Origin of the sequence: Rhodococcus sp. NPDC056506 (assembly GCF_042794945.1) — a bacterium.
Classification (GTDB): Bacteria; Actinomycetota; Actinomycetes; order Mycobacteriales; family Mycobacteriaceae; genus Rhodococcus_F.
In genome coordinates this window covers 1-113370 of record NZ_JBHTSW010000014.1, presented here as the reverse complement: position 1 = coordinate 113370, position 113370 = coordinate 1, and the positions used below count along the sequence as shown (strand labels likewise).

The 113370-nt window shown below is 61.3% G+C and carries 112 protein-coding genes and 4 pseudogenes (1 of these 116 only partly in view); 54 read left to right on the top strand and 62 right to left on the bottom strand.

The features are described from left to right. Both ACFQ6H_RS14535 and ACFQ6H_RS14530 read left to right on the top strand, forming a co-directional pair. Positions 1-18, top strand: the final stretch of a protein-coding gene (locus ACFQ6H_RS14535; protein ID WP_378646846.1) for a hypothetical protein. Its footprint begins 1224 nt before the window's first position; the window shows 18 of its 1242 coding nt (coding positions 1225-1242); its start codon lies off the left edge, out of view; the stop codon is at positions 16-18. A gap of 151 nt (positions 19-169) precedes the next feature. After that, positions 170-1240 carry a hypothetical protein gene (locus tag ACFQ6H_RS14530; protein WP_378646844.1) on the top strand — a complete coding sequence of 357 codons (1071 nt, stop codon included), beginning with the start codon at positions 170-172 and terminating at the stop codon, positions 1238-1240. A 119-nt stretch (positions 1241-1359) separates the two neighbouring features. Here the strand turns inward: ACFQ6H_RS14530 and ACFQ6H_RS14525 are convergent, their stop codons facing one another. Continuing rightward, the gene (locus ACFQ6H_RS14525; protein WP_378646842.1) at positions 1360-2226 is read right to left on the bottom strand and encodes a hypothetical protein; all 867 of its coding nucleotides are present in this window, start codon (positions 2224-2226) and stop codon (positions 1360-1362) included. A gap of 627 nt (positions 2227-2853) precedes the next feature. Continuing rightward, on the bottom strand, positions 2854-3381 hold the full coding sequence (locus ACFQ6H_RS14520; RefSeq protein ID WP_378646840.1) for an AAA family ATPase: 528 nt from the start codon (positions 3379-3381) through the stop codon (positions 2854-2856). A 271-nt stretch (positions 3382-3652) separates the two neighbouring features. On the opposite strand from ACFQ6H_RS14520, the pseudogene ACFQ6H_RS14515 reads away from it, so the two are divergent. Then, positions 3653-3806, top strand: a pseudogene (locus ACFQ6H_RS14515) (ribbon-helix-helix domain-containing protein); the annotation flags it as partial. Further along, on the top strand, positions 3783-4229 hold the full coding sequence (locus ACFQ6H_RS14510; protein ID WP_378646862.1) for an AAA family ATPase: 447 nt from the start codon (positions 3783-3785) through the stop codon (positions 4227-4229). The pseudogene ACFQ6H_RS14515 and the gene ACFQ6H_RS14510, both read left to right, overlap by 24 nt. Here ACFQ6H_RS14510 and ACFQ6H_RS14505 read toward each other — a convergent pair. Further along, the gene (locus ACFQ6H_RS14505; protein WP_378646838.1) at positions 4185-5630 is read right to left on the bottom strand and encodes an MFS transporter; all 1446 of its coding nucleotides are present in this window, start codon (positions 5628-5630) and stop codon (positions 4185-4187) included. The two genes, ACFQ6H_RS14510 and ACFQ6H_RS14505, sit on opposite strands and share 45 nt — an antisense overlap. A gap of 120 nt (positions 5631-5750) precedes the next feature. Here ACFQ6H_RS14505 and ACFQ6H_RS14500 point away from each other — a divergent pair, with 120 nt between their 5' ends. After that, positions 5751-6677, top strand: coding sequence for a LacI family DNA-binding transcriptional regulator (locus tag ACFQ6H_RS14500; protein WP_378646836.1), 927 nt, complete (start codon positions 5751-5753; stop codon positions 6675-6677). A 60-nt stretch (positions 6678-6737) separates the two neighbouring features. Here ACFQ6H_RS14500 and ACFQ6H_RS14495 read toward each other — a convergent pair whose 3' ends face one another. Further along, the gene (locus ACFQ6H_RS14495) at positions 6738-7982 is read right to left on the bottom strand and encodes an MFS transporter (protein WP_378646834.1); all 1245 of its coding nucleotides are present in this window, start codon (positions 7980-7982) and stop codon (positions 6738-6740) included. Between the two features lie 12 nt (positions 7983-7994). Then, positions 7995-9344, bottom strand: a complete 1350-nt coding sequence (locus ACFQ6H_RS14490) for an NAD(P)-binding domain-containing protein (protein WP_378646832.1) — start codon at positions 9342-9344, stop codon at positions 7995-7997. Positions 9345-9441: 97 nt separating this feature from the next. Between ACFQ6H_RS14490 and ACFQ6H_RS14485 the strand changes: the two genes are divergently transcribed. The 4 genes from ACFQ6H_RS14485 to ACFQ6H_RS14470 all read left to right on the top strand — a co-directional run bounded on the left by ACFQ6H_RS14485 (position 9442) and on the right by ACFQ6H_RS14470 (position 12396). Beyond that, positions 9442-10326 carry a helix-turn-helix domain-containing GNAT family N-acetyltransferase gene (locus tag ACFQ6H_RS14485; RefSeq protein ID WP_378646830.1) on the top strand — a complete coding sequence of 295 codons (885 nt, stop codon included), beginning with the start codon at positions 9442-9444 and terminating at the stop codon, positions 10324-10326. Between the two features lie 110 nt (positions 10327-10436). Beyond that, positions 10437-10823: an ArsR/SmtB family transcription factor gene (locus ACFQ6H_RS14480; RefSeq protein ID WP_378541443.1), complete on the top strand. Its 387-nt coding sequence runs from the start codon at positions 10437-10439 to the stop codon at positions 10821-10823. Continuing rightward, positions 10820-11917 carry an ACR3 family arsenite efflux transporter gene (gene arsB, locus ACFQ6H_RS14475; protein ID WP_378646828.1) on the top strand — a complete coding sequence of 366 codons (1098 nt, stop codon included), beginning with the start codon at positions 10820-10822 and terminating at the stop codon, positions 11915-11917. The genes ACFQ6H_RS14480 and arsB overlap by 4 nt, the downstream gene beginning before the upstream one ends. Positions 11918-11985: 68 nt before the next feature. After that, positions 11986-12396, top strand: a complete 411-nt coding sequence (locus ACFQ6H_RS14470) for a low molecular weight phosphatase family protein (protein ID WP_378646826.1) — start codon at positions 11986-11988, stop codon at positions 12394-12396. 49 nt (positions 12397-12445) lie between these two features. Here ACFQ6H_RS14470 and ACFQ6H_RS14465 read toward each other — a convergent pair whose 3' ends face one another. Genes ACFQ6H_RS14465 through ACFQ6H_RS14440 form a run of 6 tightly spaced genes read right to left on the bottom strand, consistent with a single transcriptional unit; the run spans position 12446 to position 18105 of the window. Continuing rightward, positions 12446-13651, bottom strand: a complete 1206-nt coding sequence (locus ACFQ6H_RS14465) for a TetR/AcrR family transcriptional regulator (protein WP_378646824.1) — start codon at positions 13649-13651, stop codon at positions 12446-12448. A 25-nt stretch (positions 13652-13676) separates the two neighbouring features. Next, the gene (locus ACFQ6H_RS14460) at positions 13677-15224 is read right to left on the bottom strand and encodes a long-chain fatty acid--CoA ligase (RefSeq protein ID WP_378646822.1); all 1548 of its coding nucleotides are present in this window, start codon (positions 15222-15224) and stop codon (positions 13677-13679) included. A gap of 29 nt (positions 15225-15253) precedes the next feature. Continuing rightward, positions 15254-16057 carry an SDR family NAD(P)-dependent oxidoreductase gene (locus tag ACFQ6H_RS14455; RefSeq protein WP_378639856.1) on the bottom strand — a complete coding sequence of 268 codons (804 nt, stop codon included), beginning with the start codon at positions 16055-16057 and terminating at the stop codon, positions 15254-15256. Positions 16058-16086: 29 nt separating this feature from the next. Then, positions 16087-16467 (bottom strand): MaoC/PaaZ C-terminal domain-containing protein, encoded by a 381-nt coding sequence (locus ACFQ6H_RS14450; protein WP_378639859.1) that lies wholly within the window; start codon positions 16465-16467, stop codon positions 16087-16089. After that, positions 16464-16919: a MaoC family dehydratase N-terminal domain-containing protein gene (locus ACFQ6H_RS14445; RefSeq protein WP_378639862.1), complete on the bottom strand. Its 456-nt coding sequence runs from the start codon at positions 16917-16919 to the stop codon at positions 16464-16466. The genes ACFQ6H_RS14450 and ACFQ6H_RS14445 overlap by 4 nt, the downstream gene beginning before the upstream one ends. Before the next feature lies 1 nt (position 16920). Then, positions 16921-18105 carry a lipid-transfer protein gene (locus ACFQ6H_RS14440; protein WP_378646820.1) on the bottom strand — a complete coding sequence of 395 codons (1185 nt, stop codon included), beginning with the start codon at positions 18103-18105 and terminating at the stop codon, positions 16921-16923. A 380-nt stretch (positions 18106-18485) separates the two neighbouring features. Here ACFQ6H_RS14440 and ACFQ6H_RS14435 point away from each other — a divergent pair, with 380 nt between their 5' ends. The 9 genes from ACFQ6H_RS14435 to ACFQ6H_RS14395 all read left to right on the top strand — a co-directional run bounded on the left by ACFQ6H_RS14435 (position 18486) and on the right by ACFQ6H_RS14395 (position 28090). Continuing rightward, positions 18486-19808 carry an MFS transporter gene (locus ACFQ6H_RS14435; RefSeq protein ID WP_378646818.1) on the top strand — a complete coding sequence of 441 codons (1323 nt, stop codon included), beginning with the start codon at positions 18486-18488 and terminating at the stop codon, positions 19806-19808. A 38-nt stretch (positions 19809-19846) separates the two neighbouring features. Next, positions 19847-21004 (top strand): acyl-CoA dehydrogenase family protein, encoded by a 1158-nt coding sequence (locus tag ACFQ6H_RS14430; protein WP_378646816.1) that lies wholly within the window; start codon positions 19847-19849, stop codon positions 21002-21004. Positions 21005-21021: 17 nt separating this feature from the next. Continuing rightward, entirely contained in the window at positions 21022-21813 is a 792-nt protein-coding gene (locus ACFQ6H_RS14425) for an enoyl-CoA hydratase/isomerase family protein (protein WP_378646814.1), read from the top strand. 46 nt (positions 21814-21859) lie between these two features. After that, positions 21860-23392: a long-chain fatty acid--CoA ligase gene (locus ACFQ6H_RS14420; protein ID WP_378646812.1), complete on the top strand. Its 1533-nt coding sequence runs from the start codon at positions 21860-21862 to the stop codon at positions 23390-23392. Between the two features lie 38 nt (positions 23393-23430). Further along, positions 23431-24576, top strand: coding sequence for an acyl-CoA dehydrogenase family protein (locus ACFQ6H_RS14415; RefSeq protein ID WP_378646810.1), 1146 nt, complete (start codon positions 23431-23433; stop codon positions 24574-24576). 51 nt (positions 24577-24627) lie between these two features. Then, positions 24628-25722 carry a CaiB/BaiF CoA transferase family protein gene (locus ACFQ6H_RS14410; protein ID WP_378646808.1) on the top strand — a complete coding sequence of 365 codons (1095 nt, stop codon included), beginning with the start codon at positions 24628-24630 and terminating at the stop codon, positions 25720-25722. Beyond that, positions 25719-26588, top strand: coding sequence for an acyl-CoA thioesterase (locus ACFQ6H_RS14405; RefSeq protein ID WP_378646806.1), 870 nt, complete (start codon positions 25719-25721; stop codon positions 26586-26588). Before ACFQ6H_RS14410 ends, ACFQ6H_RS14405 begins: the two co-directional genes overlap by 4 nt. 291 nt (positions 26589-26879) lie before the next feature. After that, positions 26880-27317 carry an ATP-binding protein gene (locus ACFQ6H_RS14400; protein WP_378639887.1) on the top strand — a complete coding sequence of 146 codons (438 nt, stop codon included), beginning with the start codon at positions 26880-26882 and terminating at the stop codon, positions 27315-27317. Continuing rightward, on the top strand, positions 27314-28090 hold the full coding sequence (locus ACFQ6H_RS14395; RefSeq protein ID WP_378639890.1) for a SigB/SigF/SigG family RNA polymerase sigma factor: 777 nt from the start codon (positions 27314-27316) through the stop codon (positions 28088-28090). Before ACFQ6H_RS14400 ends, ACFQ6H_RS14395 begins: the two co-directional genes overlap by 4 nt. A 264-nt stretch (positions 28091-28354) precedes the next feature. Here the strand turns inward: ACFQ6H_RS14395 and ACFQ6H_RS14390 are convergent, their stop codons facing one another. The 3 genes from ACFQ6H_RS14390 to ACFQ6H_RS14380 form a co-directional block, all read right to left on the bottom strand. Beyond that, positions 28355-29122 (bottom strand): SigB/SigF/SigG family RNA polymerase sigma factor, encoded by a 768-nt coding sequence (locus tag ACFQ6H_RS14390; protein WP_378646804.1) that lies wholly within the window; start codon positions 29120-29122, stop codon positions 28355-28357. Further along, positions 29119-29544, bottom strand: a complete 426-nt coding sequence (locus ACFQ6H_RS14385; protein WP_378646802.1) for an anti-sigma factor — start codon at positions 29542-29544, stop codon at positions 29119-29121. The genes ACFQ6H_RS14390 and ACFQ6H_RS14385 overlap by 4 nt, the downstream gene beginning before the upstream one ends. Positions 29545-29812: 268 nt before the next feature. Beyond that, on the bottom strand, positions 29813-30553 hold the full coding sequence (locus tag ACFQ6H_RS14380; RefSeq protein ID WP_378639896.1) for a GAF and ANTAR domain-containing protein: 741 nt from the start codon (positions 30551-30553) through the stop codon (positions 29813-29815). 203 nt (positions 30554-30756) lie between these two features. Here ACFQ6H_RS14380 and ACFQ6H_RS14375 point away from each other — a divergent pair, with 203 nt between their 5' ends. Together ACFQ6H_RS14375 and ACFQ6H_RS14370 are read left to right on the top strand one after the other, a co-directional pair. Further along, the gene (locus ACFQ6H_RS14375) at positions 30757-31182 is read left to right on the top strand and encodes a hypothetical protein (protein WP_378639898.1); all 426 of its coding nucleotides are present in this window, start codon (positions 30757-30759) and stop codon (positions 31180-31182) included. A 119-nt stretch (positions 31183-31301) separates the two neighbouring features. Next, the gene (locus ACFQ6H_RS14370) at positions 31302-31574 is read left to right on the top strand and encodes a hypothetical protein (RefSeq protein WP_378639901.1); all 273 of its coding nucleotides are present in this window, start codon (positions 31302-31304) and stop codon (positions 31572-31574) included. Positions 31575-31608: 34 nt separating this feature from the next. Here ACFQ6H_RS14370 and ACFQ6H_RS14365 read toward each other — a convergent pair. Beyond that, positions 31609-31809: pseudogene (locus ACFQ6H_RS14365) on the bottom strand (hypothetical protein); the annotation flags it as partial. A 165-nt stretch (positions 31810-31974) separates the two neighbouring features. Here ACFQ6H_RS14365 and ACFQ6H_RS14360 point away from each other — a divergent pair. Both ACFQ6H_RS14360 and ACFQ6H_RS14355 read left to right on the top strand, forming a co-directional pair. Further along, positions 31975-32307 carry an FAD-dependent oxidoreductase gene (locus ACFQ6H_RS14360; RefSeq protein WP_378646800.1) on the top strand — a complete coding sequence of 111 codons (333 nt, stop codon included), beginning with the start codon at positions 31975-31977 and terminating at the stop codon, positions 32305-32307. 6 nt (positions 32308-32313) lie between these two features. After that, positions 32314-32514, top strand: a complete 201-nt coding sequence (locus tag ACFQ6H_RS14355; protein ID WP_378646798.1) for a hypothetical protein — start codon at positions 32314-32316, stop codon at positions 32512-32514. A gap of 64 nt (positions 32515-32578) precedes the next feature. On the opposite strand, the gene ACFQ6H_RS14350 is transcribed toward ACFQ6H_RS14355, so the two are convergent. Further along, positions 32579-32806: a DUF6480 family protein gene (locus ACFQ6H_RS14350; protein WP_378646796.1), complete on the bottom strand. Its 228-nt coding sequence runs from the start codon at positions 32804-32806 to the stop codon at positions 32579-32581. Between the two features lie 214 nt (positions 32807-33020). Between ACFQ6H_RS14350 and ACFQ6H_RS14345 the strand changes: the two are divergent. The 6 genes and pseudogenes from ACFQ6H_RS14345 (at position 33021) to ACFQ6H_RS14320 (ending at position 39541) form a co-directional block, all read left to right on the top strand. Continuing rightward, positions 33021-34055, top strand: a pseudogene (locus ACFQ6H_RS14345) (NAD-dependent epimerase/dehydratase family protein). Positions 34056-34210: 155 nt separating this feature from the next. Further along, positions 34211-34675, top strand: coding sequence for a DUF4383 domain-containing protein (locus ACFQ6H_RS14340; RefSeq protein ID WP_378646794.1), 465 nt, complete (start codon positions 34211-34213; stop codon positions 34673-34675). Positions 34676-34737: 62 nt separating this feature from the next. After that, positions 34738-36219 (top strand): FAD-dependent oxidoreductase, encoded by a 1482-nt coding sequence (locus tag ACFQ6H_RS14335; protein ID WP_378646792.1) that lies wholly within the window; start codon positions 34738-34740, stop codon positions 36217-36219. Positions 36220-36362: 143 nt separating this feature from the next. Then, positions 36363-37007, top strand: a pseudogene (locus ACFQ6H_RS14330) (HemK2/MTQ2 family protein methyltransferase); the annotation flags it as partial. A 472-nt stretch (positions 37008-37479) separates the two neighbouring features. After that, entirely contained in the window at positions 37480-38004 is a 525-nt protein-coding gene (locus tag ACFQ6H_RS14325) for a CinA family protein (protein WP_378646790.1), read from the top strand. A gap of 115 nt (positions 38005-38119) precedes the next feature. Next, complete coding sequence (locus ACFQ6H_RS14320) at positions 38120-39541, top strand: UDP-N-acetylmuramoyl-L-alanyl-D-glutamate--2,6-diaminopimelate ligase (protein ID WP_378646788.1); 1422 nt, start codon at positions 38120-38122, stop codon at positions 39539-39541. 268 nt (positions 39542-39809) lie between these two features. On the opposite strand, the gene ACFQ6H_RS14315 is transcribed toward ACFQ6H_RS14320, so the two are convergent. From ACFQ6H_RS14315 to ACFQ6H_RS14245, 15 genes are all read right to left on the bottom strand, one after another. Then, complete coding sequence (locus ACFQ6H_RS14315; RefSeq protein ID WP_378646786.1) at positions 39810-40214, bottom strand: DUF6114 domain-containing protein; 405 nt, start codon at positions 40212-40214, stop codon at positions 39810-39812. After that, on the bottom strand, positions 40208-40786 hold the full coding sequence (locus ACFQ6H_RS14310) for a DUF6230 family protein (protein ID WP_378646784.1): 579 nt from the start codon (positions 40784-40786) through the stop codon (positions 40208-40210). The genes ACFQ6H_RS14315 and ACFQ6H_RS14310 overlap by 7 nt, the downstream gene beginning before the upstream one ends. Positions 40787-40838: 52 nt before the next feature. Further along, a complete protein-coding gene (locus ACFQ6H_RS14305; protein WP_378646782.1) occupies positions 40839-42206 on the bottom strand; it encodes an APC family permease in 1368 nt (455 codons plus the stop codon). Positions 42207-42344: 138 nt separating this feature from the next. Then, positions 42345-42914 (bottom strand): type 1 glutamine amidotransferase domain-containing protein, encoded by a 570-nt coding sequence (locus ACFQ6H_RS14300; RefSeq protein ID WP_378646780.1) that lies wholly within the window; start codon positions 42912-42914, stop codon positions 42345-42347. A 47-nt stretch (positions 42915-42961) separates the two neighbouring features. Then, complete coding sequence (locus tag ACFQ6H_RS14295; RefSeq protein WP_378646778.1) at positions 42962-43150, bottom strand: hypothetical protein; 189 nt, start codon at positions 43148-43150, stop codon at positions 42962-42964. 33 nt (positions 43151-43183) lie between these two features. Then, positions 43184-44071, bottom strand: coding sequence for a glycosyltransferase family 2 protein (locus tag ACFQ6H_RS14290; protein WP_378646776.1), 888 nt, complete (start codon positions 44069-44071; stop codon positions 43184-43186). Position 44072: 1 nt separating this feature from the next. Then, positions 44073-45080: a glycosyltransferase gene (locus ACFQ6H_RS14285; RefSeq protein ID WP_378646774.1), complete on the bottom strand. Its 1008-nt coding sequence runs from the start codon at positions 45078-45080 to the stop codon at positions 44073-44075. Next, positions 45080-46171, bottom strand: coding sequence for a glycosyltransferase family 4 protein (locus ACFQ6H_RS14280; protein ID WP_378646772.1), 1092 nt, complete (start codon positions 46169-46171; stop codon positions 45080-45082). The genes ACFQ6H_RS14285 and ACFQ6H_RS14280 overlap by 1 nt, the downstream gene beginning before the upstream one ends. Then, positions 46168-47244, bottom strand: a complete 1077-nt coding sequence (locus ACFQ6H_RS14275) for a glycosyltransferase family 1 protein (RefSeq protein ID WP_378646860.1) — start codon at positions 47242-47244, stop codon at positions 46168-46170. Before ACFQ6H_RS14275 ends, ACFQ6H_RS14280 begins: the two co-directional genes overlap by 4 nt. A gap of 264 nt (positions 47245-47508) precedes the next feature. Next, positions 47509-47754, bottom strand: coding sequence for a DUF3618 domain-containing protein (locus tag ACFQ6H_RS14270; protein ID WP_047272412.1), 246 nt, complete (start codon positions 47752-47754; stop codon positions 47509-47511). Beyond that, entirely contained in the window at positions 47751-49259 is a 1509-nt protein-coding gene (locus ACFQ6H_RS14265) for a YhjD/YihY/BrkB family envelope integrity protein (RefSeq protein WP_378646770.1), read from the bottom strand. Before ACFQ6H_RS14265 ends, ACFQ6H_RS14270 begins: the two co-directional genes overlap by 4 nt. A 36-nt stretch (positions 49260-49295) precedes the next feature. Beyond that, positions 49296-50324, bottom strand: coding sequence for an FUSC family protein (locus tag ACFQ6H_RS14260; protein ID WP_378646858.1), 1029 nt, complete (start codon positions 50322-50324; stop codon positions 49296-49298). A 60-nt stretch (positions 50325-50384) separates the two neighbouring features. After that, entirely contained in the window at positions 50385-52502 is a 2118-nt protein-coding gene (locus ACFQ6H_RS14255; RefSeq protein ID WP_378646768.1) for a xanthine dehydrogenase family protein molybdopterin-binding subunit, read from the bottom strand. Continuing rightward, on the bottom strand, positions 52499-53494 hold the full coding sequence (locus ACFQ6H_RS14250) for an FAD binding domain-containing protein (RefSeq protein WP_378646766.1): 996 nt from the start codon (positions 53492-53494) through the stop codon (positions 52499-52501). Before ACFQ6H_RS14250 ends, ACFQ6H_RS14255 begins: the two co-directional genes overlap by 4 nt. Further along, on the bottom strand, positions 53491-54012 hold the full coding sequence (locus ACFQ6H_RS14245) for a 2Fe-2S iron-sulfur cluster-binding protein (protein ID WP_378646765.1): 522 nt from the start codon (positions 54010-54012) through the stop codon (positions 53491-53493). Before ACFQ6H_RS14245 ends, ACFQ6H_RS14250 begins: the two co-directional genes overlap by 4 nt. A 248-nt stretch (positions 54013-54260) precedes the next feature. Between ACFQ6H_RS14245 and ACFQ6H_RS14240 the strand changes: the two genes are divergently transcribed. Both ACFQ6H_RS14240 and ACFQ6H_RS14235 read left to right on the top strand, forming a co-directional pair. Beyond that, a complete protein-coding gene (locus tag ACFQ6H_RS14240) occupies positions 54261-56441 on the top strand; it encodes a catalase (protein ID WP_378646856.1) in 2181 nt (726 codons plus the stop codon). A gap of 272 nt (positions 56442-56713) precedes the next feature. Next, positions 56714-58111: a DUF1254 domain-containing protein gene (locus ACFQ6H_RS14235; protein ID WP_378646763.1), complete on the top strand. Its 1398-nt coding sequence runs from the start codon at positions 56714-56716 to the stop codon at positions 58109-58111. 98 nt (positions 58112-58209) lie between these two features. Here ACFQ6H_RS14235 and ACFQ6H_RS14230 read toward each other — a convergent pair whose 3' ends face one another. From ACFQ6H_RS14230 to ACFQ6H_RS14205, 6 genes are all read right to left on the bottom strand, one after another. Then, a complete protein-coding gene (locus ACFQ6H_RS14230; protein WP_378646761.1) occupies positions 58210-59193 on the bottom strand; it encodes an NAD(P)H-dependent flavin oxidoreductase in 984 nt (327 codons plus the stop codon). Between the two features lie 80 nt (positions 59194-59273). Next, positions 59274-60410, bottom strand: coding sequence for a CaiB/BaiF CoA transferase family protein (locus tag ACFQ6H_RS14225; protein WP_378646759.1), 1137 nt, complete (start codon positions 60408-60410; stop codon positions 59274-59276). Further along, positions 60407-61504 carry a hypothetical protein gene (locus tag ACFQ6H_RS14220; RefSeq protein WP_378646757.1) on the bottom strand — a complete coding sequence of 366 codons (1098 nt, stop codon included), beginning with the start codon at positions 61502-61504 and terminating at the stop codon, positions 60407-60409. Before ACFQ6H_RS14220 ends, ACFQ6H_RS14225 begins: the two co-directional genes overlap by 4 nt. Positions 61505-61552: 48 nt before the next feature. Next, positions 61553-62509 carry an ABC transporter substrate-binding protein gene (locus ACFQ6H_RS14215; protein ID WP_378646755.1) on the bottom strand — a complete coding sequence of 319 codons (957 nt, stop codon included), beginning with the start codon at positions 62507-62509 and terminating at the stop codon, positions 61553-61555. 90 nt (positions 62510-62599) lie between these two features. Continuing rightward, positions 62600-63373, bottom strand: a complete 774-nt coding sequence (locus ACFQ6H_RS14210) for an ABC transporter ATP-binding protein (RefSeq protein WP_378530208.1) — start codon at positions 63371-63373, stop codon at positions 62600-62602. Between the two features lie 11 nt (positions 63374-63384). Further along, positions 63385-64257: an ABC transporter permease gene (locus tag ACFQ6H_RS14205; RefSeq protein ID WP_378646753.1), complete on the bottom strand. Its 873-nt coding sequence runs from the start codon at positions 64255-64257 to the stop codon at positions 63385-63387. A 235-nt stretch (positions 64258-64492) separates the two neighbouring features. Between ACFQ6H_RS14205 and ACFQ6H_RS14200 the strand changes: the two genes are divergently transcribed. From ACFQ6H_RS14200 to ACFQ6H_RS14190, 3 genes are all read left to right on the top strand, one after another. Next, positions 64493-65383 carry a LysR family transcriptional regulator gene (locus ACFQ6H_RS14200; protein ID WP_378530212.1) on the top strand — a complete coding sequence of 297 codons (891 nt, stop codon included), beginning with the start codon at positions 64493-64495 and terminating at the stop codon, positions 65381-65383. After that, positions 65380-66306, top strand: a complete 927-nt coding sequence (locus ACFQ6H_RS14195; RefSeq protein WP_378646751.1) for a LysR family transcriptional regulator — start codon at positions 65380-65382, stop codon at positions 66304-66306. Before ACFQ6H_RS14200 ends, ACFQ6H_RS14195 begins: the two co-directional genes overlap by 4 nt. Before the next feature lie 186 nt (positions 66307-66492). After that, positions 66493-67353, top strand: a complete 861-nt coding sequence (locus ACFQ6H_RS14190; protein ID WP_378646749.1) for an alpha/beta hydrolase family protein — start codon at positions 66493-66495, stop codon at positions 67351-67353. Positions 67354-67420: 67 nt separating this feature from the next. On the opposite strand, the gene ACFQ6H_RS14185 is transcribed toward ACFQ6H_RS14190, so the two are convergent. After that, a complete protein-coding gene (locus ACFQ6H_RS14185) occupies positions 67421-67936 on the bottom strand; it encodes a hypothetical protein (RefSeq protein WP_378541469.1) in 516 nt (171 codons plus the stop codon). A 68-nt stretch (positions 67937-68004) separates the two neighbouring features. Continuing rightward, positions 68005-68904: a LysR family transcriptional regulator gene (locus tag ACFQ6H_RS14180; RefSeq protein ID WP_378541471.1), complete on the bottom strand. Its 900-nt coding sequence runs from the start codon at positions 68902-68904 to the stop codon at positions 68005-68007. Positions 68905-69024: 120 nt separating this feature from the next. On the opposite strand from ACFQ6H_RS14180, the gene ACFQ6H_RS14175 reads away from it, so the two are divergent. The 5 genes from ACFQ6H_RS14175 to ACFQ6H_RS14155 all read left to right on the top strand — a co-directional run bounded on the left by ACFQ6H_RS14175 (position 69025) and on the right by ACFQ6H_RS14155 (position 73863). Further along, positions 69025-70239: an MFS transporter gene (locus ACFQ6H_RS14175; protein WP_378646747.1), complete on the top strand. Its 1215-nt coding sequence runs from the start codon at positions 69025-69027 to the stop codon at positions 70237-70239. A 47-nt stretch (positions 70240-70286) separates the two neighbouring features. Then, the gene (locus ACFQ6H_RS14170) at positions 70287-71780 is read left to right on the top strand and encodes an amidase (protein WP_378646745.1); all 1494 of its coding nucleotides are present in this window, start codon (positions 70287-70289) and stop codon (positions 71778-71780) included. Positions 71781-71800: 20 nt separating this feature from the next. Next, positions 71801-72319 carry a MarR family winged helix-turn-helix transcriptional regulator gene (locus ACFQ6H_RS14165; protein ID WP_378646743.1) on the top strand — a complete coding sequence of 173 codons (519 nt, stop codon included), beginning with the start codon at positions 71801-71803 and terminating at the stop codon, positions 72317-72319. A 237-nt stretch (positions 72320-72556) separates the two neighbouring features. Continuing rightward, complete coding sequence (locus ACFQ6H_RS14160) at positions 72557-72940, top strand: hypothetical protein (RefSeq protein ID WP_378639983.1); 384 nt, start codon at positions 72557-72559, stop codon at positions 72938-72940. A 56-nt stretch (positions 72941-72996) separates the two neighbouring features. Next, positions 72997-73863, top strand: coding sequence for an NmrA family NAD(P)-binding protein (locus tag ACFQ6H_RS14155; RefSeq protein WP_378646741.1), 867 nt, complete (start codon positions 72997-72999; stop codon positions 73861-73863). A gap of 44 nt (positions 73864-73907) precedes the next feature. On the opposite strand, the gene ACFQ6H_RS14150 is transcribed toward ACFQ6H_RS14155, so the two are convergent. Then, the gene (locus tag ACFQ6H_RS14150) at positions 73908-74156 is read right to left on the bottom strand and encodes a DUF3253 domain-containing protein (RefSeq protein ID WP_378541482.1); all 249 of its coding nucleotides are present in this window, start codon (positions 74154-74156) and stop codon (positions 73908-73910) included. A gap of 104 nt (positions 74157-74260) precedes the next feature. Between ACFQ6H_RS14150 and ACFQ6H_RS14145 the strand changes: the two genes are divergently transcribed. Together ACFQ6H_RS14145 and ACFQ6H_RS14140 are read left to right on the top strand one after the other, a co-directional pair. After that, positions 74261-74887: a class I SAM-dependent methyltransferase gene (locus ACFQ6H_RS14145; protein WP_378646739.1), complete on the top strand. Its 627-nt coding sequence runs from the start codon at positions 74261-74263 to the stop codon at positions 74885-74887. A 113-nt stretch (positions 74888-75000) separates the two neighbouring features. Further along, positions 75001-75471, top strand: a complete 471-nt coding sequence (locus tag ACFQ6H_RS14140; protein ID WP_378639987.1) for a hypothetical protein — start codon at positions 75001-75003, stop codon at positions 75469-75471. 104 nt (positions 75472-75575) lie between these two features. On the opposite strand, the gene ACFQ6H_RS14135 is transcribed toward ACFQ6H_RS14140, so the two are convergent. After that, on the bottom strand, positions 75576-76601 hold the full coding sequence (locus ACFQ6H_RS14135) for a LacI family DNA-binding transcriptional regulator (protein ID WP_378530243.1): 1026 nt from the start codon (positions 76599-76601) through the stop codon (positions 75576-75578). A 203-nt stretch (positions 76602-76804) separates the two neighbouring features. Between ACFQ6H_RS14135 and ACFQ6H_RS14130 the strand changes: the two genes are divergently transcribed. The 4 genes from ACFQ6H_RS14130 (at position 76805) to ACFQ6H_RS14115 (ending at position 80818) form a co-directional block, all read left to right on the top strand. Next, a complete protein-coding gene (locus tag ACFQ6H_RS14130) occupies positions 76805-78124 on the top strand; it encodes an aryl-sulfate sulfotransferase (protein ID WP_378646737.1) in 1320 nt (439 codons plus the stop codon). 44 nt (positions 78125-78168) lie between these two features. After that, positions 78169-79035, top strand: coding sequence for an ABC transporter permease (locus ACFQ6H_RS14125; protein ID WP_378646735.1), 867 nt, complete (start codon positions 78169-78171; stop codon positions 79033-79035). Between the two features lies 1 nt (position 79036). Further along, positions 79037-79795, top strand: coding sequence for an ABC transporter ATP-binding protein (locus ACFQ6H_RS14120; protein WP_378530249.1), 759 nt, complete (start codon positions 79037-79039; stop codon positions 79793-79795). 66 nt (positions 79796-79861) lie between these two features. Continuing rightward, a complete protein-coding gene (locus ACFQ6H_RS14115; RefSeq protein ID WP_378646733.1) occupies positions 79862-80818 on the top strand; it encodes an ABC transporter substrate-binding protein in 957 nt (318 codons plus the stop codon). Between the two features lie 37 nt (positions 80819-80855). Here the strand turns inward: ACFQ6H_RS14115 and ACFQ6H_RS14110 are convergent, their stop codons facing one another. After that, positions 80856-81767, bottom strand: coding sequence for a LysR family transcriptional regulator (locus ACFQ6H_RS14110; protein WP_378646731.1), 912 nt, complete (start codon positions 81765-81767; stop codon positions 80856-80858). A gap of 94 nt (positions 81768-81861) precedes the next feature. Between ACFQ6H_RS14110 and ACFQ6H_RS14105 the strand changes: the two genes are divergently transcribed. Genes ACFQ6H_RS14105 through ACFQ6H_RS14095 form a run of 3 tightly spaced genes read left to right on the top strand, consistent with a single transcriptional unit; the run spans position 81862 to position 84869 of the window. Then, on the top strand, positions 81862-83073 hold the full coding sequence (locus tag ACFQ6H_RS14105; protein WP_378646729.1) for a YbfB/YjiJ family MFS transporter: 1212 nt from the start codon (positions 81862-81864) through the stop codon (positions 83071-83073). Positions 83074-83133: 60 nt separating this feature from the next. Next, positions 83134-84162 (top strand): NAD(P)H-dependent flavin oxidoreductase, encoded by a 1029-nt coding sequence (locus ACFQ6H_RS14100; protein ID WP_378646727.1) that lies wholly within the window; start codon positions 83134-83136, stop codon positions 84160-84162. Continuing rightward, a complete protein-coding gene (locus tag ACFQ6H_RS14095) occupies positions 84159-84869 on the top strand; it encodes a hypothetical protein (RefSeq protein ID WP_378646725.1) in 711 nt (236 codons plus the stop codon). Before ACFQ6H_RS14100 ends, ACFQ6H_RS14095 begins: the two co-directional genes overlap by 4 nt. A gap of 423 nt (positions 84870-85292) precedes the next feature. Here ACFQ6H_RS14095 and ACFQ6H_RS14090 read toward each other — a convergent pair whose 3' ends face one another. Further along, entirely contained in the window at positions 85293-87128 is a 1836-nt protein-coding gene (locus ACFQ6H_RS14090; RefSeq protein WP_378640005.1) for an acyl-CoA dehydrogenase, read from the bottom strand. A 460-nt stretch (positions 87129-87588) separates the two neighbouring features. Between ACFQ6H_RS14090 and ACFQ6H_RS14085 the strand changes: the two genes are divergently transcribed. Next, positions 87589-88674, top strand: a complete 1086-nt coding sequence (locus tag ACFQ6H_RS14085) for a PQQ-dependent sugar dehydrogenase (protein WP_378646723.1) — start codon at positions 87589-87591, stop codon at positions 88672-88674. Between the two features lie 107 nt (positions 88675-88781). Further along, positions 88782-89186 carry a DUF4259 domain-containing protein gene (locus tag ACFQ6H_RS14080; protein ID WP_378646721.1) on the top strand — a complete coding sequence of 135 codons (405 nt, stop codon included), beginning with the start codon at positions 88782-88784 and terminating at the stop codon, positions 89184-89186. 25 nt (positions 89187-89211) lie between these two features. Here ACFQ6H_RS14080 and ACFQ6H_RS14075 read toward each other — a convergent pair whose 3' ends face one another. Beyond that, positions 89212-89895: an SDR family oxidoreductase gene (locus ACFQ6H_RS14075; protein WP_378646719.1), complete on the bottom strand. Its 684-nt coding sequence runs from the start codon at positions 89893-89895 to the stop codon at positions 89212-89214. Positions 89896-90006: 111 nt separating this feature from the next. Between ACFQ6H_RS14075 and ACFQ6H_RS14070 the strand changes: the two genes are divergently transcribed. Then, positions 90007-90612 (top strand): TetR/AcrR family transcriptional regulator, encoded by a 606-nt coding sequence (locus ACFQ6H_RS14070; protein ID WP_378646717.1) that lies wholly within the window; start codon positions 90007-90009, stop codon positions 90610-90612. Here ACFQ6H_RS14070 and ACFQ6H_RS14065 read toward each other — a convergent pair. Next, positions 90578-91015: an SRPBCC family protein gene (locus ACFQ6H_RS14065; RefSeq protein ID WP_378646715.1), complete on the bottom strand. Its 438-nt coding sequence runs from the start codon at positions 91013-91015 to the stop codon at positions 90578-90580. The two genes, ACFQ6H_RS14070 and ACFQ6H_RS14065, sit on opposite strands and share 35 nt — an antisense overlap. Before the next feature lie 88 nt (positions 91016-91103). Beyond that, positions 91104-92069, bottom strand: coding sequence for a ferritin-like domain-containing protein (locus ACFQ6H_RS14060; RefSeq protein ID WP_378646713.1), 966 nt, complete (start codon positions 92067-92069; stop codon positions 91104-91106). Positions 92070-92338: 269 nt separating this feature from the next. Between ACFQ6H_RS14060 and ACFQ6H_RS14055 the strand changes: the two genes are divergently transcribed. Then, a complete protein-coding gene (locus tag ACFQ6H_RS14055) occupies positions 92339-93235 on the top strand; it encodes an SDR family oxidoreductase (RefSeq protein ID WP_378646711.1) in 897 nt (298 codons plus the stop codon). A 24-nt stretch (positions 93236-93259) separates the two neighbouring features. Here ACFQ6H_RS14055 and ACFQ6H_RS14050 read toward each other — a convergent pair whose 3' ends face one another. The 11 genes from ACFQ6H_RS14050 to ACFQ6H_RS14000 form a co-directional block, all read right to left on the bottom strand. Beyond that, positions 93260-94894: a class I adenylate-forming enzyme family protein gene (locus tag ACFQ6H_RS14050; protein ID WP_378646709.1), complete on the bottom strand. Its 1635-nt coding sequence runs from the start codon at positions 94892-94894 to the stop codon at positions 93260-93262. A gap of 35 nt (positions 94895-94929) precedes the next feature. Beyond that, complete coding sequence (locus tag ACFQ6H_RS14045; protein WP_378530279.1) at positions 94930-95841, bottom strand: acyl-CoA thioesterase; 912 nt, start codon at positions 95839-95841, stop codon at positions 94930-94932. Positions 95842-95849: 8 nt separating this feature from the next. Continuing rightward, positions 95850-97004: an acyl-CoA dehydrogenase family protein gene (locus tag ACFQ6H_RS14040; RefSeq protein ID WP_378530281.1), complete on the bottom strand. Its 1155-nt coding sequence runs from the start codon at positions 97002-97004 to the stop codon at positions 95850-95852. A gap of 37 nt (positions 97005-97041) precedes the next feature. Next, positions 97042-98553, bottom strand: a complete 1512-nt coding sequence (locus tag ACFQ6H_RS14035) for a long-chain-fatty-acid--CoA ligase (protein ID WP_378640023.1) — start codon at positions 98551-98553, stop codon at positions 97042-97044. A gap of 79 nt (positions 98554-98632) precedes the next feature. After that, on the bottom strand, positions 98633-99049 hold the full coding sequence (locus tag ACFQ6H_RS14030) for a MaoC/PaaZ C-terminal domain-containing protein (protein ID WP_378646707.1): 417 nt from the start codon (positions 99047-99049) through the stop codon (positions 98633-98635). Next, on the bottom strand, positions 99046-99468 hold the full coding sequence (locus ACFQ6H_RS14025) for a MaoC family dehydratase N-terminal domain-containing protein (RefSeq protein WP_378646705.1): 423 nt from the start codon (positions 99466-99468) through the stop codon (positions 99046-99048). The genes ACFQ6H_RS14030 and ACFQ6H_RS14025 overlap by 4 nt, the downstream gene beginning before the upstream one ends. Beyond that, entirely contained in the window at positions 99465-100367 is a 903-nt protein-coding gene (locus ACFQ6H_RS14020) for an SDR family NAD(P)-dependent oxidoreductase (protein ID WP_378646703.1), read from the bottom strand. Before ACFQ6H_RS14020 ends, ACFQ6H_RS14025 begins: the two co-directional genes overlap by 4 nt. Before the next feature lie 68 nt (positions 100368-100435). Next, positions 100436-101626, bottom strand: coding sequence for a lipid-transfer protein (locus ACFQ6H_RS14015; protein WP_378646701.1), 1191 nt, complete (start codon positions 101624-101626; stop codon positions 100436-100438). A gap of 65 nt (positions 101627-101691) precedes the next feature. Beyond that, positions 101692-102855 (bottom strand): acetyl-CoA C-acyltransferase, encoded by a 1164-nt coding sequence (locus ACFQ6H_RS14010; RefSeq protein ID WP_378530296.1) that lies wholly within the window; start codon positions 102853-102855, stop codon positions 101692-101694. Positions 102856-102885: 30 nt separating this feature from the next. Then, a complete protein-coding gene (locus ACFQ6H_RS14005) occupies positions 102886-104043 on the bottom strand; it encodes an acyl-CoA dehydrogenase family protein (protein WP_378646699.1) in 1158 nt (385 codons plus the stop codon). Positions 104044-104084: 41 nt separating this feature from the next. Then, positions 104085-104888 carry an SDR family NAD(P)-dependent oxidoreductase gene (locus tag ACFQ6H_RS14000; protein WP_378530301.1) on the bottom strand — a complete coding sequence of 268 codons (804 nt, stop codon included), beginning with the start codon at positions 104886-104888 and terminating at the stop codon, positions 104085-104087. Positions 104889-105635: 747 nt separating this feature from the next. Here ACFQ6H_RS14000 and ACFQ6H_RS13995 point away from each other — a divergent pair. Beyond that, positions 105636-106988, top strand: coding sequence for an MFS transporter (locus ACFQ6H_RS13995; RefSeq protein WP_378646697.1), 1353 nt, complete (start codon positions 105636-105638; stop codon positions 106986-106988). Between the two features lie 127 nt (positions 106989-107115). Further along, positions 107116-108366, top strand: a complete 1251-nt coding sequence (locus tag ACFQ6H_RS13990) for a TetR/AcrR family transcriptional regulator (protein WP_378646695.1) — start codon at positions 107116-107118, stop codon at positions 108364-108366. Between the two features lie 80 nt (positions 108367-108446). On the opposite strand, the gene ACFQ6H_RS13985 is transcribed toward ACFQ6H_RS13990, so the two are convergent. The 3 genes from ACFQ6H_RS13985 to ACFQ6H_RS13975 all read right to left on the bottom strand — a co-directional run bounded on the left by ACFQ6H_RS13985 (position 108447) and on the right by ACFQ6H_RS13975 (position 111322). After that, the gene (locus tag ACFQ6H_RS13985) at positions 108447-109670 is read right to left on the bottom strand and encodes a lipase family protein (protein WP_378646693.1); all 1224 of its coding nucleotides are present in this window, start codon (positions 109668-109670) and stop codon (positions 108447-108449) included. A 319-nt stretch (positions 109671-109989) separates the two neighbouring features. After that, entirely contained in the window at positions 109990-110646 is a 657-nt protein-coding gene (locus ACFQ6H_RS13980; protein ID WP_378530309.1) for a TetR/AcrR family transcriptional regulator, read from the bottom strand. 10 nt (positions 110647-110656) lie between these two features. Next, complete coding sequence (locus ACFQ6H_RS13975; RefSeq protein ID WP_378646691.1) at positions 110657-111322, bottom strand: DUF1214 domain-containing protein; 666 nt, start codon at positions 111320-111322, stop codon at positions 110657-110659. Positions 111323-111402: 80 nt separating this feature from the next. Between ACFQ6H_RS13975 and ACFQ6H_RS13970 the strand changes: the two genes are divergently transcribed. Beyond that, complete coding sequence (locus ACFQ6H_RS13970) at positions 111403-112107, top strand: SDR family NAD(P)-dependent oxidoreductase (protein ID WP_378646689.1); 705 nt, start codon at positions 111403-111405, stop codon at positions 112105-112107. 58 nt (positions 112108-112165) lie between these two features. Here ACFQ6H_RS13970 and ACFQ6H_RS13965 read toward each other — a convergent pair whose 3' ends face one another. Both ACFQ6H_RS13965 and ACFQ6H_RS13960 read right to left on the bottom strand, forming a co-directional pair. Continuing rightward, positions 112166-112534 (bottom strand): hypothetical protein, encoded by a 369-nt coding sequence (locus tag ACFQ6H_RS13965; RefSeq protein ID WP_378530313.1) that lies wholly within the window; start codon positions 112532-112534, stop codon positions 112166-112168. Positions 112535-112559: 25 nt separating this feature from the next. After that, positions 112560-113370: APC family permease (locus ACFQ6H_RS13960; protein WP_378646687.1), on the bottom strand; the 811-nt coding region annotated here is incomplete at its 5' end.

Here is a 113370-nt window from a genome sequence, read left to right as displayed (position 1 = left end):
CGCGGAGAGAGCCCGTAGGCGCCGATTGGTAACCGCTGCTGAACAGCGACTCGGCGAGAACCTGACAGAGAACACTTGCCCGCATACATTCGCCGTCAGCTTCGCATCTACAACCGCATGCAGGCCGCGTCACGACAAGGCTGCTTCCGAACCGACCAGGAGATATCAAATGCAAGAAGCGACGACATATCCAGGCAGCGCCCTTATCGTCTACCTGGAGCCCCAACTGCATGCTTCGTTACCTGAGATTATTAGATCAAGGCAGTACTTCGGCAGCCTGGACCAGAGCCGCCTTTACATGGTTCTTGCGCGGCCTCGAATCCATATTGAAATTGGGCACCCTGGCGCCGTCAGTTACACAAGCCTGACGGGAGGTGCCCTTGACTGCGGAAGTCTTTTCCCATCCGTTCGCACCCCACCGCGGACTGCGCGCGTCGAATTGACTGACGAACATCGCTCTCCGCCAGTAACTAGAGAGGGCTTCATCGTCGGCACCGACCAATTGCAACGAAACGCGATCGTGAGTCTCGACGACGGTGCGGAAGTCACGCTGCCAGCGGCCGGGTTGGCGGCAAGCTGTGCACCGACATTGCCGCCGGTCGACTCCGCCGCTCTGCTGCGCCACGAACTTCTCTATGTCGGCCGATCGAAGCATTCGGTGATCGACCGTATGAGCAACGGGCATAAGGTACTTCAACGAATTCAAAGTGAATATTCCGAGGTCGATGATTGGAACGTGATTGTCGTTCCGATTCTTGTTTCTCGCACAGACTTCACATCTGTGGATTCGTCGCATCCTGAACCTTATGGCGCGCAACCAAATTTGGCAGTTTTGGGCCGCTTTGAAAAAGATGGGCACATCGGACCAGGCAATGCCGAGTTGGTCGATCTCGTAGAAAGAGCACTCATCTCATATTTTCTGCCGCGTTACAATTCTGCGGACAAGAACTGGACCACCGCGAAAATCGGTGACACATTCGAACGTGATGCGTTGAGTCACTTGGTTATTCTCTATGACGGAGCGGGTGATCCAGTGACGATCACCTCGCCCCGCATCTACGCTGCGAAGGGGGATCTGCGAAGCTTCAGCGTAGTTTCGGAGCTTCGAGGTGTCCGAGCGCAATCCGACACCTTTCGCCCGGACACTGCATTTAACCGTAGTGCATTAAGTATGGTATTCGGCCCGATCCTGAAGCAGACAAACCTCGGTCGCGTCTACCACCGAACGAAACCGTCATGATCGCCCGTCGGGTAGTCTGAGGTCCGCAGTGCTCGATAGTCGAGATTTTCCAGGTTCATCTCAACTCGTAGCGGGTAGGGCGGGATAATGGTGAGTCGGTGGAACTATGTCATCCAAAACTATTGCCAGCCAAGGATTTTTGCGTTGGAGTCGGCTGAGGTCACTTCGTTGAAGTCGACTCTGGTGAATTCGTCATGCAAGGTCGTGGGCGTGTTTGTTATGCAACGGATTACGTAAATTCCGTCGACTTCGGGGAGCGGGCTGACGTTGAGTGGAGTGATATCGTACGCCCAACTTGAAGTCAGTATTTCCTGGCATGCCCCTTGTGACACCTTGATATCGAAAGTTGTTCCGGCCAAGGGGAAACCATCGAGCACGCGGCAGTCAAGAAGTCCCTCGCCCAAGAGTTGCCGTAGTGCATCGCCATCGATCATCGTAGGTTTGTTATAGCGAGATAGGTCTTCTCCCGTCTTCTCTCGATCGATCTCGATTGGCTTCAGGTGTGACGTGACGGTACGTCGAGTGCTGCGCATGATCTTGAGATCAAGCCAGTGTCTGAATGTGCCGATCTGTTCCGCAGCCTGGATGGCGTAGTCGTAGTTCCGTTTTGCGGGTCCGCCCTCTCGCATAAAACGGGGAGGGTCATCGAAGGTTCTGTGCTGGAGCCGGTGTTGTTGTAGTTCCTGTGCAAGTTCGCGGAAGATGTTACACAGTGCTGCTTCTTCCGCTCCCGCGATGACCGCGTCGCGGTAGAGGGCGAGTAGATGCTGTTCAAATATTTCGGTGTCATGCGCGCTCGACCAGCCGTTTTCGTAGTTGGTTTTCAGGTAATGGAGCAGTTTGTTGTTCAGCTCAGGAAGTGATTTCTCGTACATGCGGACTCGACGTTCTCGACGTTCATCTCGTCGTTTGAGTCGTAGGTTGAGCATGAGGTTGAAACCGAAAGTCAGCACCGTTGCGGTTACAGCGGAAGTAAGTGCGATCATGTTGAGCAGCGTATGAGCTCATGCCGACAACGTAGATGAAGAATGTTGCGTGATGCCGTTTCCCGTTCGGGTGCTGACCATTTCCGATCGTGCAGACAGGCTCTGGCGGGGAAGGCGGATGTGACGACGATAAAATTGAAAGACTCTCGCGGTGGCGGCGAGTTCCGTTTGCGCGGACTCTCACACCTTCAATAGTGTAGGCTTGCCTTACAGGAGTTGTCTCAATTCACAGGATCATTCCCGTCTCATTGGGGCAGTTTCCGCAGGTGTTTGTCTCATTTTCAGGCGATGGCGGCAGTGGCTGCCGCCATCGCCTGAAGGTGGGACAAGAATCGGTCATCGTGGGATTCGGGGCGAGCACCAGAGATTATGTCGATGTTGGGCGGATGCCGAGCGGTTACGGTGTTCGTCGAATGCCAGAGAGTGAGCCCGGGAACGCGCGTTGGTGAGCCGCGCACTGCGGGGCGGCAAACTGAAGGGGCGGCAGCACCAGCTCACCCGAGAAGACGTAGATCCCTTGGATTTTAGAGACCGGCCAGCCACAAGTCGAAGTTTCATCAGGTCGATCATCGCGAGTAACACTCAGTGCCAGCATCTTTCGAACGCACCAGCTCGACGATTCCGGTGTCACCGCAAAGCCGAGAGAACCGTGTCGACCCGCCCACGGAGTGGGCCGTCAAGCTCGACAACTACCAGGGAGTCACACACCTGCATCGGATCGGCGTACACCAAATCCAGCAACGCGTCGTTCACCGCGCGCTGCAGCTCCGGCATCCCCACCGCAGGTAACTTCTGCACTGTTTCGACGGTGATCGGCACCACAACCAGCACGTCGAGAGTACACAGCGCGGACCTCACAATCGCCGCCTCAACTTCTGCCTCCGGATCGACACCACACGCCGACAAGTACGCCAGGAAGTCGAGCGGCGTGCGATCGAATACAACACCAGAAGAAGGTGTAGTCAGCAATCGCAGTGAACGACGAAGCTGCGCACGGTAATCATCAGCCGAGGGCGGAAACTCGAACTCGCGCCCCTCCTCTTCGAGCACGAAATACGGTTCATCGACCCGAATGTGCCCCGCGAGGCGGCCACACAACTCGTCGACCAGTGTGCTCTTGCCGGTCCCGTGCGGGCCGGATACTCCAATACGCATTAGTGGGGCCCTCTCGAAAAAAGTTACGGAACTACCCGTCAGTTGAGCACCCGTCGACCGCCGCCTCGACACCAACCCCTGGATGCCCGGACCCGCCACCAATTCTCGTTGCACCTGGAGCGTCGACAGTCATAAGTGGGGCCGCCGAGGTTGCGGACGATACCCGACAGTTCACCATGAGGGACGATCAGTGGTGCTCGTAGATGGCGAACCTGGCGTCGTGATCGCCCCGTTCGGGCGTGTATTTGCGCTGATGGACATCTCATTCGATCGCGGCGGGCAGACCCTTGGCGTCGGTCCGGCGCCGTAGTGCCCGTACGGATGGACGCCGCCTCACTCGCGGCGTTGAACGCGCGCGCAGAACAGAACACGTCTCCCGGTCCGAAGCGATCCGAGAAGCAGTGCGTGCCTGGGCCCAGGCCGCTTACCGCACCGGCACGGTCACGAAGGTCACCATCATGGTGATCGACGAGGCTGACGCACTCGTACAGTCCCGTGAAGCAACCCAGATGCACCACGAGGACGGCGCAGGTGTCGACGCGTTCCTCGCGGAGATCGACAGTCTCGCGGGTTCTGGTTTCCTGTTCGTCGTCATGTGCACGAACCGGCTCGCCGCGCTCGATCCAGCAGTGAAGCGCCGCACTGCGGCTACGTTTGACTTTGGCCGCCCGGACGAGAATCAGCGCCGCCAGGTTATCGCTACAGCGTCCGAAAACTACGAACTCGAGCCGCGTTATCTCTCCTGCATGGTGGGCCGGCGCTCCACATCGGGTAAATGCGGAGCGCCGGTCCGGGCAGAACACTCAGAGATGGTTGGTGGGATTGGCGGAACTGCGGGAAGCGACTAAACAGCCGATGGCAGCAATGGCCAGTAAGACTGCTGTCAGGATCAATGCGGTATGAAACGCGCCCGCCGGATTGGCGCCGCCGTTGACCCGGATCGCGAAGACGGCACCGAGAACGGCCGGTCCGAGTGCCCCGCCGTACTGTCTCATGGCGGTATTCGCGGCTGCAGCCATGCCTGCGAGGTGCCAAGGCACAGCGTTGATTGCTGCAGTTGATACCGAGGTCATCATGACGGCAACCGAAATGCCGTAAATCGCAAGGCGCCACGCGAGGTCGACAAACCCGGTCGACTCGTCGACTACGGTCAGGAGCAGCATTCCTACCGCAGCCAAAGCCAATCCGCCCGCAAGGAGTGTCATTGCATTGAACCGATGCATCGTCAAGCCCACAAGAGGGTTGATCAGGGCGCCGACGCCGGTGACAAACAGAAGCCGCCAGCCTATTTCGAGCGGCGAGAGCTGCTGAACGGACCCAAGGAACAGGCTGAGAAGGAACATGCTGCCGACAATCGAGAACAGCGCGATGAACGCTGAGAAGCCCGCTGCCGAGAACGTGGGCGAACGGAACAGCGCTAAATTCATCAGCGGCGTGGTGGCACGGAGTTCGATGATTACGAATGTAGCGAAGGCGACCCCTGCAACCCCGAGGCCGATTATCGCGTGAGGTGAGGTCCACCCGCTCGCGCCACCCTCGATGATGCCGTAGATCGAGGAAGCGATCGCGATCGTCGCCGAGATCTGTCCGGGCCAGTCCAGGTGGCGACCCTCGGGTGACTGGGATTCAGGCAGTTTGGCGATAGCGAACACGCCCGCTCCGGCTGCCAGAACCGCAGTCGGAGCGAAGATCCATCCCCACTCTGCAAACTCCAGGATGCCGCCGGCCACCAGTGGCCCGAGTGCGAGGCCAAGCATCATGCCGGTAGCCCAGATTCCGATGAACTTGCCACGCTCGCGAGGGTTGGGTACAGCGTGCCCGATGAGCGCGAGCGTGGTGGGCAGCAACATACCTGCGCCCAGCCCGGATACGGCTTGCCCGGCCCACAGGAGGTGAATAGTCGAAACGTCGGCCAAGGTTCCCGCGACTCCAGCGATGGCAGCTCCGAGGATCGTCAGCAGCATACCGATGAGGTAGATGCGTCGCCGTCCGTAGAGGTCGCCGAAGACTCCGGCTGACAGGACTGCGGCGGCCATGGGAATGACGTAGGAGTCGGAGACCCATTGGAGGTCTGAGGTACTGGCACCCGTGGCGTTGCCGATAGTGGTGAGCGCAACGGCGACAGCAGTGATCGGGACGTACGTGACGAACACGCCAAGCACGGCTAGACCGATGGTCATTTCCCGGCTGCGGTGCTCGTCGATAGTCCCGGACATGTCTTCCGCATGCTCGGCGGTGGATGACGACATTGAGGTTGTGACTCCTTCTCGGACGTGAACTAAATCGATATAGTAAATCGATATAGTGGAAAGGTAACAGATGGGTTGGCCGCAGACCGATACAGTGAGGGCTGCCGATAGGAGCTGGAAATGCGAAGTACGACGCGGACGACCTTGCGTGACGTCGCTGCGGCCAGTGGAGTATCTGTGACCACCGTGAGTTTCGTGCTCAACAACAATCCGAACCAGAGCATCCCGATCGCCACACGGGAGCGCGTCCAGCAAGCCGCGCGCGACCTCGGCTATGTGCCACACGGGACGGCTCGCGCTCTTCGCGAGGGGGCGTCCCGCATCGTCGTCCTCAACATCGCAATCGGACGAGAGAGCAACTATTCACGTAGCTACATACGCGGCCTTGACGACGAACTCGCCGCCCACCAGCACGTTCTGCTCGTCAAATTCGGACCCTCCTCCGCGGAATCGACCCGGCAGGTTGTCGACGCGATAACACCTCGCGCCGTCCTGACATTCGGGGAGGCATATCTGAACGGCAACGAACGCGACGACGGCAGTTGGACAGGAGGTCTGGCCGCGACTTCTGCGCTACAAATCAACCACCTGGCCAGTCGCGGCCACACCAACATCGCTATGGCACTGCCCAGTCATGGCACCGACCTGCGTGACGTCCGACTACGTTTCGCACGCGAGTCCGCTGCAGCGCTCGACTTGGCACCGCTCACATCCTTCACGATGCCGTCGCCGAGGGACGCCGGAACCGATGCACTGCAGGAGTTTCGCGCGTCCAACCCCACGGTGACAGCGGTCGCGGCATTCGACGACGACGTCGCGCTGCGAACTTTGGCAGCCATGCGAGATCTGAAACTCACAGCGCCTCGCGACCTGGCTGTCATCGGGTTCGACGCCACCGAATACGGGGCACTCGCGACCCCACCACTGACAACCGTCCACACTGACGCCGAAGCCCACGGGCGTCTCGCAGCACGCAGCGCCCTCGGGATCGATATCTCGGACGTAGATCTCATTCCCGGGCGGGTAATTGTGAGGGCGACAGCGTGAGGTTCCGCTGCCGGTCATGGCACTATCGCCTCGCAGTGCGTCACGAGAGTTGTCCTTCGGTCAGGACGTGATCGGAATCGTTGTCGTACCAGCACTTCGGAGGGTGGGAATGGTTGCTGCGCTGATCACGGCGCCGACGAGGGCGATCGCTCCGAGTACGAGGTAGGCGTGGGCGTAGCTGCCGGTCCAGGTGGAGAGCACGGTGCCGGCCCACGGAGCCAGGGCCATGACGATGACGATCGGTGCGGACATGAGCCCGTTGAGGCGCCCGTAGTGCTCAAAGCCCCAGCGGTCGGTGACGGCGGTGGCTTGAATCAGGGTGAAGATGCCGCGGACCAATCCGGCGCCGATGGCGATGCTGATCAACGCCGCCGCCGAGTTCGCCAGACCTAACCACGCGGTGCTCAGGGCAGCAACGACGATGACCGATACCGTGCGCATGCGGACACTGGTTTTCGCTGCGAGTGGTAGGTAGAAGATGCGGCCGATGACCTGGCCGGCGCCGCCCAATCCGAGAGTGAGTGCGGCGAGGCTGGGACTGAAACCGCGTTCGATCAACAAGGGTACGAGGTTGAAGACGCCGGCGGATGCGGCGAAGGCCGCTGCAGCGAGGGCGACGATCAGAGCAAGAAATGCAAGGCTGCGAGAGGTGCGGTGGTAGTCGCCGGACTGCGCGTGGGGTAGTCGTATCGGGTCGGGCCACCCGCCACGCAAACCCCAGAGGTGTCCGGGGATCGTGATCACAGCCAGTATGACCGCGAGGACCAGGTAGGTTGTGCGCCAATCGAAACGATCGGCCAGAGCTACAGACAATGGAGCGAAAACGGTACTGGCCAGACCCGCGGCGAGGGTGAGAATCATCAGTGCTTTGACGTAGTTGTCGCCGTACCAGCGGGTCAGGGCCGCGAACGCCGGCGGATACAGCACCGCGCCCATCGCGATACCGGCAATCATCCACCCTGCGAAGAAGATCGGGAGGGTATGAGCTGTTGCGATAACCACCAGTGCGGGTACCGCGAGCACGGAACCTGCGGTCATCACCCATCTCGGGCCGCGGCGATCGAGGATCCGCCCGACCGGAATGCCGACCACCGCGGCGACGAGCTGACTGACGGAGAACGCCGCCACAATTACGGTGCTCGACCACCCGGTGTCACGGGAAATCGCTACCGACAGAACAGGAAACGCGTAGAACAGGATTCCCCAGCTGGTGATCTCGGTCAGGCACAATGCCACCAGGACCCGCCGCAGCCCCGACGGATCGAGGCTGACAGGGCGCTGCGGCGGATCCTCGATGGTCGTCATCAGCTCAGCGCTTTATCCGCAGGAGTTGGAACTGGCGGCACCGGACAGAGAGATCAGCTGCGGAGTGGGAGCGGCGCAGCAACCGCCTTCGGCTTCCGCGGTCTCGGATTCGTCGAAAACGCCTGCACCACCGCAGACTCCGGTTTCCGGGAGGATCAACTCCACCCGCGCAGCGGCTTCGTGGTCACCGGCCAGTTCGGCGGCGATGCTGCGAACCTGCTCGTAGCCGGTCATGGCCAGGAACGTCGGCGCGCGGCCGTAGCTCTTCATCCCGGCGAGGTACACGCCGGGCTCGGGGTGACGAAGTTCTTTTGCGCCGTGCGGATACACCGTGCCGCAGGAGTGGATGTTCGGGTCGATTAACGGAGCGAGTTGCGCCGGCGCCTGCAGTACCGGGTCGAGGCCGAGGCGGATTTCCGAGAGCCAGGACAGGTCGGGACGGAAGCCGGTCAGCGCGACGACGTTTTCGACGTTCTCGATCTGAGTGCCGTCGTCGGAGACAAGTGCAATCTGTCCGGTTGAGGCTGGCTCCACGGCCGCGGTGCGGAAACCGGTGACGACGGTGAGAAGCCCGTCGTCGACCGCCTTCTTCGCACGCAGTCCGAGGGCGCCGCGAGCGGGTAGCTCGTCGGATTCGCCGCCGCCGAACGCGGAACCGACGCTCCCGCGGCGAACAGCCCACGTGATCCGGGTACCGGGGGCATCTTCCTCGAGACCGGCCAACGCGACGATCGCGGTCAATGCGGAATGGCCGCTGCCTGCGATGACAGTGTGCTTGCCGGCGAACTGGGCACGCACTGCCGCGTCGTCGAGATCAGGCACACGGTAGGTGATCGTGGCTGCGGCAGCCCTCTCGCCGAGAGCGGGCAGTCCTTCCCCGCCGAGCGGGTTCGGGGTGCCCCAGGTGCCGGAGGCATCGACGACGGCCTGAGCGAAGACGCGGTCCTCGCTGCCGTCGCCGCGGCGCAGGTGGATGGAGAGAGGTTCGGTATCGCGGCCGGCGTCGACGACCAGGTCGCGGCCACGTCGGGCGACACCGACCACCTCGGTGTCGAACTGCACGGCATCACCGAGGGCTGCGGCGAGGGGTTCGAGGTAGAGCTGTCGCCACTGCTGTCCGGTCGGATATGCATCTCCGTCGGGAGCGCTCCACTCGGTCTGCTCGAGGAGTAGGCGGGCAGCCGGGTCGACCAGTTCTGACCAGCGGGAGAAGAGCCGGACATGATTCCATTCGGCGATCGCCGCACCGGCGACGGCACCTCGCTCGAACACCAGCGGCGTGAGTCCTCGTTCGCGCAGTTGCGCGGCGGCGGCGAGGCCGATCGGTCCGGCTCCGATCACGACAACGGGTAGTTCGGTCATCACTATTTCCTTTCATCGACAACAATCGATCTTTAATCGACTGTATCGATATCGATCGATGAAGGCAACCATCGACGAAGATCGATATAGTGTGTGCATGACATCGCTGCAGACCCCGACGGTGCGCGTCGGCGATTCGGATCAAGGCTGGATCGACTCGAACGTGCTCGAGCAAGCTGACGCCGACACTTACGCACAGTGGTTCGCGTGCCTGGCCGAACCGATGCGGGTGCGGCTGCTGCACCGCGTCGCGAGCGCTGCCGGCGGGATCACGATCGGGGCTCTCGCCGAGGCGTTGGGAATCGGGCAGCCCACGGTCTCCCACCATGTGCGCAAGCTCGCCGACGTGGGATTCGTCAGCCTGCGCAAAGAGAGGACCAGTACCGTTGTCGCGATGAATCCGACGTGCTGCGTCGCTTTGCCGCAGGCCGCCGACATCGTGATGGGAGTTCTCGCGCCGCGGCCGTGCTGCCCGAGCGATCTTCCCGACGACGTCGCCGTCCGGGTCATGTCCGATGACGACTGGGACGCCGTTCTGCGGATCTACGGCGAAGGAATCGCCACGCGCAACGCCACTTTCACCACCGAAGTCCCCAGCCGGGAGTACCTCGATGCGCTGTGGCTGCCGAACCATCGCTGGGTCGCCACCATCGACGATGTCGTCGTCGGCTGGGCAGCCCTGAGTCCGGTGTCCGGGCGAGACTGCTACCGCGGAGTCGCCGAAAATTCCGTCTATGTCGCCGACGGTATGCGCGGGCGAGGGGTCGGAAAAGCGCTGCTACGCAAGCAAGTCATGGCAGCCGACGCAGACGGACTCTGGACCCTGCAGACATCGATCTTCCCCGAAAATCGTGCCTCGGTCTCACTGCATCACTCGGCAGGATTCCGCACCATCGGGATCCGGGAAAAGATCGCCCAACTCGACGGGATCTGGCGCGACACGGTCCTGCTCGAACGGCGATCAGCGGCTGGCCCCACCTGAGGTTCCCTGACGGCGGTAGTGCTCACTACGGCATCCGAGTGCGGTCAACGTGTGCTGGAAGTACGCATCTTCCGGTTGCGGGTTGATTCGAAAACTGTCAATATCGAAGCATGTCGAATCAAGACTTGCCGGATTCCGGTGCCTGCTGCTCGCCGCTCGTACGTGAGCCGTTGACCGAGGATTGGGCCGGCGACCTGTCTCGGATGTTCAAAGCCCTCGGCGATCCGGTTCGCCTCCGCCTGCTCAGCTTGGTGGCAAGCCACGAGGGCGGTGAAGCCTGCGTCTGCGACATCTCGGATACGTTCGACCTGTCCCAGCCGACGATCTCGCATCATCTCAAGGTGCTGCGCCAGGCCGGACTTCTCGACTGTGAACGCCGCGGCACCTGGGTGTATTACTGGGTGATTCCTGCTGCACTGCAGCAACTCTCGGCCGTGCTCCTGGTCGAAGGCTCCACCGTGACCGCAGCGGACGCGTGCGCGGAGGTCACTGCATGAGCAACACCGCTGCCACCGCCGAACACCCCGCAGTCGTCGGAAAACTCTCCACCCTCGACCGCTATCTGGCGGTCTGGATCGGCGTGGCCATGGTCGTCGGCCTGCTGCTCGGACGCTGGGTCCCCGGCGTGAACACTGCCCTGGACAAGGTGCAGATCGACGGCATCTCGTTACCGATCGCCCTCGGCCTGCTGATCATGATGTACCCGGTCCTGGCGAAGGTCCGCTACGACCGCCTCGACACGGTCACCGGGGACAAGAAACTCCTCGCGGGCTCGCTGTTCCTGAACTGGGTTCTCGGCCCGGCGCTGATGTTCGCCCTCGCCTGGCTGTTCTTGCCCGACCTGCCGGAATACCGAACCGGTTTGATCATCGTCGGTCTCGCTCGCTGCATCGCGATGGTGATCATCTGGAATGACCTGGCCTGCGGAGACCGCGAAGCCGCCGCCGTTCTGGTCGCCATCAACTCGGTGTTCCAGGTGATCATGTTCGCCGCGCTCGGTTGGTTTTACCTCTCGGTCCTGCCGGGGTGGCTCGGCCTCGAACAGACCACCATCGACACCTCGCCCTGGCAGATTGCGAAATCGGTCCTGATCTTCCTCGGTATCCCGCTGCTGGCAGGTTTCCTGTCCCGCTTCTTCGGCGAACGCGCAAAGGGCCGCGACTGGTACGACAACAAGTTCATCCCCAAGATCAGCCCGTGGGCGCTCTACGGTCTGCTGTTCACCATCGTCGTGCTCTTCTCGATGCAGGGCGAACAGATCACCTCCCAGCCCTGGGACGTCGTCCGGATCGCGTTGCCGCTGCTGGTGTACTTCGCACTCATGTGGGGCGGTGGCTACATCCTCGGCGCCGCAATCGGATTGGGCTACGAACGCACCACCACGCTCGCCTTCACCGCTGCGGGCAACAACTTCGAACTCGCGATCGCCGTCGCCATCGCCACCTACGGAGCCACCTCGGGGCAAGCCTTGGCCGGTGTCGTCGGTCCGCTCATCGAGGTACCGGTGCTCGTCGGATTGGTCTACGTCTCCCTCGCTCTGCGTAAACGCTTTGCCGTCAAGGAGATTTCACCCGCGCCCACCGGTACGTAAGTCCCGACACGATCGACCAGCCCAGTCGGCGCACCCTGACTTCTCAGGTCCAACGAAAGGAACCCTCGATGAGCAAACCTTCAGTGCTGTTCGTGTGCGTCAAGAACGGCGGCAAATCCCAGATGGCTGCCGGTCTCATGCGCAAAGCCGCCGGCGACAACGTGGACGTCTATTCCGCCGGCACCAAACCCGGCGACGCGGTCAACGCGCTGTCCGCCGAAACACTCCTCGAAGTCGGGGTGGACATCACCGGTCAGACTCCGACATTGGTTGACCCGCAACTCGTGCGCGATGTCGACCTCGTCGTCACACTGGGCAACGAAGCGAAGGTCGAACCCATCCCCGGCACCGACTTCGAGAACTGGGACACGGACGAGCCGTCCGAACGCGGCATCGACGGAATCGAACGAATGCGCCTGGTCCGCGACGACATTGCTGCCCGCGTCGACGCCCTCGCCGAGCGCCTGGCGGCGCGCTGACGCCGGATCGGTAGAACCTGCACCGTCGCAGCGTCTCCATCACCGATGGTCAGTTGATCTGAGTAGTCAGAATCCTGACGGCCAGATCCTCGATCGCGCACTGTCGTGATTCGAGCCGTACACGGGTGAGGTCGTTGATCATGCCGACAGTCGCCAACACCGTCGCTCGGGTCTCCGCGCTTTCGCTACCGAGCAGGTGCACCCACTCGTCGAGATACTCGCGTTGTGCAATGTGCGTCGACGCTCGCGCTTCTTCCGGCAAGTTCGCCGTTTCTTCGATGAGAATGGCGATCGCGCTGTCTGGTGAGATAACCAGATTCGTGTAGGAATGCACGACCCGGGCAATCGCGTCTTCGCGTGAGTCCGCGTTCCTCAAGGCATGAACCAGGCCGAGCCGGAGTGTTTCGTTTCCGCGACTCAGAATTGCTTGCAGCACTTCGGCTTTACTGTCGAAATGGGTGTAAATGCTCGAGCTCGGAATGCCGGCCGCAGCACCGATGTCGTCCATCGTGACGGAGCGGTAACCGCGTTGGTCGAAGAGCGTGATTGCAGCGCCCATCAAGCTTTCGCGACGCGAGGTGTGGCTGAAGTTCGAAGTCGGTTGCGGTTGGGCCGCCGGCTCTTCGGGAAGGACGGGAGCCGTACGGACTACATCGAACAACGAAGCGAGCAAAACCTCGAAGCGTTTTCGAGGAAGCGCCGTCCGGTGTCTGGCGGGGCTGAAGGCGATACTGGTGAGTGCCCACCCCAGGATGACGGAATCGGGAACCGAAAGATCGGGACGCTCGTGTCGAAGGGCCCCCGCGACGCGATTCATCACTTCCCGCACTCCTGCGCGAGCCTCCACTCTGCGCTCGGGAGTCAAATTACGGGCCTCCTGATCGAAGAGGAGGCTACGGAAGTTGTTGTCGAGGCCGTAGCGAACGAGCGCCGTGAAGATCACTTTGGAATCGGTTCGATCGATCTCGTCGAGGACAGCGATGATCGACGAGGAACCGTCGAGCATCGCCTGTGCGAGTAGTTCCTGCTTGTTCGGAAAGTGGCGGTACAGCGCGCCTGCGGTGATACCTACCGCAGACGCGATGCCTTCCATGCTGACGTTGTGGTAACCCGAGCGGCCGAACTGGTCACGAGCCACGGCGATGATCTGCGCTTTGCGGTTGCGTGGGCGCAATGTCTTCTTCGGGGTCGTCTTCGGCGAGGCCGGTTGGTCCGGCGAGGCGGAAGGCGTGCCGTCCGATGTATCGATCGTCATGGGGCCCTCGAGGTCGGTGGCGTGGTCAAGTGATGGTGCTGGTTGCCAAGTCGGAGAACTGTCTGCGGAGTTCCCTCTTGAGTATCTTGCCAGCCGGCGACACGGGCATCTGCTCGACAATGGTGATACTTCGCGGGGACTTGTACCCGGCAATCAGCGTCTTCGAGTGGGCCCGGACTTCTTCGCACGTCAGAGACACACCGGGACGCACGACGAGCACGGCATGGACTCGTTCGCCGTACTGGTCGTCGGGTACGCCGATCACAGCGCAGCTGATCACGTCCGGATGTGTGGCCAGAGCATTTTCGACCTCTGTCGAGTAGACGTTCTCGCCGCCCGAGATGATCATGTCCTTGAGCCGATCCACGACGAAGAGGTATCCGGCTTCGTCCATGTAGCCACCGTCGCCGGTGTACAGCCAACCGTCGCGCAATGCCGATCGCGTTTCTTCCGGCCGGTTCCAATAACCGGACATGATGTTGCCGCCGCGGGCGATGATTTCCCCGACTTCGCCGCGAGGAAGCTCGTTGCCTTTCTCGTCGACCACCTGAACTTCGACGTGTCCCATCGGCCTTCCGGCCGATTTCAGGCGGGTCGCGTCGACGTGATCTTCTGCACTCAGGCTGGTGAGTCCGGGTCCGGCCTCGGTCATGCCGTACCCCTGCATGAAGGCTGCCTGCGGAAAAGCCTGTTGCGCTTGCCGAAGCAAGGTTTCGGAGATCGGGGAAGCACCGTACTGCACGGCCAGGATGCTGGACAGGTCCCGGTTCGCCCGGTCCGGATGACGAATCAGCATTTGAATCATCGTGGGTACCAGCAGCATCGACGTAATTTTGTGCTGCTCGATCAATCGCAGTGCGGTAGCCGGTTCGAAACTCGGCTGAATCACCAACGTCGCGCCGACAGTGTTACGGCCGATCCAATTTGCCAGTGACGCAAGATGAAACATCGGAGCGGTGATCAGAGCCAGGCCGTCGGTACCAGGCGTTCTGTTACTGGCCACTGCGCCGAGGCTCGATGTCACGAGATTGGCATGGGTGAGCATGACGCCCTTGGGATGACCACTGGTTCCGCCGGTATAGAAGATCCCGGCCAAGTTATCAGCGCCGAGTCGCAGGTCCGGTGCGGGTTCGCTCGACGCAATCAGATTCTCGTAGTCGAGAGCGCCGGCCGGCGTTGGCAGTTCGCCGGCATGAACCACCACGGCGAGCTGTGGGAACAACACCCGTACCTCGTCGAGTAGCGGCAGAAAGGTGTCATCGACGACCAGTACTCTTGTATCGGAATCGTCCAGCGCAAAAGCGATCTCGGCAGCGCTCCATCTGGTGTTGAGCGGATTGACCGCGCCTCCCATCCACCAGGTGGCGAAGAAATACTCGTGATAGCGATCGGAGTTGAGCGACAATATGGCGACGCGATCGCCTACCTGCACACCGAGGTCGCGAAAAGCGCCTGCAAGACGGGCCACTCTCTCACCGACCTCGGCGCAGGTGCGTACACGGTCCCCACACACGGTCATGGGCTGGTCGGGGCGTTGCTGCATCGATCGTTGCAGAGACTGCGTCAAGTACATGGGGACCGCTCCTTTCGGGAAACGTGAGGTCAGCGACTGCCGCCGTCGCACACCAGACACTGGCCGCTGACGTAGTCGGTTTCGGGCAGGCACAGTGCGAACACCGCGCCGGCCGCTTCGTCCGGACGTCCGGCGCGGCCCAACGGGATGGTCCGCTCGGCTGCCGCAAGGAGTTGAGGGTTGACGCCGACCTTGATCTCGCGACCCTCGACGTCGATGGTGGAATTCCCGTCGGCCGATGCCTCTGTTAGGCGAGTGTTGATCAGACCGTACGCAACGGCGTTGACGTTGACCTTGTAGCGGCCCCACTCCCGGGCGAGAGTCTTGCTCAAGCCGATGATGCCGGCCTTGGCGGCTGCGTAGTTGGACTGACCGGCATTGCCGACTACTCCGGCGTTGGACGAGATGTTGACGACCTTGCGGTGGTAGTCAGTGGGATTGGCCTTGATGTAGGGCTGAGCCGCGCGCAGGATCTGGAAAGGCGCCTTCAGGTGCAGATCAAGAATTGTGTCCCACTGCTCGTCGGTCATCTTCTGGATGACGTTGTCCCAGGTGAAGCCGGCATTGTTGACGATGATGTCGAGCCCGCCGAAGGTGTCGATCGCGGTGTTGACGAATCGATCCGCAAAACCTTCTTCGGTGACCGAACCGACGCACGCCACGGCCTTACCGCCGGCCGCGATAATTTCCTCGACCGTCTCCTTGGCAGGACCGGGATCAAGATCGTTGACTACGACGCTCGCGCCTTCCTCGGCGAACTTCATGGCGATGGCGCGACCGATGCCTCGGCCGGATCCGGTGACGAGTGCAATCCTGTTGTCGAGCTTGCCCATGTCGGGGTTCCTTTCGGTGGGGAGGGTTTTCACGCGGCTACGACGGCGTCGCCGCGCAGGGTGATGGTGCCGTCGGAGAGTGTGACGGCAATATCGAGGTGGGCCAGGCCGTCTTCGACCTTGGTGACGGTGCCGGTGCAGGTCGGCTTCGCGTGCAGGGGTGTGATGGAGGCGAAGCGCACGTTGTACGAGCGAATACGTTCTTGCGGAACGTAATTGGTGAGTAAGCGGCCGAGGTAGGCCATCGAGAGCATGCCGTGCGCGAACACGTCGTCCATTCCGCCGGAGCGGGCGACGTCGAGATCGATGTGCATCGGATTGTGGTCGCCGGACGCGCCGGCGTAGAGCGCGAGCGTGGTGCGACTGATATCGGGCAGTTCCAGCGAGGGAAGAACGTCTCCTGTTTTCATTTCTGCGCCTTAGGGTTTCGAACGACCAGGGTGTTGGTGAGGCGTGCGATCAACTCGCCGTCGCGAGTGACCTCGGCGGTCCGGACCAGGAAGTCCAACGCGCCGTTCTTCTTCGAGTACACGTCCGTGACCTTGCCGTTGTATGCCAGTGTGTCGCCGGCGTAGGCAAGTGCGTGGTAATCGAAGGACTGCTCGCCGTGCAGTACGTACCTCATGTCGATCTTCAGCGATCGGACCAGGGCAAACGGGTCCGGTTTCTCCATGTCGAGGCAGAAGAGGAAGGTGGGCGGCACCACCAGGTCACGATGACCGGCAGCCTTGGCGGCCTCGACGTCGCTGTAGATCGGGTTGGTCTCGCCGATGGCCTGCGCGAAGAAGCGTAGGCGTCCGCGCTCGACGAGTGCCTCGTGGCCCGGGATTGTCGTTCCGACGACGGACGGGTCGAGTGCCATGTCAGCTCACCTTCTTGAAGATGCTGACCACGCACGCACCGCCGAGTCCGAGGTTGTGCTGCAGGCCGATTCGTGCCCCTTCGACTTGCCGCTTACCGGCCTGGCCGCGCAGTTGCCAGACCAGTTCGGCGCACTGGGCCAGACCGGTGGCGCCGAGGGGGTGACCCTTGGACAGCAGGCCTCCCGACGGGTTGGTGACTACTCGTCCGCCGTAGGTGTTGTCGCCGTCCAGGATGAACTTCTCGGCGGTGCCTTCAGGCGTGAGGCCCAGACCTTCGTACGTGATGAGTTCGTTGGCGGAGAAGCAGTCGTGCAGTTCCACGACCTGGACGTCCTCGGGCCCGATGCCGGCGGCTTCGTAAACCTGCGCAGCCGCGGCGGCCGTCATGTCGTAGCCGACGACCTTCATCATGTCGCGGTCCTCGAAAGTGCTTGGTGTATCGGTGGTCAGGGCCTGTGCCTCGATCACTACGTCAGCCGCCAGCCCGTGCTTTCGGGCGAACTCCTCGCTGCAGACGACGGCGGCAGCGGCGCCACAGGTGGGCGGGCAGCACTGGTAACGAGTGAGCGGGCCGAAGATGTGCGGTGACTCCAACACCTGCTCTTCGGTGAGAAGATCGCGGAAGACCGCGTTGGGGTTGTTGGCCGCGTGCTTACGGGCCTTGACCGAGATCTTTGCGAAGGTCTCGGGTTTGGTGCCGTACTTCTCCATGTGCGAAAGTCCTGCGCCACCGAACATCTGGGCTGCGCGCGGACCGTCGTGGACGCCTTGGATCTCGGTCATCAGGTCGTCGAAACGGAACATCGGCGCTGGGCGGTCGTCCCAGACCCGCTTGAGTGCGCCGGGTTTCATCTGCTCGAAGCCGACAGCCAATGCGCATTCGACGGTGCCGCTGGCGACGGCTTGGCGCGCGAGGAAAAGAGCCGAAGAGCCTGTGGCGCAGTTGTTGTTGACATTGATGACCGGGATGCCGGTCAGTCCGAGGCCGTAGATGGCGGCCTGTCCGGCAGTGGAATCACCGTAGACGTAGCCGGCATAGGCCTGCTGGACCAGCGAGTAGTCGATACCGGCGTCGTCGAGGGCGGCACGGGCGGCCGTCTCCCCCATGACGTTGTAGTTCTCACTCTTGCCCGGCTTGGTGAACGGGATCATTCCCACTCCGGCAACATGGACTTTTCTGGTCACGATTGTCTCCTAATTGATCGGATGGAAATTTACTTAACACCACGATTTGGGTTTTGTCTACTGAGTCACAGGGCGTCTTTACGAGGGACTTTCGCCGCGATAGCCGAAGGTTTTCCGACGAAAGGGGTCAATTTCACGGGGCTATTGCGTCGGAGCACCGTTTGGTGATTTACTTTCTGGGCGGCAAGGTGGCGTGCGTCACAGGGTAGGTGCCTGGCGGTTCAATCGACCACGAATCGATCACGTCGGGTTCGCACCGGACCGGTCTCCGAGTCCCGCATCCAGTACTTCGTTGCTGAGATCAGTTCACCCAGCTTCTGTTTCGCATTGCGCTCGCTCCGTGGCGCAGTTGTCGCACTTGCCTGAGAGGATCGATGAGAATGACGTTGAGCAAGCCGGCTCTTCCCACTGATGCACCGCCGCGAGAAGTAGGGGAATCCCGAGTGCGAGCGTGGGGGCTCACCGGAGTACTCGTGCTCCTTGTCATCGTCAACTGGGCTGACAAGGCAGTCTTCGGTCTGGTTGCGCAGCCGCTGGCCAAAGAATTCGGATTGACCTCGGCGCAGATCGGACTGGTCGGCAGCGCCTTCTTCCTGGCCTTCACCGTCGGGGGCTTCTTTGCCGGAGTCCTGCACAAGTGGATGTCGCTGCGGTGGTTGCTGGTTCTGCTCTCACTGGGATGGGCAGCCTCGATGATCCCGCTCGTCGTGGTCGCCGGGTTCGGCATGCTCCTGTTCACGCGCATGATGCTCGGATTCTTCGAAGGGCCCGCGGGCGCGCTCGTTCACACCGGCGTCTACTCGTGGCATCCTGCGGAAAAGCGTGGCCTGCCAGGAGCTTTCCTGGCCTCCGGTGCCTCGATCGCGAAGATTGCGATCGCACCGCTGATGGCCTTGGCTGTAGCCAGTTGGGGATGGCGAGCAACTTTCATCATCCTTGCCGGGGTCGGCGTGGTCTGGTGCGTCCTGTGGTTGTTCACCTGGAAAGAGGGGCCGTACATGCAGCGGCCGGTTCGGAAATCCGACACAGTTGCGTCGTCGGTTGCAGACGGGCCTGTTGTCGCCAAGGTGCCGCTGGCAAAGATCTTTCTCACCCCGACGTTCCTCGGAGCCCTCGCCGCAGTGTTCACCATGTACGCTCTGGTGACGGTAGTTCTCACGTGGCTACCGTCGTACTTCGAAGTGGGACTTGGATACTCGCGGGTTCAGGCCGGAACTATGTTCGGCATCCCCAGCGTCGCAGGCCTGTTCTTCATGTTTCTGTGCACGTCGATCAGTGACAGGTTGATGGCGCGCGGTGCCAGTTCGAGGATCCTTCGCGGGATCGTTCCCGGAATTGCCCTGTTGATCTGTGGGCTCGCCCTGGTCACCATGCCCTTCATCAAGACCCCGATCGTTGCGGTGCTCGTGGTATCGGTGGGCTACGGCATCGGCACGGTCATCATTCCCCAGTTCAACGCGGCGATCTCCGAAATCTGCCCGCCGCAACAGATGGCTGCGGTTCTGGGTGTCTTCATGGCGCTGATGGCGACCGGTGGACTTATCGCCCCCTACCTCACTGGCGTCATCGTCGACAGCGCCGCAACCCCGGCCGAGGGATACGCCACTGCTTTCCAGATCTTCGGAATCGCGACTGTCATCGGTGCCGTCATCGCGCTCTGCGCCGTCAACGCCACCCGCGATCGAGTGCGGATCCTCGGCTGAGCACTACTCACTTTCAATCACAATATTCAGGAGAAACAATGCAGCGCACAGTATTCAACGAAGAGCACGAGGATTTCCGCAAGGTCATCCGCAGCTTCATCGAAGCCGAGGTCATGCCCAACTTCTCCGATTGGGAGCGCGAGGGCCAGGTGCCTCGCGACTTCTATCGCCAGCTAGGCAAACTCGGTGTTCTCGGAATGACGGTTCCCGAGCAGTACGGCGGAGCGGGTGAAACAAGCTTCAAGTTCCAGGCTGCCCTGAGCGAAGAGACGGCTCGCTCGGCCGTCAGCTTCGGCGCATTCGGTGTGCACACGGGCCTGGTCCTGCCCTACATCCTGACCTACGGCACCGAAGAGCAGAAGCAACGCTGGCTCCCCGACTTCATCAGTGGCGACATGATGACTGCCATCGCGATGACCGAACCGGGCACCGGCTCGGACCTGGCCGGAATCAAGACCACGGCCAAACTGTCGGAGGACGGCACTCACTATGTTCTCAACGGCGCAAAGACATTCATCACCGGCGGTGTTCAGGCAGATCGGGTACTCGTGATCTGCCGGACGTCTCCGCCGACGGCAGAGAACCGTCGCGCCGGGCTGAGCATCCTCGCAGTAGACACCGCGAGTGAAGGCTACGAGGTCGGCCGCAAACTCGAGAAGATCGGCATGCGTACTTCGGACACGGCAGAGCTTTCGTTCACCGACGTACGGGTGCCGGCCGAAGATCTGCTCGGTGAGGAGGGCGCTGCCTTCGGCTACCTGGCCAACAACCTTCCGCAAGAGCGACTGATGATCGCAGTCACCCAGACTGCTGCGGCCGTCGGAGCCATCGAGTTCGCTTCTGCCTACGTGCGTGACCGAAAGGTGTTCGGCCAGGCGGTCGCGGAGTTCCAGAACACCAAGTTCGTCATCGCCGAGTGCATCGCCAAGGTCGAGGCTGCGCAATGCATGGTCGACCGGGCTCTGGAATTGCACGAGACCGGCGACCTCGGTGTCGCCGACGCAGCCAAAGCAAAACTGTTCTGCACCGAGACCGCAGCTGAGGTCATCGACAAGTGCTTGCAGCTGCACGGGGGTTACGGCTACATGCTGGAATACCCCATCGCGCGTCTGTATGCAGACACCCGTGTGTCGCGCATCTACGGCGGAACCAACGAAGTGATGAAGACGATCATCGCCAAAGCGGCCGGGTTCTGAACGAACCGAGGGGAACCATGACAGTACTTCTCTACAACGTCGACGCGGGTGTCGCCACGATCACGATGAACCGGCCGGATCGACGTAACGCAATTACGTACACGCTGCTCACCGAGCTGCAGAAGGCGCTTACGTCGGCCGCCGGTGACGAATCTGTCAGAGTCATCGTGCTCACCGGCGCCGGTGACAACTTCTGTGTGGGCCGCGATCAGTCCGGAGATCCGACAATGCGGGTTGTTCGAGGGTTGTCTGTGCAGGAGGATCGCACTCGCCTGCTTGATGTTTCACGGGTGATACCGACTTTGGTGCAGATTCCCAAACCCACGGTGGCAATGATTCGCGGAGGTTGCGCAGGAGCCGGGCTGAGCCTCGCGCTAGCCTGCGATCTTCGCTACGCCGGCACCGGCGCGGTGTTCAACACGGCATTCGTCGGGGCCGGAATGTCTGGTGACACCGGTATGGCGTGGTTGCTGACCAGGGCGGTCGGCCCGGCGAAAGCTCGGGAGCTGATGTTGTTGCCCGAACGGATCAAGGCTGACCAGGCAGCCGCGTTCGGGATGATCCACGAAGCTGTGGCCGACGGCGCACTCGAAACCCGGATGGCGAAAATCGCTCGGCAGCTGGCTGATTCGGCTCCGTTGGCAGTGCGTGGTGCAAAGCTGAATCTGGAGTCCGCGCTGTCACGGCCATTGTCGGAGTTCTTGATCGACGAAGCCGACCGACTGATCACATGCGCGTACTCCGAAGACGTGGAGGAAGCGCGCTCGGCCTTCCTCGGGAAACGGGCACCGCACTTCGCTGGGCGATGAAATGTACTGGAAGACATTGTTATCGGGATCAGGAGAGTGAACGAGAATGTACTTGACTCAGGGTTTACATCGGTCGGTCCAGAGTGATCCCGACGCTATGGCCGTCGTAGACGGTCAGCGCCAGTTGACGTTCGCGCAATTGCAGAGTCGCGTCGCGAGATTGGCCGGCATGCTCACGTCTTACGGGCTCGAGAGAGGTGACCGGGTAGGAATACCGGCCACGAACTGTCTCGAATATGTCGAGTACTCCTTCGCCTGCGCTTGGGCGTCGATGGTGGCTTCCCCGGTGAACAATCGCTGGAGTTCCGACGAGATGGCATTTCACATCGAAGATGCCGGAATCACAGTTCTTTTCGTGGACGGTCCTCGTCTGGCCGCTGCGCTGGAACTTCGTGATCGTTGTGCTGTTCTGGAGACCGTGATCGTCTTTGGGGCGACAGATCTCCCCCGCGATACGGTCGACTACGACTCTGCTTTGGCGCTTCACGGCCCGATTCCCGATACTTATGCAGATCCTGATGCGTTGGCGCTGCTCATGTACACGGGCGGAACTACAGGCCGCCCCAAAGGCGTCATGTTGAGCGCCGGCCAAATCCTGACATCGGTGCTCGGAGTCCTTGCCGGTAGTGGTGAGCCGAATCTGCCAGGCCGATCCCTGCACGTGGCCCCGCTGTTCCACCTCGCAGCTTTTGCCGGTTTGGTCCAGGCCGCCGTTACCGGATCCACGCACGTCTTGATGGGCGACTTCACCGTCGAGAAATTGGTCGAAACCATTGCAGAGAAGCAAGTTACACAGTCACTGCTCGTGCCGACGATGGTGCACGCGATGCTCGAGTTCGCTGATCGAACAGGTCTGACGATCGACAGTCTGACCTCGATCACCTATGGCGCCTCGCCGATGCCGGAGCCTCTGGTTCGCCGCTTGATCGAACGATCACCTGATCTTCGACTGCGTCAAGGCTACGGAATGACCGAGTTGGCTCCGGCCGCGACACTTCTCCGCGACGACGACCACCGCAATCTTGATCACCCGGAACGGCTTCGATCCGTGGGACGTGCTGCGCCACACGCCGAGGTGCGGATTGTCGACGCAACCGACGTAGAGCTTCCACGCGGCGATATCGGAGAGGTCGTGGTGCGGGGCGGGAACGTCATGATGGGGTACTGGAACAACGAGGCCGAGACAGCTCGAGCAGTCCGCGACGGTTGGATGCACACGGGTGACCTCGGCTTCATGGACGAGCACGGCTACGTGTTCCTCGTCGACCGACTCAAGGACATGATCATCTCGGGCGGCGAGAACGTCTACAGCGCCGAGGTCGAAGCCGCTCTGTCCCAGCATCCCAGCGTGAGCAGTTGTGCAGTCATCGGTGTCCCCGACGAGAAGTGGGGAGAACGAGTGCACGCGGTTGTTGTACTGAAACCTGAAAACAATTCCAGCGGTGAGGAACTCCGAGACTTCGTCGGCGCGCGTATCGCCCGGTACAAGGCGCCGAGGTCGGTCGATTTTGTCGACGCGCTTTCCCTGTCGCCGGTAGGAAAGATCCTCAAACGCACTCTCCGCGACACCTACCGGTGATACATCCATCTTCCCGACATTCTTCCAGGAGCAGAACCGTGATCGACCCACAGATTCGTGACCTCGATTTCGAGACCTACCGGCAGGTGATCCGCGACTTCACCGACAACGAGCTCATTCCCCGAGAGAACGAAATGGTCTCTGCCGGTCAGGTTCCCGCTGATCTCGTGGCAAGAATGGCCGACGTCGGACTGTTCGGCATCACGCTGCCGAAGAGTGTCGGCGGGTTGGGGTGGTCCGTCGAACAGCAGGTGCTGCTGACTTTCGAGTTCACCAGGTCGTCGGCGGTGTACCGTTCCCGATTCTCGACGAGCATCGGGTTGGCTTCTCAGATCCTCCTCGAATACGGAACTGACGCTCAACGCCGACAGTATCTACCGTCGATGGCAGCGGGAGAGTGCGTCATGGCGTTCGCTCTCACCGAGGAACAGGCGGGTAGTGACGCCTCGGCTGTGCGCGCCACCGCTGTCCGCACCCCGGACGGCTATGTGATCAACGGTGAAAAGCGCTTCATCACCAACGGCGCCTGGGCTGATGTTCTGGTGGTGTTCGCCCGCACTACGGACGGCGAGATTTCGTCGTTCCTTGTTGATCGGGAATCGCCGGGAGTAGAGACCCGGGTGCCTGACTTGATGAACGGTCATGCCGAGGGCCCGGTCGCCGAAATCAGCCTGCGTGATGTGTCGGTGAGCTCCGACCGATTGATCGGCGGTGCAACAGGTTTGGGGATGGTTCACGCGATGCGCGGAATCAACCAGGCGCGCACGCACGTTGCGGCTACCGCAGTGGGTCAAGCGACTCGAATGCTGACGGAGGCAATGAGATACGCGGGGTCTCGTGAGCAGTTCGGCCAACCCTTGGCCGAGTTCGGCGCCGTGCAGTCGATGCTCGGACGCAGCTATGCCGAACTCGAGGCGGGTCGAGCGATGATCCTCGACTGTGCCCGTGAGTTCGACCGCGGAACGCCGCCGCGTCACAGGATCGCCGCGGCAAAGCTGTACTGCACCGAAATGGCGTCGGTGGTCGGGGACCGCGCGGTACAGGTGCTCGGTGGGGTCGGCATCGTCGGCAATCATCCGGTGCCGCGCATGTGGCGGGATGTGCGTGCCTTGCGAATCTACGAAGGCGCCTCGCAGATTCACGAGCGCAACCTTGCACGGGCGCTGCCGTCATTGCTCAGCTGAAACCCATACCTACACAGATACTTCGACTCGAGAGAGAACAGAGGGACAATCATGGCCACCACCACAGGCCGCGGACCGCTTGACGGGCTTCGCGTCGTAGAGCTTGCCGGAATCGGTCCAGGTCCCCACGCAGCGACGTTGCTCGCTGATCTCGGCGCCGACGTCGTCCGTGTTCAACGTGCCGGCCTGATCCCCGCCCCCGGCCAACCTCGCGATCAGACCCAGCGTGGGCGTCGTATCTGCGAGGTGGACCTCAAGGACCCTGCCGGAGTCGACCTCGCTCTCGGATTGATCGAGCGTGCGGACGTGCTCATCGAGGGCTTTCGTCCTGGGGTCACCGAGCGGCTCGGCCTCGGTCCGGACGTTGCGCTGGAACGGAATCCGGCCTTGGTGTACGGGCGGATGACGGGATGGGGTCAGGAGGGGCCGCTTTCTCAGGCTGCCGGACACGACATCAACTACATCTCGCTGACCGGCGTTCTGCACGCGATAGGTCGTGCCGGTGAGCGCCCGGTTCCGCCGCTGAACATGGTGGGGGACTTCGGCGGTGGCTCGATGTTCCTGTTGTTCGGCATTCTTGCCGCGCTCTTCGAGCGACAGAAGTCCGGGCAGGGTCAGGTGGTCGATGCCGCCATGGTCGACGGGACGCTGGCGCTGTCACACATGATGTGGAGTTTCCGGGGTCTCGGGCGTTGGTCGGACGAACGCGGTGTGAACATGCTCGACACGGGAGCCCCGTATTACGACACTTACGAGACGTCCGACGGCAGATACATGGCCGTCGGTGCCGTCGAACCACAGTTCTATGCACTACTTCTGGCCGGTTTGGGACTTGATCCCGCGACGTTGCCGAGTCAGAACGACAAGAGTGCATGGCCGCAAACGAAGAAGGTGTTCGCCGACGTGTTCGCGTCGAAGACGCGCGACGAGTGGGCCGCGGTCTTCGACGGTACCGATGCATGCACGACGCCAGTTCTGACGTTCGCGGAAGCGTCATCCAATACTCATGTTGCCCAGCGTGGTTCGCTCGTGGAACTGGACGGGGTCACCCAACATCGTCCGGCGCCGCGATTTTCGCGCTCCGATCCGGGTTTGCCGTCTGCGCCGGCGGACGCAGCCGTCGACGCAGGGACCTTGTGGACATGACTCTCACCGAATCGAGAGAACTCGAGTCCTTTGACCTGCACACGTTGCTGAGTCTGGACGACCTCGGCTCCGACAGATTCCGGGGATATTGCCATGCCGGATCCCCCGGGCGCATTTTCGGCGGGCATCTGGCGGCGCAGGGCTTGACCGCTGCCGGTCGGACTGTGCCTGCGGCGGCGGTGGTTCATTCACTTCACGGGTACTTTCTCAGCTCGGGCGATCCACAGCAGCCCATCGCCTACGAAGTCAGCCGTCTGCGTGACGGACGGACGTACTGGTCCCGTCAGGTCACAGCCCTGCAACTGGGTACACCGATCTTCACGCTGTCCGCGTCGTTCAAAATCTCCGAGGAAAGTGCTGACCGACAGGAGAAGATGCCCGTCGTACCCGCGCCGGAGGACCTTCCCGATCCGTACGAACATTGGGCGAGTACCCGCGCCGACGAGTTTCGCGACAACAAGACGCACCGTGCGATGGATATGAGATTCGTGGCCGACGAGGGTGAGCTCGAGCGGGGATTGGTGGCACAGTCGGTGTGGTTCAGACCGAATCACGCGTTTCCGGATGAACCGCTGTTCCATGCCGGTGTCCTCACCTACGCCTCGGATTTGTCGTTGGCGTCAACAGCCTCACTTGACATCCAACCTCACCGGTCGTTGATGGTCGGACCTTCGCGAGTGCTGATGGCGTCACTGGATCACGCGATCTGGTTTCATCGACCCTTCCGTGCCGACGACTGGATGCTCTTCACCCAGCAGAGTAACTCCGCCACTGACGGTCGGGGATTTTCGACAGGACATTTCTGGACACGCGACGGTGTTCTGGCGGCGAGCGTGGCACAGGAATCGCTTCTTCGTGCGCCGTAATGCAGAGAGAGACATTTTCTGTCCGTCCAGAGCCGAAATCACTAGCGCTTCAATCGGATTCCGTTTGCTCAGGTTTGTTACTAGGGCTAGTGCACGTTGAATCGAAACACGAGGCAACGGTTCAGGAAAAAGTGGGTGCAGTATCGAACTGCGTTGGTTTCGACTTCCGTGGAAGTTTCTACTGCGTGAACTCCGTTGGCTGTCGTGGAGAATGATGGGACGATCGACTTCACGCGTGCGATCAGCCCTCCAAGGGGTGACTTGCATCCGACCATGTACAGGAGAGTTCACGTGGTATCCCCCGAACAGGCGATCGACCCGCCCGCACCCTCCTCGCCGCCTTCCCCGACGCTCAGCGTCGCCGCATCGCCTCATCAGCTCGGGGTGCTCCGAGCGCTCGCACGAACGGCCGCCGCACAGTACCCGCTCTCCGTCGACGCGCTCACAGACCTCCTTCTTGCTGTCGACGAAGCAGCCACCACGCTCGTCGGGCATGCTCGCCCTTCGACCGATTTGACGTGCACCTTCGGCGTCGACATCGACGGCAACCTGAACGTAAGGTTGTCCGTGGGGACGTCGGCGCCGATCAACCTCAGCACCACCTCATTCGGTTGGATAGTTCTGCAAACATTGGTCGACGACGTCATCTTCGAGCAGTTTCCCACCAACGTCGAAGAGGGCTGGGCCGTGACAATCATCTTGAACAAAGCGCTCCAGACAGGTTCATGACCCCGTCGGCGGCAGGCCGCGACGACTACTCGCACGTCGTCGACCTGTTCGCGGATATCAAGGCTCTGCCGGACGGCGCTCCTGAGCGGAAGCAACTACGCGCGCAGATCATCGAAGAATGCCTCCCGGTCGCAAAGAACATCGCGCATCGCTACAGCGGCCGCGGCCAGTCCCATGAGGATCTTGTCCAGGTTGCCAGCGTCGGGCTGGTCAACGCTGTCAATCGCTTCGATCTGGAGAAGGGGCGTGATTTTCTGTCCTTTGCGGTCCCGACGATGATGGGTGAGGTCCGTAAGCACTTCCGTGACCGAGGATGGGATGTTCGTGTTCCCCGGTCACTGCAGGAGAATTATCTCGCGCTGAAGAAGGCAAGGTCTTCACTCACCCAGACGCTCGGACGTGAGCCCTCCATTCCGGAGTTGGCTGCCTACCTCGAGGTCGAACCGGGGGACATCGCGGAAATCGTTGCAGCCGGTGACTCGTACCAGTCGACGTCCTTGGATGCCGCGACGTCTACTGACGGCCTGCCGCTCGGGGACACACTCGGCGATTACGACGCTGCACTCGATGAGGTCGACAACCACGAGACCCTACGGCCGGCGCTCCTCGCGTTGCCCGAGCGGGAACGAGCGATCATCCTCTATCGATTCTTCGGAGGTCTGACGCAGTCGGAGATCGCGGAGAAGGTAGGCCTTTCACAGATGCACGTGTCGCGTCTGCTCACCCAGTCTTTGAAAGCTCTACGAGCTGAACTCGGAGGGTTCACGCTCTGACGACAAACCCATTTGTTGCATGCAATCATGTTTCCGTCTCGCGGTAGTCATATCCTCGCTGCCGTATCTAGTAGTCAGAAAGGTGTGCAAATCCCAGGGGTTTCGGCGCACTTTTCGCCGCGAATTGCGATGCACACTTCCGCGGTGCCCAAATTGGCTGCCAAGCAACCAATTCGAGAAGTGAGAGGCCGGTACCGCCGAACCAGGACACCGAGGTGCCGGGTTGGAACTACGTTGACGGGACACTTGGATGGGCTTGAATGGCTAGTCTCCCTTCAGGTCGGCCCGAAGGGCAACCAGGGACTGGGTGAGCAGACGTGACACGTGCATCTGAGACAGACCGACTTTTTCGGCGATCTCCGACTGTGTCAGCTCACCGAAGAACCGGTACAGCAGAATGGTTCGTTCACGCTCGGGAAGCGCGAGGAGCGCCGGCCGTAGGGTTTCGTGATTGTCGACGCTGTCGAGTGCTGCATCGAAGTCTCCGAGGGTTTCTCCGAGCGGTCGACCGTCCACGGAGACGGATGCATCAAGAGATGCCGAATGATACGAGTCACCCGCAGCGATGATTTCTGCGACGTCACCGGGCTCGACCTCGAGGTGTGCGGACAGTTCGGGGACCGTGGGTTCTCGTCCTAAGCTCTGCGTCAGAAAGGTTCTGGCCTTCTGCAGAGCGAGATAGTTTTCCTGCAGCGAGCGGGGTACGCGGACGTCCCATCCACGGTCGCGGAAGTGCTTACGCACTTCGCCCATCATGGTCGGGATTGCAAAGGAGAGGAAGTCTCGTCCCTTGCCGAGGTCGAAACGGTTGACGGCGTTGACCAGTCCGACGCTGGCAACCTGGAAAAGGTCTTCGTGTGTTTGTCCGCGGCCACGGTACCGTGCTGCGATGTTTGCGGCTATGGGCAGGCATGATTCGATGATCCTCGCCCGCAAGCGTTCACGTTCAGCGCCGTCCGGCAGAGCCTTGATATCCGCGAACAGGTCGACGAGGTGTGCGTAGTCGGTTCTGTCCGTCGCGGAGGGTGTCACGAACCTGCCTGCAGCGCTTTGCTCAGGGTGATAGTCACAGACCAGTTCCCGTCAACTGTAGGAATTTGCGCCAGTTTGACGTCGTCTACCAATACCTCGAGCACGATTCGGCCGAATGACGTATTGCTGCAGGTGATTTCGTGCGAGGTCCCCGCAGTGACGGATACAAGTAGGCGCTGCTCGCTATTGACGGCGAACGTGCACGAGAGGGCGCTGGTGGGAACAGCACGGTCGACAAGAGTGTTGGCGACTTCGTCCGCTGCCAGAACAAGATCTGTCAGCGCGTCCATCGAGAGCGGATATTGCGCTGCGGCCGTCCGCACCAGGGCGCGAAGCACGCCCAGATGTTCAGGTGTTGCTGCGACGGTTAGGGCTGCCGAAGGCGGGGCAGGTCGCTTGTTCGCCCGCTCGAAAGACGTCACGTCGGGGATACTCCTCATGTAGTCGGGCTCGGCGAACGGGTAGAAGCGTTCGCCAGTCGGATCAAAACCTGATCACCAATTCAGCTACCCGTGAGAGTGAACTCCAAACAGGGCTACTGCGAACCCACAGCGGGGCTACTCGTAATGCCAACCACCGCAGCAGAATAAGTGCCCTATCAGCTGGACTGCATGTTTCGATGCCACCCGATAGAGGCGAAACCATGCACGAGGGGCCCGACGACGGTCAGGCCGTTACTCGCAGTGGGTGCTAACCGTTGTCCGCGACCAGATTTTCGCGCTTGGCTACACGTGTTGCCAATTCGATCACGGGAATGTTCATCTCCTGCGAGAGCGTTCGAAGCATGTGGAATGCCGCAATCGCGTCGACGTCGAATCGCTCCATGATGACGCCCTTTGCCTGACCGATGAGATCGCGAGATGCGAGGGCACTGCGAAACTGCTGTCCCCGGCGCGCACTGGAGAGGGCGATTGCGGCATGCGTTGCCAGATTGACCGCCAATTCTTCGGTATCGGCGTCGAAACCGCCCGAGGTGTCCGAGTAAATGTTCAGTGCACCCAATTCTTGACCGTCGGTGTAGAGCTGAATCGACATCGCGGACCGGACCGGGGTCTCCTCGCGCACCGCGTTCATAAGATGCGGCCATCGCAGCTCTTCGACTACATCGCTGATTCGGACTGTCTGATGGGACCAAATGGCATCGAAACACGGTCCCTGCGAGTATTCGTGTTGTAAAGCATCAAATCTCTGCGGCACCGGCCCCGTGGCTGAAGTCGATTCGAGGTCGGGGCGGTGGCCGGGGCCGGCGCGGCGGACCAAGGTGATACCGGCGTGATCAACGCCGTCGAGTAGCTTGACTGCGGCTTCGGTGACCTCGTCGAGGACCTGTTGGGGCGCCATCACACCACCGGTGAGGGTTCCGTGCACCGTACGTGCCAGGTGCGAAATTCGCTCGTAGATGTCCGGGATCAACTCTTCCGATGCGTCCACTGAAGACTCCTTTCAACCTCTCTCGGCCACTCAAATCTGTCATATAAATAGAAGAATTTTGCAAATCCACGAGGTCCTCGACGAACAGGCGAATCGCGGGCCCGATCCCGCGTGCAAGGTGGCAATCATGGTCGACGTTTGGAGAATCTCGAGCTGGGTAGCATGCCTGCCGACGGCCGGACAGCGCGCAGGAGTGACTTCACGTGACAACTTTCGATCGAGCGATCGGTGCACCTCCCAATCGCGTGACCTCTCTGACTCTCGCAGCCGTACCGCGGCAACTGCACGTACTTCGAGAGCTGACCAGGTTGGAGGCAAAGCAGCTGAGTCTCTCGCACGACGTGCGCGCCGACCTTGTCCTCGCGGTCGACGAAGCAGCGGGCACGCTTGTCGGACTCGCCCTTTCCCCGCGTACATTGACCTGCACCTTCGACATCACCGCTGGTGAACTTTTCACGGCGGTCATTTCCGCGACTGCTCAGGAAACTCTCGGTTACGCCACCGAGTCCTTCGAATGGTTTGTCCTGCAGACCCTGGTCGACGGAGTCACAGTCGATCAGAGCGCACACGTCGGCAGTGAAAATTGGTCGGTGCAGATAGTCCTGGACAAGGTTCTCAGGACTGTGTGATGACTCGTACGGTCGCCCACATCTGGCCGGCATTTGTTGTCACCGGCTATTCGAGGCCGTACTGTCTGCGGCTCCCCGACCTGAAACTTCTTGTGCAACAACCGACAAAAGGAACATCGATGGTAGAACCGAAAAACGACAAGATCCACCGATCACCTGAGCGCGACGAGGCGAGTGAGCAGGAGGATGACGCGGGCCACCCCCAGAGCGACGCGGGCCAGTCGGAAAACATCGTCCCTGGGATCGAAGATCGACGAACGGAACTCGCCGATCTGGTGGACAACCTCGAGGAACGCATAGTCGAGGAACGCCGTGGAAAGGGAGTGCCGGGCAATGTGGACGACCGGATCGAGGCCGACCCTGTCGACACCGGAGACAGGGCGCCAGAATGATCAGATGTGGCAGTGATCAGATGATGGTGTCCTCCACATCCGGTTCCTCCCCCGCCAGAAGCTGATCCATCGTTTCGCCCTCATGCTGCTCACGCGCTGTGGTCCCGAATTTGTCGGCTGCGGTCCACCTGTCCGGTGGATCGACGACATCGTCACCGTCGTGGTTGCGTACCTCCTCGTAATCCACACTCTCACTTGGGTTCAACGTGTCGCCGGGACCGTCTTCGATGCTCATGGGTTTTCCTCCCGTCAGCTTCGCGCTTGACTTGGCCTTGGGTTTCGGCGACCTACCCGAACTGACCTAGAACCGAAACATCGTTGAAAACCGAACCACCAGCGCAGGTCGCGGCCGTAACCGCAAGGCAGGTTTACGGACCAGCCCACGGGTACCCGTTACTTCATGCGTCTCGACCTTAACCACGCCTCGGCAGACGGAATGCTGCCGACACAACGGTTTTCCGAGCGAGCAATCGACCTCATCCACGGAGATTCCGTCATCTCGCTCGATGTTCGGTCGCAGTGTGCCGAAACCGCAGCGGGTAGGCGGATTTTGTACTGTCGCCTCATTCTGGCGTGCGGCGCAGAGCCGAAACGCCTGCCCGCGCCGGGTGGGAACGATGTTGCGTACTTGCGATCCCTGCCCGATGCAGAGTCTCTTCGCCGCGCTGCGATCGAAGCAGAGTCGGCGATAGTGATCGGCGCTGGGTTCATCGGATGCGAAGCGGCAGACTGACTTTCGTTGCGCGGAATTGTCACCACCTTGTTGGCATCGGACGAGGTTCCGCAAGAGAATCGGCTCGGATTCGCAGCGGGCGAACGTATTGCCGGGTTGTCGACCGGGGCCGGTGTGCGTCTCGTCGGCGTCCTGACCTCGGAGGCCGACTGTGAATTCAGCGAGGCGCAAGCGCGAATCCGTGCGGGGGCAGCGATTCCGTTGTGAAATCGCCACTCACGTGGTGTCACGTGAGAGTGGCTCACACCAGAATGGCTCACACCAGAATGGCTCACACCAGAATGGCAATGGCAGCGACCACGAAGACAACGACGATCACGCCGACGGCAATCATCGCCGCAATCCCGGTGAAAGGGAACCGCCTGTCGGTCGAGGGTTCGGGTTCCGACAATCCCGAAGTCTGCGGCGCCTCCGGCGGGGTACTTCCCGGAGCGACCCCTCCTCCCGGTTCGAGGTCAGGGGTATTGTCTGGATTCGGTTCGGGTGGTGGTGAAGTCACGGCTTGGCTCTCTTTCGATGGATTTGCGACTGTTCGGTACGGGTGCGTCCCGCGCTGTCCGCTGAACGCGTGGAGAAGCTACCCAATCCGAGATTTGTTACTCATCACGGTGTAGCGCGGCAGCGCGACCAGGTTTGGACACGCGCATGAACTCGATCGACGATTCACACGGGCAGGCTTTGGGTACCGCCTGAGCACGAGTGGTTTGCGAATTGTGGTCACTGGTGCCACGGGAAGCGTCGGAAGCAGTGTGGTCGAGGCGCTGAGCGCTGAGGACGCCGTCGACTCGATTCTGGGATTGTCTCGGCGAGAGACGGATTGGACCGTGCCCAAGGTCGATTTTGTTGTCGCGGATGTCAGCAATGACAACCTTCACCGCAGCTTCGAGGGTGCAGACGTAGTTATTCACCTGGCGTGGTTGTTCCAGCCGACGCGTCGCCCGGAAGTCACGTGGGAGAACAACGTGTTGGGTTCGTTGCGCGTATTCCGGGCTGTCGCCGACACCGGCGTACCGGCGATTATCCATGCCTCGTCCGTGGGTGCATAGTCGCCGGGCAGCGGTCAGCCGGCTGTATCCGAGCAATGGCCCACGAACGGTTGGCCAGGAGCCGCCTATCCTCGCGAAAAGGCCTATTTGGAACGGTGTCTCGATGCGTTCGAGGAGCGGAATGACACCCGCGTCGTCCGCATGCGCCCGGGATTCATATTCCAGAAGAGATCTGCGTCGTCGCAACGACGACTGTTCGCCGGCCCATTCCTTCCCGGATCGATTGTCGGTAAGCGATGGATTCCGGTGGTGCCGCGGATACCAGGGTTGACGGTTCAGGTCCTTCATTCGTCGGATGCGGCGAAGGCCTACGTTACTGCGGCGATCGGCGAGCAACAGGGTGCTTTCAATCTGGCGGCAGATCCCCCGGTCACCATGGAGACGATTGCCGAAGTGCTCGGCGCCCGTTTGGTGAATATGCCTCAGCAGCTGATCCGTTCGGGCGTGTGGACCGCTTGGCATGCGCACGCCGTCCCGGCGACCCCAGGTCTGTTCGATACCGTGATGAGAGTGCCCAGGATGGACTGCTCCCGCGCCCGTGTCGAACTGGGATGGCTACCCGCGCACACTCCCAGCGATGTACTTCAAGAGTTCTTCGAGGGCCTCCGTGCAGGCGCCGGCGGTCCCACAGTTCCCTTGGCACGTGATCGGCCGGCACGGCGATTACACGAGATCGCAACGGGACTCGGTGTTCGGCCCTGATCAAAGCATGCGGTTCGATCTGCACTTCTGGCTGACCGCGGTTGATGCAGGACTGTTTGGTACGCCGCTGCAGTGGGAAGCGTCCCATCAGGGCAACAAATCGTGCCCCGTTCGTACTCGGTAGCTACGGGCGTACGTCTTCGGGAGGTCCCGTCATGTCACAGCGCAATGCAACTCGAACTTATTCAGCGGTACAGATTGCGTCCGCCGCCGTCGGAGCGGTATTTCTGCTCGTCGGCATTCTCGGCTTCATACCCGGTGTGACCACCGACTACGACATGTTGGCCGGAGCCGGACATCATTCCGGTGCAAAGCTCTTCGGGATTTTCGAGGTGTCGGTGTTGCACAACGTAGTTCATCTACTCTTCGGTGTTGCCGGTCTTGCAATGGCCAGGATGGCGCGGACCGCGCAGTTGTACCTCGTCGGTGGCGGCATCGTGTACCTGGCATTGTGGGTATATGGATTGGTGATCGACAAAGACAGCAGTGCCAATTTCGTCCCGGTCAACGACGCAGACAACTGGCTCCATCTTGTGCTCGGCCTGGGGATGGTCGCGCTCGGAATACTCACGCCGCGGATTGTGCGACGCGACAACACTGGTTCGCACCCGCTCAGGTGACCGCCCCCGAGTGAGCCGAGGTCAGACGTTTCCACGCGGGTGGCTCTGGGCAACCGCAGTTCATGACTTCTCTCTGGTTGGACGGCACACGCCGCGACTTCTCGTCCGAGTTCGTGACCTCCAGTGAATTCGACGTGGTCGTGGTCGGAGCGGGGTTGACCGGGGTTGTCACGGCTCTGTTGTTCGCACGTACCGGGCGCAAGGTTGCCTTGCTCGAAGCGAGAACGACGGGCGCGGTTACCACGGGCAACACGACCGGCAAGATCAGCCTGCTTCAAGGCACGAGGCTCGCGAGTATCGCGAAGAAGCACTCTCCATCGGCAGTGCGGGCCTACGTCGAGGCGAACCGTGCGGGTCAACAATGGCTTCTGGGCTTTTGTACCGACAATTCTGTTGCGGTGCAACGCGAAACTGCATTCACCTACGCAAACAGCGTCGACGGAACAAGCGCCCTACGAGATGAATTCGATGCCGCGCGCGCGGCCGGACTCGACGTCCAGTGGACCGATACCGTGGAACTGCCTTTTCCTGTGGCAGGTGCAATCCGGTTGGAAGACCAAGCGCAATTCGACTCGGTGCGCGCATTGGACGCGCTCACCGAGGAGTTCGTACATCGCGGGGGAAAGGTCCACGAACACACGAGGGTTCGCACTGTGCGGGGCAATCGGCACCGCAGATCCATACATACCGATCGTGGAGACATCAGTGCCGAGACCGTTGTCATTGCTACCGGCACGCCGATACTCGACCGCGGTGGCTTCTTTGCTCGTCTCGAACCACAGCGATCGTATGCCGCCGCTTTTACCGTGCCTGGCGACATTCCACACGGCATGTATCTCTCCGTCGACGAACCGAGTCGATCCATACGTTACGTGCCTGTCGACGATCGAGAACTTCTTCTCGTCGGAGGAAACGGCCATCCAGTCGGCCGTGCTGCGTCGCCGGCACAAAACCTTGAAGAGTTGATCACCTGGACCGGAAAGCATTTTCCCGGAGCAGAATTGACGCACTCGTGGTCAGCGCAGGACTACCGCCCGGTGAACGAGCTGCCGTATGTCGGGCAACTGGTTCCGGGTGACAGTTCCATCTTGATCGCAACGGGATACGCGAAGTGGGGACTCACTAATGCGGTAGCGGCAGCACTCGCCCTGACGGCCGAAGTGTCAGGCAGCCGAAAGGACTGGTCCGTCATCTACACCCCGTGGGATTGGAATCAGATTTCCGGATTACCCAAGGCCGCTGTTGTCAACGGCGAAGTGGCAGTCGAAATGGCAAGCGGATGGGTACGGCCGTTGATCAACCGCTTCGGAAGCTCGGATGAACCACAGGAGGGCGAGGGCCGAGTCGTGTGGGACGGGATTGCACCTTCCGCACACTGCACGGTTGACGGCGTGGCGCACCGCGTCTCCGCAGTGTGCCCCCACCTCGGTGGGATATTGCGCTGGAACGACGCCGAACGCAGTTGGGATTGTCCACTACACGGATCTCGCTTCGCGTCGGACGGGGTACTGCTGGAGGGACCGGCCACCTCTGACCTGACGTGATTGCAGTCCTGCAGACAAGCTTCTGCTCGGGCCACGCCTGTGCCGTTCGGTTCCGTCACGATGAGCCCTCCTGCATGTTTTCGCCGGCTTGCGGGTAAGCGAACCTGTCCGGGGATCAAACCCCTCGAACCCAGGAGTCGTCGATGATCGTTTCTTTGCCAGGTGTCTACAAACCGCAGGACGATACGTCGTTGTTGATCGAGGCACTGTCCAGTCAAACGGTCACAGCGGCCACGCGCGTGCTCGACTTGTGCTCCGGTACGGGCGCACTCTCGATTGCCGCAGCCAAAGCAGGAGCAGGCCGCGTCCTCGCGATCGACATCTCGCGCCGCGCGATTTTGAACGTGAGACTAAACGGGGTTCTCAACAAGGCAAGCGTCGAGGCACGTCGCGGAGACCTCACCGAAGCAGTACACGGTGAAGTCTTCGACTTGGTGGTCTCCAACCCGCCGTATGTCCCGTCCGAGATCGATGATCTGCCGACTGCAGGTGTCGAACGTGCCTGGAATGCGGGAGTAAGTGGCCGAGCTTTGCTGGATCGGATCATCGCATCGGCTCCCGACATGGTTGCCCCCGGGGGATCGCTGCTTCTGTTGCAGTCCGCGTTGTGCGATGTGAACAAGACGGAGACGATGCTCGAGGAATGGGGCATGACCGTGGAAGTTGTCGCGCGTAGGTCGATTCCGTTCGGGCCCGTTCTGCGGTCGCGCCGCGCGATGCTCGAACGCCGCGGGCTGATCGATCAGGGACAGGAAACCGAAGAATTGGTGGTCCTGCGCGCGTGCAAGCCGCTCGCACCTCGGAGAAGCGAGCGAAACGGCGGGACGATGTCGCAGAGGAGGCCGGGACAACGAAAGTTGGCTGCCGTGGAGGGTGAATCGAAATGCCGTCTGCACACGGACATAGAACTCGTTGCCCCATCGGGGGTCTATTTCGACACCGTGGAGAAGCTGCGCGAATTGCTGCTCGCTATGGGATTCGGAATTACGAAAACGGTTCCCGTTCGAGCTGATGGCGGAATCGGACAGATTTTCACCCTGGCCCCGGAAGGACGCGTCCTCGTCATGCTCGATCCATGCAACACCGGAATCGAGGTGAGTCTGCAGATCGAGTACGTGGGATGCGAAGTTGCGGACTACTTGCGAAAACACTTACCGGAGAACATTTCACATGTAATAAGGATCAGTGCCGGGCCCCTGACCCGTTCGTACCTCGACCAGGACGATCCGAGTGCTCGACACACGTTGGAAGAGACTGGAAATGAGTGACCACCCCCGGCCTGAACTGCCGGTCGACACCAACCTCGAAGAGATGTGCAGGCAGCTGGCATCCGTTGCAACTGAACGTGGTTTGACCTTGTCAACGGCAGAGTCCCTGACGGCGGGAAACATCGCTGCCCAACTCGGGAAGGCCCCTGACGCTGGTTCGTGGTTCAGTGGCGGGATCGTCGCATACAGCCGGGAGGTCAAGCAGTCCGTGCTCCATGTTCCCGACGGCCCCGTTGTGAGCGAAGAAGCCGCACGCGTCATGGCGCACAGCATCGCAACCCTGATGGGCACTACGCTGGCACTCGCCGTCACAGGGGAGGCCGGGCCCCAGACTCAGGAGGACGTGGCCCCGGGGACGGTGTGGTTCGGAGTTGTCGATCATGGACGGGCGGAGACCGAGAAACGCGTTTTCTCAGGCGACCCGGAGGATGTCCTTGCCCACACGATCGAACACGCAATTCGACTTCTCCTGCAGCACGCCTCAGCAGACGCCACGTCCCGTCGAGTTACATCGTGATCTTCAGGACTCCGTCTTCGAAAGATCTCCGTTACTGACGGGGTCATGAATGACGTCGAACAGTATTGAAACGCAGCCAAACTGCTCCTTAGCCGCCATATCCGAATTTCTCGGTGTGGACTACGCGCCCTTCGGGGCCGAAGCCCAGGTGGTCACCGGAATCTGCCAGGATTCACGGCAGGTACGGCCGGGCGACGTCTACGCGGCGCTGCCGGGCGTCGAGCATCACGGCCGTGAGTTCGTGGCCGAAGCGGCCGCTCGGGGCGCCGTAGCTGTGGTCAGCGATCGCCCCACCGAGATTCTGCCTACGCTTGTGGTCAAGAACCCCCGAAAAGCATTGGGTCCGTTGGCAGCCTGGATGCACGGAGAGCCGTCCTCGATGCTTGACATGTACGGAGTGACCGGCACGAATGGGAAGACCAGCACTGCATTCATGGTCGAGGCCGGATTGCGTGCGGCGGGCAAGCGGGCGGGCCTCGTCAGTGGAGTGTGTGTTCGTGGACCGAAAGGGTCGCAGCGTGCACGGCGCACCACGCCTGAAGCAAGCGAATTGCAAACAACACTGGCAGCATTCGTTCGCGATCGGGTCGACGGGGTTGCAATGGAAGTCTCCAGTCACGGCCTGGCCCAACACCGAATCGACGGCACTTACTTCCGAGTCGCCGCCTTCACCAACCTTTCGCGCGATCACCTCGACTTCCATCACACGATGGCGGAGTACTTCGAGACGAAGGCAATGCTTTTCACGGACGAGTGGTGCGCCGCGGCCGTAATCGGTATCGACGATGCCTACGGAAGAACCTTGGCTGCACGTGTCACGGTTCCTCACTTGACCGTTTCTTCGCGTGGTGGCGCTGCAGACGTTTTCGCGACCGCCATTGACACAGGACGGACGGGCACTGCCTTCACCGTGCACCTCGAGGAGTGGAGTAGGCGAATCCGACTACGTCTGCTCGGCAGTCACCAAGTCGACAATGCCTTGACGGCAATTGCTTCACTGCGACTGGGCGGGGTGGACATGGCGACGGCTCTCGACGGTATCGAGGAGCTCGACGCCGTTCCCGGACGGCTGGAACGCGTGGACCTCGGGCAGAACTACCTCGCATTTGTCGACTACGTTCACAATCCATCGGCTCAAAGCCGACTGTTTCCCTATTTGCGCTCGCTGACAGCAGGAAGGTTGATTGTCGTCGTCGGTGCCACCGGAGGTCGGGACTCAGGAAAGCGTAAGCCGTTGGGGCACATAGCCGGGACATTTGCAGATGTGGTCATCGTGACCGACGAAGGTCCGTTTCACGAGGATGCTGCGGGTTTGAGAAACGATGTTGCTTCGGGGTCTCGTGAAGCGAAACATGCTGAAACGGTTATCGTTCCAGACCGCAGTGAGGCTATCGGAGTGGCCGTCTCGCGGGCACGATCAGGCGATATCGTCCTCGTTGCCGGTAGAGGACATGATCACTCGATGAATTACGGCGGAGTTGAGATACCGTTCGACGATCGCGACGCGCTCGAACGTGCGGTCATCGAGCGCGTGTAGCTCTTGGAGGTGGACTTGGCCTTGCCTTCGACGATCATGGACTCGCCTAACTTCAAAGCTGTAGGGGTCCTGGTCGTCTGGAACGAGAAACCGAGTGGCAGACCTGTCCACGCCCGCCGACAACCCAGCCATACCATCGGAATAATCAGCACCGCTGCTGCCGGCACGAGGGACAACCCGTACGTTTTGCTCCGCCTGTCGATCCTTCGCGCACGGTGCTGTATTTCCTCGGTGGCACCGGGTTAGTCGGACAACTCTCTCATCTCTGTCAAACCTCGCCTGATCTACTTTCGGGGCTTGTTTGGACAGTTGAATACACTGGTACCCAAGCCAATACGAAAGCCGAGCCCACGACTCCCGTCAAGGTCCCCACGATCAGACCGCCGAAGTTCGCTGCCGGGAGGGCCACGAGCGAGAGAATCATCGCACAGACCCCAGCTGGTAGTCGGGTGTCAACGCGTAGTAGCGCGGAAGCTGCGCACAGGGCCATGAGCGCGGCCAACAACAGTGTGGAAACCCCGGCGATGGTACTGATGGAAATCAGAACGTCACCCAGGCGCACGGTCACGACGGCGGGTAGCAACAGAAAGCCGGCCGAAACTCCCAGCAGAATTGATCCGGCAAAAGGCCGCTGCCTTCGCCATGCGGCGAATGCAGCTTGCTTCGTCAGCATCCGACAGCTCCCTTCTCGACACTCATGGCCAGCTTGTCGATGGCGACTTGTGTTGCGGTCAAGGAAATGATCTCGACGCGAGCCTGTGCCAACATCGAGTCGCCGGCGGTTATGGCTGATGCGTCAGGTGGATCGAGTTCGGAAACCTCGCCGAGTGCAGAGACTTCAGCACCCAATCGTGCATCGTGTGCAGTGATGGCGCCGCCGAGAGACGCTGCGTCCAAGGTGATGCCGGAAGCGGTCGTTCCGTCGCCGGGGGCATGGATGCTCATGGTGACGTCACCCAGGAATGGAACTCCGTGAGCGACAGTCGACAAGCACAGGTCGGTCAGGCGCACCTGTTGGATATGAACGGCGATGCTCGCAGATGCTTCTGCGGCAGTCTCCGCCGCTCGGGGATAAACCTGAATGCCTTGGGCTTCGACCGCGGAAACGCTTCCCGTGAATCGCTGCCCGGACACCACGACATTCATGGGCAGTTTTCCCTGCGCGATGCCGGCACCCAGAGTCACGACGGCCAACAGACCCAGACCGACTATGACGACAAAGCGCCCCTTGTGAACCGAACTCACAGGTCTGCGCCTTTCATTGCTGTGTCCTGCGTTTCGGAAGTTGACACTGAAGTCACGCACTGAGGCTCGTAGTGTCGTTCTTCGTGGTTCGGCGAGAGAGTGCGTAAAGCACGATCCCGACCGCGAGAAGTGCTGCCGCGCGTAGCCATGTCGCCGCGCTTTGCTGAGTGAGCAATGCGACGCAGGTGAGAAGAGCCAGAATCGGAAAGATAGTCGGTGCTCGAAAATGACTGTGTTTCACCGAATCACGACGCAGGACGAGCACGGCGATATTCGTGCTGATGAAGACGACGAGTAGGAGTAGTACCACCGTCTCGGCCAAAGCCGACAGTGAACCGGTCAGGCACAGTGCCATGGCGACGGCAGTGGTGGCCACGATCGCCAGCCATGGAGTCCGGCGCCCGGGAAGTACCTTCGCGAACGGGCGTGGGAGCAGGCCTTCGGATGCCATCCCGTAGGTCAGTCGGCTGGCCATGATCATCGTCAGCAATGCACCGTTGGCGACGGCGACGAGTGCGGTCAGGCTGAAGAGGCGCGGGGGGAAGCCGACGTCGGCAGCTGACACCACGGCAAGCAGCGGGCCAGAGGACGCCGCAAGTTCATCGGCCGGGAGAACAACCGAAACAGCCAGTCCCACAAGCACGTATGCGGCACCCGCTGTTACCAATGCTCCGAACAGTGCGCGCGGGTAGACCTTGCTCACGTTCTTCACCTCTTCGGCGACGTTCGCTGATGTCTCGAATCCGACGAACGAGTAGTACGCGAGAAGTGCAGCAGCCAGCACCGCGAGTGCGGGTGACCGGGTTTCATCGAATTCGACGACGCGACTCAAGGTTCCGTCACCATGCCCGAGCACAACACACGCGAGGACGACGACCAGAACCAGGCCGGTGACCTCGACGGCTGTCATGACGACGTTGGCGCGCATCGATTCCTTTATTCCTCGCGCATTGAGAAGCCCCACGAGGAGAAGGAAGACGAGTGCCGCCGGAACGGTAGGTACATCGATGAAGGCTTTGAGGTAGTCGCCGGAGAATGCGAGTGCAAGTCCTGCTGCACTCGTGACACCTGCCGCCAGCATCGAGAAGCCGACGAGGAACGAGACGAGTGGTTTCCGAAAGGCTCGTTGAGCGAACACCGCGGCACCACCTGCGCGCGGATACTTAGTCACGAGTTCGGCGTAGGACGTTGCGGTCAACAGCGCCATCGCCAGGGCTACCAGGAGTGGCACCCAGACGGCTCCCCCGACCTCGCCGGCGATGACGCCCACCAACGCGTAGATTCCTGCGCCGAGAACGTCGCCGAGTATGAACATGAAGAGGAGGGGGCCGGTTATTGCTCGTGCGAGAACATTTCGCTGGCTGCTCTGGTCGGACTGTTCGGTATCGTTCACGTGCACCGACTGCGGGTCGCGTCGCATCTGCAAGGTTCATCCTGTCTTCACGGTGGCGTGCTGCCACCCAGGTGTTGTCACTTACCCAGCAGTAGTGGTCTCAAACACGGGGGACCTCGGGCAACCACGTTTGTGTGGTTACTCACGATGGTTGACGCTGCGGGTCTATCGTTGCCTCCGGACAGTCGCCAACGTGTCGATCAGCTTGGCGCAGAATGCTGGAAGATCACCAGGGTTGCGGCTGGATACCAAAGTATTCGGTCCGGAAGTGCAGACGACCACCTCTTCGTCCACCCAAGTGCCGCCTGCGTTGGTGATATCCGTGCGCAGACTCGGCCACGACGTCAGAGTGCGACCCGCAACCACCCCTGCTTCGACCAACGTCCAAGGCCCGTGGCAGATCACTGCTACAGGCTTCCCGTCGTCGAAAAAACTACGGGCGAAAGCCACCGCTTCAGGGCTCATTCGGAGGAAGTCGGGGTTGGCCACCCCGCCAGGAAGTACCAGAGCGTCGTACTCGGACGACGACGCCGACCCGAGTACCGCATCCACGTCGAAGACGTCAGCTTTGTCGAGATGGTTGAATGCCTGCACAGTTCCCGGATCTGTCGAAACAATCGACGGCTGAGCGTGTTCCGCGAGCAAGGCGTCCCACGGATCCGTCAGTTCGACCTGTTCGACGCCCTCCGACGCGACGAGGAATGCAACTTTCTTTCCTGCGAGTTTCTGGCTCATGCTTGATCGTCCTTCCTGGACCGTCATCGTGACCGCTGAGCAATTGCTCAGCTGGAGGCGCCTTCGGTGTCGTCGAAGAACGACCATTCGTCGTCGTGACGAACTTCCATTCGCCACCCCAGTTCCGAATTGTCGGCACGGGTGTCCACAAACCAAGCATGTGCGTCGTCGGCGCTTTCGATGTCGCGCGTGTCAGTAACGTTGCCTGCGGGATTGATCACTCTGTAAGTAGCCATTCGGTTCGGCTTCCCACAGTGACGGTTCTCTAATCATGCTTCGTTTCGGTGGTGAAACATTCTTGGCCAGCGCGACTTACACGACGCTTGCCGTACCCGCTCCCAGCGAGCACTGTCTGGTTGATACGCGATGAGGCCCGCACTTTCGAATGCATCGATCCATCCTTGCATCGGCCACTCCCCCCATCGTCGGTGAAACACTCGTGCATTGATCAGAATGTCGTCAAGGTGCTCGACAGGTGGATCCGACACCGGATGGAATTGGTGGTATGCGTCTGCGCCACCGACCCAGGCCAGTTTCACGCCCTTGTCTCGGGCGGCCCTTGCGAAATCGGTGTCTTCCCCGCCGTATCCGAGGTACTCCTCGCAGAATCCACCGAGTGCACACCACGTCGGAGCAGTGACCGCGAAGGACAACGACCAGAAGAGATCGAAGTCGTTCCCGTCCACGATCTTTCCGTCTGGGGGCACCGGCCTCGCTGGATGCGGGTTGTGCAGCAATGCCAACGAGTCCGAACTGGTCGAGTCGGCGACGGGGTGGGGCAGGTAGGTGACCGGCCCGCAAAACAATGCGGGAGTGGAAGCCTCCGAACTTGCGGCTTCGAGGTACCTCGTCAGAAGTAGCGGCGCTGCAATACAATCGACGTCGAGAAACACGAGCAATTCGGCACCATGGCGTAGAGCTTCGGCGGCCCCGATATTTCGCGCGCGAGCCAGCGGAAGCGCGCTTCCCGCGGGAACGTCGATCTCGATTGTGCGGGCAGCGCTTTCTTCCTGCGCCAAAACGGTTTTCACCATAGGGTCTCCCATGGCGACGATGAAATGTGAGAACGGTGTGGTTGTGTCGACAGCGAGGCCACGGACGTGCATTCTCAAGTGTGCGTGGCGACCGCGCACGATCGTGATCACGGCTGTTTTCATGTCAGCGGTCCATATGCCGTTTCGCGACCGACTCGATCACTCTCGCTGCTCGAGCAGCGGCACCCGAACTCTGCCACTTTGTCCAACCTCCACGATCGAGAGCTTTTGCCTCTGAGATCAATTTGGGCCACGTGTCGAGCGCCGGCCAGCCCGGCAACGTCACTGCGAGATTGTGCATCGACAATGCGTCGGCGGTCGCAGTCTGTTCTCCGAACGGACGTTTCTGCGCAATCACGATAGCCGGCTTGCCGGCGATCGAGATGTCGGCAATCGCGTTCTGGCCCGCGTGGGAGACCACGACATCGCTCGCACAGATTTCCGACCAGGGATCTGAAACCCACGTCCCTCCTGGTAAGCCGAGCCCCTTCCAATGAAAGGAATCATGCTGTGCCGCAGCAGCTTGTACGTCGGCGTCGGTCACCGTTGATCCGCCGGCGCCGCTCAGCACAACGACGCGGGGTGTTGCGGGATTACCGACCGACTGAGATGAGCACGCCCGGCCGTCGAATCGGCTGATACCGCCCACATAGGTGGTCTTGTCCGCATACGGGTGGAGCCAGTGCGGGTCGTAAACCTCCTGTGGCCAGGCCGCAATAATGTGATCAGCAAGGCGATACGCCAATTGATGCGCGGCGTCTGTCCTGTCTCCTGGCATCGCCAAGACGATGACCGGGACGCCCATCAGGCGAACAAAGGTCGCAATTTCGATCGATACGTCCACGACCACGGCCTCCGGGCGCGTGGTCGCTATCCAGTCCGCCACGCGAGCCATTCGAGAGCGAAGTCCGGGTTCGTGTATGGGCGCCCAATGAAGCGCCCCGTTCGCGGTGGGGTTGAGTCTGTGGGCTTCGTCGTTGTCGAGTTGGAACTGAACATGGTCGTCGAAGTCCTGCAGGGCAACCGAATCGGCACTGGTGAGTGCAGTGACGTCGGAGGAGAGATGCGTTGCGATCGACGCGGCGCGAGTGAGGTGCCCTCGGCCCTGATGATGGATGTAGTAACCGATCATCAGCTTGCTCGTCGCGTAGTTGTCGACGCACAGGCCATTTCGTCGTACAACTTGAGGTAGCGGTCCACCATCCGCCGTTCCGAGCAGTGGCTTACCGCTCGCGCGCGTGCGCTCGGCCGAGCCAACTGCATCGCATCGCCGATTGCGGCAGTCAGTGCGATCACGTCGTCGGCCGGGACCAAACGTCCACAGTCGGGCGTGAGGATCTCCGGTATGCCGCCCCTGCCGTAGGCGACAACCGGTGTGCCACAGGCAAGAGCCTCGGCCACCACCAAACCGTACGGCTCGTCCCATTGCGGCGTGACAAGAGCAACCGCAGACATTCCTACCGCAGCGACCAGATCGTCTGTGACCAGATGGCCGAGATAGCGAATGGTGCCGTCGAGTTCGGGTTCGATTCGTTCCCTGAAATAAGCATGGTCACTGACCGGGCCGGCGAGTACCAACGGCATACCGGCCGCCCGGGCCGCGGTAATCGCATGGTGGGCGCCCTTTTCCGGCACGATTCGACCGAACCAGATCAGACGGCGCCCGCCAGGGCCCTGATGCCATTGATCCGTGTCGACTCCGTTGTGTACGACATCGACATCTCCGGCAGCGTGTTTCCATGCTTCGGCGGTGTAGCGACTCACGGCGGCAAACCGGCCGGGGGGCCCGCCGGCCGCGATCGCTGATTCCAGCCAGGGCGTCGGTGGCGTGTGCAAAGTGGTGAGCACGGGAGTGTTCAGCGTCGACGTCATCGCCACCGGCAGATAGTGAAGGCTGTGGTTGTGGATGACGTCGAAGCTCTCCGCGTAGTCTCGCGACAGGCGGAGCATGAGGTCGAGATAGGCATGATGTTCTTGCATGAAATGCTCTGCCGGCATGGAGATATCAGATCGGGCAGCCGTGCTGATCGGGGCTGGACGGACGTCGATCAGCTCACAAGCGAGTTCCGGATCCGATCCTGGTCCGGCAAACAAGGTGACATCGTGGCCGACTTTTCGCAGTGCCGCAGCCAGATGCCATACATGGGCCTCGAGACCGCCGGCGAATGGTTGAATGACTGGATAACGACTCGAAGCGATCAGAGCTATGCGTAGAGCCCTCATGCGAGAACCTTCTCGTAGATCTCGCGGTGGGCAGAAGCTGACAATCGGCGCTGCCTGGTACGCATTGCGGCGGAAAGACGCACCGGCTCTTCCGAATACAATTCGCGGACGCATCGATCCAGCGACTCGGCATCGAAATGATGCTCGTCGAACCCGTAAACCTTGCAGTCCTGCTGTTCCGAGTAGAACCCACAACTGGGCGCAATGACGGCTGTGCCGAGGTCGTAACACGCCTCCAGCCATCCAGAATGCGTCCCGAAGCGGTATGGCAACACCGAAACTGACAGGGACATAAGGTAAGTCCACAGCTCGTCGTCACTGAAGTAGGGGTGTACCACTACGTCGACGTCCCGTCGACGCGCATACTCCGTCAGTCTGTTCGCTGCCTGCGGTGCATACCAATGATTATCCGGATCGAAGATCTCGTCGTGGACGTTCACGACCAATCGCGCTCCCGGCAACGTCGCAATCGTCGCGCAGAGCGTGTCCAACACCGGAAAGGGATCCATGTTGGGACGCAGGCTTTTCACGTGGACTCCCACCGTGAAATCCGTTGCCGGGGGCCGTGCCCGATCGAAGTTCTCCAACTCGATCACGTGGGGATGAGGCAGCACTGTGCATTCCCGGCCCCAATTGTTCGCGACCACCGCCGCCGCACCCGGCGTCAGGGTGATAAGAGAATCCGCTGCGGGAATCAATACGTCCAACAATTCGCGATGTTGCTCGGGTTCCGGCTGATGCGGATTGCGCAGATCATGCACCGTGTAGACGAGAGGAACTCTGTGGCTGCGTAATTCGTGGACGATGTCCTCCATCACCCGTGGTGCGATTGCGTCGAAACCGAAGTGAACGTGGAAGAGATCGAACAGGTGGTGATGGTCCCGAATCCACGCGGGATCCAGCATCACCGGTGGCCACCATCCGCCGGGAACCTTGCGGCCGTCCTCGGGGATGGGATCGTCGAGGCGAATGATGCTGTCGGTTCCCGCCCCAGGTCTGCCGCCGGTTCCCGACGGTGGGGCCAAGTGCCGGACGTACACGTGCGACGCGGGCACTGATGCAACACGAATCACGGAGGCTTTCGTGGAGTAGTCGATGCCCGTCGAGGTCGTCAACGGTTCCCCGGGACTGGCTTCCCAGTTCATCTCTCTCCTTGTATTCGGTTGGTCGCGTAGTTTGGACCGTCGCCCTGTGACGCGCGGCAGCCCAGCCTGCAGCACAAGGCGACGGTCCTGTGAATCGGGAAGCCCACCAGCGCCGATCCACCACACCCTTTCTCAGGATGCAGAGGGCAGATGCCCACGGCCTTGCTTCCACAAACATTGGAGGTGCCTGGCTCAATTGCCCTTGGCGGAGCGGGAACGTCGCTTGCGGCGACGGAGGATGAGCACGAACACCAGCGCGAAGCCGAGCGCGGCCGCGACGGCGGCTGGTTGCTGCTTCACACGTTCGACATCCCGTGACACTTCGCTTTTCACGCGGGCCGGGACGTCGGCCTTTTCGGCGAGTGCGCCCACGGTCGCGGCCAGGGCTTCGCGTTGCGCTTGAACATTCTCGTCGGGCCCGTCTGTGGCAGTGCTCATTTCAGTCCCTTCTTTGCAGTGACGATGTCAGCCTTGACGCTTTCGACGGTCTCTTCCGGAACAGGCGGCGCCGCGGACTTCGCTCGTTTGGCACCCACGAGTGCGGTGATTGCACCTACGGCGATCACGATTGCCGCGATTATCAGAGCTGCAAGCCACGGGTCGAGTGCAGTCGCCAACCCGAGTACTGCTGCCGCAAGCAGTACTCCGAATCCGTACAGCAGAAGCAGAGCGCCCGCGCCGGAGATACCGAGTCCAACACCCAATCGGGTGCTCTTCGTCTTGACTTCGGCTACGGCGTGCGACATCTCGGCGCGTACGAGGTCTGACATCTGCTCGGTTAGGCGTTCGACGAGTTGTACGGTCGAGAGGGAATGCGGGTCTACCGCATCGGCGTCGACAGTTTTCGGCGGAGAGGTGCTGGTAACGGGTGCCCGGGTATCGGATCGCTCGGTCATGGTCGAAATCCCTTCGTTGTCTTCGCCGCCGTGCGTTTCGCGAAGCTCGCGACCGGCGGCGATGTCTTGTGCGTGTTGACGAGCGTTCTTGTCCGAAACGCTGGTGTCCCGCGGAGGCAAGCGGAGGAATTCTTCGGCTTCGATCCCGGCCTGCAGTTGCCGGCCGCGTTCGAGTTCCGCATCAACCTCCGCTCCGAACAACAACGCGAGGTTGGTGATCCACAACCAGAGGAGGAAGATGACCGCCCCGGCCAACGAACCGTAAGTCTTGTTGTAACTACCGAAATTGCTCACGTAAAAAGCGAATCCGACTGAAGCCACGATCCACACTGCAATAGCGAGTGCTGCTCCGACACTGATCCACCGAAATTTCGGCTGCTTCACATTGGGAGTCACGTAGTACAGCACGGCCACGGCCAGCGTCACACAGATCAGAATGACGGGCCACTTCGCAATGTTCCAGGTTGTCACGGCGCCGTCGCCGATTCCCAACTGATCGCCCAGCGCTTTGGCAACGGGGCCGCTGACGACGAGCATCAGGATTACCGCAGCAACCAACAGAAGGCCGGCGAGGGTGACGGCCAGTTGCAGAGGACGAAGTTTCCATACGGGTCTGCCTTCGTCCACCTCGTACATGCGGTTCATCGCACGCCCGAACGCGCCGACATAACCGGAGGCTGACCACAATGCGCCCGCGAGGCCGACTATCAAGGCGAAACCGGCTGTGGGGGCCGCCACGAGCTGCTCGACGGTGCCACGCATCGTGTCCACAGCCGAGTCCGGGCCGACAGCGGCGACCAACTCCATCACCGTGTCGACGCTGGCACGTCCCTGGCCGACAACGCCCAACAGGGATACGAGTGCCAGGAGTGCCGGGAACAGTGACAGCACAGCATAATACGTCAGTGCCGCTGCTAGATCTGTGCATTGATCGCGCGTGAACTCGCGGGCCGAGCGCCGCGCTACGAACTTCCACGACTGTGCCGTCAGATCGGTCGGGTCGGAAGGCTTGTGCGGGTCGTCCGCATCAACCGTGTGTGTCGCCATGCTCGGGTTGCTACCCCGTTGGTCCGCTGTCGAAACTCAGTCGTGAGCAGTCTCGGTTTTGTACTCTTCTCGGTCGAGGACAGCGAGCGCCGCGAGTAGCCCGCGGCTGGACAAGATTATCGAAGGCGCGGCGGCCGTTGTGACTTTTCCCTGCTGCAACAGTTTTTCGAGTTCCTCCAACCTCCGCCGGGCGAGAGGCAAAGTCGTGACCGCGTGATCGTCGGTGGGATCGTGTACCGGACCTTTTCCCGCATCGGCAAATGCTCCGGCCATCGCTTCGAGCAAGTCGGACACGGCGCCTTGCAAGGTCTCGTTCTCGGCGAAATCGCTGTCCTCGACGGCGAGGATCAGCGCCATGAGATGTAACGTCGCTCGGTCGAGTGCTTCGGCGGCGGGACGAAACAGATCGGAGCCACCGACGCGCAACCAACCGCGCTTGCGAAAATTTCCGACCAGGCTGGCTTCACCTTCCATCACTGCGGCGTGCGCAGCGACGGACTTGTTCACCGAGAGGGCCCGTCGACGCCAGATATCGCTAGCTCCAGCACCGCTTTTCACGTCCTCGGCCATTTGTCGGAGAATGCCTGAGACCTCATGCGTGCGCGAGACCAAAAGGTCTCTGGCATCGGAGAGATGGTCGGGCGGGACCAACACGGCATTGACAGCGATGCCCACGAACACTCCGACCACCACGTCGCCTATGCGGTGCATGACGAGGTACGGATTGGTCGCGGTTCCGTACAGAAGGACCAGTACGGCGGTGACGGCCACCCAGATCCCGTCAGGTGAAAGCCGCGGAATGCGGCCGACGAGTATTCCTGCACCCGTTGCGAGGGCCAACGCGGCAACGGTCGGGAGGGTCACCGCTGCAATGGCGGCCACAACCACACCGAGGACGACCACGCTCACCTGGCGGGCGGCTACCCGCATCGAGTTGCGCACCGTGTTCCCGATGATGAAGAGTGCAGCATACGGGGCGAGAAATGCTTCAGGACTGTGAAAGACGCTGTTCGCGATCACCCAGGCGATGACGACGGCTACTGCGCCTTTGAGAGCTGTGACCAGGCCTATGCTTTCACATCGCCGGATCAGGGGATGCTCGAGAATTCCTTGCTCCTTAGCCTTCTACGGTTGTCCGACACTTCGTCCGAACAAAATCTTGTCCGCGGTTACCGGCAACTCGCGTACTCGCACGCCGGTAGCATCGTAGATCGCATTGACCACTGCGGCTGCAGCCCCGACGATCCCGATCTCGCCGGCACCCCGCGATCCCATCGGATTGACATGTGTGTCGACCTCGTCGAGCCAAAAGGCTTCGATGTCTTGCACATCCGCGTTTGTGCTGATGTGGTAGTTCGCCAAGTCGTGAGTCATCACGTGGCCGAATCTGTTGTCCCGGAAGCTTTCCTCGTGCAACGCCATCGACAATCCCATTGTCATTCCGCCGATGAGTTGCGAGCGAAGCGTTTTCGCATTGATTGCACGTCCGATCGAGAACACACCGAGCATCCGGGGGATCCTGATCTCGCCGGTGTCGCGATGGACACGGGTCTCTACGAAGTGAGCACCGAACGAATGCATGGAGTAATCGTCCTCATCCGGATTCTTCGGCGTTTCAGTTGTCGTCTCCGCGCCGGCATTGGGAGTTGAACCGTGTTCCGCGCGGAACTGGCGGGCAGCAGCAACGATGGTAGAGCCCCATGACGAGATGCCGGCGGATCCACCGGCAACTGTCGCGAAAGGAAGCTTGGTATCGCCGATTTCGAGCCGAACTTCCTCGATACGGCATCCGAGAGCATCGGCGGCGATCTGCGTCAGAGCTGTCCAGGTTCCCGTACCGATGTCGGCCGCGCCGATCTGTACGGTGTAGATTCGATCGGTTCCGAAGACGATGCGCGCTTTCGAACCGGGGTTCGTCATTGCCGGATAGGTTGCCGCCGCCATGCCGGTGCCCACCATCCAGTCGCCGTCCAGGTTGCGTCCACCGCGTCGGCTCCGATTCTCCCAACCGAATCTTTCCGCACCTTCTCTCATGCATTCAATCAAATGTCTTCCCGACCATGCTTTTCCGTTCTCGGGATCGACTTCGGGTTCGTTGCGGACGCGAAGTTCGATCGGGTCGAGGCCGAGGGCTACGGCAAGCTCGTCCATTGCTACCTCGACCGCGTACATTCCCGGAGTCTCGCCCGGGGCGCGCATCCAGAACGGGACTGCAACATCGAGGGCCGCAACTCGGTGCGAGGTAGAGCGATTGGGCGTGGCGTACATGATCCTGGTGGCAACAGCAGTCTGTTCCGCGTATTCCTTGATCTTCGACGTTTGTTCGATGACGTCGTGGGTCATTGCCGTCAGACGGCCGTGGGTGTTTGCGCCGAGGCGAATGTGTTGGATCGTGGATGTGCGGTATCCGACGATCGCGAACATCTGCTGCCGCGTGAGCGCGAACTTGACCGGTCGCCCCGCCGTCCTACGGGCAGCGAGAATCGCTAATACGTTGTGCGCGTGTGGTGATCCCTTCGAACCGAAGCCTCCGCCGACGTGTGGCGCCACGACACGCATCTGATCGAGTTCGAGCCCGAACATCGGTGCCAGAGTCTCGCGAACGACGTGGACTCCTTGGGTGGAGTCGTACAGGGTGACGCTTGGACGTCCGTCCTGGGCGCCATCCTTCCAGATTGCGATGCAGGCGTGCGGTTCCATGGGATTGTTGTGTTCGAGTGGGGTGGTGTAGGTCTGGTCGATTGTCACTTCCGCATCCGTGAAGGCGGACTCGATATCGCCGGTAGTTGTGTCGGTCGGGAAGCCGTTGACATCCTCCGGGGCATAAAGGTCGTCGCGATCGGATCGCAACTCGGAGTCATGCGGGAGTTCGTCGTACTTGACTTGCACCAATCCCGCGGCATGACGGGCTGTCTCGGGTGTTTCGGCAATCACAGCACCGATGAATTGTCCGCGGAAGTGGACGGCTGGGTCCTGGAGCACGGACAGCTCTCGATCTTCGGTATCCGCCAAGTGTGGGGCATCGAAGACGGTGATCACGGCGATCACGCCCTGAAGTGCCTCTGCCAGTTCCGTTTTCATGCTGACGACGCGGCCACGCGCAACCGTCGCCTGTACGGCGTGCAGGTAGGTGGGATTCTCCACGGGATGCTCGAATGCGTAGAGCGCAGAGCCGGTGACCTTCGCGTATCCGTCGACGCGCTCGATCGGATTTCCCAGGTAGCTCGGTTCGATCATCTTCATTTCGCGGACCTTCCCGCGGTGAGTGACCGCAGAACCGAAACCATGACGCCGCGTGTCAAAGGAATCTTGAAAGCATTGCCCGACTGTGGTTTCGCGTCCGCTAGTTCTGCATCTGCCGCCCGTATGAAGACTTCCTCGGTCGGCGGAGATCCGAGCAGGACCTCTTCCGCTTTGTAGGCGCGCCAGGGACGGTGCGCCACGCCTCCGAGAGCGATTCGGGCTCCGGTGACAATATCGTTTTCGAGTTCGATCTCGGCGGCGGCCGAAACCAGAGCGAAAGCGAACGAGGCGCGATCACGTGTCTTGAGGTACGTCGACAGCGCCGCCGGGGCGGGCACGGGCAGCTCGACTGCAACGATCAACTGGTTTGGGGCCAGGGCGGTGTCGCGCTCTGGTGAGTCGCCAGGGAGACGGTAAAACTCCGTAATCGGAATGCGGTGCTCGCCGCTCTCGTCTCGGACGACAATGACGGCGTCCAGTGCAGCCAGTGCGACTGCCATGTCCGACGGATGAACGGCAATACATTGGTCGGAGGCCCCCAGGATCGCGTGGTAGCGCACGTAGCCTCCGATGGCAGAGCAACCCGATCCGGGTTCTCGCTTGTTACACGGAGTTGTCACGTCCTGGAAGTAGACGCACCTGGTTGCCTGCATCAGGTTGCCTGCAGTGGTCGCCGCATTGCGTATCTGCCCTGATGCTCCGGACAAGAGGGCACGCGCAAGCACTGCGTATCGGCTACGGATGACGGGGTGGGCTGCGAGATCGGTGTTTCGGACTGTCGCTCCGATACGGACCCCTCCATCCGAACGCACTTCCACACCGGCGAGGGGCAACCGACTCACGTCGATCACCATCCGCGGGTTGACCACGCCGAGTTTCATGCGGTCGACCAGGTTCGTACCCCCTGCCAAAAAGGCGGCATCGGGATTTTCAGACATCAGGGTCAACGCGCCGTCGACGTCCTCGGCGCGTCGGTACTCGAACGGCATCATGACTGCGCCGCCTGGCGAATTGCTGCGACGATGTTGCCGTATGCAGCGCAGCGACAGAGATTCCCGCTCATGCGTTCTCGAATCTCGGCGTCGTCCAGATCCGGGTCGACGTCGAGGTCCTGCGTGACATGACTGGGTTGTCCGGCCTTCACTTCGTCGAGCATTCCCACTGCCGAGCACACCTGCCCTGGAGTGCAGTACCCGCACTGGAGCGCATCCTGGTCGAGAAAGGCTTGCTGCACGGCATGTAGGCCGTCGTGATCCGACAGACCGCTCGCCGTGGTGATCTGTGCGCCGTCCTGCGCTACTGCGAACGTCAGGCATGTGACAGCGCGCCGCCCGTCGAGAAGGACCGTGCACGATCCGCACTGTCCGTGGTCACAGCCCTTCTTCGGGGACATCACGCCGAGACGATCCCGCAGCGCGTCGAGCAGCGTGGTTCGGGTGTCGACAGTCAGGGTGCGGCTACTGCCGTCCACGGTCAACATGATCTCGGCATCGATTCGCGAAGACTCCATGACGAGCACCTACCCCGCTCAGGATTACTCAAACGGGCAGCGCGCGATCTGACGATGCAATGTTTGTCAGATCGCGTGCAGGGTAGGGCCACTGTCTACGAATACGCATAGGTGCGAATCCGCAACGAAACTGGAGGAACAACGTGCCAGGTGACAAGAGCGGCCCCAGCGAAGGCATCAAAGGCGTCGTCGAAGACGTCAAGGGTAAGGCCAAGGAAGCTGTCGGTGCGGTGTCCGGAAACGACAGCATGACTCGCGAAGGACGCGCCCAGCAACCCGTACCAGGCGCTCCAGCCCCGGAGACTCCGGACCTGGCCGAGCCGGTCAAGCCGCGCCGCCCGTTGCCGCCCAAAGATGATCAGCGGCAACCCGAGGTGCGCACCGTTGCGGGCGCAGAGGGGAAGGTCAAGGGAACCGGCCGTTCGCAGCGGGGTGAATATCTCACCACCGCAACAGGTACGAGGCTCTACGAGACCGATCATTCGCTCACGGCGGGGGAGCGGGGACCGACCCTCCTTCAAGATCACCATCTGCGTGAGAAGATCACGCACTTCGACCACGAGCGGATTCCGGAGCGCGTAGTCCACGCAAGAGGAGCGGCCGCCCACGGCACGTTCCTCGCGAACGGAGCAGCTGAAGGCATCTGCAAAGCAGCTGTGTTCGCCTCCGGTGCCAGAACACCGGTATTCGTAAGATTCTCGACCGTGCTGGGTTCTCGCGGCTCGGCAGACACGGTGCGGGACACACGCGGCTTTTCCACCAAGTTCTACACCGATGAAGGTGTTTTCGACCTGGTAGGCAACAACATTCCGGTCTTCTTCATTCAAGACGGAATCAAGTTCCCCGACATCATTCACGCCGCGAAGCCTCACCCTGACCGAGAGATCCCGCAGGCCCAGAGCGCTCACGACACGTTCTGGGACTTTGTGTCTCTCCACACCGAGTCCACCGCTCACACGTTGTGGAACATGTCCGATCGAGGCATCCCTCGTTCGTATCGCATGATGGAAGGCTTTGGCGTCCACACGTTTCGACTCGTGAACCCCGACGGTGAAACGAATTTGGTCAAGTTTCACTGGAAGCCGGCGGCCGGTGTCCACTCTCTGGTGTGGGAGGAAGCTCAGATCGCCGGTGGTGTAGATCCGGACTTCCATCGTCGCGATCTCGCCGATGCCATCGAAGCAGGCGCGTATCCCTCTTGGGATCTCGGCGTGCAGGTGTTTCCGGATACCGAGGACGAAATGTTCGAGGGCATCGACCTGTTGGACCCCACGAAGCTCATCCCGGAGGAGATCGCACCGGTTCAAATCATCGGGACGATGACTCTCGACGCCAATCCCACCAACTTCTTCGCCGAGACCGAGCAGGTCGCGTTTCATCCGGGACACTTGGTACCTGGCATCGATATCACCAACGATCCTCTCCTGCAAGCACGTCTGTTCTCGTACCTCGATACTCAGATCACGCGTCTGGGCGGCCCCAACTTCGATCAGATTCCGATCAACCGTCCGCATGTGCCCGTCAATGACATGCTTCGTGACGGATTTCATCAGGACGGAGTACACAGCGGCGTAGCGCCATACCATCCCAATTCGCTCGACGGGGGTTGCCCGTTCCTGGCCTCACCGAACAGCGCCGCTTACATCGAAGTGCCCGAGGAAGTTTCAGGACGCAAGGTACGTCAAGCGCCTGCGACGTTCGACGATCACTTCTCGCAGGCACGCCTGTTCTATCGCAGTCTGTCTCCGATCGAGCAGGAGCACGTCGCGGGGGCATACACCTTCGAGCTGGGAAAGTGCTTCGAAGAGAACATCAAGACGCGAACCCTGGGCGTCTTGGCGAACATCGACCCAGGCCTCGCCGCCACGGTCGCGAGCGGTCTGGGCCTTCCGACGCCGGAACCCTCAGAGTCGCTGGAAGATCCGGAGCCGAGTCCGGCACTCTCACAAGTGGGCGCGGAATGGCCGGTCGACGGCAGGATTATCGCTCTGGCAGTCGACGAGAACTCCGATCTCGACACCGTCGCCGCAGTGCGCGGCCAAATTGTCGACGCTGGAATGGTGCCGCTCGTTCTCGGTCCGCACGGAGGGACGATCGGGGACGGCGACAACGCTGTAACGGTGCAGAGAACATATTTGACGGCGCGTTCGATCGAGTTCGACGCCATCTTGCTCAGCGGTGACGTGTCGAGGATCGGCGAAGGCAAATTGGATCCTCGCGTCGAGACGCTTCTCAACGAGATGTATCGACACAGTAAGGCAATCGGCGGTTGGGGTGAGAGTGCGAGTGCTCTTGCTGCTGCAGGTATCGACGAGTCTGCACTCGGTGTCGTCGTCGACGCGGATGCCGAGGCTGCTCTGGCCGCAGTCACTCAACTCTTGAAGACGCACCGCGTGTGGGGGCGTTTCGAGGTCCCGCTGACTGCTTGACGGATGTCTCCCGGCCATAGTTGTTCCCGGCCGTCTGCCCGGGGAGTCGACCGAATGCTCGCGAATGGTTTGCTCCCTGGGTAGTCCGGCGGCACAGTGCTCACACCGTGTCAGCCCCGGCGGCGCGTCATTACTCACCCTGTTCTGCCGCAAACGATCGCTTAGAGGCCGCGAGGACATTCTCATCCGCGCGGGGTGATGTGCACCGACCGTGTCCAGACAAAGCTGCGTGTTGACGATGTGTCGGATTCGCGTTGACGGGAGTTGAGTCGATGGGTAATTCTCGTTGGACGAACTTGGCGAACGCGCCCCTCGAGGGTGGTTATCCAACGGCAGAGGCAGCCACGGCGCTACGTGAAGAGATGGTCTTCCAACGCGGAGTGCAGCTATACGAGTGGGCGCTACCTGCGGTGGCGTTGGAGTCGATGCGTCTGGCGTGCGGGTCGAGATTCGGTTTCGGCTGCACGACGCTGACGAGTTGGAGGCGAATCGGCGCGGAGGCGTTGGCGGTGACGTCGAATCCGGATGTCAGTTACGCCTTCGCGTGGCTGGATTTGAAGCAAGACGGTCCGACGGTGATCGAAGCAGCACCGCATCTGCAAGGGTTGGTCGATGACGCGTGGCAGCGTCCGGTCACCGACATCGGACTTGCGGGCCCCGATCAGGGTGCGGGTGGAAAATACTTGATCGTGCCGCCGGGACACACCGATCCGCTTCCTGACGGCTACTTCGTATGCCACTCCCGCACCTTCCGAGTGCTGGTTTTTCTGCGAGGATTCTTCACTCCCGAAGATCCAGATGCGGGGCTGGCGCAGATCAACGCCACCAGCATCTATCCGCTCTCGGGGCTCGCCTCGCCGCCACCGATGAACCGTGTCGACGCCGCCGGTGTTGCCATCGACATGCTTCCACCTGCCGACCACACCTACTTCACGATGCTTGCGGAGATCCTCGATTACGAGCCGGCCGATCGGGAAGACTTCACGATGCGTGGACTTGCCGCTACCGTCGGCGTCGTAGCGGGGAGGCAGTTCGCGCCCGATCCGACTGTGTCGACGATTCTCGACGCGGCCGCGTCAGTCGGTGAAAAGTACGGTGCGACTGTCTCGTTCAACCCGAGTGATCATCTTCGGGTATGGCCGGAGCGACGTTGGACCAGCAACATGATTCCCGGCCCTCACGTCACTGCCGATCCCGAATTCAACACGGCGACGTATCAGGACTTCGACGAGCGTCTGACCTTCTTCTACTCGGCGTTCTCCACATCAGACGCAATGTTCCTGGCGATGCCAGGCAAAGGCGCGCAATACGCAGGTGCGTTCTTCGATGTTGCGGGAGACCGGCCGATGGGCGAGAACGTGTACAGCCTGCACATCCCTGCAGACGTGCCGGTCGTGAATTACTGGTCGCTGGTTCTCTACGACACCGTAACCCGTTGTCTGATCGACAACGGTGCGGGATCGCCCTCGATCGCCTCGAATCAGAATCTCACACTGAATGCAGATGGTTCTGCTGATTTGCATTTCGGGCCCGAAGCACCCGCCGACGGTAAAAACTGGATCAAAACGGTGCCGGGGCGCGGATGGTTCGCCGCGCTACGTCTGTACGGTCCGACACAGGCCTTCTTCGATCGGCGATGGACACCAGGCGATATCACCAGAACGAACTGAATTTTGGTGGAGCGCGAGGTGCCATCACCGACTCATAGTGGTTTCGACGCGGGTGCTACGTGTAGGCGAGGGCAGCGAAATGCCAAATAGACAATCCTTCAGGCGCTGACAGAATCTAGGAGACTGCCAAGTCGTCCGGAAATCAGTGCTTCGGACTCTGCGACAATACGGTCCACCAATACACCCACGGTGGGGACGTCGTGAATCAGTCCTTGCACAGTCCCGGCGGTCCAGATGCCCACCTCCGGGTCGCCGCTGTCAAACACCGCTCGGCCTCGCGCACCGGCCACAAGATGTCGGATATCTTCGAATTTGCCACCACTGGAGAGAATTTCGACAACTTCTCCGCTGATGCTGTTGCGTGCTACGCGAGCGGTATTGCGCAGTGACCTGAAAATCAATTCGGTGTCGACCTCGGAGGCCGCGACTATCGCATCCTTGATGTTGCGGTGAATCGGAGACTCCTCGGTACACATGAACCGAGTGCCCATGTTGATGCCGTCGGCGCCGAGCGCGAGGGCAGCCACCAATCCTCGCGCATCGGCAAATCCACCGGACGCGATCATGGGAATGCTGATGCGCTCAGCTGCTGCAGCGATGAGTACGAGACCCGGTACGTCGTCTTCTCCTGGATGTCCGGCGCATTCGAACCCGTCGATGCTGATGCCGTCGACGCCGAGGGCCTGGGCTTTGACCGCGTGTCGGACGCTGGTGCACTTGTGGAGCACCTTGATGCCTGCACCGTGAAAGTGTGGCAGATGGGGCGCAGGAGACGAGCCGGCCGTCTCGACGACTTTCACTCCGCAGTCGATGATCACGTTCCGGTACTCGTCGTAGGGCGGGGGCGTGATCGTGGGGAGGATTGTGAGATTGACTCCGAACGGTTGGTCGGTGAGCTCGCGCGTTCGGGATATTTCTCGGGCAAGATCGTCAGGTGTTGGCTGTGTCAGAGCAGTGAGCATGCCCAGCGCGCCGGCGTTTGCAACTGCCGCTACGAGTTCTGCTCTCCCCACCCATTGCATGCCGCCCTGCACGATGGGGTGACGAACTCCGAACGCCTCGGTAAATGCGGTGGTCAGCACTGGACATCTCCTCGATGGTGCATTGCTATCTATTTGTCAGTTAAGTTGGTGCCAAGTCAATTTCGAACCGCACGGCGCATTCAGCGCGTCGATGTTGCCCACTCGTTCAAGGCCGGAACCTGTGAAAGTTCAGTTCGTGCCATCGGAGGTTCGGCGCGATAGGGCATGGCAGGCGTCAAGTATTGTTCGCCACGTTCGTTGGTGCCGGGGACGAAGGTACGGTTCGCAACCACATCGTCGGCGCAGATCACCTGGTCGTAGTCACGCACAAGCGCGGCAACCACTCCGGCCGCAGTGAGATGCTCTACCGCTTCAGCGGCGCTACGGTGGCACAGCTGCTTCTCGATCGTGGCGACGAGGTCAACGCGGTTTTCCACGCGCAGCGCGTTGGTGGTAAACCTCGGGTCGTCGGCCAACTCGGGTAGGTCGATCGCCTTGCACAGTTCGATCCATGCGCGCGGTTGGTATCCGCTGATCACCAGATCGCCGTCGACGGCACGAAAGACGTCTGCCGCAGGTGCGACGCTTGGTTGCCCGTTCCCTTTGCGAGTCATAGGCTTTCCTGACACCTGCCACTCGATCCAGTTGGCGGTCTGCAAGTGGATTGCGACGTCGAGCAGGGAAACTCGGACGGAGGATCCCTTGCCGGTGCGCTCCCGTCGCAGTAGCGCTGCCAGTACCGCTTGAGCGACGACGTAGCTCGTTGCATGATCTATGACCGGTGCGCCCACACGTTGCGGTGGGCCGTCAGCCTCGCCCGTCACCGACATCAAACCACTCTCCGCTTGCGCGGCGATGTCGAGCCCGGCGCGGGTCGCGGACGGGCCTTCCGCCCCGTACCCGCTCACCGAGACGCTGATGATTTCTGGTCGCAGGCGTTGGAGTTCGGTAGAAGAGAATCCCAATCGATCAAGGGTTCCCGGGCGCAGATTGTGCAGCAAGATGTCGCTCGACGCGATCAGGTCCCGAGCTCGCTGCAGATCGGCGGAGTCCTTGAGGTCGAGGCAGATTGAACGCTTTCCTCGGTTGTACCCGTAGAAGATGCCACGCGCGTAGTCGGCGTCGATTTGTCGGGCTGGTTCACCGCCTGGAGGCTCGAGCTTGATGACCTCGGCGCCGAGGTCGGACAACTGCTGCCCGGCGCTGGGTATTGCGATCAGCTGACCGATCTCCACTACCCGGACACCTGCCAACGGCAGGTCTATTTCGTCGGTCATCGAATGATCTCCACATGAGGCGAAGTGACATCCTCAGCAGGCTCCAGGCAGCGCGCCAACAGAATTCCTTCGGTGTGGTTGCAGGGGTTCAGCCGGTTTCTGTCGCCTTCTGCTCCCCCGATTCGGATCGTCACGGTTCCATCGTCATTGCGCTCGAAGTGTGCGTCGTTGAGGTTGACGGTATGGTCGCGGTACTCGAAGGACTCGAACCAGTGGTTGTACAGCATCACTCCGAAGTAGGTGCAGTCCGGGATGGTGAATGTAATGTCGACGGCAGTAGCGTCTTTCAGCGACCACCACCCGGCAACGTACTGGTTGGAGCTGGTGCCGTAGAAGTCTCCCCAACCTCGTTGCTCCGAGGTCACGCGAATCTCGTTGGGCGACTGACTGAGTGTTTCGATGAGCTGAAGACTGCGTCGGAGGCTGACGTCCATACCCCGGGCAAGTTTCGTGAGACGTTGGACCAGCCATGCCGTATCGAGATCGGGGCGTGCACCAGGCGGCGGGCCGAGGCGCTCGATGTGGAGCACGGGATCGATCTCCGCGCTCCGCGTCTTGTGGTACACACGAACCACTACGTCGAAGCAGCGCTCGTCCAGCCGAATGCCGTTGCGCCCCTCAAGTTCTTGTGCGACGAAGATCTCGAAGTTGCCGTCGGCGTCGCACACCTTGTCGTCGATGACGATGTTGTCGGCGACCCTGTCGGTCCCAGACGCGCCCACACGATTGGCGAGGACGGCGACGTAGGGCACTGTGCCACGGTTACCGTGAATTCGATACGTCTCTTTGGGGTCGATCATCGCAGTCCAGTAGTCGACGTCGATGCCGTCTCCCCAGAACTTTCGCATCGGTGACATCAGAGTGAAGAGTTCAGGTCGGAGCACGTCTTGGCGTTCGATATTCATCTCGGCGAGGTAGCCGAACAGGCGAAGTGCGTGCCGCACACCTTCGGCGCTGTCCAGCGGCGATCCGGTGGCGGCAGCTGTCGAACCAAATGTGGCAAGGCTGTCGGTGACCGTGGACCATGCCTCTGTGAGCTGCCGGCGATCGAGCTGAGACTCGGATTGGGTTGCCTGGTCGGCGAGTTCTGTCATCGTTTCTTCTCTTTCGGTAGTTGTCGAACTGGTGTGTATGGCGTTCGGTCAGCAGAGCGGGTCGAAAGGTACGTCTGCGTCGGTCTTGCCCGAGGTCTGGTTGTTCACCCATGTGACGTTCTGTGTCCATCGGTGGGGTGAAATTTCGACCGGCCAGAGGTTCTTCTGAGAAGCCCACACCTCGGTGGCTTTGTCGGCAGGAACATTCATTCGCTCGGTGAGAAGTTCAGCTCCTGCTTGCTCGTTCGCGGGGTCGGCAATCCACCGTGCGGCGGCTTTGAGCGCAGCACAAACGGGGGCGGCGGCACCGGATTCAGCGAATGTCGCGGTCGTGACGAGCACGGTGCCCAAGCCGTATGAGCTCACGCCGTCAGAGTCCACTGGGTCTACTTCTGTAATCGGTGTCATCGGTATTCCTTGAGCATCGAATACGGCTTGGCTGGCAGCGGTGAGAACGGCGGCATCGATGTCGCCCTTTCGTGCGAGTGGTATCTGACTCGCTGTCGGTGCCGCTGCGATGAATTGCACCGTGGAGGCGTCGATGTTTCTCTCTGCGAGAAGCTGATTGACGAATTGCTCGGCCGCACCGCCACGTGACGGTATGGCGATCCGCTTACCGGGTAAGTCGTCGACGGTGGTGATGCCGCTGTCTTTCGTTACGGCGATGGCAAGATCGATCGACCCGAAGGGGGACAGCGGACGCAGTCTCTGCCCTTGCTCTATAGCCGGCACGACGGTGCCGGGTGCACCGACTGCGAGGTCGGTCGTACCGCCGATGAGACCGCTGATGAGCTCGGGCCCGTTCTTTCCGTCGATGAGTTCGACGTCGAGGCCTTCCTTGTCGAACATTCCTTGTTGGGCGGCGACGTAGACAGGCAGGGACAGTGCGCTCGCGGGGTAGACCCCGATGGCGACGCTACCGTCGTTCGCGCGACCTCCCCCTCCGCATGCGGAGAGCAGTAGGGCCGCTGCGATGACGGTGCCGACGAAAGGTCGAAGTTTCATGGATTTCCTGCTCCTTGATGGCTGGGCGCATCAATAGTCGAGCTGAGTTGGCTGGGCGCATCAGTAGTCGAGCTGAGTTGGCCGGGCATATCAGTGGTCGAGCTGACCGCGCAGCCGGTTGAAGATTTCGATGTATCGAGGTTCGGCGGTGAGGGTTTCGAGTTCGCGGGGACGTTCGATGTCAATGGAGACGTCGTCGATCACTCGGCCGGCCCCGAGCAGGAGAACGCGGTCGGACAGACAGATGGCCTCACCGAGGTCGTGGGTTACGAAGATGACCGTCCGGCCGACCTCTGACTGCCAAAGCTCGAGGAATTCGCGCTGTACTTCGACGCGGGTTTGCGCATCGAGGGCGGCAAACGGCTCGTCCATCAACAAGATGTCCGGATCCAGAGCCCACGTCCGGGCCAACGCGACACGCTGGCGCATCCCTTGGGACAGCTGCCAAGTCCACAGCTGTGAGGCCTCGGACATTTGAACGGCAGCAAGCCAGCGCGCTGATTGAGTTCGTCTCTCCGCCTTGGGCACTCCCCTCAATTCGAGACCGTACTCCACGTTCTTCCGCGCTGTTCGCCACGGGAACAGGGCATCGCGGGCCATCATGAAGCCCATCCGGGAGCGAGCCTCGAATGGTGTTGTGCCGAGGACCTCGGTCTTGCCTTCCGTCGCGTCCACCAATCCAGCGAGCGCGTTGAGCAGAGTGGTCTTTCCGCAACCGCTCCTGCCGACCAAGCTCACGAACTGTCCGCGAGGGATGGTGAGGTCGAGATTGTCGACCACTGTCTTCGCCGACCCGTCGGGCGAGGGGAAGGATATCGTCAGTCCGTCGAGTTGGACGGCGGGTGTAATCACGTTGGTATCCATGATGATTCCTGTCATCGTCGAGCCGGGGGCTGCCACCGAAGGAGGTAGCGCTCAGCGAAATTCATGACCTGGTTGAGGACGACTGCGACGATTGCGAGAAGGATCAGGATCGCGTAAACGGCTTCCATTCGGAACTGGGCCGAGTAGATCGACACAAGCTGGCCCAGCCCGTCCCGCGAAGAGATCAGTTCCGAACCCACCACGCCGAGTAGCGAGTAGATCAGCCCCAATCGAAGACCGGCAAAAATGCCGGGGGTCGCGACGGGGAGAAGAATGTGCCAAAACACCTGCGTCTTACTGGCATTCAGGACAGTGGAAAGTCGGAGCCACTCGTCGTCGACCGACTTCACACCGGCTCGTGCGCTCGAACACACGATGAAGAAGACAAGTGTGAATGCGAGAGCGACCTTCGCCGTCATCGTGATCCCGAAAATGACGATAAGCAGAGGCGCCAGCGCAAGACGTGGCATGGCATTCGCAGCATCCAAGAACGGACTCATGATGCGTTCGAGGGTCGGGAGCAGGCCGAGCGAGAGTCCTACCGCCACGCCGACGGCACTCGCAAGGATCCAGGCGATCACGACTGCAGTCATCGTGGCGCGCAAGTTGGACGAGATCTCACCCGAATTCACCGCTGCGGTGAAGTAGCTCCACGCTTCTCCTGGCGTTTTGGCCAGAACCGGCTCGATCCAACCTCGTGATGCGACCAGCTGCCACGCTCCGAGTAAGACCAAAAGCAACGCGAACTGGGCCAGTCGCACCACGATGGTGAGTCGAGTGCCCGTGCGACGCTGTCGAGCGGGCTTCGGCTCAGAGCGTTCCCGCCCCGCAGCGTTGGGTGACATAGTGCCGGATGACGCACTCGTGGAGATGGTTTCGGTCATTTCCGTGCCACCTCCCGAGTGCTCACAGGCGGCGATGGGTGCTCGACAAAAGCAGACGTATGCGTCTCGTCGAATCTCCCCGGGTTGTTGCTCACTGCATTCATATGTGAAGCAGATCACGCGATTATTCTTCCCGTCTACGCCACATTTGAGAGGTATGCCATAGGGTTTCCCTATGGCTTGCCGGCGCGGAACCGAGCGAGCACGCAGACTTCTACAGAGACGGGAGCCCCCAATGGACCGACGTCACCTGGAATACTTTCTCGCCCTTGCTGATCGCGGCAGCATTTCGGCTGCTGCTCGCGGACTTGGAGTGAGCCAGCCGACCATCTCGGAGGCTTTGGTCAGAATGGAGAACGATTGCGGGCTGACGCTCGTCCGGCGCGGCTCGCGGGGAGTCACTTTGACCGACGCCGGACGTGCCCTCACTGGTCCGGCGGCCCAAGTGCTTCGGGCGTATCGGGATCTGGATCACGCTTTACATCCATCGAACGTGGTGGAGCGTGGGCGGCTGACGGTCGTGTGCCCGCGGACATTGGCGCGTGATCCAGCGGCCACAGCCCTGGGCGCGTTCAAAAGTAAGTTTCCGAATGTTGCGGTGACGATGCTCAGCAACGACACCGACGGAATCGGAATGGTGGTCGCCTCGGGTCAGGCTGACGTAGGCATCGGGGTGGACGAGGTGTTCGACGAAGGTGTTGAACGTATCCTTCTCGGCCGGCAACGAATCGTGGCGCTGGTGCCGGCTGCCCGAAGTACAGGCGAGGGAGTAGCTGAGTTGACGGATCTGTTGCGCGTCGGCTTGATCACCAGTCCGCGTGGTGATGTGACTCGGCGACTACTGGCAGAACGCCTCGGCGAGGGCACCGTGGACGAAGCGGTGGTTGCGGAGACAATCTCTGCGGCCTCGATGATTCCACTAGTACGCGCGGGAGTCGGAGTCGCATTCCTTCCCGAATCCGTCGCCGACACCGTCGGAGAAGGCGTGGTGCTGTGTCGTACTCGGCCCCCGCTCAGTCGAGATGTGTGGATGCTTCACGGTTCGACGCCATCGCCTGCGGCACAAGCGTTCATCGAGACGACTACTCGCTTACGTGACGAAGGCGGACTGGGGAATGCCGAATGAGCAACTTCGGAGAGTCTCCGGCGCCACGAATCGATCCGCGGCAACTTCAGGACTTCCTTGCGGTCGTCGAACACGGCAGTATCACGGCGGCAGCGGCGTACCGATTCACGGGAACATCGAGCGTCTCTCAATCAATTGCGCGACTCGAAAGGCGCGTCGGCGGAAAGCTTTTCAACCGCGGGCGGGCAGGGGCGACGCTGACTGCGCGCGGACGGAATTTCATCGATCCCGCACGCGATGCGCTGGCCGCGCTCGACAGGCTGGTGGTTGAGAGCGAGTTTGCGCTGTCGGCATTCCCCCACCTCAGTGTCGCCACGACAGCGAGCCTTGCGGACGATCCCACCGCGGTACTGCTCGGAGCGCTGCGTACAAAGGTGCCGAACCTGAGAATCACCATCTCAGATCCGCCTGGGTCATCGGTGGCCGATGCGATTCACCCAGTCATGGCCGGCACAGCTGACGTGGCAATAATGGAGTCGCCGCCTGCCGGTGTCCCGGGGACGCGAATGGTGCGCCTGCCGGACCACCACTTGCGGCTCGTCTGCCCGCCTGGCACTCGAGCCCCGGCTGACGGGGTATTCATCGGCGAAGACCTCATGCGTATCGGTCTGGTCGTCGCACCGCGGTTCGAGACATCCGACGTCTATCGCCACTTGCGTTCGATCGAACCGCGGATCGACCACGCCTTCGTGATGAGGTCACAGCACCGCGATGCGTTCGCGGATTTCGCGTTCGAAGGGATCGGTGCTGTCATCCTCGAACTCGCCAGTGCTGAGCGCGCATCCGCACGCGGTTGCACTGTGGGTGAGATATTCGAACTGCCACCGCGGAAGATCGCAGCCGTAGCAAAGGAAGGCCAGAACACCCAGATCGTCGAACATTTCTTACGGCTGTGCGCCGAGCAATCCGCGTGCGAGCCGTAGGCGGAGGCGATTTCGGCCTTGGGTTGCGGGTATTCGCGACCACCGACGGGCTACCGAGAACGACGATTTTGTTCACAGACACAACACTTCTCGGATTATCGGTTTCCTCGAACAAAGCCGGCGCTTCGCCTCCCAGTGAACATGTAATACGCGTCACTTCGAATCAACTTCGAAAGGTTGACCTTCATGCGAAAATCTCTGAAATGTTTCGCGAATGCTGCAGCGACGGTTGCGCTGTGCGCGACACTCGGACTCACAGGCGCGACCGGAGCGGCGTCGGCCGATACGCCCGGCATTCCGAGCGTCGGGCACAACTGGGCGAGTACAGGGCCGTACACACCGAGTGTCTCGATCGGGCTGGTGCACACTCTGTACTACCCCCGTCAGCTCGGCGCGCGCGGTGAGAAGCACCCGGTTGTGATCTGGGGGAACGGGACCGGCGTGCTCCCCGGTGCATACACTTCCTTGTTACGTCACTACGCGAGCCACGGATTCATCGTGGTCGCCGCCAACACCCCGGCAAGCAACTTCGCCGTCACCATGCGGTCGGGAATCGACCTCATCGCGGACAAGGCAGCCAGCCCGTCGAGCGTCTTCTTCGGCAAAGTGGACCTGGAACACATTGGTGCGGTGGGGCACTCGCAAGGCGGGTCTGCAGCGATCAATGCCGCGATCGACGACCGCGTCGACACCGCTGTCGCGATCCAGCCTGGGCCGCTCAACGATGTCGACCTCATCGACGAGCCAGTTCTCTATCTCGCTGGTCAGGCCGACGCAATCGTTTGGCCGGCGATCGTGCGGGCGATGTACGAGGACGCCGACCACGTGCCCGCCGAGTATCTGGAACTGCGGGGCGCCACGCACTTCGGTACGGCGATCACCGGTGGGGATATGCGCGGACCGAGCACGGCGTGGCTGCGGTACTGGCTACTCGACGATCCGAACGCCCGCACCGAGTTCTTCGGAGCGAGCTGCGGATACTGCACTGACACCCAGCAGTTCTCGGACTTCGACCGCAACGATCTGGCCCTGCAGATCCCAGGCTGACGGTCAGCCTCGTCGAGTTATTCGGAGATGAACAGCCGCTTCAGCGGGGTCGGCGGGGATCTGAACATCAGATGACGACGTAGCCGTACATTCGTTCGCCCTGAGCCACAGCTCTGGCAGCCAGTTCGGCGAAGGCGGTCAGGAACGGCGCTGATTCTTCCGACGGTTCACTCGTCTCGTCGATCGCCCAGGCCGCAGCAGCAGTGGCGACACCCTCAGTGTTCAATTCCGCTAGTGCATCACGTAATTCGTCGGAAACAGCGAGCACGAGGGTGTCGCCGTCCTCGCTCATTGCGACGAGTGTCCCGCGGCGTGGGCCTTTTGCAACCTCGTCGTAGGGGCGACCGGTGAGAGAGGCCTCGAGCCGGCCGAGCGAGACGGCCGGATCGACGCCCTTCGCCTGCAGAATGGGAGTCCCGCTCGCGGCCAACTGAATCCGCGGTCGGGTGGCGACGTCCGGAGAGGTTCGATAGAGGGCTTCGTTGGCCTCGATCACTGCCGGATCCAGGTCGACGAGTCCTTCGAGCGCAGCAGCGGCGTGCTCATCCGAGGGTGCCGTGAAGTAGTCGGTGATGGCGGACATGGCGCGATCATTCCACACACGATGTGCACCAATGTCCCGGAGTCCTTCCGCGACTGGATTGATCGCCGTCAGGCAGGGCTTTTGTGTGCTTCCTCGATGGCCTTCGCGAAATGGCGAAGGCGGGGGCATTCGAGATCGGTACGCCACACGAGACCCAAGGCGGATTCGGGTAATCCATTGATCGGTACGAATCTGATGTCCGAGCGCTGACTGTAGGCGGCCGTCGCGGCGCACAGGATGAGGCCGACTTGACCGAATGCGACCTGAGACAGGCCTTCCTGAACGGTGCTCGCGCCACCCTGCGTGGGAACCTTGGCTCCGCTCGGCGTCGTGTTCGGGGAATTCACGCGCTGCCAATAGCCAGGGGCGGGTCCGGCGATGGGCACCAGGCATATCTGCGCTAACTGCTCGGCGTCGATCACGTCCAGTTCGCTGAACGGGTGATGGACTGAGACGGCCAGCGTCTGGGCCTGTCGAGAAAAGACGAGCCCGGTTGTCAGCTCGGGTTCTTCCACGGGGAGAAGGGCCACCGCCGCATCGATTCGCCCGGCGAGTACGTCACTGAACGGATCACCCAGCGGTAGTTCCTTGATGGTCACGCATGTTTGCGGATGCTGTTTCTCGAAACGAGAGACGGCCGTCGCGATCGAATCGTAAATTGCTCCTTGGAAACCCACCCGAAGCGGTGTCGGTATGTTGCGCGCCTTCGTTTGAGCGTCCTCGATAACTCCGACGAGTGCTCTGTGGGCGGGAGCCAACGACTCGAGAAATTCGGTGCCGAATTCAGTCAGCTGCACGCGGCGACTGGTCCGCGCTACCAGGCTTGTGCCGATACGACGTTCCAATGCGCTGATCAGTTGACTGACCCGGCTCTGGGAGATGAACAGCCGTTCTCCGGTGCGACCGAAGTGCAGTTCTTCAGCGAGAACGAGGAAGCACTCGATCTCACGCATCGGAGGCTCCGACATGCTTCACCCCGATCCTGGACTCATTCGACCACTCCATCATGGCTCATCGATGAATTGAGCTAATGGTTGGATGAGCGATTCGCCGTTGATCCGGTGACCTGCGAGGGCTTCTCTGGTTACATGCCCCACTCTGCATCCGCACAGAACAGCGCTGCGCCCACTTCCTCCACCCGCGCACACAGCGTCGAGAACCACTGGGCTGCCGTCGCCCTGATCGCAGCGTCCACATTCATCGTTGTCGCGGCGGAGATGATGCCCGTCGGACTTCTTACCCCTATCGGTGCCAGCCTGGTGGAGAGCGAAGGCACCATCGGGCTCTCGCTGGCCATCACCGGATTGGTGGCAGCGGCCACCGCGCCGTTCGTGCCCGTAGTGACCCGCCGCTTCGATCGTCGGTCGACGCTCGTCGTCTTGATGCTGTTGGTCGCAGCGGCGAATGCCCTCACGGCCCTTGCGCCCAGCTTCGCTGTCCTCGCTGTGGCTCGCGTCCTGCTCGGAGTGAGCATGGGCGGAGTTTGGGCACTCGCCGCAAGCCTGGCTCCGAGGTTGGTGGAGACCAGATCTGTCGGGTTGGCGACCACGATCATCTTCAGCGGAATCGCTGTCGCCTCAGTTCTCGGTGTTCCGGCCGGGACGTACATCGGGGCAGCGGCCGGGTGGAGCGTGGCATTCTGGACTCTCAGCTGCGCAGCGACGCTGATCGCGCTCGCCATGTTCGCTGTCCTGCCCACGATGCCTGCTGATCAAGCCCTGTCGCTCGGCAGTCTCGTGGAGGCTTTTCGGAACCCGGGAGTCCGGGTCGGAATCGCGATTACCGCTCTCCTCATCACCGCTCATTTCGCGGCCTACACCTATGTGCGTCCGGGGCTGGAGTTCTTCGCAGGGTTGAACGCTTCGCAGGTCGGCACGATGCTCCTGATCTACGGTGCATTCGGTGTCGTCGGCAACTTCATCGCCGGGCCGTCCGCCGCCAAGTCCCCGAAGATGGTGGTCGTCATCCTCAGCGTGGGAATAGCGTTGACACTCGCCCTGTTTCCGATCTCGGCTGCTACCTTGATCGCCGCCGCTTTGCTCATGGCGGCTTGGGGCCTCTTCTACGGTGGTGTGTCCGTGAGTACCCAGACATGGATCGCGCATGCAGCTCCCGCCCACCGAGAGGCTGCATCCGCACTCTGGGTCTCAGTCTTCAACGTAAGTATCGCCCTCGGCGCGTTCGCCGGCGGACGCATTCATGACCACGCCGGTTCCCAGTCGGTCTTCTGGATCGCAGCGGTAATCGCTGCTCTCGCAATCTTTCTCGCGACGGTCCGCAAACCCGTAGCGGGCATGAACTGACAACCTAGTCGCCCACGCAGAGCTTTCAGACAGGCAGGACAACAGATATGCGCGAGACACCCGATTCAACCTTCATGGACGTGACCGAGATGCTCCGGCGCTACCGAGACAAATCGCTGTCTCCGGTGGAAGTGCTCGAATCCACTATCGAACGAATCGAGACACACAACCCAACCTTGAATGCGCTGGGGCACACTTTCTTCGATGCTGCACGAGCACAAGCCAAGTCAGCGGAACGCCACTACGCCCGGGGCTCGGATGCGGGGCTTCCGCTCGCCGGCGTTCCCGTTGTCGTGAAAGAGGACGAACCGATTCAAGGACAACCGTGGACTCAGGGTTCCAAGGTCTATGAAGACGTGATTGCCACCCACACTTCGACTTTCGTGCAGCGAATCATCGACGCCGGTGCGATCGTTCATGCGCGATCGACAGCCCCGGAATTCTCCTCGGCCGCGTTCACACAGTCCGAACTGTGGGGAGTAACTCGCAATCCGTGGAACACGAACTACTCCGCCGGCGGGTCTTCCGGCGGATCAGCAGTCGCACTTGCCACCGGTATGACGCACTTGGCCACCGGTTCCGACGTTGCGGGATCGATCCGGACTCCGTCGTCGTTCAACGGAGTCGTCGGGTTCAAGCCGCCACACGGCCGTGTCCCGGTCGACCCGCCCTTCAACCTCGATCGCTACTGTCACTGCGGCCCGATGGCCCGCACCGTAAGCGATTGCCTCACAATGCAGTCCGTCATCGCGGGACCGACCTCCACTGACATTGCCTCGCACGTGCAGGCATCGCAACTGCCCGACCCTGCAACGCATTCATGCGCGGGAATGCGTATCGCGGTGATACCCGCATTAGGTGACTGGCCGGTCGATTCGGACGTCGCCGCCAACACCGCCAATTTGGTGGATACCCTCACTGCGCTGGGCGCACGCGCCGAGATCGTCGAAGTCGACCTGTCCCGCACCGCCGTCATGCGTGCTGCCGCCATTCACTACGACCACGTGTTCGGTGCCTCGATCGCCGCCGAGGCATCCGCGCACCCCGACAAGGTCACGGAGTACGCGAAGGAATTCGCGCGATGGGCACGCCGCACCCGTGGCGACGCGACTTTCCTGGACGGACTCGCGATCGAAGCCGAACTGTATTCATCGATCGGATCCTTGTTCGACACCTATGACGCATTGATCACTCCGGCAGTGGCGACGGACGGCTTTCTTGCCGGTGACGACTACGTCGGGCACGGAATCGAAGTGGCTGGAACCGAATTGGAGTTCTACCTCGAGGCCGTACCGGCCATCACCTTCAACATCCTGAGCAGCTGCCCGGTGCTGACAATCCCCACCGGTTTCGCTCGGAACGGAATCCCAACGGGCACACAGATCGTCGCGCGGCCGTACGACGACCGCACGGCCTTCGCGATTGGTCTCGCCCTCGAGAAGGTTCTGCCCTATCCGAATGCGCATCCAGACGGTTTCGCAACACGCGGGAATTGCTCGGGGTTCGAAACAAAGTCGGGTGCCTGGTTGACCAGAATGTAGTTAGGTGCCATATTAGTTGTATGGCAGTGGACGGAACCGATGACGACTCACCCACGTTGGATCAGGCGCGGCGGCAGTTGGAGCACTACGGTCTCGGGGCCGACCCGCAGGCGGTACTCGTTGCGGTGCGGCTGATCTCGGCGGGTGCGCGGCTCGGCCGAGCGACCGAGGTTCACTTTGCGAGGTATGGCCTGTCGACCGGTCGATACCGGCTTCTTGCGGATCTGGAAGACCACGACGGAGAGAAGTCCCCATCGCGTCTGGCGGCTGATCTCGGCGTATCGCGGGCCACGGTCACCGGCTTGGTCGACGGGCTCGAGCAGGAGGGGTTGGTCGCTCGGCGTCCCTCCGTCGAGGATGGGCGCGGTGCTGTGGTCGTCCTGACTGCTCGCGGTGCTCAGCGTTTGCGTGACATGGCGCCTGAGCACTTTGCTCGTCTCGAGGAAATGGTCGATGAGCTCACCGTCGACGAGCGTGCGGTGTTTCTGGATCTGCTCTCGCGGGTCGTTCGCGGTATCGGTGCGCTGACTGCGGAGTAGTCGACCTGGGTCCCAGATGTTCGTGTAACGATCCGAATCGCCGTCAATTTCGACAGAGACTTCTCTTTCCATGCCCAAATAGTTAGCCACCTAATCATAATCGGAAAGTTGGTCTCCTTCATGTCCGGTCTCACCCCACCGACCTCGCGCGAAAACAAAAGGGAGAAAACTAATTCCAAACGAAGAGCCTCAGTTGCCGACCGTCGCGCCGCACGACCCTTCACATTGTGGCGCGAGGTGCTGGTCGCCTACCTGGCCCCCGCACTGATGGCGGGGGCCGGCGGAGTCGCGTCTGGGCAGGCGGGTCTGACGCTGGCGGCATTTACGTCCATTGCGGGCACCTCGGCAGTGGTGGCGTTGCTGATCGGTTCCTGGCTGCAGCGCCGCGCAAGGTCGCGACCGTGGACCACGGCCCTGCCTCGCATCTTGGTGGCAGCAATTCTTGCCGTCGGAGCGGCTGTAATCGCCGGACTTGTCGGGTGGTTCGCCTCCCGTTGGTTACCAGATCACACGAGCGTGGTCGACACCGCTTGGCTTGCTCGCCTGCAGTTCGATCTGCCGATATCTGCCGCCGTCGCTGCCGTCATCGTGAGCTGGCGATGGCGCCGTCAGAAACCTTGACAGGCAACACATATCAAAAGATCCCGGTTTTCCGGGGAACAACCGAAAGGAACACGATGATCGTCATCATGGGAGCGTCCGGAACAACAGGCGGCGCGTTGCTACGCAGTCTTGCCTCCTCGGGTGTGCCGAGCAGAGCGCTGTCACGCGACCCGGACGGGCTGCGCGCCAAGCTCGGCGACTTGGCCGACGGTTTGGTCGAAGTGGTGCCGGCCGATGCCGCAGACCCCACTTCGCTACGCACGGCTTTCAAAGGGGCCGAACAGCTTTTCCTCGCCATGGCCAACGGTCCGGAACAGGTGGAGCTCGAAACGCGCGTCATCGACATAGCAGCCGAGAGCGGCATCGAACACATCGTCAAGATCTCCGATCCCGCTGCCGCAGCCGACTCGCCTATCACACTCTCCCGCGGCCACCATGCCGTCGGAGAACACCTGCGCGCCTCTGGACTCCGCCACACTCTGCTCCGCCCTTATGCGTTCATGCAGAATCTGTTGCTCCTTGCTCCGGCGGTGGCGGCGCAGGGGGTCATTCTGGGCGCGATGAAGGACGCACCGTGCAATTGGATCGATTGCCGAGACATCGGTGACGTTGCAGCCGCCGTGCTCACGCGCGCCGACCTCGCCGGCGGCACCTATGTCCTGACAGGCAGCGAGGCAGTCGGCTATGGCGGAATCGCCGACTCTCTGACCCGCATGCTTGGTCGCCCCGTCCGCTACATAGACCTGCAACCGGACGAACTGCGACAAAACCTCGTCGATCACGCCCACATGCCTCCATGGCTCGCCGAGCACATTCTGGAGATCCAGCACCTTGCCATCTCGCGCCCCGAAGCACCCACCGACACGGTGGTCCGTGTCCTGGGGCGCGAGCCCCGCAGCCTCGATGCGTTCCTACGTGAGCATCTTGACCGTTTCCGCTGACGTGACGCTGCGAGAGCAGTACCCGGCAGAAGTCACTCGGTTGGTCAACGAGCCCAGCGAATCCTTATCGGACCTCGTGCCGATTCAAGGTCGACGACTTCGCCGCCCTGGGTGATCTGGACTTCGCCGTCAGCGACCATTCGGCGGGCAGCCTCTCGGACGGGTTCCATCAGCGGACGCCAATTGTCGGGTGCCGTCGCGCGAGCCACGTCTGAGGGGCAGATGCTCGACTCGGCTGATCGCGTGCTGAGTAGTTCCCGGATCTTCGCCGACAGATCCTTTTCTTCCACCATATGAAACACCTTCCGGTCGTGACCGCTCGCAGTCAACAGCGAATGAACCTTCGATCCGGCGCGTTGTAGCGAAGGGATGGTGCACATCGATAATTATTGACGGCGTGGAGAATTCGAGTGCAAGACGCCGTGATGTAGTCCGAGAGTCATATTCGACCCGATCCCAGGAGTACACAGATCTCTTCGGTTCCATGGATTCGACGCACGCATCCGATCGGGCCCTGGTGACCAGTTGGGCTGCTGCTCTGACCGGCCCCGTGCTCGATGCCGGGTGCGGGCCGGGGCAGTGGACAGACTTTTTGGCCCAGAGCGGTCTGGCTGTGAGCGGGATCGATCTGGTTCCCGAGTTCGTCGAACGAGCCCGCACCCAATACCCAGATCTTTCCTTCGAGGTCGGGGGCTTCGAGGCATTGGACGCGAAAACAAGTTCACTGGGCGGCGTGCTGTCCTGGTACTCGCTCATTCACCACCACCCGCAAGATATCGAGGCACCGCTCGCTGAATTCGCGCGGGTGATCCGCCCCGGCGGTGGGTTGCTGGTGGGCTTCTTCGAAGGCGCAACCGTGGAGCCTTTTGATCACGCCGCGACGACTGGTTATCGATGGCCGGTGACCGAACTTGCCCAGATACTGGTCACAGCGGGTTTCGATGTGATCGAAACCCATACCCGGACGGGGAGTGGTTATCGGCCGCATGGCGCAATCACTGCCAGGCGGCGCAGCGGCGAATAGGGGATCGAGCCAGAGCGAGCGGTCCTCTTTCATTCATTTCGTGTGAGTGGTGTGCTGGATGAGTCACTCCCCTGTTTTCAGCACCGGATTATCCACAGTTGAAGGAAGGCGCCATGACCACGATTCATCTTCACCAGACAACCACCGCGACGCCCGAACAGGTCCTCGCCGGCCTGACCGACTTCGGGCCGGGCCGCGAGGAAATCTTCGGCCGCAGCGCGGACAGCTACCTGAAAGTGCACCAACAAGGGCCCCACGAAGCGGATGTCACGGAGGGCTCCAGCGGTATTTGGGAACGCCTGCACTACGACTGGACCGACCCTCATCGCGTCGTGATGACAACCACCGACTCCAACTTGTGGGGCGGGGCGTCGAGCCACACCTACACACTTACGCAGCAACCGACGGGGCTGACCGATGTCGACGCCGTCGTGGTCCGCGATGGCAAGAATCTCAAGGGAAAGCTCCTGGCATCGGTACTCGGGCTCTTCGGCACACAGGTGCTGGGTAAGTCGTTCACGAAGTCCATCGAGGCCATCGAAGCTCGCAACGGCGGAGCGAAGAAGCAGGCGGGAGAGGGCTGAAATTACCAATTCGGCAGTCGGCGGCTCCGGCTTCCGGATGGCGGTGGGCACCAAAATAGTGGTGAATTCCGAGCCTGCTGTGCGACCGGTCGGTGTGCACGCAGTCAGCAACCGCAGGTGTTGCCGACATGTAGGGATGGTTCCCAGGGTGCTGAGTGTGCTCCGGTCGTCTCAGGCGAGACGGCTTTGGCAGTCAACAATCTTTCGAGAGCATGTTGGGTGATGCTCTCAACCGGCTGTTGGGCGCTGGTCATGTCGAACTGTCCGTACTTCGCCTGGCTTCCGTCGAATGCCACGATCTTGACGTCCTCGGGGATCCGCAATCCGTGGTCGATTACGGCTCGTGTTGTTGCAGAGGTTTGGCCGTAGGTGCCGACAATGATGCCGGCTGGGGGCGCAGTGCGCGTGTCCAGGAACTTTCGTGTTGCGTCGTAGGCTCCGTCGGCGGTGAGGTCTGTGTGAATGTGCATGATTTCGGTTTCGTCCACGGCAATTGCACCTCGATAGCGTTGCTCGACAGTTTCGCGGTCACCGTGGTTCACGTCAGCCTCGGTGAACCCGCCGACGAAGGCGATGTCTCGACAGCCGTGCATTTCGACGAGATGACGGGTCGCGATCTCCCCGGCTTGTACGTGGTCGACTCCGACGATGGGCGCGTCAACGTCACCGCGAACATTGTGCATCCAGACCACCGGAATTCGAGCTTGCGCGCACATCGCCGCGGTTTCTGTTGCGTTGGAAGCGCCTACCACGATGAGTCCGTCGATACCTGCCTCGACGAATGCGGACACAAATTCCGCTTCTCGCACGGGGTCGTAGCCGGTGTTGGCGACAATGGTGAGGTGGTCACGGGCGCGTGCCGCCCTTTCGATGGTGCCGACGAACTCCCCGAACAACGGCATCGTCAAATCGGGTACCAGCAAACCGATCTGTCGCCACCGCCGCTGTTTGCGCAATGCCTGCGCGCGTCGGTCAGGCCGATAGTTCAACTCGGCCATTGCCTGAGAAACGCGGGCGCGCAGGACATCTGAAACTTGGCGGGGGCCGTCGTTGAGTACGTAGCTCACCACCGCCGTCGATGTACCTGCACGTCGCGCCACATCGGCGACGGTCGGACGTTTAGCATCCACTGCAACCCTCCTCTGCCTCATCATCTGTCCAGCCTCATCATCTGCCCAGCCATCACCGCAGCCCATAATCGCTCATGGGAAAAGAGATTGAATCACCATGATTGTGACAGTTCCACAGTCCTGGGGCCGTCCCTAATCTAATCGATTAGAAGAGTTACGGCATCGACTCGCGGACGTAACAGAGGATTGGTGGAGTAGTCGGCATGGCATTCGTAAGGCTCACTGGCGTCACTTATTTGGACCCCGAACTTGTCCACGACAGTTATGTGCTGTTCACGGGTGCGGACTCGGTGACCCGCCTGATCGACCTTGCAGGGGCGGTTCTGCACGAGTGGCCATATGCGGGAGTCCCACCCCGCATTCTCGACCCTGCACTCAACGACGGGTTGGTAGGCGACGTGGGTGTGCAGTTGTCCGCGAGCGGCGATCCTCGCGGTGGCATTTATGCCAATGGCACCATCGGTCAGCTTGATTGGGCAGGCGAGCGACGCTGGGAGTGGGGTGCCGAGGCCCCCGACGGAGTCGCGCGCCAGAACCACGACTGGGAGTTACTGCCCAACGGCAACCGGCTGATCCTGGTGACTGTTCCACGGGTGGTGCCGACTCTCGGTGATTCTGTAGTCGGCGACCAAGGTCTCTACGAAGTCGCTCCGGACGGCGCCATTGTGTGGTCGTGGCTGGCCGGCGATCACCTGGAAGAGTTCGGATTTTCCGATGAAGGCTGGGCCGCGCTGCGCGAGACCGTCGCCCGGGACCCGGAAGACCCTTGGGGATACCTGGAGATGAACAGCGCCAAGTCGCTGGGACCCAACCGCTGGCACGATGTCGACCCTGACGGTGTTTTTGCGCCGGACAACATCATGATCAGCTTCCGTAAGGCCAACATCGTTGCTCTCATCGACAGATCCACCGGATCGCCCGTGTGGCAGTGCGGCCCCTACTACACCGCGCAAGCTGGTGTCCAACATCAGCGGATCAGTGTGCACAAAGTGCCCCGTCCGCTCGATCAAACCTCGGGACAACACAATCCGCACATGATTGCCCCGGGACTGCCGGGGGCGGGCAATATTCTGATTTTCGACAATCAGGGTGGAGCGGGTTACCCGTCGGCGGCGATCGGAATCTATGCCGGCTCGCGGGTGCTCGAGATCGATCCGGTCACTTCGGAGATCGTCTGGCAGTACACCGCTGAGGACTCAGGGCAACCTCCCTGGGCCTTCTTCAGTTCGTTCGTCAGCAACGCGCAACGATTGCCGAACGGAAATACCTTGATCACCGAGGGGATGCAAGGTCGCCTGTTCCAGGTGACACCCGGCGGTGCTGTGGTGTGGGAGTACCACAGCCCGTACGAGGGGTACGGCGTTGCCGGCGAGCCCGAAGTCACACAGATTCGGGTACCTGGCGTCGACCGCCTCAGTCTGACTCCGCTGGTGTATCGGTCGCAGGCCGTCCCGTTCGAATGGACCCCGCTTCGCCCACCGACTATTTCACTGCCACACATCGATCTGCGTCGCCGGAACTGAAAGCGAAAACCGCTTCCGCCCAATCAACTCATGAGAGGTAACCGATGACGACCGGTCTGCCACCCCGTGCCGACGAATCGGCGCCGAACCGTGTCGTAGCGCCTTCGCCGCGCAAGGCGTGGTTGCCTGCCGACGCGATCCAACAGATCGGTGTGCGACTCGGTTCGGCCGGCTGGACCCTTCTCGGCCTGATGATCGCCGCGACGCTGTGGTCGGTGATCGTGGCCACCGGCCGCTTTCCTCGACAGCTGTTGCCCAGTGTCCCAGAAATCCTCTCGGCCGGGCAAACATTATGGCGGGACGGCCTGCTCACGGATGACATCCTTGCAAGTTTGTCGAGGGCTGCAAGCGGTTTCGTGTTGGGTGCGGCGATCGGGTTACTCGTCGCCGTCGTCACCGCAACAACCACAGCGGGACGCAAACTGCTCCAGCCAGTGCTGCGGGTGTTCTCACCCATTCCCACCATCGGGCTCGTTCCGCTGGCCATCTTGTGGTTCGGGCTGGGTGAAGACAGCAAGGTCCTTGTGATCGCGCTCGGTGTATTCGTGCCTGTCTGGATCAACAGTCACGCCGGATTATCCAGCACTCCAATTGATTACCTCGAAGCCTCCCGCTGTCTGGGTGCGGGCAGGTGGCAAACGTTGCGAAAGGTCATCGTGCCTGAGGCCGCACCCGACATTGTCTCAGGTCTGCGGGTTGGAGCGGCAATGGCATTTGTGCTGATCGTGGTGGCTGAAATGACCGGCACCACAGTCGGAATCGGCTATCGCATCTATCAGGCACAGCTGTTCTCCCAGGCCGACCGGTTGATCTTTTGCCTAGTGGTCCTGGGCGTGATCGGCGCGCTGTGTGACTTCGCTGTCAACGCAACCACGGCACCACTCATCAGCTGGGCGAAAGAACAACACTGACATGGCCATAGAGACCCACAACCTTGTTGTCCAATTCCCGGGTACCCCACGACCCACTCTCGACCGCATCTCGATGACCATCCCCGAAGGTTCGTTCACGGTGCTCGTCGGGGCATCTGGAAGCGGCAAATCCACACTGCTGCATTGTCTTGCGGGATTGACTACCCCAACTAGTGGCAGTGTCACCGACAACGGTGAGATCGTTACCGCCCCCGCCCCTCGGCGCGGCGTCGCTTTTCAACGCGACGTGTTGTTCCCGTGGATGACGGTGGCCGACAACATCGATTTCGCGCTCGTCGCCCGCGGACTGCCGCACAAGATTCGCCAGGCGCGTATCGGTGAACTACTCGAGTTGGTCGGGCTCGCGCCGCAGGTCAGCAGGCAACGACCTGCCGAGTTGTCCGGGGGTATGCGTCAGCGCGTGAGCATCGCGCGTGTTCTCGCCGGCGAGCCCGAGGTCATGCTGATGGACGAACCGTTCGCTGCCCTCGACGCTCTCACCCGATTGCGTATGCAGGACCTGCTCATCGATTTGTGGACGCGCCTCAACCGCACAGTTGTGTTTGTCACCCACGATGTTGATGAGGCGATTCGGCTCGGTGACACCATCAACGTGCTGAGCGGCGGTGGTATCGCCGAGCGCATCGTCAATCCGCTCGACCGCCCACGCCCTGCCGACAGCCTCGCAGACCTGCCCGGTTACAGCGAAATTCGCAAAACCCTGCATCACCAGCTCGGCATCGACCACGCAGCGCAGTAACGAACTCTGCCTGCGATGGGCGGCGTTCCCGCCGTTCTTCTACTCATTTGCAAAGGACGATCTATCGTGACCACATCTCTACGCCGTGTCTTTCTGAGCGCGATCGCTGTCTTGGCAATCGCCGTATCGGCCACCGCATGCGCCGGTACGGATTCCGATTCCGACACGCTTACAGTCGGATTCGTCGTCGACCCGTCATGGGCGCAGATCCCCGTCGCCGCCGAGACCGGATTGTTCGACGATCAGGACGTAAAAGTCAAGGTCGTGAACTTTTCCTCCGGTGTGGAAGCGCTGCAGGCTTTGGCCGCCGGCCAGGTCGACATCACCACCGCCGCTGACGTACCCACTTCGGCTGCGATCGTCCGAAACCCGGCGTTGCGCATTGTCGGTGATGGTTCACGTTGGCAGGGATCCAAGATCGTCGCCCGACGTGACGCAGGAATCAACACCACCGCCGACCTCGCCGGCAAATCCATCGGAACTCCGCTGGGCACCAGTGCCGCTTACTACATTTCAAATGCACTGACTGCCGGAAACCTCGAGGCCGATCTTGTCCAGGTTTCGCCCGCAGCTGTCGTTACTGCCGTCAGTCAGCGCAATGTCGACGCCGTCTCCATCTTTCAGCCCTATCAGGCACAGGCTATCGAGGCGTTGGGCAAAGACGCTGTCGAATTGACCGGCGGCACATACAGTCAGCACAGCCTGTACCTCTCCACCGAGACGGCGATCTCAGCCAAGAGTGACGCAATTACCAAATTCTTCTCCGCGATCCGTGAAGCCGGCGCCAGCCTGACCAGTAAGAACGACGAAGCCGTTGATGCCGTAGCCAAGTCCACTCAGCTCGACGCCAACCTGTTGCGATCGATCCTGGGTGAATTCGACTTCACCCTCCAACTCACGCCGGGCCTTGCGACCAACTTGCACGAACTCGCGGAATGGGCGCAAGCTGAAGGGAATATCGTGGCTGGCGTCGGCCTGCCCGACTACGCCACATTTCTCGAAACTCGTTTCATCACATCTTGATTGGATGAGGACGCCGCAATAGGGTCGCCCTCCGCCATTACCGGTGGGGGTCGTCGGCCGGTAGCCATATTCCGTCTTCATGTATTCCGAGATCGGCAACGTCGCGAGTGAGAGCGTCGACGGCCGCGAGAACAGCAGGGCGCGTTTCACTCTCGCGGCACAGAAGCGACCACGTCCAGATTGCCGTCGGGTCGACCATCGAGCGTGCAGTGAGATCGGTTGGCAGAGTTGTGGTCTGGCCCTTGGGTGAGTTGACCACGGGGCGGCCGATGGCACGGACGTGATCGAAGAATGCGGGGCCGGTGATACCGCCGTCGTTGATGCGCAGGATCTGTGCGCCGGTATCGCGGGCGAATTCTTCGGCGAAGACGTTCCACGACAACCAGGAGGTGGTGTCGTCGTCGACCAGTAGGACGACGTCTTGCGCCTGCACCGGTGTGGTGTCCGCACCGGTGGAGACCGCGTAAACCCGATCCGCGCCGAGTAGTCGGGACTTCAGGCCATGTTGGGCGACATCGGTTTTCCGCACCCAGGCTATGGCAAGGTCGAGGCTGCCGTCTGCCACGCGCGCGGCCTGCGCGTGCGAGGGCACCACCCACGGGTCGACGTGCAGTTGCGCGACCCCTGAGGTGCGCGCGATCAGATCTGTCGGAAGCCAATTGACGTAGCCGATCCGGACAGGCTCTGCTCCGGACAGACGTTCCGCGCGACGACGCAGATTTTCGGCTCGCTCGAGTAACGCGCGGACTTCGGGGAGCAGCGCCGCGCCGGCGGGGGTAAGCGCGACGGAGCGGCGGTCGCGGACGAACAGCTTGACGCCGAGGTCTCGCTCGAGCGCCATGATCTGCTGCGACAACGAGGGCCCGGCTATCAGCAGCCGTGCCGCGGCCCGGCCGAAGTGCAGTTCCTCGGCGACGACCTCGAAGTATCTCAGCTGACGAAGCTCCACAATCACAGATGCTACGTGCGGTGGGAGGCTGCGCCTATCAGTCAGGAGCAAAGCGGTCGTGGCGGCCGGCGCGGACGAGGCACACGATAAGTCCATGACCTCAGCCCTGAACGGAGTCTCCCCGCGAACGCACGCTGTCCAAGCAGCCGCTGCGCTGGCTGCGAGCATGGGAATCGGGCGATTCGTCTACACACCGATACTGCCGTTGATGCACACGCAGGCCGGTCTGTCCGCCTCGCTCGGCGCCACTCTGGCCACCGCCAACTACATCGGGTATCTCATCGGCGCGCTCGCCGGAATCCTCATTCCCGGGGTCGTGCGCTCGGCAGTGGTGATGCGTACTTCGTTGGTGGTCCTCATCGCGACGTTGGCGCTCATGCCCACCACACACGACGGATCGATCTGGTTCGCCCTGAGGCTCGTCGCAGGCATCTCCAGTGCGCTCGTCTTCATGATCGCTGTCAGCGCTTTGCACGCGCACCTTCGGGGAAAGTTCCAACACCTCGCCGGATGGGGGTTCGGCGGAGTCGGGCTGGGTATCGCCTTGTCCGGTGTCCTCGTGTTCGGTATCCGCTTCATCGGCACCTGGACCACTGCCTGGTTGGCGTCCGCGGCCCTTGCAGTGGTGTGCGCCGTCGTAGCCTGGGGGCTGACACCGGAACCGCGTCCGATCATCACACCGGACGCCCCGGGAACTACCGGTCCCCGACGCGCCCATCGCTGGTTCATGGCCTTGTTCATCAGTTATTTTCTGGAAGGAATCGGCTACATCATCGCGGGCACGTTCCTCGTTGCCGCCATCGATCTCGCCGCACCAGAATGGGTAGGCAGCGCCGCCTGGATCGTGGTCGGGTTGGCCGCATTTCCGTCCTGCGCCCTATGGGCCTGGCTCAGCCGGCGTTGGTCGCGACCGACCTTGCTGCTCGTCGCACTCTTGATACAGGCAATCGGCATTGCGCTGCCTGCCGTGATCGGTGGCGTCGGCCCCGCGCTGATTTCCGCTTTCCTGTTCGGCGTGACCTTCCTCGGTGTCGGGTCCATCGTGTTGGCAATCGGCGCACACCTGCAGTTCCCACGCGCCGTGGCGCTGCTGACCGCTGGCTACAGCGTCGGCCAGATTCTCGGTCCACTCGTAGTCACTCCGTTGCTGCGAGACGGGTATCGCGATGCTCTGCTGCTCGGCAGTGCCGTCGTCCTTGCGGCGGCTGTGACCGCCACAGCGTTACGGTTCCGATTCCCTGCCGATCTCGAGGCGGGCCCTCGGACGGCCACTTCGAACAAGGAGGTAGTTTTTGATGTCAGATGATGAAACCGGCGGAGCACTATCCGTCGGAGCACTATCCGTCGAAGGACTGGAGATGTTCGAATGAGTGCACTCACAACCGATCTCGACCTGAAGGTCCCTGTCATCGCGGCTCCCATGGCCGGCGGTGCGTCAACGCCGGCTCTCGTCGCAGCTGCTTCTCGGGCTGGCGGTCTCGGCTTCCTTGCCGCCGGGTACAAGACGCCACAGGCTCTGGCCGACCAGATCGACATCGTTCGTGCCGCGGGAGTGTCGTTCGGCGTCAATATCTTTGCGCCCAACCCGGTACCAGTCGACGCCGACGCTTTCCGAATCTACGCCCAGGCGATCCAGGTCGAGGCGGATCGTTACGGCGTCACACTTCCTCAGGGCGAACCGGTCGAGGACGACGACTATTTCGAGGACAAGATCGATCTGCTCCTGGCAACCCCGGTTCCGGTGGTCAGCTTCACTTTCGGCTTTCCTCGGCCCGCCGTCGTCAAGGCGCTGCGCGCGGCCGGTTCAGTTGTCGTGCTGACCGTGACTTCGGAGGCAGAGGCAGTTCTTGCGGTCGACGCGGGAGCTGACCTTCTGGTCGTTCAATCCTCGGCTGCCGGTGGTCACTCCGGAACCATTACTCCCCTGCAGGTTCCGGCAGAAACACCGATCGTCGAACTTATCGCGCAGATCCGTCACCGCACGTCGGTTCCGCTCTTGGCGGCCGGTGGACTGGCGACCTCCGCCGACGTCGCAGCGGTAGTGCGCGCCGGAGCGGAGGCCGCGGTAGTCGGTACTGTGCTGCTTCGCACCGACGAGAGTGGTGCCTCGGCTCCACACAAGGCAGCTTTGGCCGACACGTCACGCGGAAGCACCGTCGTCACAAGAGCTTTCACGGGACGTCCCGCACGTGCACTTCGGAACGAGTTCATCGACCGCTACGACGCACTGGCGCCCATCGGATATCCGGCGATCCATCATCTGACCAACCCGATGCGCAAAGCTGCTGTTGCGCAGAGCGATCCCGAGCGCATGCACCTGTGGGCCGGCACCGGGTATCGCCATGCCACTGCGGAATCGGCAGAGGTACTGCTCACGCGATTGACCAACTTGTGATGGCCCGGACGCAGGACATCCCATTGTCGGAAGTAGTGACGTACGACGGTTTGCCGGCGTCTGCGGGTGGTGCGCACTCGCTTCGAGCCAAGAGGCCTGACAAGGCATTTGAGTGCCTGCGCACGTTCTTGGAGGCCTGCACCGAACCAGTGTCTTTGCCGTCGTGGACATTCGAAATCTACAAGGGTGCACCGCAAGTGCCGACCGAGCAGGTGTCATCGTTTGCCACCGAAATCCTCGGTGGGCCCCGCCACAAAGCGCAAACCCATACCGAATGGAACGTGGCGGCTGGATCCGTCAACGAAGCGCTCGACGCCCTCGTTGTAGTCGGCCCCGAGGCCGTGACGGCCCACGGGCGTTCGCTCGCGGTATTGACCTACAGTGCGCGCGTGCGTCTACTCGACCCGAGCACCAGCGCGCCGTACCCCGATGTCACTCCGGACGCGTTCGGCCGCTTCGCCGTTGACGGGTACGGTCGGCTTCTGGGGGACTCGGGAATTCGCGCAACGCTCGGCAACGGCGCGTCTTCACTGTCCGTGTGGCTCAACCTACCTGCAGACGAACGGTTGTCGCCCGGTGCGCGTCACCTACAAGACCATCTCCCGTTCCGGCTGTCCACAAAACACTGGCGTCTCTGGCGGCCGAACCGGAGCGGAGACTCGTACCGTTCCAACAAGATTCCGTCACCGGTTTTCGATCAGGCTTGAATCACGCAGCAAGCGTTCTCATCTCGAGCAGAGTTTGCCGATCTCGGCGACTATGCGATCCGAGCTGCGAACCACCCACACCGCGCGTGCGTCTCGTATTGTCGGCATCAAAAATCGATCTTTCTCAATGGGCCAGTGCACAAAGGGAAATCCGCGGGCCAGCTCATCTTGGACTTCTCCGGCGATCAGAGCCCTCAGCTCCTGCGTAGGCTGTTCGATGTGTGGCCCGCCGAAGCCGAAGCCCCTCAGTGGGCTGGTTCCTGCACTCTTGTACTTCGGTCGCGGACCAGCGTCGAGCGCGAGGTGGCAGTAGCCGTCATCGAGCATCGACACCGTCCACACGCAGTTCTGCATGTAGGTAGAAGGGCCGTGCCAGCGGCACTGCAGATCCCTGCCGACAGCCTGGCACGCAGTGGCGACATCCTAGAACGCTTCTTCCTCCAGTTCCATGATCTCGTTGTCGAGGGAACCCAGGATTTCTTTGGTCGACGCCAGGATGGGCAATATGTTCTTCGCGAAGTACGACGCGATGACCACCTTGCCCCGATAGAAGGACCGGTCTTTTTCCGACGCGTCGCGATCCAAGGCTGCCAGCGCGACTTCGGCCTGTACGAGTAGTCGCCATCCGATGAGCAGGTCACCCACCGCGTACAGAAAGCGCACTGAGCCGAGGCCTATTTTGTACAACTCGGAAGGCTGGTCTTGGGAACCCATCAGATAGCCGGTGAGCGTCCCGGCCATCTCTTGCACGTCGGTCAACGCGGTTTCGAGCAAAACTCGCTCGGCCTTGAGGCGACCGTTGCCTGCCTCGCTGTCGATGAACTCTCGTATGCGACCGGCTATGTGAGCGAGTGCAACGCCACGGTCACGGGCGATCTTCCGAAAGAAGAAGTCCTGCGCCTGGATCGCCGTGGTGCCCTCGTACAGGGTGTCGATCTTGGCATCGCGAATGTACTGCTCGATGGGGTAGTCCTGTAGATAACCGGAGCCGCCCAAAGTCTGCAGGCTCTCGGTGAGCAGTTCGTAGGCTTTCTCGGATCCGACGCCTTTGACGATGGGCAGCAGCAGATCGTTCACTCGTGCCGCCAATTCGGCGTCGGCACCCGAAACCAATTCGGCGACATCGGCATTCTGGTGTGCGGCAGTGTAGAGGTAAACCGCTCTGAGGCCTTCGGCGTACGCCTTCTGCATCGCCAGACTGCGTCGGACGTCGGGGTGGTGGGTGATGGCCACGCGGGGTGCGGTCTTGTTTGTCAGTTCTGTGAGGTCCGCGCCTTGAATTCGTTCTTTTGCGTACTCCAAGGCGTTGAGATAGCCGGTGGACAACGTTCCGGTAGCTTTGGTACCCACCATCATCCGGGCATTCTCGATCACCTGGAACATCTGGGCGATACCGTTGTGAACATCACCCACGAGCCAGCCGACGGCGGGAACGTCAGTCGCCCCGAATGTGAGTTCGCAGGTCGGGGAAGACTTGAGGCCCATCTTGTGTTCGACGCCTGTGACGTAGACGCCGTTTCGCTCGCCCAATTCGAGTGTCTTCGAATCGAAGTGGAACTTCGGAACGTAGAATAGGCTCAACCCCTTGGTGCCGGGGCCGGCTCCCTCGGGGCGGGCAAGCACCAAGTGGAAGAGGTTCTCGGCAGTGTCTCCGACGTCGCCGCCGGAGATGAACCGCTTGACACCCTCGATGTGCCACGTGCCGTCATTCTGCTCGATTGCTTTCGTTCGGCCTGCGCCAACATCGGATCCGGCGTCGGGTTCGGTCAGTACCATCGTTCCGGCCCAGCCACGCTCGAATCCTTCTTTGGCCCAGTGCTTTTGCTGTTCGTTGCCGATGCTGTAGAGCACGCTCGCCATCAGCGGACCCATGTTGAAAAAGCTCGCCGATCCGTTTGCCGCGACCAACATTTCGCCGATCGCCCAGACCAACGGCGCGGGAGCAGGAACGCCGCCCATGCCCTCCGGTAGTCCGAGCCGCGACCAACCAGCCTCGTTCACCGCCTCGACGGTCTTGCGTAGAGGTTCCGGGACCACGACGGCGTGGTTGGGTGCGTCGAATTCGACAGGGTTCCGATCCGCGTCGGCAAAGGATGCGGCGACCGGGCCCTCCGCCAGCCTCGCTACTTCGGCAAGAATGTTGCGCACGGTGTCGGTGTCGAGGTCCCCGTAAGCGCCGGCATCCAACAGTTCGCCGATCCCGAGTACCTCGAACAGGTTGAACTCGATATCGCGCACGTTGCTTTTGTAGTGACCCATTGTTCTCCGACCCTGGTGTTGTCAGCAATACGGTGTTGTCAGCAATACGGCTCGTCAGCGGTACACAAGAAAGCCTGCCCCACAAGGAATTCAGTACGCAACCGTAGGTTGAGACAGGTGTCGTTGCTGTGAAGTAACACGGTTGCGGTTCGTGTCGAACATGCACTCTTACAATCGGTTGCCGAATGTGGCGCGAGTCGGCCGAGGAATGCCTGTGCGACGCCCAGGTCGGTTCAAAGAGGTTGCACACCAGACGAAGTAATGATCCTCACCTCAGGGATTGTGCGCAGTCACCGTGATCAGTGCGTACGCAACTCGGTGAACCAGGAGTTTCCCCCGACGGTAGCGGAGGTGTTCCTTGATCGGTCGCGGCGGTGCCGAACGCCGAGCCGTTCCCGTTTCATGGACCAATTCGCGCTACCGTCGGGGTAGATACTGTTCGAACCGGGGAGAGGCGCCCATGACACGACGACAGATCCGAGGACTTGGCGCCGCCGTGCTCGTATCAGCCTTGATGACTGCTTGCAGTACCGAGGACACTGAAGGGCCTGGTCCGGGGGTAAGCACTGCAACAAGATCGGCACCCGCCGCGGCGTTCGGTGAACCCGAGAGCTTCGCCGACGGCTTGGACGCGCCCTGGTCGATCGCTTTCCATGGCCAGACGCCACTTGTCAGTGAGCGCGACACCGCGCGAATCCTCGAAGTCGACGGCAGCGGAAGCGCCCGTGAGGTGGGAGTTATTGACGGCGTCAGCCCTAGGAACGAGGGTGGTCTCCTCGGGATCGCTGTACATGAAAACGACCTGTATGTGTACTTCACCGCCGACGGGGAAAACCGGATCGAGCGTTATGGAATCACCGGCGATCCCGGAGCGCTTGCCCTCGGGCCGGCTGAGACGATTCTCGACGGCCTCGCTTCGGCCAACTACCACAACGGAGGTCGCATCGCGTTCGGCCCGGACGGGATGCTGTACGCCACCGTCGGTGATGCCGGTAGTCGCGACCGGGCTCAGGATCTCGATTCGTTGTCCGGGAAGATCCTTCGCATGACCCCGGATGGTGATGTGCCGCAAGATAACCCGTTTCCGAACTCGCTCGTCTACAGCTACGGTCACCGCAACTCGCAGGGCATTGCCTGGACCGAGGACGGCACGATGTATGCCAGCGAGTTCGGGCAAGACACCTGGGACGAGCTCAACAAAATCGAAGCAGGCGGAAACTACGGGTGGCCCGAGGTCGAAGGGATTGCGGGCGAAGACGGATTCATCGACCCGCTCCAACAATGGTCACCTGATGATGCCAGCCCTAGCGGAATCGTCATCCACGACGGCACGATCTACATCGCCAATCTCCGCGGTGAGCGACTCCGGGCTGTGCCGTTGACCGACCCCGCAACGGCTGACGAGCAGTTTGTCGACACGTACGGACGCCTTCGCGACGTTGCCATCGCTCCCGATGGGGCGCTGTGGATACTGACGAACAACACCGACGGTCGCGGCGACCCGAAGCCCGGCGACGACCGCATCATTCGCGTCCCGTTGCGCTGACGTCGATATCCGGTGAACGCGCCCTCCATCTCGAGGATCCTCGCCGCGGCCAGTGATTCATTACTATCGGTGCGACGGATAATGAGGGCACGGATCGGAGAGACGGCATGGGGACTTGGGGTTCAGGACCTTTCGACAACGACGTAGCGGGCGACCTGCTCAGCGCAGTACAAGCGGGTGACTACGACATCGACGATTACGCACGCCACCCCGACGACGGCTACCTCGATGCCGACGATGCTCAAACAGCGATCGCTGTCGCCGAGATCCTTGCGGTTGCGCACGGGGTTGCGCCGAAGCCTGTGCAGCTAAGCGAAATTGATGCCGCCGGTTACGTCGGAACCTTGAGTCCGGAGCAGAAGGCGTGGGTCCTCGCCGCTCTCGAGCGCGCAGTCTCCGGCAGCGACTCGTCGGAGTTGCACGAGTTGTGGGAAGAGAACGGTCCGGAAGACCTCGAGGCTTGGCGGGCACCGATTCTGAGTAGATTGGCCAGTCTCAAAGCGCTGGGATGAGTGTCACCCGCCAAAAGGATCTTGGTCATGCGGAGTTCGACGAGGACAGGCTTTGCTTGACGTATCGGGTGGTGTCGTCGGCGAGGATCTCGGCCAACCCACTTTCGATACCGTCCAGTGCTTGAGTGGCGACATCAGCGGGATCGATTTTCTGTTCGGCGGGTACGCCCGCGGCCATGTCGGTGTCCATGTATGCGACATGTAGTGCCGAGACGGAGATTCCGCGCGGCGCCAGTTCTTCACGAACGGCGTCGGTCATCGCCCACGCCGCGGCTTTCGATGCCGCGTAAGACCCGAGTGCGGCCGGATGGAACCAGGACAGAACCGAAAGAACATTGAGTACTGTTCCGCCGCCGTTGTTTTCGATGACAGGAGCAAAGGCTCGGGTCACGGTGAGCGGGCCGAAGAAATTGACGTCCAGCTCGCGGCGAACGTCATCTAAGTCGCCGACGATCAACGGTGCCGAGGTAGAGATACCTGCGTTGTTCACCAGTAACGTCGCATCGGAGGCGGTGCGTGCCGCGGCCGCGATCGATTCGGTGTCCGTCACGTCCAATTTCAGGGGAATGACACCGGGCAGATCGACAGTTTCCGGATTGCGGGCGGCTGCGTACACCTTTGCGCCGCGTTCGACGAGCCCCGCGGTCAGATGGCGTCCGAGCCCGCGATTGGCCCCGGTCACGATGGCAACCGTGTTGTTCAGATCCATGATTCTCCCAGTGCTGTGGCTAGCGTCGGCGGCTCCGACATTTAGATTATGAGTCAAATCTAAGTTCCAGCTAAGATAGATGTCAAGTGAAATCCAAACAGGAGGCGTTTGATGGGCCGCGTATCGCAGCAACAAGCGGAAGAAAACCGTCGGCGCGTCGTGGAAACCGCGGCTCGCCTGTTCCGAGAGAAGGGCACTCACCTCAGCGTTGCCGACTTGATGAAGGCGTCAGGGCTGACCCACGGTGGTTTCTACAAGCAGTTCGCGTCCAAGGATGCGCTCATCGACGAAGCGACCGCCCATGCCTTTGCGGAACTGACTCAGCTGCACGCTGCGGGACTGGAAAGGCATGCCGGGCAACGTGACGAGGCTCGGCAAACCCTGATCGACAACTACCTCTCCGTGGAGCATCGCGACAACCCGGCAGACGGATGCCCCGCTGCCGCGCTCGCGGCCGACATGGCGCGCGAGCCTGCAGACAGCGAGGCCCGTCGGGTTTACACGGAGGGAGTGGGGGATTTTGCCGCAGCCCTTGCCGACGAACTTGCCGACGGAAAAGCCGACGAAAAAGCCGACGGTCTCGTCCGGCTCTCCACCATGCTCGGTGCACTAGTTCTTTCGCGAGCTACCAAGGGTTCCCCTCTCTCCGAGGAAATTCTCGATTCCGCGCGCGCTGCACTGATCAGAGGGCTTCGAGAGCCTTCGTCATCTTCTTGACCGTTTCGGGTGCCACCTTGGCCTCGAATCCCGCTTTCAGGAGTGGGGAGGCGATCTTGGCCGCGCCGTTGAATTCGACGTTCGCTCGATAGTTGATTTCGGTGGAGCTTGCGCCGATCGCGGTCAAGGTGATGTCGTCGGTACTGGTAGCGGTCTTGTTCTTGCCTTCGAGTACGACGTGGGTCTGCTCGTCGGTCACCAAGGTGTACGTCAGTTCGGTACCGATGCCGAACAGCTTGGACACGTTGTGCCACTGGGTTCCGATTGCGATCGGACCGTCCGAGATCTGGGTGCAACTCTCGGTGCCCGGATCCCACAGTGGGGCGTTGGCGAAGTCGCGGAGAAACGCGGCCGCCTTCTCGATCGGTACTTCGGCGGTGAACTTTCGGGTGACTTCGACCATGTTTCGTGCCTTTCGGTTCGGTCTCGTAGGACTAACTCTCGCGTATCCGGTTCCAAGAGTCAGACACAGAGCATCTCGATCGAGCGCTCTAGTTGATTCCGACGACTTCCTGGGCGATCGCCGCGAGTCTCGCCTGAGCAGCGGAAACGACGCCGTGTCGGTTCTTGTGCGCTTCCTCGTACGCGACGATGTCTCGTACCTGTGCGGCCTCGGTCAGTTCTTTCACCGCGGAGACGGCTTGGGTGACGTTGAGTTCGTCGAAGTCTTCGATGGGAAGTTCCGTGGGCTCGAGTAGCCCACTCGACTTCCGTACCGAACGGAAGACATCTGCGGCGCCGTCCGCGCCTTCTCGACGGGTGACTTTTTCTGCAGTGGCAATAGCCGCATCCCTACTGGCCGAGAGCGTCTTCACGGTCACATCGCCGGCATATGCGCCCCAGCTGATCAGCTCACCCAATACCGGCGGCGAGGTGCGAACAGCGTCGATGGCACGGTCGAGACCGCGAGTGGACCAGGAGACCGGAACGTTGACCAGCCGTATCGCTGCGCCGGTGGCAGCTTGCATCGGAGTGCGCCGCAAAGCTGCCGGTCCGCCGAGTGCCTCCTCAGCCAGGACGGTCGTCAGCCAGTCCACAGTCGCAGAGTGTGCAGTGATGAGTCGGCCGGCCAATGTCGCGACGGTCTGATCGCCGCCCGCGGTGGCCAGGGCCTTGAGGTAGCGGGAACGGTCGAGGAGCTGATGTTCGAGCCCGAGGTCGCCGAGGATCGCCTCGTCGAAGGGCTGAGCCTGTTCGACCATTGCTTTCATTCCGGCAGTCGCCCGTCCGATGAACGGACCGATCAGTTCGGGTACGCCGCCCAGATCGCGAATGGTGGTCTCGATCGAACCGGCCCTTTCGCGACCGTTCTCGGCATTTTCCGTGAGTTCGCGTCGAACAGCCTCGGTTCTGGCCTGCACGACGCGTGTTTCGGCGACCTGGATTTCGGCGTGTGTCAGACCGAGGAGGATTCGCAGCTGGGTGATCAAGGCGGACGTGGTTTCGGAGTTGCTCATATCGGGGTCGTCCCTTCGTCGGTGCGTGCTTTACGTGATGTTCAGCTTCTGCTCGACGAGTGCTCCGCGGGCCGCGGATTCACCGCCGCTACGCGGGCTACCCCGACCTACCGCGTAGTAACCACGGAAGATGAAGGGATTGTCATTGCCTGGCCGAGCGAGATGCCGGCCACTCCGAGGTTTCGATTCTTATTCGGCGGGAAGGTGGCATGTGCAGTCCGTCCAGCCAGAAGCACATCCAGAAACTGCGTCAACCGAGGAGCACCGACATGCCGGACCAGTACGAAATGCAGGACCCGACGACGCGTTTTCCTGCCCCCAAACGTGAGCGGCAGCCCGAGATCGCCCATCCCGGTCTCACCGCAGACATGATCTCTCCTCCAGACCACGGTGAAAAGACTTATCGGGGGAGTAGTCGACTCGAAGGTAGGCGTGCGATCGTCACCGGAGCAGATTCGGGAATCGGACGAGCGGTCGCGATTGCGTTTGCGAGGGAAGGCGCTGACGTTGTCCTGAGTTATCTCGACGAGGAAGAACAAGACGCTCGGGAAACCGCACGCTGGGTCGAGGAGGCAGGCCGGAAAGCCGTCTCGGTGCCGGGAGATCTCCGAAGTGAGGAACATTGTTCTGCATTGGTCGAAACCGCGGTGCGTGAACTAGGTGGACTCGACATCTTGGTGAACAACGCAGCGTTTCAGATGGTTCAGATGGGCGGTATCGCCGATATCACCACCGAACAATTCGACCGTGTGATGAAAACCAACCTCTACGCACTCTTCTGGCTCTCCAAGGCTGCGATTGCGAAGATGAAGCCCGGATCGACGATCGTGAACACCTCGTCCATCCAAGGTGCGTCTCCTTCTCCCGAGTTGCTCGATTACGCCACGACGAAGGCCGGAATCATCGACTTCACCAAGGGGCTGGCCGCCGATGTCGCACGAAAGGGGATCAGGGTCAATGCCGTTGCACCTGGACCGATTTGGACGCCATTGATTCCGGCGACGATGCCCAAGGAGAAGTTCGAGACATTCGGGGACGACGTTCCACTGGGGCGGGCAGGTCAGCCGGCTGAGCTTGCACCCGCCTATGTATTTCTCGCATCCGGCGAATCCAGCTACACCACTGGGGAAGTCATCGGCGTGACGGGCGGGAAACCGCTCACCTGATTGCCCTGGCCTAACCGTGCTGAGTTACAACCTCGACTTCTGCACCTTTCCGGTTGCAGTCAAAGGTAGCGCGTCGATGAACTCGACTGCATGGATGCGCTGATAGGGAGCCACCTTCTCACTCACGTATTCCACGAGTTCGGAAGCCGAAACCATTGTCGTGTCCGGTGATCTGACGACGAAGGCCACCGGGATCTGCCCGACTTCGGGCTTTGCCCTGCCGATCACCGCACTCTGCGCGACGCCAGGGTGGGAGCAGAGCACCTCCTCGAGCTGAACCGGATATACGTTGTACCCCTTGTAGATGATCATGTCCTTGCTCCGGCCGACGACAAACAGATTTCCTTCGCTGTCGAATCTGCCCAAGTCTCCGGTCTTGAGCCAACCGCCACGAAATTGGAGCGCGGTCAGTTCGGGTGCGGCGAAGTACCCGGCGGTGACTTGCGGTCCACTTGCCCAGATCTCGCCCACTTCACCGGTCTCGACTTCTTCTTCGGTTTCCATGTCTCGCAGTGATATTCGGGTGTCGAAGACCGGTAGCCCTACGCTGCCGATCGGTGATCGCGCATTTGGGTTGTTGAGTTGATTGGTGAGAATGGTTGTGGCCTCGCTGAGCCCGTAACCCTCGATGACCTTCGCGTTCGGGAATGTCTCGCCCATGCGACGCAACGTGGTCGTGTCGATGGGTGCGGCACCTGAGAACACCGAACGCACCGAACTCAAATCGTGAGTCGATGTGGTCGAGGCCTCGAGAAGTAGGTGGTAGAACGCCGGTGCGCCGATCAGTCTGTCGATCTCGAGGTGCTCGATGGTCGCGAGGTACTCGTGTGGATCGAACCTGCCCAGTACGAGGGTAGTGGTACCGGCAAGCACGTGATTGCACTGTCCGACAAGGGCAAGTCCGTGAAAGTACGGTGCGAAGACGGCAATTACCCCTTCGCCCATTCGCTCCGAATTCTCGTGTACAGCAGCGGGTACCGGAACCATCCGAATCCCACCGTCTTCGTCGCTTTCGGGAAGAGACGAGCTACGCCACGCTGTGGTCTGAATCGTGCTGGCCACCAGATTGCGGTGCAGAACCTGAACGCCCTTCGAGCGACCGGTGGTGCCGCCGGTGAGCTGAAGATGCGCGACGCCTTGTGAACTTGCCAGTCTCCGGGTGAGGGCGGGCGACTCGAGAAGTTGAGCGAGATCGACGTCCCCGGTTGCGCGGTCTTGCGACGGGCAGTTCCCCGGGGCGGCCGCGGTCGGGGGAGTGACGACGGTGAATTCGAGGGCCGAGTTCTGTGCCTCATGGAGTGTTGCCACACTGGTCGGGTGAACCACTGCGGCTCGAGGTGCGAACTCTGCCAATAATTCTCGCAGTGAATTCGTCGGCTGAGTGTGGTTGATCGGGCACGCCACGGCTCCCGCACACAGAATTCCGAAGTAGACGACCGGGTACCACAGGGAATTGGGCATCAGGAGAACTACGCGATCGCCAGGACGAATGCCCCTGTCAGACAACCCTTGCGCTATTCGGAGTGCGTGATCGTAGAGTTCGGTGAACGTGAGAGCCTCGTCGCCGTCACGTAGAGCAACACGGTCTCCGTAGGCGCGTGCCGAGCCGGCGAGAATAGCGTCGAACGCAACATCCGGGTAATCGAGAGATACTGGCATGAAGGGCATTCCGTGCACATCTACTCCTGACGTAGTTAACCTGCCTGAATGGTCGCGGCGAGCTTCGGCCGCGCGTCGATAGTTGGTGCGTACTTTTCGCGAAGAAGAACTTCCTGAGTGACCGTGGCAACCAAAATTCCGTTGCGAGTCCAGAATTCGCCACTGGCCAGACCCCGTCCGTCTCCCGACGTGGGGCTGCGTTGAACGAACAGCAACCATTCGTCGGTTCGGCAAGGGCGGTGGAACCACACGGCGTGATCGAGTGAAGTGAGAAAAAGCTTCTGGGACGGACTTCCACCGCCGAGCAGGTCGAGATGGCCGAGGGCGGCGGTTCGCGCCAGCGTGAGGTCCGAGCAGAACGCGAGTGCGGCGGAGTGCATCCCGTGATCGCTCGATACATCGCCTGCGATGCGAATCCACATGCGGCGGTCCCTGCCACCGCCGTGGTCGGCAGCGGCGTCGTCGGCTGAATCTCCGCTGATCGGGCGCACCTGCACTGCCTTGCGAATGGCCGAGGATGTGATGCCCGACCAGAATCGATCAACGGATTCGCTCTGTGCCGGAATTGATTCCGGTGTGGGAACGTGGGGCATCGCAATGTGGCGATCGGGTCCGAACTCCTCCTTCTTGAAGGATGCGGTCAGTGAGAGCAGCGCATTGCCGCCCTGGAAGGCGGTCACCTCTCGTAGTGCATAGGTGCCACCGTCTCGGAGGATTCGCACTCGGTACTGCACCTCGGCGCCCGGTCGACCCATGGACAGGAAGTACGCGTGAAGCGAGTTCACGTACCGTACAGGGTCGACGGTGCGGTGCGCAGCGAGCAGGGCCTGCGCGACGACATGGCCGCCGTAGGCGCGATCTGGGCCACCGGCACAGCATGTTCCGCGAAATTCAGGTGCTCCGTCGTATGCAGTGCCGGCGTCAGTGAGCTGCAACAATTCGTCCATCGGGGCTCCTACCGGCTCAGGGATTTCGCGATGATCGTTTTCATGACTTCGCTGGTGCCGCCGTAGATTCGCGACACTCTCGTGTCTGCGTACAACCGTGCGATCGGATATTCGAGGATGTACCCGTAGCCGCCGTGCAGTTGTAGACACTTGTCGATCACGCGGCCTGCCATCTCGGTGCAGAAGAGCTTGCAGATTGCAGCATCGACGGCGCTCAACTCGCCGGTGTCTTCGAGTGTGACGGCGTGATCGACCATTGTCTGACCTGCGGCGAGATCCGTAGCGCATTCGGCAAGAACGAATTTGGTGTTCTGGAAGTCCGCGACCGGTTTACCGAAGACGCGTCGGTCGCTGGTGTAGGAAACCGCGTGGGCGATGGCAGCGGCCGCGGTGGCGCACCCTCCGGCCGCCATGGCGAGGCGTTCGCGCGGCAGGTTCTGTCCGAGGTAACTGAAGGCCGCTCCTTCCTCGCCGAGTACGTCGGTGACCGGCACTCGAACATTGGTGAAGGAGACCTCGCAGGTATCGCTGAACTTCAAACCGATCTTGTCCAATCGGCGGCCAACGTCGAAGCCTGCGGATTCGGTGTCGACGACGAACAGCGAGAGCCCTCCCCGGCGATTCTCACCTGGGTCGCCGGTACGGGCAACCACGACCATGTGTGTTGCCTGAGAAGCGTTGGTGATAAAGGTTTTTGCACCGTTGAGGATGTAGCTTTCTCCGTCGTCCGAGAGCTTCGCGGTGGTGCGAATGGCAGCCAGATCCGAACCCGTCCCCGGTTCGGTCATCGCCACGGCAAGCACGGCCTGCCCACTCGCGCAGGCGGGCAGCCAGCGCTTCTTCTGCTCCTCGTTTGCGAGAGTGAGCAAGTAGGGCAGAACGATTCCGGCGCTCGCGTGGTAGTTACCCAATGAGACACCGGCCAGCGCAGCTTCCTCTCCGATGATCATCAGATAGCGATAGCTCGTCGGCCCGGCGCCGCCGTACTCCTCCGGGATGTCGAAGCCCATGACTCCCAATTCGCCGAGCTTGCGGTAGAACTCGCGTGGGGCGTATCCCTGCTCCTCCCACTTCGCGAATTCCGGGACGACCTCCTTGTGTAGAAAGGCCCGGAACACCTCGCGAAAGGCATCGTGCTGATCGTCGAAGATTGTGCGCTTCATGGGAAGTCTCCTTGTTCCGCGGACGACGCGGGGTTGGCTAGGTGTAGAGGCCGCGCAGTGACCGTTTGTCGGTCTTACCGGTGGCCGTGGTCGTCAGTGCTTCGACGAAGGCGACTGTGCGCGGCGCTTTGTACCCTGCGATTTGGGTTTTGACGTGCTCTCGAATCTCTTCTGCGGTGGCAGTCAATCGGGGGTTGAGGACCACGACGGCGTGAACGCGCTCGCCCCACTGATCGTCGGGCAGACCGATGACGGCGCAGCGCAACACTGCGGGGTGGTTGGTGACGGCGTCCTCCACCTCGGCCGAATAGACGTTCTCACCGCCGGTGATGATCATGTCCTTGGCGCGATCGACGATGAAGATGTACCCCTCGTCGTCCATGTACGCGAGATCTCCGGTGTGCAGCCAGCCTCCGCGTAGCGCTTCGGCGGTCTCTTCCGGGCGGTTCCAGTAACCGAGCATGATGTGCTCGCCGCGGGTGACGATCTCTCCGACGGTGCCCCGCGGCACCTCGTTGCCTTCCCGGTCGACGATGATGATTTCGGCGTGAAGGCTCGCGCGGCCCGCAGAGCGCAGGCGAGGACCGCCGGCACGGTGGTCCGAACCGAGCAGGGAGACGATGACCGCGGTCTCCGTCATGCCGTATCCCTGGACGAAGTTTGCGTTGGGGAAGTGCGACATCGCGCATTCCAGGACGGCCGCGGGCATCGGGGCGGCTCCGTAGACGATTGATCTGACGCTGGTGACGTCCGTGTCCGGGAAAGCTGGATGGTTGTAGAGCATCTGCAACATGCTCGGGATCGAGGTCATGGTGGTGACACGTCGGCCCGAGATGAGCTCGAGCACATCGCCGGCATCGAAGCGGTTGGCGAACACCACTGTGCCGCCGACCACGGTCTGGGCCAGCATGCCGAGCAATGCGGCAATGTGGAACAGAGGAGCCATCACCAGAGTGATGCCACCGATCTCGCAGGACCGGGCAAAGCCGGTACCGCCGAGCAGGGCGGTCGAGAGACTGCGATGAGAGTGCATGACGGCCTTGGGAGTGCCGGTGGTTCCGCCGGTGTAGATCAGCGCGGCCAAGGTGTCGCCGCCGGCACGCACGTCGTCGACCCCGGGGCCTTCGATGATCAGGTCTTCGAAACCCGCCATTCCGGCGGGAGCCGGCTCGTCGCCCATGTAGACGAGCGTGACCGTCGCGTCGAGTCCGGTCACCAGTAGCCGGCATTCCTCGTCGACGAGTACAAATGCGCTGCCGACTCCGGTGACCGCGTCGGTGACTTCACGGACGGAACCGTGACGGTTGACCAGATTGACGACAGCGCCGATCCACCACGTCGCCATCAACGACTCGAAGTAACGGTCGGAGTTGAACGCCAGGATGCTGACCCGGTCGCCCGGACCGACGCCGCGCTCTCGCAGGGCTCCGGCGAGCCTGGCGACTCGCTTCGCGATCTGTGGGGCGGTGCGCTCGCGATGCTCGCAGACGGTCAAGGGTCGGTGCGGCTGTTGTTGAACCGCCCTGTGCAGAAGGTGGGTCAGATGCATGGGCTCGCGTGCTCCTCGAGTCGGGTGGTGCAGACGGCGGATGGTCGGGGTGCCGACGAATCGACACCCCGACGACGAGTTAATCGATCAGGAATTCCGCGTCTCCGACGAGGGCGTTGACACCGTTCTGACGAGCGCAGACAAGTTCGACACGGGCACGTCGTCCGTCCTCGGCCTCGTAGATGTCGACGACGACAGCAGAGCAGGTGAGTTCGTCACCGGGCCAGACCTTGTCGGCGAATCGAATCTTGAACCGACGCAGGTTCTCGACACCCAGCCATTCGGTGACGTAGCCGGCCAGCATGCCTGCCTGAAGCATGCCGACGGAGAACACGGACGGGAAGCCGGTCTCACGGGCGAACGCGTCGTCGTGGTGCAACGGATGGAAATCACCCGAGGCACCCTGATACTTGACGAAGTCGGTGCGAGTCAGTGGAGGGAAGGTCTTGCTCTCGGCCTGCTGTCCGGTTACGACGGTTTCGGTCGTGGTGGTCATTTCCCCTCCTCCTTGCCGCCCGTTGTGGCGGTCTCGATGATCGTGCTGTTCTGCGTCGCGATCAATTCTCCGGACTCGTCACGGAACTCGGTGATCATCTTCGCGAAGGTCATCACGCCACCGCGTTTTCCGGGCTTTTCGAAGCGGTCACCGACGGTGGTCTCGGCGGTCAGCGTCTGACCGGCTCGTGGAAGTGGCCCGTAAAAGATGTACTCCTCTTCTCCGTGGAGGATGCGACGGCGGTCGAATCCGAGCTTGGCGAAACCGGATTGGTCTGCGGGCTCCCAGATCATCCGGCCGCTGGTGAGCATGGTCGGCGGGATCACCGCATCCTCACCGGCATGCTGTTCGGGGTTTGCCTTCACGGCCCGGACGAATTCCTGGACCTTGCTGTAGTCGAGCGGGAACGTGTAGCTCACTTGGTTTCTCCTTCGATCTTCGGGATGCCGGCGCGCCGGGTCTCGACCGACTTGAGGAAGGCGTCGTCGCCGAGAAGCTTTGTCAGTTCACCGATGTCCAGCTGTCGGTCCTCGCGAATTTCGTCGGCGATCGAGTAGCCGCCGTAGAGACCCACGTAGCCGCCGTAAACGGCAAAAACCTGTCCGTTGAAAGCGCATTCGGCGCTCGACAGATATGCCACGAGCGACGAGCAGTTGGCGGGGTTGTAGCGGTCGAAGACAGCCTCGTCGACGGGCTCACCGACCAAATCCTTGATGCCGGGCGTGGCTTTGACTGGTTCGGTGCGCGCGACGGGAGCGATGGCATTGGCCTTGACGCCGAATCTCTCGAATTCGCGAGCGGCATTGACTGCCTGGATGGCCAGACCGGCCTTGGCTGCTGAGTAATTCCACTGTCCGTAGTTGCCGTGCAGTCCGGATCCGGAACTGGTGTTGACGAGGTTGCGTGTCTCTTGCACGCCTGCCTTCGACTGGTCGCGCCAGTATCTTACGGCGGCGCGGGTAGCCGAGAAGGTGCCCTTGAGGTGCACAGCGATAACCGAGTCGAACTCTTCCTCGGTCATGTTCCACAGCATCGCGTCGCGGATGATGCCGGCGTTGTTGACCACCGAGTGCAAGTTGCCGAAGGTGGATACTGCTGCCTCGGTGAGCTTCTCACCGACGGCCATCTCCGCGATCGAGCCCTCAACCGCGATGGCCGAGCCGCCGGCAGCGACGATTTCGTCTGCCACCTGCTGCGCTCCGCGCAGGTCGTTGACCACGATGCTGGCGCCTTCGGCTGCCATGAGTAGTGCGTGTTCGCGACCGAGACCTGCGCCGGCCCCGGTGACGATGGCAACGCGTCCGTCGAGTTGTCCCATGATGTTTCCTTTCGTTCTTCGCACCGAGCTGCGGCGCGGCAGTGTTGAAGACTTGGTGGAAGTGGTTGCTACGCAACCTTTTCGTAGAGCGTGATGACGCCGGCGCCGCCGAGACCGAGGTTGTGCTGCAGTGCGAGCTTTGCGCCGTCGACCTGTCGTGCGTCGGCGGTGCCGCGCAACTGCCACACCAGTTCGGCGCACTGAGCCAAGCCGGTGGCGCCGAGCGGGTGCCCCTTGGACAGCAGACCGCCGCTGGGATTGACCACAACGCGGCCGCCGTAGGTGTTGTCGCCGTCGAGGATGAACTTCTCGGAGCACCCTTCTTCTACCAATCCGAGGGCCTCGTACGAGAGCACCTCGTTGACCGAGAAGCAATCGTGCAGTTCCACGACCTGGATGTCGCGCGGATCCACTCCGGCCTTCTCGTAAATCCGTTGCGAAGCAACGCGAGTGATGTCTGCGCCGACGACTTTGAAGACGTCGTCGTCGGTGAAGACGCTGGGGAAGTCCGTGACCAGTTCCTGGGCTGCGATCGCCACTCCGGGCGTGAGGCCGTGGGCTCGCGCGAAATCTTCGCTGCAGATGATGGCAGCGCCGGCTCCGCAGGTGGGCGGGCAGGCCTGCAAACGAGTCAGCCCGCCGTACAGTGCCTTTGATTCGAGCACCTCCTGCTCGGTGACCGGCTCACGGAAAACCGCGTACGGGTTGTTGGCTGCGTGCTTGCGGGATTTGACCGAGATCTTCGCGAACAGATCCGGCGAGACCCCGTACCGCTTGGAGTACTCCTGCGCGGCGGCACCGAAGTACTGCATCGCCATGGACGGGTTGGCGAGGTCGACGCCGTAGGTGCGGTCGAGGACTTCGGCGTGCCGCTCCATCGGGGCCGGGCGATCGCCCCAATGGTTGACCAAAGCCCCGGGCTGCATCTGCTCGAAGCCAACGGCGAGTGCGCATTCGACGACGCCGGACTCGACGGCCTGCCTGGCCAACCACAGCGCAGACGAGCCGCTGGCGCAGTTGTTGTTGACATTGACAACCGGCATTCCGGTCATACCCGCGCCGTAGATGGCGCGTTGGCCACTCGTCGAATCCCCGTACACGTAGCCGGCGTAGGCCTGCCCGATCTTCTCGAATCCGATTCCTGCGTCCGCGAGCGCGTTGGCAATGGCCTTCGCGCCCATCTCGTAGTAGTGCTCGCTGCGCCCTGGCTTCGTGAACGGGATCATTCCGACCCCGGCGACTAGTACTTTGCGACTCATCGGTGCTCCCTTGTGATTACTGGTCTTCGTGCTTTGGTGGTTGATTCGTTGTGTGTGAGGCGTATTCAGAGCAACTCGAGGATGGTGGCGTTGGCCATGCCGCCGCCCTCACACATCGACTGCAAGCCGTAACGGATTCCCTCGTCACGCATGTGGTGCACCATCGTGGTCATCAACCGCGCGCCGGAGCCTCCCACGGGATGCCCGATGGCCATGGCGCCGCCGTTGGGGTTCATCAGCGAATAGTCGGCTCCGGTCTCGCGCAACCAGGCCAGGGACACGGCGGCGAATGCTTCGTTGATCTCGAACGTGCCGATGTCGGAGAGCGTCAACCCGGACTTCTTCAGCGCCAACGCCGTTGCCGGGATCGGGCCCTTGAGGATGCTCACCGGATCGGTACCGGTCACCACGGCTGTATGAATGCGGGCGATCGGTGTCCAACCGTGTTCACGCGCAACGTCACTGGTCGTCACGAGGAGAGCGGCGGACCCATCGGAAACCTGGGAGGCGTTTCCTGCCGTGATCTCGGTTCCCTCGAACGCCACCGGCAACTCGGCGAGGCGTTCCATGGTCCCGCCGCGACGGATACCTTCATCCGCCTCGATGATCCGGGTACCGCCTTCGGCCTCGGTGACCGTGACCGGTGCGATCTGGCCGGCGAAACGACCGGCGTCGACAGCGGCAGCCGCGCGGGCATGCGAGTCGAGGCCGTGTCGGTCCATGTCGGTGCGACTGATGCCGTACTCGTCGGCGATCATCTGAGCGCCGAGACCCTGGTTGAATCGTTCGATGTTGTAGCGCCCCAGTACGAGTGGGCCGTGCATCGGCCCGTAGTCACCGGCACGGGCAGCCGCGCCGAGCGGGATGACGCTCATCATCTCGACTCCGCCCGCGACCGCGACGTCGTACTGGCCCGAAATCACGCCCGCTGCCGCCTGATGTACGGCCTGCTGCGAAGAGCCGCATTGACGGTCGACGGTCACGCCAGGGACATGTTCGGGCCATCCTGCACCGAGTACTGCCGACCGGGCGATACAGCCGGCCTGCATGCCGAGGGTTCCGACGCAGCCCCAGATCACGTCGTCGACGATCGCGGGGTCCAGCCCGGTTCGCTCTGCGAGCGTGCGCAGAACGTGCGCTGACAGATTGACTGCATGCGTGGTGGACAACCCACCACCACGTTTGCCGACCGGTGTCCGTACCGCGTCGACGATGACTGCATCACGCATGAAAACTCCTGTGTCCGAGTCGGTTGGAGATCAGAGACCGATGTCTTTTGCGATGATGGTCTTCATGACTTCGCTGGTACCGCCGAAAATGCGCGAGACTCTCGTGTCGGCGTACAGGCGAGCGATGGGATATTCGAGGATGTACCCGTAGCCACCGTGCAGTTGTAGGCACTTGTCGATCACGCGACCTGCCATCTCGGTGCAGAACAGCTTGATGCGTGCAGCATCGGCGGCGGTGAGCTCTCCGGAGTCGTCGAGATCGAGTCCCTTGTCCACCAGCGCCTGCGCGGCAGCGACTTCGGTAGCGCATTCGGCCAGAACGAATTTGGTGTTCTGGAAGGATGCAACAGGCTTACCGAAAACTTGGCGCTGGCGGACGTACTCCGACGCGAACTCGATCGCCGAGGCCGCACAGGCGGTTTGGCCGACACCGATGGAGAGTCTTTCCCGAGGGAGGTTTTGGCCGAGGTAGGAGAAGCCCTTGTCCTGCTCGCCGAGGAGATTCTCGACCGGAACTCGAACATCGGTGAACGAGAGTTCGTTGGTGTCGGAAGACTTCATGCCGATCTTGTCGAGCTTGCGTCCGAAGTTGAAGCCGACACTGTCGGTCGGAACCACCAGCAGGCTGAGTCCGAAGCGCCGGTCCTCCGCGGACGGTGCGGAGGTTCGAGCTGCTACGACGCAGAGTTCCGAGTTGCGGGCACCGGTGATGAAGGTCTTGGCACCGTTGAGGATGTAGTGGGTGCCGTCCTCGGACAGGCGCGCTGTGGTCTTGATGCCTGCCAGATCCGATCCGGTTCCGGGCTCGGTCATGGCGATGCAGAGCATGGTCTCGCCGCTCGCCACGCCTGGAAGCCACCGTTGCTTCTGCTCGTCGTCGGCAAGGCGCAGCAGGTACGGCAGCACGATGCCGATGCTCACGCCGTAGTGTCCGAAACTTACTGCTGCACGCGCTGTTTCCTCTTGCATGACAGCTTGGAATTTGAAGCTGGTGGGCCCGGCGCCGCCGAGCTCCTCGGGGATGTCGAAACTCGTTGCGCCGAGTTCTGCAAGTTGGTTGAACAACTCACGCGGTACCTGATTCGCGTTCTCCCACTCCGGGTAGTTCGGCGTGACCTGCTTGGCGATGAAGGTCCGGATGGTCTCGCGGAATGCCTCGTGCTCGGGGGCATAGACGGTACGTTTCATGATGCGCTCCTGAAAATTTGTGGTGAGATGACGTGCTTGGGTCAGACGCGTCCGGCGTCGACGACGAGGCACTGGCTGTTGATGTAGTCCGATTCGGGAGTGCACAGCAGGTACACCGCCCCCGCTGCTTCCACCGGAGTGCCGCCTCGGCCGAACGGGATCATCTTCGAAGCGACGGCCAAGCGGTCAGGGTTGACGCCGACGCGAATCTCGCGGCCGTCGATCGTCAACGTCGCGTTCGCGTCCGCGGACACCTCGGTCATTCTCGTGATGATCAGTCCGAAGGCCACTGCGTTGACGTTGACCCTGTACCGGCCCCACTCCTTGGCAAGGGTCTTGGTCAGTCCGATCAGGCCGGCCTTGGCGGCGCCGTAGTTGGATTGGCCGGCGTTCCCGTAGTACCCCGACACCGACGACACGTTCACCACCTTGCGGTGGTACTCGGTCGGATTGGCTTTGATGAACGGCTGCGCCGCACGCAGGATGCGGAACGGCGCTTTGAGATTCACGTCCACGATGGTGTCCCACTGCTCGTCGGTCATCTTCTGAATCACCGAGTCCCACGTATATCCGGCGTTGTTGACGATGATGTCCAGACCACCGAAGGTCTCGACCGCAGTGCTGACGAACCGCTCCGCGAAACCGTCCTCGGATACTGAACCCACTACGCTGACTGCTTGTCCGCCGGCCGCCTTGATGTCGTGCTCGGTCTGTGCAGCAGCTTCGGGATCCAAGTCGTTGATTGTCACCGCTGCACCCTCGCGGGCGAATTTGAGTGCGATTTCTCGACCGATCCCACGACCTGACCCGGATACGAGAGCGACCTTTCCCTCCAGGTTACCCACGGTCCCAGTTCCCGCGATCCCATTTCCCACGGTGTTCCCTTTCGAGTGAAGAGTGTTGTAGCGAAACGTAATTGGCGGCATTCCAGACCGGCGGTTGCTCCGGCGCTGCGATGCCTCGAGGCGCCGTAGCTTCGGGAGCTTCATTGGCAATTACTGATGATTCACTTTTAGGCCTTAAAAGTGTGTATGTCAAGCATCTTCGAGATTGCTGCTGGTCGGATGCTGTTCCAATGCATTCACAGTTGCGTGCGAACTTGGCGGGATGGAGCGCCGGTGACGAGTGACGGACACTCTCGAACGCCGGAAGCTGCCGATTGTCACCGCACGAATTGGGGCATTGTGTGGGTGGGTTTCGGAGGAACTGGCTTTTCGGCAAGGTCGCCAGTGTCGTCGGTAGTTCTAAGTGACCCTTGACACAGTGAGGAAAATAGCTCAAAGTGAATCTCAAGTAATTCTCTGAAGCGACGTCGCGTGAGAATGCCCGCGTACCGATAGCTGAACTGAAGACGTTCACTTGAGGGAGGCGGGCATCCACCTGCGTAATTCTTCTTATTTGGCAGTGCTATTCGGTGTTTCGCTCTCGAAGAATGGCCAACTGACGCGTCTTCTCTGCGAAAGCGGAGCGTGATGGATCTCGATTCCGAACATAGATGTGAACTCGAAGTGTCACCAATCCCAGCGGCAAGTCTGCCCTGCACTGCGTTGGCAGCGCCCGTTGACCAAACCGTCTCCCCGAAGGATCCGACAGTGACAACACCCCGGACAACACCACAGGCAACACATCAACAAACGTCTTCGGGCACAGCAGCGCCTGAACCTCTCGAATCACGCCGCCGTGCTTGGGGTTTGACCTCGCTGCTGGTTTTCTTGACCGTCATCAACTGGGGGGACAAAGCGGTGTTGGGCATCATTGCCCAGCCGCTGTCCAAAGAGCTGGGGTTGACAGCATCCCAGATCGGTCTCGTGGGCAGCTTGTTCTTCCTCACCTTCACGATCGGCGGCTTCTTTTCCGGGGCGATCGCCCGAATAACGACACTGAGATGGGCGCTGGCGGTGTTGGCCTTGCTCTGGTCGGCGGCAATGCTCCCGATGGTCATCACGGCGAGTTTTGCTGTGCTGGTGGTCAGTCGGATGCTGTTGGGTTTGGCTGAGGGGCCGAGCGGACCTTTGACACACACCGCCGCGTTCTCCTGGCATCCGCCGGCGAAGCGTGGACTTCCAGGTGCGCTTCTCGCCGGGTCGGCCTCGCTGGCGAAGATTGCCGTGGCTCCCGCGCTTGCCTTCGTGACGGTCACGTGGGGGTGGCGTGCGGCCGTGGTCTGCATGGCGGTGCTCGGCGTGTTGTGGTGCGTGCTCTGGCTGCCCCTGTGGTCGCAGGGTCCCTACATCCGTAGTGGAAAGCGTCGAGAAGAGGCGGGAGGCAGTGCAGCCGAGACTGACGAGCTGGCGGTGCCGTGGATGCGTATCTTCCGAACGCGGACGTTCATCAGCTGCACAATGCTGGTGATGACGATTTACGCCATCGTCGCGGTTGTGCTGACCTGGCTTCCGTCCTACTTCGAAGTGGGCCTGGGATACAGCCGACTGCAGGCTGGTTCGATGTTCGCATTCCCCAGCATTGCGGGCCTGATCTTGATGTTGATCCTTTCCTCTTCCGGAGATCGTCTGACTTCACGCGGCGCCACCTCCCGCCTGATTCGAATAATCGTTCCCTCGGTGGGTGTGCTCGTCAGCGGAATGATCATGGTGTTCCTGCCCTACGTGTCGGCCCCTGCGCTGGCAGTCGCGATCGTCTCGGTCGGATACGGGTTCCTGGCGTCCGGCTATCCGCTGATCATCGCCACGATCTCTGAAATATGTCCGCCCCGGCAGACTGCCGGAACACTCGGAGTTTTCATGGCAATGATGGGAATCGGGGGTTTGATCGGTCCCTACGTGACCGGGCGGATCGTCGACGCTGCCGATACTCCGGCCGCCGGGTATGCCACTGCGTTCCAGGCCTTCGGATTGGTTGCGGTCCTGTTCGCTTTCGGAACCTTGATTTTCGCCAACCCCGAGCGTGACAAGGAGATCGTCTGGAAAGCTACGAGTCGAACGTAGCTACGTGAGGTTCCCGAGTGTGCAGAATTGTAGGTAACTGGACTTTTCTGGTTATGAGTCGTCTTCATGCGAGTACACTCACTTTGTGAATCTGACGCAATGACCGAATCGACGATAGGATGGCGGCGTGCCACGTGAAAGGGAACCGATGACTGCCGTCCGTCGACCCCGCGACCGTAAGCAACAGATACTGGCAGCAGCAAGCGAGCTGTTCCGGGAGCACGGGTATCACAACATTTCTGTTTCGGATGTCACCGCTCGTGTGGACATCACGACGTCCGCGCTCTATCGCCATTATCGAAACAAGAACAGCCTGCTTTATCACGCGGTTCTGGCCGGGATCGAGTCTCTCAATGAATCTGTCGGCGGTGCAACGGATCTGTACACGTTGCTGACAACGCTGTCGGCAACGTCGGTCGAGCGCCGCGGGCTGCCGCTGTTGTGGCAGCGCGAAGCCAGGTATCTGGACGACGACCAACGAGAGATGCTGCGTAAGAAGTTGCGGGTCAGTACCACTCGCATCTCGGAGCTGGTGCAGGTGCACAGGTCTGGCCTTTCCGACTCCGACAGTCGGCTGCTGGCGTACTCGATCCTTGCGGTGTTCAGCAGTTCGTCGAGTCACCGAATCTCGATGCCTCCCCGCCAGATGGAGGCACTGCTGTTCGACCTTTCGGCGCGTGTTGCCCTGTCCCCCATCGGGTCTGCAGACCCCGACGTTCCCGCTGCGCGCACAGAGGTCATCTCCATACCCGTTTCGCGACGCGAACAACTACTGACTGCGGCGATTCAACTGTTCGACGAACGCGGGTATCGAACGGTCAGCAACGAGGACATCGGCGCGGCCTGCGGCACGACAGGCCAGAACGTGTACAACCACTTCGACACAAAGCTCGACATTCTGTCCACGGCAATCACCCGTGGTTTCGACCGACGTGACCTTGCAGTCAGGCAGGCACTGTCGCAAGTCGGCGAGTCGAGCGAGACGCTCGGCATTCTCTTGGGTGTTCATATCGCGTTCGCCCTGGAAGACGGACACCTCATCGGTCTGATGGCGACGGAGCTCGCCGAGCTTCCCGACAACACCCGAAAGGCATGTGTCCAAGCTCAGCGGGACTACCTGGAGTTGTGGGTTCGAGCGCTCAGCGAACTTCGCCCCGGCTTGGATGCCGCCGAGGCGAAGTTCACCGTGAGTGCAGCAATGACGTTGATCGGCAACGCTATCCGTATCGGAAGCGTTCGGCGCCGTGTTGACCTCGCGGACCGGCTGGCGGAGATATGCACTGCTTTGCTGACGGAGTCTTCTGATCCCGCTGCGTCATTGGTGGGCGCCGTCGGTGCAGCTCCGTGTCTCGCCCGAAATTCTGCACCAGAGCAATAGGTGTCACTGATGCCGGTCACTTCGGTTGGCGATCTTTGTCTTCGGCAACAACAGGCCAATGGTGCTCGCAGTCAGTCCCTTCAAGCTCCGCACGCGGAGTTGACGGGTGCCTTGTTGATTCGGTCCCACAAGAACTTTGCCGCAAGCGGCATGCCGGTCACTGTTCCGAAATCGTGGCCGAGAGTTGATCCCGGCAGCAGCGGGGGAGTGATGTCGTCTTGCGTGTATTCCACTGCTGCTCCCAACGCGCACCATCTGTCTCTCAGTGCCGCAACGGAATCCGCGGGAACGATGTCGTCGTTGGTGGAGGTGTGGAGGTATACCGGGGCAGAGGGGGCCGTGCGTCCGATCTGTTGCTCGTCGACGACCGCCGCGAGTTCCGGTTCTTCGGACAGGATCTGAGAGAAAGATTTTCCGTCGGCCGTGTAGTCGGTACTACGAGTGCCCAACGATGTCAGCCCGGTATCCGGCACGCACTGTGTCGCGCTGGTCGTCAGCCATTGCTTTCCCTTGTCGTTGAGCCGCTTGTCGAAGATCGGCCCTAGCTCGGGGTACCTCGCCATCAGGCTGTTGAGGGTGTATCCGACCGCTCCGGTGAGCAGTGACCCGTCAGCCTTTCGGAGAACCTCACGCAGGTCGGGATCGGCTGCCCCCGCATAGGTTCCGAGCACGTTCAACTCGGGTGCCCGTGTGCCGACGATCTCTGCCGCGGACGCGCTCGCCCCGCCGCCTTGGGAGTAACCCCAGAACGCGATCGGTGTGGAGTCGGGCAGATTCCACAATTGATTCGAGGCGCGAGCGGCATCGACGACGGCGTTGCCCTGCTCGACTCTGTTGACGTAGGTGTGTATTCCGGGAGTGCCGAGTCCGATGTAGTCGGGCATCACTACACGAAACCCTGCGGTGAGCAGCAAGTCGGCGTCTGCGACGTTGTAGTTGACGGGCAGGCTCAGTTGAGGACTGATCTGAATGTTGAAGGCCCACGCGAGGTTCTTCGAACCGGCGCATTGATCGCCTTGGCCGAACGTACCCGGAGCAACGACGACGGTGGGCCGTTCACCGGGGCCGCGCCAGGGAAACGCCGGTGTGATGGCTGCGCCCGTAGTGGCCACGTGAGTTCCGTCCACGAGCGTCGAGGTGTACATGATTTTTTCCCCGTTGCCCGGCCACGTGCCGGCTATGCCCGGTATCTGGCCGAGTAAGGGGGTTGTCTCGGACTTGATCATCACTCCTTCCCCCGCCGGCAGCGACGTCGGTGGTTGGTAAAAGTCCTGCGATTCCGCTTGTGCGAGAACAGGGGTCATGGAAACGGCTCCTGCAGCGAGGAAGCCCACTGTTGCGAGACGGAGTGTTGCAACTTTGTGCATTTCTTCTCAGATCTTCCGTGTAAGACATCATTGTCTAACTTTCTTTCAACGTAGCGCACTTGTGACGGGGCTCGCAATGGTCAATGCTCATCGGGGTTCGCCACAGTTGGCGCGCATGAAGGTGCTCGTGTGGTGAGCTGCGGCCCAGGAAGGTTCTTGGCTTGCCAGAAGTGCCGAAACGCCGAAGGGTTCCGACGAGAGGGGCCGGGTATCGGAGTCGATCAGGCGCTGCGAGGGGTGGCGGGCAGCGATCGAATCAGCTGGTCGAGGCGTCAGTGCCGATCAGTGCGCTGAGAATCGTGGACATGACCTTGACCAGGCTGCCGACGGGCGGACGGGTGGGCGCAGTGCTCCACTGATGTACGAGGGCCATGAGTGCGCCGATGAACGCTGTCGATGCCATTTCGTATCCGCCGGGGGGAACAAAATCCTCACCCACGGCATTTTGAACTGTCGTTTTGAAGAACGCGGCCCATTCTGTGCGTCGTTCTACGCGGTGTGCTTCCACTCGCGGGCTGACCCCGACGATGTCTACGTACGAGATCTGGGCTCGCCGAGGATCAAGGCCGATCGACTCGACGAAAGCCGTCATTGCTGCTTCCGCGAGATCAGCAAGTGTCACAGGGTTTTCGGTGGCGATCGCAGTCAGCATCGCGTCCCGGGCGTCGCTTTGAATCTGGTCGTACAGTGCGATCAGCAGATCCTCGCGGCTGTCGAACTCGTCGTAGAACTGTCGTCTTGCAAGGCTCGCGGCGGTGCAGATATCCGCTACCGAACTCGAGGCGTATCCCTTGTCCGAGAAGACTTCCAGCGCAGCCCAAATGAACTGCAACCGTCTTTCGGCGCGCCGAGCCGACACCGGTCGACCACCGTAGTTTCGAGTCTCGTCGCTGACCTCCTGCACGTCGTACATGATAGTCCCCTCACCCGGTGGGCGACGCAGAGACCGCGGGCGTAGATCGCTCCACATCGGAAGCGTATGACCTGCTCGGTCCTCCTGCGAAGTGCCGAGCCGGAGAAGTACCGGGTTCGTCGACGTCGATCAGGTCGACATCGTCCAACTCCCATTCTTTCGACATCACTTCGGCTCCGACGCCGTAGAAGCGGAACATCAGCTCGAACGTGACCGAGGCTCCGGTTGCGATGAAGTTCGACTCCAGTCCGGGAATTTCCTTCGGTCCGAAGTACACGTCGAGGGATCCGTCGTCGTTGCCGTCATACATTGTCACAGAACAGTATTGGGAGACAGGTACGCCGGACGGTACGCGCATCCGGTACGTGCGATCGGAGCGGAACAGATTGCCTGCGCGATGGCGAATGTTCACAGGGCAAAACTGCCCGACGCCCAACCGTTTGAGACCGATGAAGGCCATGTGATAGACGACGGCGCAGTCGGTGTACGGGTAGACCTCGCCGTTCGCGAAGTTGCGATTCTGTCCTTCGGTGAAATCGCGCCCGGCCGGAAAGAGCCATTGTCGGCCTTCGAAGAACGCTGGCTCGTGCTCGTACAGTTCCCGCAGACACCCGTGTGCTTCCTGTAACGCGCTCTCCAACAGCACGATCCGTTGGGACGACGGTGTGAACGGCAAAGCAGGGACAGTTCGGTTCGAGCTACCGGCCACGACCGGATCGATAGGATGGGAATGAGCAAGCGACGAAGGGTGAAATTGTGGCGAGGGCGGTTGTTGTCGGTGCGAGCCGAGGTCTTGGTCGTGCGTTGATCGAGGGTCTGAGGAGCGATGGCCACGATGTTCTCGGCATATCGCGTCGGCGTCCTGACGGGTTCGACGTCTCCGAGTGGATCGAAGCCGACCTGACCGACCCTGTTACGGCAGCGAATTCGATCGAACAGGAGCTTGTCGGTGGTGTAGATACCCTGATCTGCAACGTCGGAATTTGGGAAGGGGATGCCTTCACTTCCGATTATGCGTTCACAGATCAATCCGATGTCGAAATGCTGGAAATGATCAATGCCAACGTTACGGGCACGATTCTCTTGCTCAAGCGCCTGATCCCCCGCATGATCAGCCGTCCTCGACCTCGGATCATCCTGACCGGTTCTACCTCGGGTCTCCCGCGAAGTGGTAGGCCGGAGGTTGCGTTCGGTGCATCGAAGTCCGCGATCAACGGCATGGCCGACGCGGTGAGAGAGGGCTACCGGAAGGACCGACTCGCGGTGACGGTCCTGCATCTCGGATATCTCAATACAGAAGATGGACTCGATGTGCCCCGAGACATCGCTGCGGTCAGGGGAGAGGGTTCGCTGGTCCCGGTGCATGACGTTGTGGACACGGTGCGCTCGATTTCGAGTTTGTCGTCTTCGGCGTCAGTGCGGGAAATAGTCCTCACTGCGATCGACGATCCGCGATTCTGATTCACGGCTGTCGACTCTGTCGGTGAATTTGGTTGCCGAGCAGACATATTCGGAGAATTTAAACCCCGATCAAGAAGTAAGCTCCGATCAGATACGTCAGGGTGAGTCCCGCCAAGGCCCACGCCAGGTAAGGGCGGATGTAGAGGCGCCGCAGCCGGTGTAATCGCAGGGAGGCTCGCAAGAACGCGCCGACGGTCCCGAGCAGCAACATCAGACTGGGGACGAAGACTGCCAGTCGGCGATCTTTCTGTGAGCACAGCAAGGTGTCGGTGCCGAAGCATTCGCCTCGTCGGGAGCCCAACCACACGATCGCGACAACCAGCAACGCGGTAGCCAGAACGACGGACAGCCCGTATGTCAGGGTTCGCCTGTTGATCTTTCGCTCCCGACGCTGAATGACATCTGACGCGTCAGAACTGTCGGTCATCACACCCCCTCCTGAACATCGCACCTCACTTCGTGGATCGACGGTGGGAGAGGGCATACAGCACCACTCCTACGGCCAGGAGCAATGATGCCCGCAACCATGTCGCTGCGCTCTGCTGGGTGAGCAATGCAACGCACGTACCGAGAGCGAGGATCGGAAAGATGATCGGCGTTCGGAAGTGTTTGTGTTGCACTGCGTCACGACGTAAGACCAGGACGGCGATGTTGGTGCTGATGAATACGAAAAGCAGCAGCAGCACCACCGTCTCCGCCAGGGCCGACAACGAACCGGTGACGCACAGAGCCATGGCAACGGCTGTGGTCGCGACAATCGCCACCCAGGGTGTCCGGCGACGCGGCAGCACCCGTGCAAATGTGCTCGGGAGCAGGCCTTCCGCCGCCATTCCGTATGTGAGCCTGCTCGCCATGATCATCGTCAGTAGTGCTCCGTTGGCGACGGCGACCAGTGCGATCAGGCTGAACAGGCGCGGCGGAACACCGACATCGGCGGCAGACACCACTGCCAGCAAGGGGCCGGAGGATGCGGCGAGTTCGTCGGCGGGCAGAACCACCGAGACAGCGAGGCCGACGAGGACATAGGCGGCACCCGCTGTCAGCAAGGCTCCGAACAGTGCGCGTGGGTATACCTTGCTCACGTTCTTCACTTCTTCGGCGACGTTCGCGGACGTTTCGAAGCCGACGAACGAGTAGTAGGCAAGCAACGCAGCTGCCAACACTGCGAGTGCGGGTGATCGGCTGTCGTCGAATTCGACGACGCGGCTGAGGGTTCCGCCGCCGTGCCCGAGAACTATGCAGGCAAGGACCACAACCAGGACA

Excerpts from the sequence above, each read along its gene's own strand:
- ACFQ6H_RS14530 (WP_378646844.1), top strand. The coding sequence starts at position 170 with ATGCAAGAAGCGACGACATATCCAGGCAGCGCCCTTATCGTCTACCTG.
- ACFQ6H_RS14525 (WP_378646842.1), bottom strand. The coding sequence starts at position 2,226 with ATGATCGCACTTACTTCCGCTGTAACCGCAACGGTGCTGACTTTCGGT.
- ACFQ6H_RS14520 (WP_378646840.1), bottom strand. The coding sequence starts at position 3,381 with ATGCGTATTGGAGTATCCGGCCCGCACGGGACCGGCAAGAGCACACTG.
- ACFQ6H_RS14505 (WP_378646838.1), bottom strand. The coding sequence starts at position 5,630 with ATGTCGTCATCCACCGCCGAGCATGCGGAAGACATGTCCGGGACTATC.
- ACFQ6H_RS14500 (WP_378646836.1), top strand. The coding sequence starts at position 5,751 with ATGCGAAGTACGACGCGGACGACCTTGCGTGACGTCGCTGCGGCCAGT.
- ACFQ6H_RS14495 (WP_378646834.1), bottom strand. The coding sequence starts at position 7,982 with ATGACGACCATCGAGGATCCGCCGCAGCGCCCTGTCAGCCTCGATCCG.
- ACFQ6H_RS14490 (WP_378646832.1), bottom strand. The coding sequence starts at position 9,344 with ATGACCGAACTACCCGTTGTCGTGATCGGAGCCGGACCGATCGGCCTC.
- ACFQ6H_RS14485 (WP_378646830.1), top strand. The coding sequence starts at position 9,442 with ATGACATCGCTGCAGACCCCGACGGTGCGCGTCGGCGATTCGGATCAA.
- ACFQ6H_RS14480 (WP_378541443.1), top strand. The coding sequence starts at position 10,437 with ATGTCGAATCAAGACTTGCCGGATTCCGGTGCCTGCTGCTCGCCGCTC.
- arsB (WP_378646828.1), top strand. The coding sequence starts at position 10,820 with ATGAGCAACACCGCTGCCACCGCCGAACACCCCGCAGTCGTCGGAAAA.
- ACFQ6H_RS14470 (WP_378646826.1), top strand. The coding sequence starts at position 11,986 with ATGAGCAAACCTTCAGTGCTGTTCGTGTGCGTCAAGAACGGCGGCAAA.
- ACFQ6H_RS14465 (WP_378646824.1), bottom strand. The coding sequence starts at position 13,651 with ATGACGATCGATACATCGGACGGCACGCCTTCCGCCTCGCCGGACCAA.
- ACFQ6H_RS14460 (WP_378646822.1), bottom strand. The coding sequence starts at position 15,224 with ATGTACTTGACGCAGTCTCTGCAACGATCGATGCAGCAACGCCCCGAC.
- ACFQ6H_RS14455 (WP_378639856.1), bottom strand. The coding sequence starts at position 16,057 with ATGGGCAAGCTCGACAACAGGATTGCACTCGTCACCGGATCCGGCCGA.
- ACFQ6H_RS14450 (WP_378639859.1), bottom strand. The coding sequence starts at position 16,467 with ATGAAAACAGGAGACGTTCTTCCCTCGCTGGAACTGCCCGATATCAGT.
- ACFQ6H_RS14445 (WP_378639862.1), bottom strand. The coding sequence starts at position 16,919 with ATGGCACTCGACCCGTCCGTCGTCGGAACGACAATCCCGGGCCACGAG.
- ACFQ6H_RS14435 (WP_378646818.1), top strand. The coding sequence starts at position 18,486 with ATGACGTTGAGCAAGCCGGCTCTTCCCACTGATGCACCGCCGCGAGAA.
- ACFQ6H_RS14430 (WP_378646816.1), top strand. The coding sequence starts at position 19,847 with ATGCAGCGCACAGTATTCAACGAAGAGCACGAGGATTTCCGCAAGGTC.
- ACFQ6H_RS14425 (WP_378646814.1), top strand. The coding sequence starts at position 21,022 with ATGACAGTACTTCTCTACAACGTCGACGCGGGTGTCGCCACGATCACG.
- ACFQ6H_RS14420 (WP_378646812.1), top strand. The coding sequence starts at position 21,860 with ATGTACTTGACTCAGGGTTTACATCGGTCGGTCCAGAGTGATCCCGAC.
- ACFQ6H_RS14410 (WP_378646808.1), top strand. The coding sequence starts at position 24,628 with ATGGCCACCACCACAGGCCGCGGACCGCTTGACGGGCTTCGCGTCGTA.
- ACFQ6H_RS14405 (WP_378646806.1), top strand. The coding sequence starts at position 25,719 with ATGACTCTCACCGAATCGAGAGAACTCGAGTCCTTTGACCTGCACACG.
- ACFQ6H_RS14395 (WP_378639890.1), top strand. The coding sequence starts at position 27,314 with ATGACCCCGTCGGCGGCAGGCCGCGACGACTACTCGCACGTCGTCGAC.
- ACFQ6H_RS14370 (WP_378639901.1), top strand. The coding sequence starts at position 31,302 with ATGGTAGAACCGAAAAACGACAAGATCCACCGATCACCTGAGCGCGAC.
- ACFQ6H_RS14360 (WP_378646800.1), top strand. The coding sequence starts at position 31,975 with ATGCGTCTCGACCTTAACCACGCCTCGGCAGACGGAATGCTGCCGACA.
- ACFQ6H_RS14340 (WP_378646794.1), top strand. The coding sequence starts at position 34,211 with ATGTCACAGCGCAATGCAACTCGAACTTATTCAGCGGTACAGATTGCG.
- ACFQ6H_RS14335 (WP_378646792.1), top strand. The coding sequence starts at position 34,738 with ATGACTTCTCTCTGGTTGGACGGCACACGCCGCGACTTCTCGTCCGAG.
- ACFQ6H_RS14325 (WP_378646790.1), top strand. The coding sequence starts at position 37,480 with ATGAGTGACCACCCCCGGCCTGAACTGCCGGTCGACACCAACCTCGAA.
- ACFQ6H_RS14315 (WP_378646786.1), bottom strand. The coding sequence starts at position 40,214 with ATGCTGACGAAGCAAGCTGCATTCGCCGCATGGCGAAGGCAGCGGCCT.
- ACFQ6H_RS14305 (WP_378646782.1), bottom strand. The coding sequence starts at position 42,206 with ATGCGACGCGACCCGCAGTCGGTGCACGTGAACGATACCGAACAGTCC.
- ACFQ6H_RS14300 (WP_378646780.1), bottom strand. The coding sequence starts at position 42,914 with ATGAGCCAGAAACTCGCAGGAAAGAAAGTTGCATTCCTCGTCGCGTCG.
- ACFQ6H_RS14295 (WP_378646778.1), bottom strand. The coding sequence starts at position 43,150 with ATGGCTACTTACAGAGTGATCAATCCCGCAGGCAACGTTACTGACACG.
- ACFQ6H_RS14290 (WP_378646776.1), bottom strand. The coding sequence starts at position 44,071 with ATGAAAACAGCCGTGATCACGATCGTGCGCGGTCGCCACGCACACTTG.
- ACFQ6H_RS14285 (WP_378646774.1), bottom strand. The coding sequence starts at position 45,080 with ATGATCGGTTACTACATCCATCATCAGGGCCGAGGGCACCTCACTCGC.
- ACFQ6H_RS14280 (WP_378646772.1), bottom strand. The coding sequence starts at position 46,171 with ATGAGGGCTCTACGCATAGCTCTGATCGCTTCGAGTCGTTATCCAGTC.
- ACFQ6H_RS14270 (WP_047272412.1), bottom strand. The coding sequence starts at position 47,754 with ATGAGCACTGCCACAGACGGGCCCGACGAGAATGTTCAAGCGCAACGC.
- ACFQ6H_RS14265 (WP_378646770.1), bottom strand. The coding sequence starts at position 49,259 with ATGGCGACACACACGGTTGATGCGGACGACCCGCACAAGCCTTCCGAC.
- ACFQ6H_RS14255 (WP_378646768.1), bottom strand. The coding sequence starts at position 52,502 with ATGAAGATGATCGAACCGAGCTACCTGGGAAATCCGATCGAGCGCGTC.
- ACFQ6H_RS14250 (WP_378646766.1), bottom strand. The coding sequence starts at position 53,494 with ATGATGCCGTTCGAGTACCGACGCGCCGAGGACGTCGACGGCGCGTTG.
- ACFQ6H_RS14245 (WP_378646765.1), bottom strand. The coding sequence starts at position 54,012 with ATGGAGTCTTCGCGAATCGATGCCGAGATCATGTTGACCGTGGACGGC.
- ACFQ6H_RS14240 (WP_378646856.1), top strand. The coding sequence starts at position 54,261 with ATGACTCGCGAAGGACGCGCCCAGCAACCCGTACCAGGCGCTCCAGCC.
- ACFQ6H_RS14235 (WP_378646763.1), top strand. The coding sequence starts at position 56,714 with ATGGGTAATTCTCGTTGGACGAACTTGGCGAACGCGCCCCTCGAGGGT.
- ACFQ6H_RS14225 (WP_378646759.1), bottom strand. The coding sequence starts at position 60,410 with ATGACCGACGAAATAGACCTGCCGTTGGCAGGTGTCCGGGTAGTGGAG.
- ACFQ6H_RS14220 (WP_378646757.1), bottom strand. The coding sequence starts at position 61,504 with ATGACAGAACTCGCCGACCAGGCAACCCAATCCGAGTCTCAGCTCGAT.
- ACFQ6H_RS14215 (WP_378646755.1), bottom strand. The coding sequence starts at position 62,509 with ATGAAACTTCGACCTTTCGTCGGCACCGTCATCGCAGCGGCCCTACTG.
- ACFQ6H_RS14210 (WP_378530208.1), bottom strand. The coding sequence starts at position 63,373 with ATGGATACCAACGTGATTACACCCGCCGTCCAACTCGACGGACTGACG.
- ACFQ6H_RS14205 (WP_378646753.1), bottom strand. The coding sequence starts at position 64,257 with ATGACCGAAACCATCTCCACGAGTGCGTCATCCGGCACTATGTCACCC.
- ACFQ6H_RS14200 (WP_378530212.1), top strand. The coding sequence starts at position 64,493 with ATGGACCGACGTCACCTGGAATACTTTCTCGCCCTTGCTGATCGCGGC.
- ACFQ6H_RS14195 (WP_378646751.1), top strand. The coding sequence starts at position 65,380 with ATGAGCAACTTCGGAGAGTCTCCGGCGCCACGAATCGATCCGCGGCAA.
- ACFQ6H_RS14190 (WP_378646749.1), top strand. The coding sequence starts at position 66,493 with ATGCGAAAATCTCTGAAATGTTTCGCGAATGCTGCAGCGACGGTTGCG.
- ACFQ6H_RS14185 (WP_378541469.1), bottom strand. The coding sequence starts at position 67,936 with ATGTCCGCCATCACCGACTACTTCACGGCACCCTCGGATGAGCACGCC.
- ACFQ6H_RS14180 (WP_378541471.1), bottom strand. The coding sequence starts at position 68,904 with ATGTCGGAGCCTCCGATGCGTGAGATCGAGTGCTTCCTCGTTCTCGCT.
- ACFQ6H_RS14175 (WP_378646747.1), top strand. The coding sequence starts at position 69,025 with ATGCCCCACTCTGCATCCGCACAGAACAGCGCTGCGCCCACTTCCTCC.
- ACFQ6H_RS14170 (WP_378646745.1), top strand. The coding sequence starts at position 70,287 with ATGCGCGAGACACCCGATTCAACCTTCATGGACGTGACCGAGATGCTC.
- ACFQ6H_RS14165 (WP_378646743.1), top strand. The coding sequence starts at position 71,801 with ATGGCAGTGGACGGAACCGATGACGACTCACCCACGTTGGATCAGGCG.
- ACFQ6H_RS14155 (WP_378646741.1), top strand. The coding sequence starts at position 72,997 with ATGATCGTCATCATGGGAGCGTCCGGAACAACAGGCGGCGCGTTGCTA.
- ACFQ6H_RS14150 (WP_378541482.1), bottom strand. The coding sequence starts at position 74,156 with ATGGTGGAAGAAAAGGATCTGTCGGCGAAGATCCGGGAACTACTCAGC.
- ACFQ6H_RS14140 (WP_378639987.1), top strand. The coding sequence starts at position 75,001 with ATGACCACGATTCATCTTCACCAGACAACCACCGCGACGCCCGAACAG.
- ACFQ6H_RS14130 (WP_378646737.1), top strand. The coding sequence starts at position 76,805 with ATGGCATTCGTAAGGCTCACTGGCGTCACTTATTTGGACCCCGAACTT.
- ACFQ6H_RS14125 (WP_378646735.1), top strand. The coding sequence starts at position 78,169 with ATGACGACCGGTCTGCCACCCCGTGCCGACGAATCGGCGCCGAACCGT.
- ACFQ6H_RS14120 (WP_378530249.1), top strand. The coding sequence starts at position 79,037 with ATGGCCATAGAGACCCACAACCTTGTTGTCCAATTCCCGGGTACCCCA.
- ACFQ6H_RS14105 (WP_378646729.1), top strand. The coding sequence starts at position 81,862 with ATGACCTCAGCCCTGAACGGAGTCTCCCCGCGAACGCACGCTGTCCAA.
- ACFQ6H_RS14100 (WP_378646727.1), top strand. The coding sequence starts at position 83,134 with ATGAGTGCACTCACAACCGATCTCGACCTGAAGGTCCCTGTCATCGCG.
- ACFQ6H_RS14090 (WP_378640005.1), bottom strand. The coding sequence starts at position 87,128 with ATGGGTCACTACAAAAGCAACGTGCGCGATATCGAGTTCAACCTGTTC.
- ACFQ6H_RS14085 (WP_378646723.1), top strand. The coding sequence starts at position 87,589 with ATGACACGACGACAGATCCGAGGACTTGGCGCCGCCGTGCTCGTATCA.
- ACFQ6H_RS14080 (WP_378646721.1), top strand. The coding sequence starts at position 88,782 with ATGGGGACTTGGGGTTCAGGACCTTTCGACAACGACGTAGCGGGCGAC.
- ACFQ6H_RS14075 (WP_378646719.1), bottom strand. The coding sequence starts at position 89,895 with ATGGATCTGAACAACACGGTTGCCATCGTGACCGGGGCCAATCGCGGG.
- ACFQ6H_RS14070 (WP_378646717.1), top strand. The coding sequence starts at position 90,007 with ATGGGCCGCGTATCGCAGCAACAAGCGGAAGAAAACCGTCGGCGCGTC.
- ACFQ6H_RS14065 (WP_378646715.1), bottom strand. The coding sequence starts at position 91,015 with ATGGTCGAAGTCACCCGAAAGTTCACCGCCGAAGTACCGATCGAGAAG.
- ACFQ6H_RS14060 (WP_378646713.1), bottom strand. The coding sequence starts at position 92,069 with ATGAGCAACTCCGAAACCACGTCCGCCTTGATCACCCAGCTGCGAATC.
- ACFQ6H_RS14055 (WP_378646711.1), top strand. The coding sequence starts at position 92,339 with ATGCCGGACCAGTACGAAATGCAGGACCCGACGACGCGTTTTCCTGCC.
- ACFQ6H_RS14050 (WP_378646709.1), bottom strand. The coding sequence starts at position 94,894 with ATGCCAGTATCTCTCGATTACCCGGATGTTGCGTTCGACGCTATTCTC.
- ACFQ6H_RS14045 (WP_378530279.1), bottom strand. The coding sequence starts at position 95,841 with ATGGACGAATTGTTGCAGCTCACTGACGCCGGCACTGCATACGACGGA.
- ACFQ6H_RS14040 (WP_378530281.1), bottom strand. The coding sequence starts at position 97,004 with ATGAAGCGCACAATCTTCGACGATCAGCACGATGCCTTTCGCGAGGTG.
- ACFQ6H_RS14035 (WP_378640023.1), bottom strand. The coding sequence starts at position 98,553 with ATGCATCTGACCCACCTTCTGCACAGGGCGGTTCAACAACAGCCGCAC.
- ACFQ6H_RS14030 (WP_378646707.1), bottom strand. The coding sequence starts at position 99,049 with ATGACCACCACGACCGAAACCGTCGTAACCGGACAGCAGGCCGAGAGC.
- ACFQ6H_RS14020 (WP_378646703.1), bottom strand. The coding sequence starts at position 100,367 with ATGGGACAACTCGACGGACGCGTTGCCATCGTCACCGGGGCCGGCGCA.
- ACFQ6H_RS14015 (WP_378646701.1), bottom strand. The coding sequence starts at position 101,626 with ATGAGTCGCAAAGTACTAGTCGCCGGGGTCGGAATGATCCCGTTCACG.
- ACFQ6H_RS14010 (WP_378530296.1), bottom strand. The coding sequence starts at position 102,855 with ATGCGTGATGCAGTCATCGTCGACGCGGTACGGACACCGGTCGGCAAA.
- ACFQ6H_RS14005 (WP_378646699.1), bottom strand. The coding sequence starts at position 104,043 with ATGAAACGTACCGTCTATGCCCCCGAGCACGAGGCATTCCGCGAGACC.
- ACFQ6H_RS13985 (WP_378646693.1), bottom strand. The coding sequence starts at position 109,670 with ATGACCCCTGTTCTCGCACAAGCGGAATCGCAGGACTTTTACCAACCA.
- ACFQ6H_RS13980 (WP_378530309.1), bottom strand. The coding sequence starts at position 110,646 with ATGTACGACGTGCAGGAGGTCAGCGACGAGACTCGAAACTACGGTGGT.
- ACFQ6H_RS13965 (WP_378530313.1), bottom strand. The coding sequence starts at position 112,534 with ATGACCGACAGTTCTGACGCGTCAGATGTCATTCAGCGTCGGGAGCGA.